At 40.0% G+C, this 88,866-nt stretch carries 84 protein-coding genes, 4 tRNA genes, 2 pseudogenes and 1 riboswitch; of the genes and pseudogenes, 33 read left to right on the forward strand and 57 right to left on the reverse strand.

Features of this window, described 5'->3' with window-relative positions:
• The 19 genes from NQ782_RS16970 to NQ782_RS17060 form a co-directional block, all read right to left on the reverse strand.
• On the reverse strand, positions 1–115 hold a 115-nt coding region (locus NQ782_RS16970), incomplete at its 3' end, for a GTP-binding protein (protein ID WP_041172161.1).
• 162 nt (positions 116–277) lie between these two features.
• Positions 278–352 (reverse strand) — tRNA-Thr (locus NQ782_RS16975).
• 13 nt (positions 353–365) lie between these two features.
• Positions 366–441, reverse strand: a tRNA-Gly gene (locus tag NQ782_RS16980).
• A 37-nt stretch (positions 442–478) separates the two neighbouring features.
• Positions 479–562 (reverse strand) — tRNA-Tyr (locus NQ782_RS16985).
• Positions 563–618: 56 nt separating this feature from the next.
• A tRNA-Thr gene (locus NQ782_RS16990) sits at positions 619–694 on the reverse strand.
• A 98-nt stretch (positions 695–792) separates the two neighbouring features.
• The gene (trpE, locus tag NQ782_RS16995) at positions 793–2,286 is read right to left on the reverse strand and encodes an anthranilate synthase component I (RefSeq protein WP_057094607.1); all 1,494 of its coding nucleotides are present in this window, start codon (positions 2,284–2,286) and stop codon (positions 793–795) included.
• A 108-nt stretch (positions 2,287–2,394) separates the two neighbouring features.
• Positions 2,395–3,063: a phosphoglycolate phosphatase gene (locus NQ782_RS17000; RefSeq protein WP_000109465.1), complete on the reverse strand. Its 669-nt coding sequence runs from the start codon at positions 3,061–3,063 to the stop codon at positions 2,395–2,397.
• A gap of 65 nt (positions 3,064–3,128) precedes the next feature.
• The gene (locus NQ782_RS17005; RefSeq protein ID WP_031966137.1) at positions 3,129–3,758 is read right to left on the reverse strand and encodes an FHA domain-containing protein; all 630 of its coding nucleotides are present in this window, start codon (positions 3,756–3,758) and stop codon (positions 3,129–3,131) included.
• Positions 3,759–3,798: 40 nt separating this feature from the next.
• Positions 3,799–6,069 carry a type II secretion system secretin GspD gene (gene gspD, locus NQ782_RS17010; protein ID WP_057094609.1) on the reverse strand — a complete coding sequence of 757 codons (2,271 nt, stop codon included), beginning with the start codon at positions 6,067–6,069 and terminating at the stop codon, positions 3,799–3,801.
• A 41-nt stretch (positions 6,070–6,110) separates the two neighbouring features.
• Entirely contained in the window at positions 6,111–6,947 is an 837-nt protein-coding gene (locus NQ782_RS17015) for a type II secretion system protein N (RefSeq protein ID WP_000870031.1), read from the reverse strand.
• Entirely contained in the window at positions 6,947–7,690 is a 744-nt protein-coding gene (gene gspN / locus NQ782_RS17020; RefSeq protein ID WP_000730343.1) for a type II secretion system protein N, read from the reverse strand. Before gspN ends, NQ782_RS17015 begins: the two co-directional genes overlap by 1 nt.
• 333 nt (positions 7,691–8,023) lie before the next feature.
• The gene (locus tag NQ782_RS17025) at positions 8,024–8,350 is read right to left on the reverse strand and encodes an H-NS family nucleoid-associated regulatory protein (RefSeq protein WP_000801427.1); all 327 of its coding nucleotides are present in this window, start codon (positions 8,348–8,350) and stop codon (positions 8,024–8,026) included.
• 194 nt (positions 8,351–8,544) lie between these two features.
• On the reverse strand, positions 8,545–8,985 hold the full coding sequence (locus tag NQ782_RS17030; protein ID WP_000661569.1) for a thioesterase family protein: 441 nt from the start codon (positions 8,983–8,985) through the stop codon (positions 8,545–8,547).
• 7 nt (positions 8,986–8,992) lie between these two features.
• Complete coding sequence (locus tag NQ782_RS17035) at positions 8,993–10,186, reverse strand: hypothetical protein (RefSeq protein ID WP_057093958.1); 1,194 nt, start codon at positions 10,184–10,186, stop codon at positions 8,993–8,995.
• 9 nt (positions 10,187–10,195) lie between these two features.
• A complete protein-coding gene (locus NQ782_RS17040) occupies positions 10,196–11,035 on the reverse strand; it encodes a hypothetical protein (RefSeq protein ID WP_001230201.1) in 840 nt (279 codons plus the stop codon).
• Between the two features lie 8 nt (positions 11,036–11,043).
• Positions 11,044–11,811, reverse strand: a complete 768-nt coding sequence (locus NQ782_RS17045) for a uroporphyrinogen-III synthase (protein WP_057093960.1) — start codon at positions 11,809–11,811, stop codon at positions 11,044–11,046.
• Between the two features lie 4 nt (positions 11,812–11,815).
• Positions 11,816–12,733 (reverse strand): hydroxymethylbilane synthase, encoded by a 918-nt coding sequence (hemC, locus tag NQ782_RS17050; RefSeq protein WP_031946801.1) that lies wholly within the window; start codon positions 12,731–12,733, stop codon positions 11,816–11,818.
• 100 nt (positions 12,734–12,833) lie between these two features.
• The gene (locus NQ782_RS17055; protein WP_000865993.1) at positions 12,834–13,574 is read right to left on the reverse strand and encodes a LytTR family DNA-binding domain-containing protein; all 741 of its coding nucleotides are present in this window, start codon (positions 13,572–13,574) and stop codon (positions 12,834–12,836) included.
• A gap of 60 nt (positions 13,575–13,634) precedes the next feature.
• On the reverse strand, positions 13,635–14,774 hold the full coding sequence (locus NQ782_RS17060; RefSeq protein ID WP_000269791.1) for a sensor histidine kinase: 1,140 nt from the start codon (positions 14,772–14,774) through the stop codon (positions 13,635–13,637).
• Here NQ782_RS17060 and argH point away from each other — a divergent pair.
• Together argH and NQ782_RS17070 are read left to right on the forward strand one after the other, a co-directional pair.
• On the forward strand, positions 14,765–16,198 hold the full coding sequence (gene argH / locus NQ782_RS17065) for an argininosuccinate lyase (protein WP_000213740.1): 1,434 nt from the start codon (positions 14,765–14,767) through the stop codon (positions 16,196–16,198). The genes NQ782_RS17060 and argH overlap by 10 nt on opposite strands.
• A 9-nt stretch (positions 16,199–16,207) precedes the next feature.
• Positions 16,208–16,477: an oxidative damage protection protein gene (locus tag NQ782_RS17070; RefSeq protein WP_000089996.1), complete on the forward strand. Its 270-nt coding sequence runs from the start codon at positions 16,208–16,210 to the stop codon at positions 16,475–16,477.
• 314 nt (positions 16,478–16,791) lie between these two features.
• Here NQ782_RS17070 and phoU read toward each other — a convergent pair whose 3' ends face one another.
• From phoU to NQ782_RS17090, 4 genes are all read right to left on the reverse strand, one after another.
• Positions 16,792–17,514, reverse strand: a complete 723-nt coding sequence (gene phoU, locus NQ782_RS17075) for a phosphate signaling complex protein PhoU (RefSeq protein WP_000075183.1) — start codon at positions 17,512–17,514, stop codon at positions 16,792–16,794.
• A 108-nt stretch (positions 17,515–17,622) separates the two neighbouring features.
• Positions 17,623–18,954 (reverse strand): TolC family outer membrane protein, encoded by a 1,332-nt coding sequence (locus NQ782_RS17080; RefSeq protein WP_086231096.1) that lies wholly within the window; start codon positions 18,952–18,954, stop codon positions 17,623–17,625.
• Between the two features lie 95 nt (positions 18,955–19,049).
• Entirely contained in the window at positions 19,050–19,955 is a 906-nt protein-coding gene (locus NQ782_RS17085; RefSeq protein ID WP_000624461.1) for a DMT family transporter, read from the reverse strand.
• Positions 19,948–20,529 carry a TetR/AcrR family transcriptional regulator gene (locus NQ782_RS17090; protein WP_057093963.1) on the reverse strand — a complete coding sequence of 194 codons (582 nt, stop codon included), beginning with the start codon at positions 20,527–20,529 and terminating at the stop codon, positions 19,948–19,950. The genes NQ782_RS17085 and NQ782_RS17090 overlap by 8 nt, the downstream gene beginning before the upstream one ends.
• 110 nt (positions 20,530–20,639) lie before the next feature.
• Here NQ782_RS17090 and NQ782_RS17095 point away from each other — a divergent pair, with 110 nt between their 5' ends.
• The 6 genes from NQ782_RS17095 to gluQRS all read left to right on the forward strand — a co-directional run bounded on the left by NQ782_RS17095 (position 20,640) and on the right by gluQRS (position 27,056).
• The gene (locus tag NQ782_RS17095; RefSeq protein WP_199983529.1) at positions 20,640–21,719 is read left to right on the forward strand and encodes a hypothetical protein; all 1,080 of its coding nucleotides are present in this window, start codon (positions 20,640–20,642) and stop codon (positions 21,717–21,719) included.
• 34 nt (positions 21,720–21,753) lie between these two features.
• A riboswitch (TPP riboswitch) is annotated at positions 21,754–21,888 on the forward strand.
• Between the two features lie 89 nt (positions 21,889–21,977).
• Positions 21,978–23,855 (forward strand): phosphomethylpyrimidine synthase ThiC, encoded by a 1,878-nt coding sequence (thiC, locus tag NQ782_RS17100; protein ID WP_001072861.1) that lies wholly within the window; start codon positions 21,978–21,980, stop codon positions 23,853–23,855.
• A gap of 75 nt (positions 23,856–23,930) precedes the next feature.
• Positions 23,931–24,557 (forward strand): NUDIX domain-containing protein, encoded by a 627-nt coding sequence (locus NQ782_RS17105; protein WP_000029222.1) that lies wholly within the window; start codon positions 23,931–23,933, stop codon positions 24,555–24,557.
• Between the two features lie 4 nt (positions 24,558–24,561).
• Positions 24,562–25,374, forward strand: coding sequence for a 3',5'-cyclic-AMP phosphodiesterase (cpdA, locus tag NQ782_RS17110; protein ID WP_000143915.1), 813 nt, complete (start codon positions 24,562–24,564; stop codon positions 25,372–25,374).
• A 210-nt stretch (positions 25,375–25,584) separates the two neighbouring features.
• A complete protein-coding gene (gene dksA, locus NQ782_RS17115; RefSeq protein WP_001262524.1) occupies positions 25,585–26,121 on the forward strand; it encodes an RNA polymerase-binding protein DksA in 537 nt (178 codons plus the stop codon).
• A 2-nt stretch (positions 26,122–26,123) separates the two neighbouring features.
• Complete coding sequence (gene gluQRS, locus NQ782_RS17120; protein WP_057093965.1) at positions 26,124–27,056, forward strand: tRNA glutamyl-Q(34) synthetase GluQRS; 933 nt, start codon at positions 26,124–26,126, stop codon at positions 27,054–27,056.
• A 50-nt stretch (positions 27,057–27,106) separates the two neighbouring features.
• Here the strand turns inward: gluQRS and ftsW are convergent, their stop codons facing one another.
• From ftsW to NQ782_RS17145, 5 genes are all read right to left on the reverse strand, one after another.
• Positions 27,107–28,303, reverse strand: a complete 1,197-nt coding sequence (gene ftsW / locus NQ782_RS17125) for a putative lipid II flippase FtsW (protein WP_000907680.1) — start codon at positions 28,301–28,303, stop codon at positions 27,107–27,109.
• A gap of 24 nt (positions 28,304–28,327) precedes the next feature.
• Complete coding sequence (gene murD, locus NQ782_RS17130) at positions 28,328–29,674, reverse strand: UDP-N-acetylmuramoyl-L-alanine--D-glutamate ligase (protein ID WP_000908241.1); 1,347 nt, start codon at positions 29,672–29,674, stop codon at positions 28,328–28,330.
• A gap of 160 nt (positions 29,675–29,834) precedes the next feature.
• Positions 29,835–30,086 (reverse strand): DUF6587 family protein, encoded by a 252-nt coding sequence (locus NQ782_RS17135; RefSeq protein ID WP_000942501.1) that lies wholly within the window; start codon positions 30,084–30,086, stop codon positions 29,835–29,837.
• A gap of 20 nt (positions 30,087–30,106) precedes the next feature.
• Positions 30,107–31,960, reverse strand: coding sequence for a ferrous iron transporter B (locus tag NQ782_RS17140; protein WP_001278225.1), 1,854 nt, complete (start codon positions 31,958–31,960; stop codon positions 30,107–30,109).
• Positions 31,957–32,220 (reverse strand): FeoA family protein, encoded by a 264-nt coding sequence (locus NQ782_RS17145; protein ID WP_001991212.1) that lies wholly within the window; start codon positions 32,218–32,220, stop codon positions 31,957–31,959. The genes NQ782_RS17140 and NQ782_RS17145 overlap by 4 nt, the downstream gene beginning before the upstream one ends.
• Positions 32,221–32,363: 143 nt before the next feature.
• On the opposite strand from NQ782_RS17145, the gene xerD reads away from it, so the two are divergent.
• From xerD to thrC, 4 genes are all read left to right on the forward strand, one after another.
• Positions 32,364–33,284, forward strand: coding sequence for a site-specific tyrosine recombinase XerD (gene xerD / locus NQ782_RS17150; protein WP_000608735.1), 921 nt, complete (start codon positions 32,364–32,366; stop codon positions 33,282–33,284).
• 146 nt (positions 33,285–33,430) lie between these two features.
• Positions 33,431–34,246 (forward strand): DsbC family protein, encoded by an 816-nt coding sequence (locus tag NQ782_RS17155; protein ID WP_057093967.1) that lies wholly within the window; start codon positions 33,431–33,433, stop codon positions 34,244–34,246.
• 244 nt (positions 34,247–34,490) lie between these two features.
• Complete coding sequence (locus NQ782_RS17160; RefSeq protein ID WP_000805827.1) at positions 34,491–35,792, forward strand: homoserine dehydrogenase; 1,302 nt, start codon at positions 34,491–34,493, stop codon at positions 35,790–35,792.
• 55 nt (positions 35,793–35,847) lie between these two features.
• Positions 35,848–36,987: a threonine synthase gene (gene thrC, locus NQ782_RS17165; RefSeq protein ID WP_000063593.1), complete on the forward strand. Its 1,140-nt coding sequence runs from the start codon at positions 35,848–35,850 to the stop codon at positions 36,985–36,987.
• A gap of 106 nt (positions 36,988–37,093) precedes the next feature.
• Here the strand turns inward: thrC and pbpG are convergent, their stop codons facing one another.
• Positions 37,094–38,140 (reverse strand): D-alanyl-D-alanine endopeptidase PBP7/8, encoded by a 1,047-nt coding sequence (pbpG, locus tag NQ782_RS17170; RefSeq protein WP_031946417.1) that lies wholly within the window; start codon positions 38,138–38,140, stop codon positions 37,094–37,096.
• Positions 38,141–38,352: 212 nt separating this feature from the next.
• Here pbpG and NQ782_RS17175 point away from each other — a divergent pair, with 212 nt between their 5' ends.
• The 3 genes from NQ782_RS17175 to NQ782_RS17185 are packed head-to-tail and all read left to right on the forward strand — an operon-like array spanning position 38,353 to position 42,013.
• Positions 38,353–38,988, forward strand: a complete 636-nt coding sequence (locus NQ782_RS17175; protein ID WP_057093969.1) for a response regulator — start codon at positions 38,353–38,355, stop codon at positions 38,986–38,988.
• A gap of 10 nt (positions 38,989–38,998) precedes the next feature.
• On the forward strand, positions 38,999–40,567 hold the full coding sequence (locus tag NQ782_RS17180) for a PAS domain-containing sensor histidine kinase (protein WP_057093971.1): 1,569 nt from the start codon (positions 38,999–39,001) through the stop codon (positions 40,565–40,567).
• Between the two features lie 24 nt (positions 40,568–40,591).
• On the forward strand, positions 40,592–42,013 hold the full coding sequence (locus NQ782_RS17185; protein WP_057093973.1) for a sigma-54 dependent transcriptional regulator: 1,422 nt from the start codon (positions 40,592–40,594) through the stop codon (positions 42,011–42,013).
• Between the two features lie 3 nt (positions 42,014–42,016).
• On the opposite strand, the gene NQ782_RS17190 is transcribed toward NQ782_RS17185, so the two are convergent.
• From NQ782_RS17190 to lptF, 4 genes are all read right to left on the reverse strand, one after another.
• Positions 42,017–43,201 (reverse strand): S41 family peptidase, encoded by a 1,185-nt coding sequence (locus NQ782_RS17190; RefSeq protein WP_000939107.1) that lies wholly within the window; start codon positions 43,199–43,201, stop codon positions 42,017–42,019.
• 15 nt (positions 43,202–43,216) lie between these two features.
• A complete protein-coding gene (gene gpmI, locus NQ782_RS17195; protein WP_057093975.1) occupies positions 43,217–44,764 on the reverse strand; it encodes a 2,3-bisphosphoglycerate-independent phosphoglycerate mutase in 1,548 nt (515 codons plus the stop codon).
• 125 nt (positions 44,765–44,889) lie between these two features.
• Complete coding sequence (gene lptG / locus NQ782_RS17200) at positions 44,890–45,960, reverse strand: LPS export ABC transporter permease LptG (RefSeq protein ID WP_000881094.1); 1,071 nt, start codon at positions 45,958–45,960, stop codon at positions 44,890–44,892.
• The gene (gene lptF / locus NQ782_RS17205) at positions 45,960–47,060 is read right to left on the reverse strand and encodes an LPS export ABC transporter permease LptF (protein ID WP_000586912.1); all 1,101 of its coding nucleotides are present in this window, start codon (positions 47,058–47,060) and stop codon (positions 45,960–45,962) included. Before lptF ends, lptG begins: the two co-directional genes overlap by 1 nt.
• Before the next feature lie 143 nt (positions 47,061–47,203).
• Here lptF and NQ782_RS17210 point away from each other — a divergent pair, with 143 nt between their 5' ends.
• The 4 genes from NQ782_RS17210 (at position 47,204) to NQ782_RS17225 (ending at position 50,078) form a co-directional block, all read left to right on the forward strand.
• A complete protein-coding gene (locus tag NQ782_RS17210) occupies positions 47,204–48,652 on the forward strand; it encodes a leucyl aminopeptidase (protein ID WP_057093977.1) in 1,449 nt (482 codons plus the stop codon).
• Entirely contained in the window at positions 48,645–49,052 is a 408-nt protein-coding gene (locus NQ782_RS17215) for a DNA polymerase III subunit chi (RefSeq protein WP_001151592.1), read from the forward strand. Before NQ782_RS17210 ends, NQ782_RS17215 begins: the two co-directional genes overlap by 8 nt.
• A 38-nt stretch (positions 49,053–49,090) precedes the next feature.
• On the forward strand, positions 49,091–49,729 hold the full coding sequence (locus tag NQ782_RS17220; protein ID WP_086231099.1) for a hypothetical protein: 639 nt from the start codon (positions 49,091–49,093) through the stop codon (positions 49,727–49,729).
• A gap of 130 nt (positions 49,730–49,859) precedes the next feature.
• Positions 49,860–50,078, forward strand: a complete 219-nt coding sequence (locus NQ782_RS17225) for a hypothetical protein (RefSeq protein ID WP_000354154.1) — start codon at positions 49,860–49,862, stop codon at positions 50,076–50,078.
• Between the two features lie 59 nt (positions 50,079–50,137).
• Here the strand turns inward: NQ782_RS17225 and NQ782_RS17230 are convergent, their stop codons facing one another.
• From NQ782_RS17230 to glnK, 6 genes are all read right to left on the reverse strand, one after another.
• Positions 50,138–50,797 carry a riboflavin synthase gene (locus NQ782_RS17230; RefSeq protein ID WP_000493866.1) on the reverse strand — a complete coding sequence of 220 codons (660 nt, stop codon included), beginning with the start codon at positions 50,795–50,797 and terminating at the stop codon, positions 50,138–50,140.
• A 42-nt stretch (positions 50,798–50,839) separates the two neighbouring features.
• Positions 50,840–52,132, reverse strand: a complete 1,293-nt coding sequence (locus NQ782_RS17235) for a DNA adenine methylase (protein ID WP_001083669.1) — start codon at positions 52,130–52,132, stop codon at positions 50,840–50,842.
• Positions 52,129–53,214, reverse strand: coding sequence for a bifunctional diaminohydroxyphosphoribosylaminopyrimidine deaminase/5-amino-6-(5-phosphoribosylamino)uracil reductase RibD (gene ribD / locus NQ782_RS17240; RefSeq protein WP_005129886.1), 1,086 nt, complete (start codon positions 53,212–53,214; stop codon positions 52,129–52,131). Before ribD ends, NQ782_RS17235 begins: the two co-directional genes overlap by 4 nt.
• 15 nt (positions 53,215–53,229) lie before the next feature.
• On the reverse strand, positions 53,230–53,688 hold the full coding sequence (nrdR, locus tag NQ782_RS17245; RefSeq protein WP_000543541.1) for a transcriptional regulator NrdR: 459 nt from the start codon (positions 53,686–53,688) through the stop codon (positions 53,230–53,232).
• 158 nt (positions 53,689–53,846) lie between these two features.
• Entirely contained in the window at positions 53,847–55,244 is a 1,398-nt protein-coding gene (locus NQ782_RS17250; protein ID WP_000738520.1) for an ammonium transporter, read from the reverse strand.
• Between the two features lie 57 nt (positions 55,245–55,301).
• Complete coding sequence (gene glnK / locus NQ782_RS17255; protein WP_000780326.1) at positions 55,302–55,640, reverse strand: P-II family nitrogen regulator; 339 nt, start codon at positions 55,638–55,640, stop codon at positions 55,302–55,304.
• Positions 55,641–55,919: 279 nt separating this feature from the next.
• Here glnK and NQ782_RS17260 point away from each other — a divergent pair, with 279 nt between their 5' ends.
• Positions 55,920–56,147 carry an accessory factor UbiK family protein gene (locus NQ782_RS17260; protein ID WP_000894500.1) on the forward strand — a complete coding sequence of 76 codons (228 nt, stop codon included), beginning with the start codon at positions 55,920–55,922 and terminating at the stop codon, positions 56,145–56,147.
• Positions 56,148–56,212: 65 nt separating this feature from the next.
• Positions 56,213–57,700, forward strand: coding sequence for a YifB family Mg chelatase-like AAA ATPase (locus NQ782_RS17265; protein ID WP_057093980.1), 1,488 nt, complete (start codon positions 56,213–56,215; stop codon positions 57,698–57,700).
• A 14-nt stretch (positions 57,701–57,714) separates the two neighbouring features.
• On the opposite strand, the pseudogene NQ782_RS17270 reads toward NQ782_RS17265, so the two are convergent.
• Positions 57,715–59,149: pseudogene (locus tag NQ782_RS17270) on the reverse strand (PLP-dependent aminotransferase family protein).
• Between the two features lie 111 nt (positions 59,150–59,260).
• Between NQ782_RS17270 and NQ782_RS17275 the strand changes: the two are divergent.
• Positions 59,261–60,037: an aldolase gene (locus NQ782_RS17275; RefSeq protein ID WP_032019231.1), complete on the forward strand. Its 777-nt coding sequence runs from the start codon at positions 59,261–59,263 to the stop codon at positions 60,035–60,037.
• Positions 60,038–60,052: 15 nt separating this feature from the next.
• Positions 60,053–60,931 (forward strand): dihydrodipicolinate synthase family protein, encoded by an 879-nt coding sequence (locus NQ782_RS17280; protein ID WP_057093982.1) that lies wholly within the window; start codon positions 60,053–60,055, stop codon positions 60,929–60,931.
• A 42-nt stretch (positions 60,932–60,973) separates the two neighbouring features.
• Here the strand turns inward: NQ782_RS17280 and NQ782_RS17285 are convergent, their stop codons facing one another.
• A complete protein-coding gene (locus NQ782_RS17285) occupies positions 60,974–61,786 on the reverse strand; it encodes a TorF family putative porin (protein ID WP_000975212.1) in 813 nt (270 codons plus the stop codon).
• Positions 61,787–61,842: 56 nt separating this feature from the next.
• Positions 61,843–62,013: a hypothetical protein gene (locus tag NQ782_RS17290; RefSeq protein WP_000492276.1), complete on the reverse strand. Its 171-nt coding sequence runs from the start codon at positions 62,011–62,013 to the stop codon at positions 61,843–61,845.
• A 697-nt stretch (positions 62,014–62,710) separates the two neighbouring features.
• Here NQ782_RS17290 and NQ782_RS17295 point away from each other — a divergent pair.
• Positions 62,711–64,027, forward strand: a complete 1,317-nt coding sequence (locus NQ782_RS17295) for an OprD family outer membrane porin (protein WP_000910009.1) — start codon at positions 62,711–62,713, stop codon at positions 64,025–64,027.
• Between the two features lie 104 nt (positions 64,028–64,131).
• Here the strand turns inward: NQ782_RS17295 and ppa are convergent, their stop codons facing one another.
• Both ppa and NQ782_RS17305 read right to left on the reverse strand, forming a co-directional pair.
• Positions 64,132–64,659 (reverse strand): inorganic diphosphatase, encoded by a 528-nt coding sequence (ppa, locus tag NQ782_RS17300; RefSeq protein ID WP_000122443.1) that lies wholly within the window; start codon positions 64,657–64,659, stop codon positions 64,132–64,134.
• Positions 64,660–64,786: 127 nt separating this feature from the next.
• Complete coding sequence (locus NQ782_RS17305) at positions 64,787–65,185, reverse strand: MAPEG family protein (RefSeq protein WP_000546045.1); 399 nt, start codon at positions 65,183–65,185, stop codon at positions 64,787–64,789.
• Positions 65,186–65,291: 106 nt separating this feature from the next.
• On the opposite strand from NQ782_RS17305, the gene NQ782_RS17310 reads away from it, so the two are divergent.
• On the forward strand, positions 65,292–65,675 hold the full coding sequence (locus tag NQ782_RS17310; RefSeq protein ID WP_001187001.1) for a hypothetical protein: 384 nt from the start codon (positions 65,292–65,294) through the stop codon (positions 65,673–65,675).
• A gap of 38 nt (positions 65,676–65,713) precedes the next feature.
• On the opposite strand, the gene NQ782_RS17315 is transcribed toward NQ782_RS17310, so the two are convergent.
• From NQ782_RS17315 to NQ782_RS17340, 6 genes are all read right to left on the reverse strand, one after another.
• A complete protein-coding gene (locus NQ782_RS17315; RefSeq protein ID WP_000411991.1) occupies positions 65,714–67,393 on the reverse strand; it encodes a long-chain-fatty-acid--CoA ligase in 1,680 nt (559 codons plus the stop codon).
• A gap of 297 nt (positions 67,394–67,690) precedes the next feature.
• A complete protein-coding gene (parC, locus tag NQ782_RS17320) occupies positions 67,691–69,910 on the reverse strand; it encodes a DNA topoisomerase IV subunit A (RefSeq protein ID WP_057093585.1) in 2,220 nt (739 codons plus the stop codon).
• 153 nt (positions 69,911–70,063) lie between these two features.
• Positions 70,064–71,383: an MFS transporter gene (locus NQ782_RS17325; protein ID WP_057093587.1), complete on the reverse strand. Its 1,320-nt coding sequence runs from the start codon at positions 71,381–71,383 to the stop codon at positions 70,064–70,066.
• 82 nt (positions 71,384–71,465) lie between these two features.
• On the reverse strand, positions 71,466–72,110 hold the full coding sequence (locus tag NQ782_RS17330) for a trimeric intracellular cation channel family protein (RefSeq protein ID WP_000927792.1): 645 nt from the start codon (positions 72,108–72,110) through the stop codon (positions 71,466–71,468).
• 45 nt (positions 72,111–72,155) lie between these two features.
• Positions 72,156–72,623 (reverse strand): YchJ family protein, encoded by a 468-nt coding sequence (locus NQ782_RS17335; RefSeq protein WP_057093590.1) that lies wholly within the window; start codon positions 72,621–72,623, stop codon positions 72,156–72,158.
• A gap of 71 nt (positions 72,624–72,694) precedes the next feature.
• Positions 72,695–74,287, reverse strand: coding sequence for a TerC family protein (locus tag NQ782_RS17340; RefSeq protein WP_000575778.1), 1,593 nt, complete (start codon positions 74,285–74,287; stop codon positions 72,695–72,697).
• 326 nt (positions 74,288–74,613) lie between these two features.
• Between NQ782_RS17340 and NQ782_RS17345 the strand changes: the two genes are divergently transcribed.
• The 4 genes from NQ782_RS17345 (at position 74,614) to dinB (ending at position 78,719) form a co-directional block, all read left to right on the forward strand.
• Positions 74,614–75,237, forward strand: a complete 624-nt coding sequence (locus NQ782_RS17345) for a TIGR00730 family Rossman fold protein (protein WP_001089658.1) — start codon at positions 74,614–74,616, stop codon at positions 75,235–75,237.
• A 197-nt stretch (positions 75,238–75,434) separates the two neighbouring features.
• Positions 75,435–76,826, forward strand: coding sequence for a multidrug transporter subunit MdtD (gene mdtD, locus NQ782_RS17350; RefSeq protein WP_000994601.1), 1,392 nt, complete (start codon positions 75,435–75,437; stop codon positions 76,824–76,826).
• Between the two features lie 77 nt (positions 76,827–76,903).
• On the forward strand, positions 76,904–77,662 hold the full coding sequence (locus NQ782_RS17355; protein WP_057093592.1) for a GH25 family lysozyme: 759 nt from the start codon (positions 76,904–76,906) through the stop codon (positions 77,660–77,662).
• A gap of 1 nt (position 77,663) precedes the next feature.
• On the forward strand, positions 77,664–78,719 hold the full coding sequence (dinB, locus tag NQ782_RS17360) for a DNA polymerase IV (RefSeq protein WP_057093594.1): 1,056 nt from the start codon (positions 77,664–77,666) through the stop codon (positions 78,717–78,719).
• Positions 78,720–78,777: 58 nt separating this feature from the next.
• Here the strand turns inward: dinB and NQ782_RS17365 are convergent.
• A pseudogene (locus tag NQ782_RS17365) lies at positions 78,778–78,840 on the reverse strand (hypothetical protein); the annotation flags it as partial.
• A gap of 199 nt (positions 78,841–79,039) precedes the next feature.
• On the opposite strand from NQ782_RS17365, the gene NQ782_RS17370 reads away from it, so the two are divergent.
• On the forward strand, positions 79,040–79,393 hold the full coding sequence (locus NQ782_RS17370) for a RidA family protein (protein WP_000216804.1): 354 nt from the start codon (positions 79,040–79,042) through the stop codon (positions 79,391–79,393).
• Positions 79,394–79,539: 146 nt separating this feature from the next.
• Here NQ782_RS17370 and NQ782_RS17375 read toward each other — a convergent pair whose 3' ends face one another.
• The 4 genes from NQ782_RS17375 to NQ782_RS17390 all read right to left on the reverse strand — a co-directional run bounded on the left by NQ782_RS17375 (position 79,540) and on the right by NQ782_RS17390 (position 84,758).
• Positions 79,540–80,040, reverse strand: a complete 501-nt coding sequence (locus NQ782_RS17375) for a DUF2726 domain-containing protein (protein ID WP_000291528.1) — start codon at positions 80,038–80,040, stop codon at positions 79,540–79,542.
• 313 nt (positions 80,041–80,353) lie between these two features.
• Positions 80,354–82,732 carry a YgiQ family radical SAM protein gene (locus tag NQ782_RS17380; protein ID WP_000102049.1) on the reverse strand — a complete coding sequence of 793 codons (2,379 nt, stop codon included), beginning with the start codon at positions 82,730–82,732 and terminating at the stop codon, positions 80,354–80,356.
• A 214-nt stretch (positions 82,733–82,946) separates the two neighbouring features.
• Positions 82,947–84,206 carry an esterase-like activity of phytase family protein gene (locus tag NQ782_RS17385; RefSeq protein ID WP_057093597.1) on the reverse strand — a complete coding sequence of 420 codons (1,260 nt, stop codon included), beginning with the start codon at positions 84,204–84,206 and terminating at the stop codon, positions 82,947–82,949.
• A gap of 147 nt (positions 84,207–84,353) precedes the next feature.
• Positions 84,354–84,758 (reverse strand): helix-turn-helix domain-containing protein, encoded by a 405-nt coding sequence (locus NQ782_RS17390; RefSeq protein ID WP_000350995.1) that lies wholly within the window; start codon positions 84,756–84,758, stop codon positions 84,354–84,356.
• An 81-nt stretch (positions 84,759–84,839) separates the two neighbouring features.
• Here NQ782_RS17390 and NQ782_RS17395 point away from each other — a divergent pair, with 81 nt between their 5' ends.
• The 3 genes from NQ782_RS17395 (at position 84,840) to NQ782_RS17405 (ending at position 86,822) form a co-directional block, all read left to right on the forward strand.
• The gene (locus tag NQ782_RS17395) at positions 84,840–85,325 is read left to right on the forward strand and encodes a DUF2938 domain-containing protein (protein WP_001098177.1); all 486 of its coding nucleotides are present in this window, start codon (positions 84,840–84,842) and stop codon (positions 85,323–85,325) included.
• A gap of 16 nt (positions 85,326–85,341) precedes the next feature.
• Positions 85,342–85,908, forward strand: coding sequence for a flavodoxin family protein (locus NQ782_RS17400; RefSeq protein WP_057093599.1), 567 nt, complete (start codon positions 85,342–85,344; stop codon positions 85,906–85,908).
• Between the two features lie 305 nt (positions 85,909–86,213).
• A complete protein-coding gene (locus NQ782_RS17405) occupies positions 86,214–86,822 on the forward strand; it encodes a lytic transglycosylase domain-containing protein (RefSeq protein WP_086231100.1) in 609 nt (202 codons plus the stop codon).
• Between the two features lie 55 nt (positions 86,823–86,877).
• Here NQ782_RS17405 and cysK read toward each other — a convergent pair whose 3' ends face one another.
• Positions 86,878–87,876, reverse strand: coding sequence for a cysteine synthase A (gene cysK / locus NQ782_RS17410; RefSeq protein ID WP_057093601.1), 999 nt, complete (start codon positions 87,874–87,876; stop codon positions 86,878–86,880).
• Between the two features lie 206 nt (positions 87,877–88,082).
• Positions 88,083–88,625, reverse strand: coding sequence for a GNAT family N-acetyltransferase (locus NQ782_RS17415; protein WP_002059886.1), 543 nt, complete (start codon positions 88,623–88,625; stop codon positions 88,083–88,085).
• Between the last annotated feature and the right edge of the window lie 241 nt (positions 88,626–88,866).

An 88,866-nucleotide genomic window follows, 5' to 3' on the forward strand; every position in this document is an offset into this window, starting at 1 on the left:
TTTTTGCACAAATTGTTGCAATCGCAGCAGTTAAAGTTGTTTTACCATGGTCAACGTGACCGATTGTACCCACGTTTACGTGTGGTTTATTACGTTCAAACTTGGCTTTAGCCATGATGATCTTCCTCGTTTACGTCGAACCACCTACAAATGGCGCTGAGCTAACTCAGTTTATCGACATATCGCCTAAAAAAACTAGACACCTAATACTTGAAAAGCAGACTATATAGCCTGCTTTTTGAAAACTTTGTGGAAATCCACATTAAACTTTAATATCTGGAGCTCTTATCGAGATTTGAACTCGAGACCTCTCCCTTACCAAGGGAGTGCTCTACCACTGAGCTATAAGAGCGACTATCCTTCGATGGAGCGGGAGACGAGGATCGAACTCGCGACATGCAGCTTGGAAGGCTGCCGCTCTACCAACTGAGCTACTCCCGCAACGTTGGTAATAACCACTTCACTCGAAGTTTAGAGATGGTGGTGAGAGAAGGATTCGAACCTTCGAAGCTTTCGCAACAGAGTTACAGTCTGCCCCCTTTGGCCGCTCGGGAATCTCACCAATATCGCACTTATCTACAGTGCCGTTCTTTACTCAATTAACTTAACACTTTAAAATGGTGCCGGCACACGGATTCGAACTGTGGACCTACTGATTACAAGTCAGTTGCTCTACCAACTGAGCTATGCCGGCGTTTCTTAGTGTTTCGTACGTTTCGTATCGGAACGGTGTGCAGTTTAGCAAAACTTCCAAACGATGCAAGCGGTTTTTTAAAAAAAACCGCTAAAAACTCATAAAATCAATCCGTTTGATGATAATTCAACCGCTTTGATCACTGCGCGAGCTTTTATTTGAGTTTCATTCCACTCAGATTCTGGATTTGAGTCAGCAACTAGCCCTGCACCAGCCTGTACATACACCTTTTTGTCACGGATAACACAAGTACGGATTGCAATCGACATATCCATTTCACCATGCCATCCCAAATAACCAACAGCCCCGCCAAAAACTCCCCTTTTCACAGGCTCTACTTCATCAATAATTTCCATTGCACGAATTTTTGGGGCACCTGATAACGTTCCTGCCGGAAAGGTGGCTTTAAATACATCAAGTGCATCAATATCATCACGCACTTCTCCTTGTACATTTGAAACAATATGCATGACATGTGAATAACGCTCAATCACCATTTGATCCGTGACTTGGACTTTACCTATTTTCGATACGCGCCCTACATCGTTTCGCCCAAGATCAATCAGCATTAAATGTTCAGCAATCTCTTTTTCATCAGACAGCAAATCTTTTTCTAATGCTATATCTTCTTCTTTAGTTTTACCGCGCGGTCTAGTTCCTGCCAAAGGTCGAACTGTAGCAATACCATTTTCTAAACGAGATAAAATTTCCGGTGACGAGCCAACAATATGAAATGGTTTTTTATCAGTAATCGTTTGCCCTTGAACCAAGAATAGATAAGGTGATGGATTTAAATGACGTAATGCACGGTAAACCTGTAAAGCTTCTCCATCAAAATCAGAAACCATACGCTGCCCAGGTACAACCTGCATCACATCGCCTGCACGGATATATTCTTTAACCTTCTCTACCGTCTCTAAGAATTTTGCTTTACCAGTAATTGATTCAAAATTCGGAGGCGTATGTGGTCGCGCTTGCAAACTAACTGGAGTCGCCAACAACTGTTCTAATTGATCTAATTTTTGTTGAGCGTCTTCATAAGCATTACTCTGCTCTGTATCCGCATGCACAATTAAAAATAGCGTATCTTTAAGATTGTCAAAAACAATGACTGTCTTTGAGAGCATCAACCATAAATCTGGTAGCGCAATCGGATCAGCCGCAGGTACATTCTTTAAACGTGGCTCGATATAGCGGACAGCATCGTAGCCCAAATAACCCACCAAACCGCCCGTAAAGCTTGGTAAGTCCGGTAAGAGTTTAGCCGCAGGAACTTTAAATTGTTTTTGGAATTCACGGATATATTGGAATGGGTCTAGACAATTTTGCTGTGTTACTGATCCGTCAGCATGTTGTATAGATAAAACGCCAGCGTTACAGGAAAAAACTGTTGATTCGCCTAAACCAATCATAGAGTAGCGCGCCCAGTTTTCGCCCCCTTCAACAGACTCAAATAAGTAAGCCTGTGTTTGATCCTTAAAACGAGCAAAAACAGATAATGGGGTTTCTGTATCCGCTAAACGTTGACGATAAACAGGAATGGTATTGTAACCAGCAGCCTTAAGTTGCTCGAATTGCGCTAATGTTGTCATGAATCTTCTCTAATATGGTTTCGATTTAAAAGTGTGTTTTTCTAGATTCGGTTTAGACACGCCATCGAAAAACCATACGCTTATTCATTCTTATCTCCATTTTCTTCATTAGACAATTAACTCAGCAAGACTATCAACAACTTGCTGAGGTTGGCAATCATAGATATTCTCTCCATGATTATAGCCATAGCTAACCACAATACAATCAATTCCAGCACGGCGTGCGGCTTCAATATCATTACTTGAGTCGCCAATCATTAATGATTGTGAAGCAGATATTTTTAGGCTTTCCATGCAATGCAATAATGGTAGTGGGTGAGGCTTTCTTTCAGGTAAGCTATCTCCTCCAAGTACAACTTGAAAATAAGAAGAAAGCTCTAGCGCATCCAGTAACCCTTGAGCAAGTTTGACAGGCTTATTAGTCACACATGCCATTTTGATATTTAAAGTTTGGCAATGTTTTAAAAACTCAGGTACACCTGGGTAAATTTGAGTATTCACACACAGCTCCGCACCATATACCTCTACAAATTTCTGTAATAAAACTTTATGTTGTTCAACATCTAATTTTCCAAATATATGAAGCAGAACACTTTCACAAAGTTTTGAAGCCCCTTTACCTACCCATTCCCGTATTTGTGCTTCTGTTACCGATGGCCAACTAAGTGATTGCAGACTTAAGTTCATAGACCGATATAAATCGGCAGCGGAGTCAACCAACGTTCCATCTAGGTCAAATAAAATTAAATCGCGCTTACTTAGTTGTGCAACAGACATTTTCTTCTACTCAAAATTAAAAAGGCATGCGTTTAGCATGCCTTGATTGTAAAAGCACCAACGAATTATTTAAAGAATAACCACGCCAATACAGCTAAAATCACTAAAATAATAATGGTCACTAGACCAATAGATGCATTCTTTTGCTGCTCTTTCTCTTCAGTAACCCGAGAAACTGGCTCCTCAATAGCAACAGGGGTTTGTTCTGGCTGAGGATGAATATCTACCCCTTCAGGAATCGGTGCTGGTTTTGGCACAGAAACTCGCTGAGGCATTCCATCACGACTCACTTCAGTTTCCGCTGCACGCTCCGCAATACTTGGCATACCTTGATCGCTTAAATCTTGTGTTGGTGCAGTTTGTACTGGCTCCACCTCAATTTCAGCTAAATCAGTATTTTCTTGTGCAGGGGCGAAAACTGAAAATTTTAAACTTGCGAATTGAACAATATCACCATCATGCAACTGTTTTTCTTGCTCAATACGAATATCGTTTACAAACGTACCATTCGATGAATTAAGGTCTTGCACCCATAGCGCTTGATCTTTTAACAGCAATGCTGCATGGCGTCGTGAAATTTCAGCAGCCTGTAGTAATAAATCGGCATCTTGATGACGTCCCACCAACATATCACGATCAACATTAATTTCTTGGCCAGTAAATTCACCAGTAATTGCTTGTAATTTCCAAGTCATGCCTATGTCCTATTCATTTTTTATTAATCATAACATGCTACTACGGCGCTGTGCTTGGACGCAGTGTCGTTGTTGTTACTGTATTTTTAGTACGATTAATTTCTGGATCAGGCAACTGTAGTGTTTGCTTTTGGACGGTAGGTTCTACAGCTACCGGCGTAGTTATGGTCGAACTTTTACCACCTGATGGAACCTGTTGATAATTTTTTGGCTTAGAGGCGATACTCGGCGGGGTCATTTTTTGGTTATAAATATCATCAACTTGCTCAGGTAATTTTGCAAAGTTGCCATTTTTATCCATAGCCAATTGCAAGCTATAAAGTTGATTATAGCGCTGCTGAGATAAACGGCGTACATCATTTGCATCGCCCACAATTGTTGGGTGAATAAAAACGAGAAGGTTACGTTTAGTATTGCTTCGAGTATCTGAGCGGAATAAACGTCCTAAATAAGGAATACTACTTAAACCAGGAATGCCCTGACGGTTAAACTCAACGTCATCTGAAACCAAACCACCTAAAACTACTGTTTGGCCATGTTCGGCTAATACAGCCGTTTTAATAGCACGTTTATTAGTAATTAAGTCCGCAGCTTGTCCTTTATTTGCTTGAACATTTGAAACTTCCTGTTCAATTTCAAGGCGAACTGTACCATTCTCACCAATATGAGGAATGACTTTTAATGTTACACCGACATCTTTACGCTCCACAGTTGTATAGGGATTGATACCTGTACTATTGGTAGTGACCGAACCTGTTACAAATGGAACGTTTTGACCTACAACAATATAAGCCTCCTCATTATCCATAGTCACAATAGAGGGAGTAGACAATAAATTAGAAGCTGTATTCTCTTTTAAAGCTTGGATTAGGGCTCCATAAAGTTGACGAGAACCATCTGCACCTTCTTTATATTTTCCTAATGCGATTGAGCTACCAGCACCAATTGCGCTTCCCAAACCAGCAGCTCCTCCTGTTAAATAGCCAGCTGCCAGCGAAGCTAAACTTGAACCCGCATTTGTAAAGTTAATCAAGCCTATACCACTATTAATATCACCAAGAGCCCATTGCACCCCTAACTGATCCGCATCTTTACCAGAGACTTCAATAATTGCAGCTTCGATGAGTACTTGTTGACGGCGAACGTCAAGTTGCTGAATCGCAGACTCAATTTCACGCATTAATTGGGGATCAGCTTTAACTACCAATGAGTTCTGAGCATTATCTGCAATAATACTCACACCGTTTTGATTAAAGCTGGTGATATTGTTCTGATTACTACTGTTCGAATTACCGTTTAGGTTAATTGCAGGAGTTGAAATTGAGGTACCACTTGAACCCGATGTATTTGAACCAGAATTCTGGTTATTACCAATTAAACTATTAATCGGATTCGATGAGTTAGATGAATTATTACTATTATTCGATGAAGATACTGCCTGTCCTGTGACTAAGCCTTGCAAAATTTCAGACAAGTTTTTAGCACTGGCATATTTCAAACGGAAAACTTTTAAGCCACCTAAACGATCTGCCGAAGGTACATCCAGCATCTCAATCATATGACGAATACGTTTACGTGTTTGCGGATCACCTTTTATTAAAATACGGTTTGTCCGATTATCAGCAATAATACGAATACGGGCACCACTAAAATCTTTAGATGCGCCTGTTGCGCTCATCGCTTCAAGCTGGGTAATAATTTCTTCTGCTTGGCTCGACTGAAGCGTGATCGCTTCAATATCATTTTGCCCAGTTCCATCCAAGTTACGAATAATATTTTCAAGTTGATAAATATTCGCAGCTCTATCAGAAACAATAAGTGCATTGGTTCCTGCAATTGCCGCCATATGTGCAAATTGCGGCATTAAGGGACGGAGTGCTGGAATTAAGTCATTTGGATTAGTATTTTCCAGCCAAATCACACGTGTAACGATTTGATCACCACGGACCCTATTTCTAGAATCATAAGGAATTCCCGAGTTTTTAACATTGCTATCCGGTACAAGCTTAATGGTATTACCAGAAGGAATTGCAACCACCCCGTTTACATTTAAGACCCCAAGAAATAGGTCATAAACTTCATCTTTATTTAATGGCTTATTAGAAATAACCGTGACATTACCACGTACTCTCGGATCTACAGCGAAATTTTTTCCTGTAATGTCTGCAACTTCATTAATAAAGGCAGTTAAGTCAGCATCACGTAAATTGATCTTCCATGTTTGGGCATAGGCACTGCTAGTTACTGTCGCAATCAATGGGGCTGCTGCAAGTAATGCCCAAAGTGGACGTTGATGATTCAATAAAGCCATAACTCGCGATATTTCCTAACTCTTATGGTGACGTGTTATCACTAAAAATTTTGTTGTATGGTCATCACTTGATCACCACGTTTTATTTCTATTTTTACTTGCCCTGCTCGACGAGCCTGCTCAAGTAATTGCACATCCGTTTGCCCTTGCCCAACCGTTTGACCATTCAAAGAGACAATTCGATCGCCAGGTCTTAAACCTAACTTATTTCTAAGTGCAGTCGGTGTACGTTCTGTAACTTCATAGCCTTCACCTGAGTTACCACTTACCCCCATATCTCGGAGATACTGCTCTCGGTTACCTTGCATCTGCTGGATCGCTTGTCCCAATGCCTGTTGGGCCGTATTCATAGGCTCTGTAGGTTGAGACGGTGTAGCACTTTGTTGTGAAGCATCCGGAGTCATCGGTTGATATAAACCATTTGGCAAACCTTTGAACTGAAGTTCACGGGTACTGCCATTTCCTTGACTCAACACAACATGATCCCAATACACCTCTGCCAATTGGTAAGAAGTTGAACCAATGGTTTCACCAACTCGATAACGCTCAGCAGTATTATCAATTTTAATAACAGCAGAGGAAAACCGGTTTGGATAGCCGACCATTACACCCTGCAATTCTAAATTCACGCTTTCTTGAGCCGCATTGGCAGAAGGTTCGTTAAAAAGTGAAAAAGTACTAATATTTGGTATTTGTGGTTGTTGAGAACCGAGTTCTACCCGATCAAATTGCATCAGTTGAGGAGGCGCAATCACCAACCAAAAAAAAGAAGCGAGTTTCCAGCATAACCATAAAATTAAAATGGCAAGGACCACTACACTCAGTCGATCTAATTTTTGCCATTGCAATTGCTGTAATTTATCAATCCATACTTTCATTAGTTGCCACCTTGTAATAATGGTTGGCGAGAACTAATAACAAAAGTATCCAAACCGGCTTTACCGTCATATGATGGAACATTGAGTAATAAACGCTGTGTGAGCTGAACATCCAGCATCATATTGGCATCTAGTAAAAGATTGGCCATTTTTTGATTACGCTGATCACGGATGTCCACTTGTAGCTGTCCGTTCTGGTCAGTTAATTGCCCGCTTAAAGAAGGCATATTCATACGATCTTGACGATCACCAATATTATAAATGAGCGCCCCACCACCCCAATGCAATTGCCCATCAACTGCCGCAAAGCCTTGCTCTTTTTTATAATTAAACTGGATATCTTTAAGTTGAATACTGTTTACAGGCCATTGCCAATTTACAATTTGCTTCAGTGTTTCAGGAGCAATCTGGCCATTCATATCCCTTACAATAACTTTTTTTCCAAAACCATACGCCATAATCCCCGTTAATTGCGTATTACCACTATGAATATCAACATCTGCAGCAAAGCGTAATAAAAGTAAGTCTAGCGGTCTCGTTTTCCAGTGGATAGTGCCTCGTAACGCTCCACGGTGCCAGTCTGCCTGCCCCTGCCAGATATTGCCACTTACATTATGGACAGTTTGATTATTCTTTGAAAATTTAGAGATAAGCCAAGTCGCCGGAATCTGTAAAATAATAAAAATTAAAAATGCAATGAGGGCAAAAAACCACCACTTCCATTGCTTAGACTTTTTCTTCATTCAGCCTTACCAACATGCAAATTATCATCCTTATATGAGAGTTCCTCTCTAGTCTGACATTATGCATACTTTTTCAACATCGCCAATTCACTTCATATAAAAAAACCAAGCAATCGGGCTTGGCGTCTCGCTAAAGACTATAAGTTGAACGTATGACAAAATCATGAAAATTACGATTGATCTTGCTAAATGAAAATTTAGTCTCAACAATGCTCTTAATTAGGAACTCAAGCACCTTATTGAATATTCATATTTAAAATAAAATTTTTTTTTAATTCTTTTAAAAATAAAAAAGCCAAGCAGAATCGCTTGGCTTTTTAAGAGGCAATACAATTAGATTAAGAAATCTTCAAGTTTTGCACCTTTTTCAATTTCAGCAACTAACCAACGTGGTTGTTTACCGCGACCAGTCCAAGTCTCTTCAGCATTGTTTTTGTTACGGTAACGTGGTTCTACAGATTTACGTGTTGTTTTCTTACGTTTTTGAGCGCCAAATTCTAGAAGCTGTTCAACACTAAAACCTACATTTTCAGCAATTTCGATAATTTGATTATAAGCATCTTCGATTGCTTGATCTTTTTTGCTTGCAATTAAAGCTTCTGCTTCTTCTTGTAAGCGTTTTAACTCTTCAACAGATAATTCACTAATATCCGGTTTCATTAATAAATACTCCAGTCTTACTGACAATTCAAATAATACAGACAAAATTTAAAAACATTAAATCATAACCAATAGTATTTATAATCTATTCAATAAGCAATAGTTTGAAAGTCAAGTTCATCAGAATAACGCTATAAATTTACTTTTTAATTACATTAGTAATTATAATTGTAATATATTTTCTTAATATTTATTTAAGCTAAATGTATTAAATCATGCCCAACTGATTTTTCTAATTCAATAATTTTACTTTTTACTTCACTTGGTATTTCACATTTTAATCCTGTCATTTTATTCACACAAACCATAACTGCTTCACCTGTAGCAACGATTTGCTGCTGAGATTCACTCCATAATATATAAGCCATACGGAACGCGCTCTTACGTAGCTCTTCTACACGAACCCCTACTTTCAATACATCTGGATAAAACACAGGTTTTAAATATTTGCACTGACTTGAAGCAACAACAGTATATATATTTGGAGTCAATATATTTACATTTTCCATATATAAAATACGTGAGCTTTCAATATATCTATAATATTGCACATTATTGACATGACCAAAAGCATCCATATCTCCCCATGCTACTTTCTGGTCGTATATTACAGGGTAGACAGACAGTTCTTTCATTTTTACCTCAGATTTTAAATTTTAAAAAATTCGCATCATTTTCAAAGATTAGGTTTAACTGTTTGATTAACTCATCATCTTCTTTTAAGGTTGATTTAATACGTAAATAGCTCATTAAAATATTATCTGGATATAAACTTAATAATATTTCTGCTTCAGCTTGACGACCTGTTGCCATGTAAACATGCCATTTTGCAAATGTTAAAACTGGCAAATTCATATATTGAGATTCAAATTGATTAATCTTTTCTTCGACATCGGCATAGTCAGGAACCTGCTTAAGCAATTGTTGCTGAAACCATAAGTAAAATACTTCCGGATCGAATTGCTCTTTGAGTAAATGCAAGGTTAATGCTTCATGCTGAATACTCATTTCTGGCATACGGGCCAAAAGTTTTAACCATAACAATTTACTGCTATAAGGTCTGGTTTGAATTTCTGACTCTAAATCCAGATAGCGCTGTTGCAGTGCTTGTAAATCATCAATTGAAGCTTGATCAAACTGTTGAAGTAATTGTTGTAACCATAAATCACGATGTTCAGCGTCCAACAAACCATATTTCATAGAACGCAAGTATACCCATGGTTGTTGTAAAGCAAGCTGGCCCCAAAGCGCCGTTAAACGTTGTTGATATGCTGTCTCAATCTCTTCAAGCCATGGCGATAACTGATGCTGATATAAAAACTCAAGATGGGTTAAGGCACGTTCAGCTTCGTTTTGTGCCAAGAATATTTCAATACGCTGTAATTCTGCTAACTCAAAAGCCATTGGGGGGGATTGATCCAAGGCCTCTAAAGCTTTTTGGTAATCTCCACTTAAAACTAGAAATTTGGCATCAATAATATTTTTTAGAAGGCCTGATTGAGTAAAAACACGTTCGATAAATACCCGTTGATCTTCAGCAGCCTCTAATAACCAGACAATACCTAATTGTTCATACGGATGAAGGTTTTTAAACTGAAAAATATTCTCTCTCTTTCTTTGTTCCCGAGAAGAATAACGCTTAATCCAAAGCCATATCACCTGAGCAATAAAGCTCATCACAACAAACGTAAAGACTAATCCCCATACATTTGTTTGCAATTGTAATTGCCGCCAGTAAATATAGACATAACCCATACCATAGCCATAACTGAATAAGGCCAAGGCTGCAAACAGGATTAAGCTAATTAAAAAGTAAACCCACAGGAGATGCTTCATATGTCCTCCTTATGAGCCGATTAGACCAAGTGTCGATAATTTAGGAACAGGCACTACTGATAAATGTGCCACTTTAGCAATACGGTTTTTGAGTTGTTGGCTAGTTGCATCGGGTAATTCATTTAGTTTTTGCATTACAGTCTGCAACTCATTTTGATATTCAGCCATTTTTCCTTGGTTTAAAGCTTGCTCAGCAATTAATAGCCTTAATTGCACTTCTTTAAGCACTACACTTCGGTTCATTAAATTAATAGACGGCGTTTCTACTTTCTCAATACGGAACCATTTTTTCCACCATGACACAGCCTCGGATTGGTCCATCTCAAATTTAGGCTGCTTTAAGGCTTGCTGAATATTTTTATCAATATTCTGAAGTAAATCATCAATGAGTTGATGTCGCTGATTTTGAGCAAGCACAAACTGTTGAATGGCCTGCTTATCTTGCTCAAGAGCCTGATTTAAGCTGTGTTGTAATGCGGGAGCAATTCCATATTGTGGTAGGGTCTGCTGTAGTTGGGTTAGATGATCTACAGCATAAATAAATTGCTGTTGGTCAATTGCAAACTGGATTAACTCTAATTTTTGTTTAATTAATACGGTCGGTGCAATTCCGGTTTGAACAACTTCAGTCGTTGCTAAAGGTGTTGTTTTAGAATTATGACTTGGTTGATTTTGAATTTGTCTTTGCAAAGCAACCAATTGATCATTCAAATTGGCATATTGCTGTTCAGATTGTAGCAAGCTTTGCTGAAGTTCAGGAACGGTACGAGAAATTTGCCACATATCGTAGCTGAGCTTAGCCACCCAAGCGATGCCCAGCAAAATGATGATAGAAACAAGTTTTCTCATACGAATCCTTATAATGCCTGAATGTGATGAATCATCCCCGAAGGCGATAAATTTTCAAGTTGAATAATGTGAAAATGAGCTTGTTGCTGATCGCGATAGTCTTTAACAAGTTGAAAAAGGCGTGGTCCTAAAACTAAATATACGCAATCAGGTTGTGCCTTATTTTTTAAACAAAGCTCTAACCAGTATTTCCAGCTCGCCTCACTGGTAATTAAGACGAGCCATTTATCTAAATTATAATTTGAATTCTGTGTCAGATGTTTGAATATCGAATATGAAGCTTGCGGACACTGCCGGCGATATAGAACAAAATTTAAAATCTGAATTCCTTGCTGTTGCAAAGTTTCCATCATAAATTGACGGCCGCCTTCACCTCTCCAAAAAGCTACACTACCTGATTTTTGCATACGATGAAGAAGAGGCAAGTTAAGCATTCCCTCGGAAGTTTCAACCTCAGGAACATGCGCTTCAATCCCATAGTCGTGAAGACGATTAGCCGTCGCCTGCCCCACCGCAATCCATTGAATATGTTTTAGCTCATCTATTTTTAAACCACTTTGTGTTAAATACTGCATCCCCACATCAACAGCAGTGGGACTAACCACTACAATCGCTTGTGCGCCAGTTAACTGCTGATAGAGTTGAGAGAGTGATTCTGAAAAAGGTTGAGCAACCAGTTCTAAAAGAGGTAAAGACTCGACCTGAAACCCCTTATTCTGCAAAGCATGAGTTAATTCAGCCGCACGCGAGTCAGGTCGGGTATTAATAAACAACATAGCGTTAGTAGAGGGCCTTTAATAAATCACCAGCGCCTTGATCAAGTAAGTTCCGAGCAAGGTTTTCACCTAATTGCTGAGCATTATTCGCTTCATCTGTAAGCTCAGCCCGTAATAATGTTTGCCCATCAACACTACCTACACGGCCTTCAATATGAATTTTTCCATCTTGTAATGTTGCATAACCTGCAATCGGCACCTGACAACCACCTTCAAGATAGGCATTGAATGCTCGCTCAGCACGTACACATACATCTGTCTCTGGGTGTAGAAGTGGCTGAATTAAAGCCAACACTTCTTGGTCATCTGCACGGCATTCCAAACCAAGAGCGCCCTGACCAACCGCAGGCAAACTTACACTTGGCTCGATACAGTGGCGAATGCGTTCTGCCAATCCTAAACGTTTTAAACCAGCACTCGCCAAGATAATAGCATCATATTGACCATCGTCTAGCTTCGCTAAGCGGGTACCGACATTACCACGTAAATCAATAATTTGTAGATCTGGACGTTGTTTTAAAATTTGTGATTTACGACGTAAACTTGAGGTGCCAACTTTTGCTCCCTGCGGCAAATCAGCAAATTTTTCAAATTTATTCGAAACAAAAGCATCTAACGGATCTTCACGTTCGCAAATTACGGCCAAAGTTAAACCTTCTGGTAACGCCATCGGAACATCTTTCATTGAATGTACAGCAAGATCCGCACGACCATCTAAAAGTGCTGCTTCCAATTCTTTAACGAACAACCCTTTGCCACCAATTTTTGCTAAAGGTGTATCTAAAATTTTATCGCCCTGCGTGACAAACTTAACCAACTCCACCGTTAAATCTGGGTGAAGCTCCTGTAAACGGGCACGAATATGTTCTGCCTGCCAAAGAGCAAGTGGGCTTTGTCGTGTAGCAATTTTCAAGGTTTTCATAAATTCAAGCATGGGCTGGTCAAACAATACACCCTAAACTTAACTTGATCCCTTAAAATTGCAAGTAAAATCTCACAAGCAAAAATAAGATGAATACAGGTTAAAGTTGGTGTATCCGTTCTCTAAGGGTAGATAAATGACGGCGGCTTACGGAAAGTCTTTCATCTAAGCCACGTAAGCGAACCTGATATTGGCCCGAACTTACTAGCTCTAAACCATCTAAATAAGCAATCGAGACCAATGCATTACGGTGAATACGGATGAACTGATCCGCGAACTCAGTTTCAAGTTCTTTAAGTGTTTCGTCAATCAATACGCTGCCATTTTTATGACGTACCGTGACATATTTCTGATCTGCTAAAAAGTAATAGATATTTTCAACAGGAATTAGCTCAACCCCACGATAGGTTTTAGCAGCAATTTGATGACGTTGTGTTTTTAAATCCTGTAAAAGCTCAGGTTTAGGCAAAGCGCTGAGCTGCGCTTGCGTTAGCTGGGTTAATTGCTTAAATGTCTGCTCCAGCTCTTGAGGATCAATGGGCTTAAGAAGATAAGCTTGTGCTTGTGACTTAAATGCCTCCAATGCATGCTGATCATAAGCTGTGCAAAACACTATGGCAGGTCGAGGATTAAGTTGGCTTAATTGCTCCGCACAGACGAGACCATTCATACCCGGCATCTGGATATCAAGTAAAATCACATCTGGGTGATGAAGCCGTGCCTGTTCCAAGGCATCTTGGCCATGATGAGCTGTTGCAACAACCTCATGTCCCATCTTTGAAACTAAACGTGACAATCGTTCCACTGCAAGTGGTTCGTCATCACAAATTAGCACCTTCATTCATCCTCCTTATCACCGTTAACTTGGTCCATTTTTTTATGGTTAACTCTGACTGACTTATTATTTTGATTGGTATTGATAGCTCATAATAGTGGTATATAAAGCCTCACCCTTATATACCTGGAATCTCACTGAATTCCCATAATACGCTTTTAAGCGCTGTTTAACATTTTCAAGAGCGATTCCATGCCCTTTCCGTGAATTTATTGTATCGTGTGTATAAGGGTTGGTAATGACTATACTGACCTGATTTTGCAATATTTCAACCAATACCCCAATGGTTGCTTTACCCATCATTGGTTCTACCCCATGAAAAATACTATTCTCTAATAAAGGTTGTAATGTCAATAAAGGAATAGTGACCTGTTTTAATTGCAAAGGTTCAATTTCCACTTTCCATTCGACTTTTAAACGCTCGCCCAAACGTATTTGCTCAATCATTAAATATTGTTTACTAAGCTCAATTTCTTCATGCAAGCTCACTAATTTTAATTCTTGAAAACTCGCCCTAAACAGTCGTGACAGGCTAATTAACATACTTTCTGCTTTATCTGGATCTATCGTTATTAAACTCACCACATTATTTAGACTATTAAATAAAAAATGAGGATGAATGCGAGCCTGCATTGCCTGAATACGGGCATTTAATTCTGCATATTGTTGGTGTAACCATTGTTCTCGAACATATAAATAACGCAGACAAAAGGCCCCTAATAATATTCCATAACTTAAATATAAAGGGACATTGGTAAAATAAATGCTCCAGTCCTGCGCTATAACAGATGTTTTTTTCAAAACTCCAAACTGAAAAAAATTGCTTATTATGGTGGTTACCACAACTATCGCTTGCAGCATAACAAAGCCAATTATCAAAGCATATTTTTGCTGTAGCTGACTAAAAAAATCCTGAAAATGTTCAACCAAGGCAAAAAAAGACAAAATCACCCAGTTAATAAAAACGATGTATTGTAAAAGACGTGAGCCGTTTAATGCATGCCAAGACTGTGCTTCAGCCAAAGCTAAAACCAGAGCTAAAACATTACTTGCGATAATTAATTCTAATAAATGTTGCCAACGATCAATTTTCGTAAAAAAATAGGAGGAATTTTGATTTCGATATGCTGTAGAAAACAACTTTGTTTGTTGAGCTTCGGCAAGTGATATACTCTTTTTTATTTTACTGAGCCACCATGACCACATCTTCAAATCCCCCTAATTCAGCAGCCCCAAACCAAACCTCAGGTATGTGGGGTGGTCGTTTTTCTGAAGCGACGGATGCTTTTGTAGCCGAATTTACCGCCTCTGTTCAATTTGACCAGCGTTTTTATAAGCAAGACATCGCTGGTTCTATTGCGCATGCTACCATGCTTGCGAAAGTTGGCGTACTGACAGAAGCAGAACGAGACGACATTATTGAAGGTTTAAGCACCATTCGTGCAGAAATTGAAGCTGGAACTTTTGAATGGCGTATCGATCTTGAAGATGTTCACATGAACATTGAATCACGTTTGACTCAACGTATCGGTATTACAGGTAAAAAACTTCACACTGGCCGTAGCCGTAACGACCAAGTTGCAACTGATATCCGTCTTTATCTCCGCGATGAAATTGACGACATTTTAGGCTTATTAGAGCGTTTACAAAAAGGTTTGTTGGGCTTGGCTGCCAAAAATGTAAATACTATTATGCCTGGCTTTACACACTTACAAACAGCTCAACCGGTAACTTTCGGCCATCACTTGTTGGCATGGTTTGAAATGTTAGTTCGTGATACTGAACGTCTTCAAGACTGCCGTAAGCGTGTTAACCGTATGCCACTTGGGTCTGCGGCTCTCGCTGGTACAACTTACCCGATTGACCGTGCTTATACAGCAGAGTTACTAGGCTTCGAAGCTGTATCTGAAAACTCTCTTGATGCTGTATCTGACCGTGATTTTGCTATCGAATTTAATGCAGCAGCATCTTTAATCATGATGCATTTATCGCGTATGTCTGAAGAACTTATTCTTTGGACTTCTGCACAGTTTAAATTCGTAAATATTCCTGATCGCTTCTGTACTGGTTCTTCAATCATGCCGCAGAAGAAAAACCCTGATGTTCCAGAACTCATCCGTGGTAAATCTGGCCGCGTATTTGGTGACTTAATTAGCTTACTTACGCTTATGAAAGGTCAACCACTGGCTTACAACAAAGACAACCAAGAAGATAAAGAACCTTTATTTGATGCCATTGATACCGTCCGTGGTTCACTCATGGCGTTTGCTGACATGATCCCTGCATTGGTTCCAAATGTTGAAATCATGCGTGAAGCTGCTCTTCGCGGATTCTCTACAGCAACTGACCTGGCTGACTATTTAGTGAAAAAAGGCGTTGCGTTCCGTGATGCGCATGAAATTGTAGGTAAAGCTGTTGCATTAGGTGTTGCTGAAGAAAAAGATTTATCTGAGTTAACACTTGAGCAATTACAACAATTCTCTGACCTAATTACAGCAGATGTATTTGATAAAGCTTTGACACTAGAAGCTTCGGTAAATGCACGTGATCATATTGGCGGAACTTCACCAAAACAGGTTGAAGCTGCGATTGCACGTGCCCATAAACGTCTAGAACAGTTATACGCTTAAGGATACAAAATGAGTCGACAAGTATTTTGCCGTAAATACCAAAAGGAAATGGAAGGATTAGACTTTGCTCCATTTCCAGGTGCTAAAGGTCAGGAATTTTTTGAAAATGTTTCTAAGCAAGCATGGCAAGAATGGTTACAGCACCAAACTACGCTAATTAATGAAAAGCGTTTAAACGTGTTTGAACCAGAAGCGAAAAAATTCCTTGAAGAGCAACGTGAGAAGTTCTTCAATAATGATGAGAGCGTTGAAAAAGCGGAAGGCTGGAAACCAGAATAACAGGTTTATTCCAAGCCCATCATCTTTTAAAAAGGCAGGTTTATATACATAGACCTGCCTTTTTTTACGTGAAACTTACACAAACATATAAAGCCTTACATAGAGCGCACAGGACTCTACATGACATGAAATGGCTGAAACTTTAATATCAATTCATAGCAAGTAAGACACGATCCCTGTCGTGTTTTCTCTTAATGCACTTGATTTTCTGTCCTGAACTTCCCCCCAAAGTTCGGGACATTTTTTTATCTATTATTTAAAAAAATAAAAAAGCCTTGTCTGAAACAAGGCCTTTAAATATCTCAGCTCACATATTACTTTTCGTGTACTTTTGCTTCAATTTCTTCAATTTTGGTATGACGTGCATCAAAACCTTTTGCCATGTAAATGACTTGTTCAGCAATATTACGAGCGTGGTCACCAATACGCTCTAAAGAACGTAAAACCCACATCACATTAATTACACGAGCAATATGACGCGGGTCTTCAATCATATAAGTCATTAAAGTACGCGTTGCCGACTGATATTCACGGTCGATATCAGCATCAGCTAAAAGTACACGTAATGCTTGATCTGCATCTAAACGTGCAAAAGCATCAAGTGCGTCATGAATCATGACTCGTACTTGGTTACCAATATGACGTGTTTCCATGTAGCCACGAGGAGAACCGCCCTCTTCACATAGATTTTGCGCAATACGGGCAATTTTTGCAGCTTCATCCCCAATACGCTCTAGGTCAGTATTGGCTTTACTCATGGCAATTACCATACGCAAGTCAATTGCTGCCGGATGACGACGTGCCAAAATCAGCGTCAGCCCTTCATCAATATCACGTTCATATTGATTGACTGCATTATCTTTAAATTGAACATCAATTGCTAAGTTCGCATCTGTATCAAGCAAAGAATGAATTGCATTGGCAACCTGTTGTTCGACCAAGCCACCCATGGTCATAAACTTTGTGTTCACATCTTGCAAATCTTCATTAAATTGAGAAGAAATATGATGGCTTAACACCGGATTACTCGGACTCAAGGGAAGCCTCCAACATGATGGCGCAGGGATAAAATGATTGAGCATTAAAACACATCAATCATTAAATTTTTATGACAAAATTAAATTTCAGATAAAAGCATTTTTTTATTACTGATACGTTAACCAGCTATTTAATTCAACTAGATCTTTTTCTCCTAGCTGACCTACAGCCGCTTTTAAACGTAATACATTTAATAAATAGTCATACTGAGCATTAAGATAATCCTGTTTTGCTGAAAAAGCATTACGCTGCGCCAATAAAACATCGACCATACTTTTTAAGCCTTCGTTATAACTTGCTTTTGAAGCTTGAGAAACAAGTGCTGAAGAGTCCATTGCCGCCTTTCTTGCTTCAAGCTTTACTCGGTCGGTATCTACCTGCATAAAAGCACTTTTCACATCGACATTGGCACGGCGAATGGCCGCATCAAGTTGGGCTTGCGCTTTATTTAACTCCACACTAGCTTTTTTAATAGAAGTTCGAGTCCGGCCTCCATTAAATAAGTTCCAGTTCATCTCTACCCCGACCTGATCAAACTTCCCATCAGTCGAAATCAGCGTTTCGGGCGTTTGTTTGGTATAACCATAACTCGCCACTGCATCTATCTGTGGATAAAGTGCAGCTTTTTCCACACGACGTTGATCTTCAGCATATCGCTTTTGTAAACGTGCTTGCTGAATCTTTAAATTTTGTTGTTGGGCTAATCCTAACCACTCATCGAGCTGTGCCGGATAAGGTTTTTGAAAGATAAAATCATTTCTCAATACAGCAAGCTTATCTTGATACGGACCAATATATTCAGATAGTTGCTCTTGAGCCAATAGAAGCTGCACATTGGTAGCAATACGGTTGGCTCTGGCATTTTGATACTGGGCATTTGCTTCACTCACATCACTACGTGCTACCAACCCTTCTTTAAGCTTGGCGTTCATCATATTGAGCTGTTCAAGCAAAGCTTTTTCTTCTTGTAAATATGCAGCGGTAAGTGCCTGTTGACGCAGTACATTAAAATAGGCTTCAGCTACATTTAAAACATGATCTTGTTTTTGCAGTTTTAAAGTAATTTCACTAAGGGCAACCGAAGTTTTAACCTGTTTATAACCTTCCCATGCATCCATACGAAAAAGAGGCTGACGGGCAGATAAAGTAGCCTGTTTGGTAGTCGATGTATTACTTACCAAAGCATCGGAAAGTCCTTCCTGATCAACACCAGGAAAATTTGAACGCTTTACCGTTTGTCGATTACGGGTAATATTTCCAGACAATGTAACTGTTGGTAATAAAGCGCCTGTTGCTAAGCCTAAATTAAGCTGATCTGCTTCAAACTGTTGTTGATTCGCTTGCCACGTCGGATCATTTAGTTTTGCGCGCTCATAAGTTTCAACTAAATCTAGAGCAAAACTCGACGATGTAAAACTCCATAAACCCGCAACAAGCATTAATTTTATTTTCATTGTTTAAATCAACGATAAAACTTGGCTTTAAGACTAAGAAAAATTTAATTTAAACTCAAGCCAGTAAAAGTTTTCATTTTTTATGTATTTTCAGGCTTTGATAACATCAAAATACAAATGAAAATCAAAAACATGCCTACCCACCCAATCCATGAGACACTCTCGCCAACCAAAACAATGGCAAAAATTGCTGCAACAAGAGGTTCAAATAAAGTTAAAGTGGTGGCTTTACTGGCATTTACAGTTTTTAACCCAAAACCAAAAAGCAAATAACCCAAAAACATAGGAATCAGCATCATATAGCCAGCAACAAGTAAATTTGTTGAACTTTGCAGTAACCCACCACCTGTAATTAATAAAGTTGGAAGCAAGATTACTGCCCCACCACCCATAATCATGCCCATTGCAGCTTTAGCAGCAATACCTCGGTCTATTAATCTTTTTGCAGCCCATGAATAAAGTGAATATGTTGCACCCGCTACCAGCCCAAGAAAAATACCAAAAATTTTATTCCACTCATTTGTACTCTCTTGTGCTGCGTGGCTTTCGCCCATAGATAACAAACTTACCCCTACAACACCCAACACAAAACTTAGGAACCATGTTTTAGATAAAACTTTACGGTCAAAGAATCGCTCTAAAACTGCTGCAATGAGTGGAGCCGAACCAATTGAAACCACCGTACCAATCGTAATTCCGGCATAATGCATGGAAGAATAAAAAGCTAGGGGATATATCCCAACTGCCATAACACCTAAAAGAATAATAGAAATATTTCGCCCAATAAATTGTCGGTGTTCCCGAATGGCCTGAGATGCAATCAATGCCTGTAAAAGCCCACCTCCCCCCATAGCAACCGCGCCAATTGCAAGTGGTCCGAGTGTTGGGGCAAATGCTGCGGCTGTCCCCGTGGTTCCCCATAAGAAAGAGGCCACTAAAATTGCAATAGTGCCACCATAACTACTATTTTTAATAAGGCTAATCATGTTGGCATTCTCGATCTAAAATATCTTCTGCCATTTGTCTCGCTAATTGAAGTTGACGGCTACTACCCTCTAAACCAGCTCTTGCCATCGACCCTTCTAATAAAAAAGAAAGTTGTGAGGCGATATAGCTAACACGCTGTGAATCTTTTAATAAGCGATTTAAATGCTCGGCAACAATCGCCTCAACTTGTTCTTTATGTTGTCTTACAGCATTTCGTCCTGAACTGTTCGCCGAGAACTCTGCGGCAGCATTTAATAGCCCACATCCTCTAAAACCCTTTTCATAAGCAAACTCGGCATGATCTTGATAGGCATCAAATACGGCCAAAATAGCTTCTTTAGCTGTTTTTGTTTTTTCTAAACGCTTTTGATAAAGGTCTAACCACTCTTGATGTCGTGCAGCAATATAGGCATCAACAAGTTCACCTTTTGAAGAAAAATTATTGTAAAGCGACATTTTAGCTACATCTGCTTTAGCCGTAACCGTATTAATTCCTGTTGCAGTAATGCCATCGTTATAAAACAGTGTTGCCGCTGCATCGAGAATTTTCTGTCTTGCTGTTCTATCATTCATAGCTTTTACTTAAGTAGACCGACCTACCTAATAATAAAGATTTCTAACAGTGATGCAATCTTTTTAAGCGTTATAATTTGAGCAATATCAATTTCGATAAAAATATAAAGATGAAAAAAATTCTAATGATGAGTATGTGCGGCGCACTACTTTTAACTGGCTGTAATAAAACATCACAGCAAGATCAAACTGTATCTAAAGAGCAAAAATCAACTGCGCAAAAGGCCACCGAACAGCGAGACAGTAGCTGCTTACAAATTATGGTAGCCATGCACACGATTAATCAGAACAGTAAAATAGAAGACTTAAATCAAATTAATGAAAAGCTTAAAACCTGTGTTCCTTCGTTAAAAAATGAGGAACAGCTTAAGCTAATTGAAGCTTCAACAGCCATGTATCAACGTTTTATTAAACAAGACTACACTGAAAAAACAGGGAGAGCTTTTGAAGCATTTGGCTATGCTGTTTTAGAACAGAAACAAGACCTTAAAAAGGTGATTCAAAGTCAGAAAAAGCTCTTCGCCCAACTGAGCCCGCGTGATCAATATTTACTTCAACATGAAGGCCAAGCCTATATTGAGCTGCTCTATCAAGGTGAAGGTATGTTTACTTATCGTCGCCAGCCAAACTACTTAGTTGATGTTTTTTCTAAGGCTTTACCCGCTGACCAGAAAGAATTTTTATCTCGTATGGCAAAAGACAATCAAGACATTTTCTATAACGATGGTGCTTTGGCTGTTTCATGGAAAGAGCTTACTGAACGTGCTTTATTTTGGGAAAAGTTTATTCAAAAATATCCAAAGAGTTATTTTATTAATGATGCCAAAATACTCTTTAATGAATATCGATACTTCATTTTCTTTGGTCTAGATAACACACCTGTGTCAAACGAATATGCCCCGAACACATGGTTTGACCCTGATGCACTTCAGCAAATCCGCTTTTTATCAACTCAGAGCCAATCAAGTTTAGCGAAACCTGCCCAACAATTTCTTAAATTTATTGCCACCCCTGTCGATGAGCGCAATAAGCAATTTAAAATAGATTTAACTGATGAAAATGGGCAAAAAAAATCAACTTACCAGATTGTGCATGAACAGCTTGAGCAGTTATTAAAACTAGAGTCACCATGGAATACTCAAAGCTACCGTGACTGCCATATAGATGCGGTTTGTATAGATACAAATTGACAATGCCAGCCAACCTAAAACATGTTAGTCTTTAAATCGCTTGACGGAGCGCGAGTAATAGCTCGCTGAGATTGTGTAAATTTCGTGTTATCGCAACACCAGTTTGATCACAAGTACCGTTGAACCTGATCAGGTTAAGACCTGCGTAGGAATCAAGCCATCTGAAAACCTAAGCCCTCAATTTATCTAGTTCAAGATAAATCCGCCATCGTTTTTGGTCGTGCTTGATTCGTTGATGTTATTCATAAGGATCATGTGATGAACCAATTAACGAATCTCTCTTCTGCTGAAATTTCAGCACAACATGAACAAGATGCAAAAGACTTAACCCGCATCTTACCCGCTTCTAAAAAAGTTTATATTGAAGGCTCTCGCCCTGATATTCAGGTTCCAATGCGAGAAATTTCTTTAACCGATACTCCAACCGGCCTTGGTGGTGAGCACAACCCACCTATTATGGTATATGACACTTCAGGTGTTTATACTGACCCGAATGTTCAAATTGATTTAAACAAAGGTTTACCTTCAGTTCGTCAAAAATGGATTGAAGAGCGTAACGATACTGACGTTCTTTCTGGCCTAACTTCAAAGTTTGGACAGGAGCGTTTAAAAGATATTCGCACTGCTGATATTCGCTTTGCACATATTCAAAACCCACGCCGTGCTAAAGCAGGCAAAAATGTCACTCAAATGCACTATGCCAAGCAAGGTATTATCACGCCTGAAATGGAATATATTGCAATTCGTGAAAATCAGCGTCAACGTGAAGCTGTAGATATGCGCCAGCACCCAGGTCAAAACTTTGGTGCGAAAAACTTAAAAGAAATTACACCTGAGTTTGTTCGCCAAGAAGTTGCCGAAGGCCGCGCTATTATTCCTGCCAACATTAACCACCCAGAACTTGAACCAATGATTATTGGCCGTAATTTCTTAGTTAAGATTAATGCCAATATTGGTAACTCAGCACTTGGTTCTTCAATTGATGAAGAAGTTGCGAAAATGACATGGGCAACCCGTTGGGGCGCTGACACCATTATGGACTTGTCTACAGGTAAGAACATTCATGAAACACGTGAATGGATTATTCGTAACTCACCAGTTCCAATTGGTACCGTACCAATTTATCAAGCACTTGAAAAAGTTGATGGTGTTGCCGAGAACCTGACTTGGGAAATCTTTAAAGACACGCTTATTGAACAAGCTGAACAAGGTGTTGACTACTTCACCATTCACGCAGGTGTTCTACTTCGTTATGTGCCACTTACAGCAAACCGTTTAACAGGTATTGTGTCTCGTGGTGGTTCAATCATGGCGCAGTGGTGTCTCGCTCATCATGAAGAGAACTTCTTATACACACACTTCGATGAAATCTGTGAAATCATGAAAGCCTATGATGTGTCATTTAGCTTAGGCGATGGCTTACGTCCGGGTTGTATTCAAGATGCAAATGACGAAGCGCAGTTCAGCGAACTTAAAACACTGGGTGAGCTGACTCACCGTGCATGGGAACATGATGTGCAGGTCATGATCGAAGGTCCGGGCCACGTACCAATGCACATGATTAAAGAGAACATGGACTTGCAGTTAGAAGTGTGTAAAGAAGCTCCATTCTATACGCTTGGGCCTTTAACTACAGACATCGCTCCGGGTTACGACCACATTACTTCTGCTATTGGTGCAGCTATGATTGGCTGGTATGGTACAGCAATGCTTTGCTATGTGACACCTAAAGAACATTTAGGTTTGCCAAACAAGAAAGATGTGAAAGACGGAATTATTACCTACAAGATTGCAGCACACGCAGCCGATCTTGCCAAAGGTCATCCGGGTGCACAGGTTCGTGATAATGCCTTGTCTAAAGCACGTTTCGAATTCCGTTGGGACGACCAGTTCAACCTAAGCCTAGACCCAGATACAGCACGCAGCATGCATGACGAGACTTTACCAAAAGAAGCGCATAAATCTGCTCACTTTTGCTCAATGTGTGGTCCAAAATTCTGTTCGATGAAAATCACCCAGAATGTTCGTGACTATGCCAACAATCTCACCAATAGCGATTCAGAGGTTGAAGAAGGCCTCAAAGCGATGAAAGAGGTTTATCAAGAGCAAGGACAAAAACTGTATCATAAAGTGTAAATATTCAAAAAAAACACTTGCCTAGCCATGATTCTCGGTTAGGATGAAATAAATAGATTTCGTCCTGATCGAATCATGAGTATTGTCGAGCGTCCAAGTTATACATCTAAAGATGTCGAAGTAACATCACGTGAACCTCTGTTCAGTGGTTTTATTCAAGTTGAAAAAGTCAGCCTTCGACATCGTCTATTTAATCAATCTGAATATACTCCTGTATTGCAGCGCGAACTTGTGCATCGGCCTGAAGCGGCTGGCGTTCTACTCTACAATGATCAAAAACAACAGTTTGCCCTGATTGAACAGTTTCGTGTTGGTGCTTTAGATGACTCCCATTCGCCATGGCAACTCGAAATTATCGCAGGCGTATTAGATGGCAATGAATCACCAGAAAGTTGCATTCGACGCGAGAGCCTTGAAGAATCAGGTTGTGAAGTTCAGGATTTAGAACATCTATTTAGTTTTTACCCATCAGCTGGCGCCTGTTCAGAGTTATTTCATCTGTACGTTGCCGAAACCAATTTACCTGCTGTAGGTGGTGTTTTTGGGGTAGATAATGAGGGTGAAAATATTCAGCTGCATTTGTTTAGTTATAGTGAAATTCAAACACTACTCAACAGCGGACGTTTAAGAAATGCCCCTGTTATTATGGCATTACAATGGCTGGCTCAACACAGCAAAACGATAATAAATCCGAAGAGGTAGGACGGTGACTTTTCAAGTCTCAACACTTTCACAAAAAAATCATGTCATCATACAAATTACCGATACACATTTATTGGAGTATCCACAGCTAGAATTTGTGGGGATGAATCCTGAAGAAAGTTTCCACGCCATTATTCAACAGATACTAAAACAACATCCCGAAGCTGATGCGATTATTCATACCGGTGACCTCGCACAAGCGCCAACACCTATTACCTACAAACGTTATATCAATTTTATGCAAACCTTGGGCCTGCCTTTTTTCCAGACCCTCGGCAATCATGACAATGTCGACCACTTTCCTCTACATAACGAAAACCATCAACAACCTGTAGTTGTCGGTTTAGGAAACTGGCGCGTGATTATGCTAAATAGCGCGGTAAAGGGAAAAGTAGATGGTCATCTGTCTTCGGAACAATTAGAAAATTTAGCAAATTTACTTGAACAATTTGCAGATCATCCTGTTTTGCTGGCTTGTCATCACCATCCATTTGCCATGAAATCAAAATGGATTGACCACCATAAGCTTCAAAACTCAAATGCACTTTTAGATACCTTAAGTCCATTTCAAAATGTGAAGGCCCTAGTCTGCGGACATGTTCATCAAGATTCCCTTAATATCTGGCAAGGTATCGAGTTTTTTTCTACGCCTTCCACAAGTGTACAGTTTAAGCCGTTTAGTAATGATTTTGCACTCGACCAAAATGCACCGGGTTATCGTTACATTCGTCTGAATAACGATGGTAGTTTTGAAACAAAAGTGTTTCGCCTTGAAAATTTCAAAACCCGTATAAATACTGATATTTCAGGTTATTAGCCCTAAAGTTTATATAACCCAAAAGAATTATGACTAGGGTAAACACGTTTTGAAAATATTTACGGGACAGAATGACTATCATCTTGCAGGAAAAATCTATATGATGACGACCCGATGGAAAAATCCATCGATGGTTTTCTATAAAAACACTTGCATATCACCATATTTTTTGCGTATAGATAATACGTGTATGATGAGGAATGCCCTATTATGGCGAATGACAACCACAACCAAGTTTTGGATGAACATACAGAAGTTGTAGTAGAAGGTGATAAAGCTTCTGCAAAACGTGCACGTAAAGTGAAACCTAAAACTTCTGACGTAGGCTCAACTGCAAGTTTATTTGGTATTGCACCTTATCAACCTAAGAAAAATGAAGAGTACATGTCTGAAGGACAGCTCGAGCATTTCCGACAAATTCTGCAAGCATGGAAAGCTGAATTAATGTCTGAAGTTGATCGTACTTTAAATACGATGCAAGATGAATCAACTGCATTGCCAGACGTAAATGACCGTGCTACCCAAGAAGAAGAATTTGCAATTGAATTACGTACACGTGACCGTGAACGTAAATTAATTCGTAAAATCGAACAATCTCTTGAAGCGATTAAAAACGAAGACTACGGTTTCTGTGAAACTTGTGGTATCGAAATCGGCTTACGTCGTTTAGAAGCACGTCCAACTGCAACGTTATGTATTGACTGCAAAACTTTGGCAGAAATTAAAGAGAAGCAAAATAACGGTTAATTGTGACGGTTAAGAATTCTCCAGCCGAGCTTAGTTCGGCTCTTGCGAATCAGCGAAACGATGTTCCACTGATTCGCTACTCAGGTCGGTTTGCGCCCTCGCCAACCGGCCCTTTACATTTCGGATCACTCATTACTGCTGTTGCCAGTTACTGCGATGCTAGAGCCCATCAAGGTCGATGGTTAGTGCGTGTTGAAGACACCGATATCCCCCGCATCTACCCCGGTAGTGAAGACCATATACTCGCATCACTTGAAGCTTTTCAGTTCGATCCGGATGCCGAGATCATTTTTCAAAAAGACCGCCTAGATATTTACGAAAGTGTATTAGACCAACTTAAAAAAGAGGGTCTGGTTTACGCCTGTCAATGTACCCGTAAAATGCTCGGTTCAAACGCTATCTATGCAGGCACATGTCGAGATTTGCATCTCGACTTCCAACATCAAGCCATTCGGGTAAAAGTTCAAGATCAGCCAATCTGTTTCGATGACCGCCTACAAGGGCTTCATTGTTCTAATCTAGAGCATGACCTTGGTGATTTTGTCCTTAAACGCCGTGATGGAATTATTAACTACCAGCTTGCTGTCGTCGTAGATGATTACCTACAAGGCATTACTCATGTTGTGCGAGGCGCAGACCTGTTAGATAACACTGAGCGTCAAATCTGGCTTGGTCAGCTCCTCGGCTACCCTAAGCTGAGTTACATGCATCTTCCGCTCGCCATGAACGACCAAGGGCAAAAACTTTCAAAGCAAAACCTTGCCCATGCACTTGATTTAACTAAAGCTCCTGAATTACTACAGCAAGCCATACAAGCCTTAGGTCAACCAAATGTTGATTTAGATCGCCCCGAAGTGATGCTCAAGCAAGCAGTAGCCCAGTGGAATGTAGATTTGATTCCTCATGGGCAACAGCTTTGCGGAACATATCTATAAAGAATAAAAAAGCCCGATTTGATATCGGGCTTTTTATAACGCTTCATGATTTAGAAGTTTGATTCTTCCCTCTCAGGGTTCACTTCTTGAGTTGAAGCATCAATCTTTAAGATCAAGCTAATCATAGCTGCACACATCATTAAAGACGTACCACCATAACTAATAAATGGCAGAGTTAAACCTTTGGTTGGCATTAAGCCCATGTTCATACCCGCATTTACCAAAATCTGGAGTAAGAAAATAATACTAATACCGTAAGCCAAATAGCCTGCGCGAAGATAATGATGTTTCAAGGCACGGTGGCCGATTTTGATACAACATGCCAGCATCAAGAAAGATAAACCAATGACAATCGAAATACCAAAGAAACCAAATTCTTCACCTAACACAGCCAACATAAAGTCAGTATGCGCTTCTGGTAAATAGGAAAGCTTTTGAACACTATGCCCTAAGCCTGTACCAAACCACTCACCACGACCAAAAGCCATTAACGCATTTGATAACTGATAACCTACCCCTAATGGGTCCGCCCAAGGGTCAGTAAACGAAATCAAACGTTGGAAACGGTAAGGTTCAAATAAAATTAAAAACACAATACCCGTGACAATTGCACCAAGCATGATTAAGAATTGTGTTGGAGGCGCACCCGCTAAAAAGAACACTCCGACCATCATCATGACAATAACAACCGTCGCACCCAAGTCAGGCTCGGCAATAATTAAACCTACCGTAATTGCCATAACGCCACTTAAACGAAGTAAGCCTTTCCAGTGGGTACGGACTTCTTTAGCACGGCGTACTACGTAATCTGCGGTAAAGATGGCCATCATGACCTTTGCAACCTCTGTTGGCTGCAAGGTAAAACCACCAATTTTAATCCAACGTGTGGAACCGTTAACTTCCGAACCTACAGCCAAAGCCGCAAGTAACAGAACCATGGTTAATAACCACAATGGAAACGTATTTTTAAACCATGTATTGAGTGATATTCGATAGGTTAAATAAGCCACCACGCCAGCAGCAACAATTGAGATCCCATGACGAATCACATAGTGAAATGGGTTTTCATGCATATATTCAGCATAAGGCATGGAAGCAGATGCGACCATCACCGAACCGATACATAACAATGCAACCACACAGAAAATCAAGACATTACGTGGCGTCACTTCCGCTGGCCATTTCGGCAATATCCGTTCATACCAATGATTGATTTTCTGGATTGTGGTCTGAGCTAAGCCTGCCATACTACATTCCTAATCATATTTTCTTTAAACCAACGAATTGACGCAGGCAACAAACTGCTGACCACGGTCATTATAACTTTTAAACATATCAAAACTTGCACATGCTGGTGATAGCAATACCACATCTTCAGCTTGTGTTTCACGTTGACACAGCTCGACAGCTTCTTTAAGCGTTGCTGCATGTAAAATTTTAGTTGCGCCTTGAATGGCTTGTTCGATGACAGGCGCATCTTCACCAATCAATACCACAACTTTGGCATATTTTTCGATAGAAGAACGTAAAGGAGAAAAATCTTGCCCTTTGCCCTGTCCACCTAAAATAAGCGCAACCTTACCTTTTTTCACTTCAATGGCAGCGCCTAAGCCATCAATAGCTGCAAGTGTAGCACCAACATTGGTACCTTTAGAGTCATTATAATAACGGACATCATGCACGGTTTTAACATACTCACAGCGGTGCTCTAGTCCTTTAAATTGTTTTAAAGTTTCAAGCATTGACTCCATAGGTAAACCAATTGCCTCCCCCAATGCTAAACACGCTAAAGCATTGGCTACGTTGTGCATACCTTGAATATATAAATCTGAGCTTTTAATTAACCGCTGTAAACCACGAGCAAGCCAAAGCGTACCGTCGGCATCTCTTAAAACGCCATATTGATTTAAATCTGGTGCGTTTAAACCAAAGCTTTGCATTGGTGTCGTATCAGGAACAAGTGGGCGGCTTAACGCATCATCTCGGTTAAATACAACTTTTTTAGCGCCTTGGAAAATACGATGTTTTGCTTGGTGATACCCCAGCATATTTCCATGACGGTCTAAATGGTCTTCACTCATATTGAGAACCACTGCTACCTCAGCGTTTAAGTGAGAGGTGGTTTCTAACTGAAAGCTTGATAACTCAAGGACCAGTAACTCTGGTTGATCTTTAAGTAAATCTAACGCTGGTCGACCAAGGTTGCCGCCTACTGCAACTTTCTTACCTGCATCCTTAGCCATTAAGCCAATTAAAGTGGTTACAGTACTTTTTGCATTGGAACCTGTAATCGCCACAATCGGCACATCAGTGGCACGGCGCAATAATTGGATATCGCCCACCACAGAAATACCTTTAGCAATAGCTGCCTGAATTTCCGGTAATTGCGGTGCAAGGCCTGGGCTTAAAATAATCTCTTCTGCTTGTAATAATAATTCTTGATCAAGCTGACCAAAACTGGTTTTAACGCCAGCCGGAATCTGATCGTGTCCAGGAGGTGTGGGGCGGGAATCCGTTACAGCAACTTGGTAGCCTTGTTCATGCAGGAAATTTACAGCAGAAACGCCTGATATTCCCAAGCCTGCTACAACTTTTAATCCACCACGTTGTATTAACATTTTTGCCCCACAATTTATCAATCGACAGAATGGCAAAAATGTTAGCACTTTGCTGTTTTGAATGCTTTTTCAGTTTGAACTTTATTCATCTTTTTTTGTGTCAGTGCGTAAAAAAGCCATCAATATGATGGCTTTTTATACGAAACAGGAATGGCTAAATTTATTGCCATTTAACTGGTTTAATTTCTTGAACTGTATTAGTTGGTTTATCTTCACTTGAGCAGCCACAGCCACCTGCACAACCAAAAGTCATTTTCGGTTTCAACCATTTTGCTAAAGTTGCCCAACCCTGCTTTTCACAAAAAACGGATAGTGCTGAAAAGGCCGAGTTTGCTGTTTTTGGAAATACTTTCTTAAAAACAACAACAGCACTCCAAATCACCAAAACCGCAATAATCAGATATTGAAGCATATACAACCTCCTTTATTGCCTTAACCCCAATAGTGGGAAGCAATTTGATAGGTAACAAACGATGCAAAATAAGCTAAACCAAACAGATATGCAGTCATAGCTGCAACATGTTTCCATGAACCTGTTTCACGACGTACTGTTGCCAATGTTGCCAAACAATGCGGCGCATAAATGAACCACACTAAAAGCGATAAACCTGTTGCCAACGACCAACCTGTACCATCTGCACTAATTAAATGAGATAAACCTTGTGCTACCGCATCTTCATCGGTTGCCGACAAGGCATATACAGTACCTAATGCAGCGACCACAACTTCACGAGCTGCCATAGCCGGGATTAAGGCAATACAGATTTGCCAGTTAAAACCAACTGGAGCGAATAAAGGCTGGATAAGGTGTCCAAGCATACCTGCGAAACTATAATCTATAGCAGGCAATGTCGCCCCTTCTGGTGGTTGTGGGAAAGTACACAAGAACCAGAGCAAAATAGAAAGCGCAAAAATAATGCCGCCGACACGCTTCAAGAAGATCTTCGCACGATCTAACAAACCGATTCCCACACTTTTTAAATCAGGGAAACGATAACTCGGCAGCTCTAGCAGTAAAGCGTGTTGAGACTTATCTTTTTGGAAAAATTTCATTAAGAATGAAACACACAGTGCACTCACAATCCCAGCCATATACAGACCGAAAAGCACCAGTCCTTGTAGGTTGAAAATACCCCAGACCATTTTCTCTGGAATAAATGCAGCAATCAGCAAGGCATATACGGGTAAACGTGCCGAACAAGTCATTAGTGGCGCAACCATAATCGTTGTAAAACGGTCACGAGGGTCACTAATACTACGCGTTGCCATAATTCCCGGTACTGCACAAGCAAAGCTTGAAAGTAACGGAATGAAAGCACGTCCACTTAAACCAGCTTGAAACATTAATTTATCAAGTAAAAATGCTGCACGCGGTAAATAGCCCGATTCTTCTAGTACTAAAATGAAGAAGAACAAAATTAGAATTTGTGGCAAGAAAACAACTACGCCACCTGCACCCGCGATAATTCCGTCAACCACCAGACTATGCAGTAGTGGCTGTGTAATCACAGAACCTACTACTTCACCCAGCCAGCCGAAGAAGCCTTCAATACCATCCATAAAAGGCGCTGCCCATGCAAAAACTGCCTGGAACACAATAAACATCATGATGGCAAGACTAAGTAGACCTAAGACTGGATGTAAGAAAATTCGATCGAGAAAATCAGTACGCTTGTCTTCCTGATCAACATAATGAACAACATCTTTAAAAATCATATCGATTTTTTGATGATGAGTCCCAGTTAAGCCACTCAGTTCAGTTTGTGGCACACTGTATTTTTCTTGATCAAGGGCATGTAATAAATTTTCAATACCCGCATTACGGACAGCTACTGTTTCAACGACTGGTACACCCAAACGTTGAGATAACTTTTGAGTATTAATCTGGATGCCACGACGACGCGCTTCATCCATCATATTCAGTACTAGTAAAATCGGACGACCTAATTCGATCATTTCGAGTACAAGGCCTAAATGCAATTTTAAGTTAGTCGCATCAACCACACATAAAAAAGCGTCTTGTTGCCCCTCTTCCGCTATTTTTCCTAAACAGACATCACGAGTAATTGCTTCATCCGGACTGGTCGCATTAAGACTGTATGTACCCGGCAAATCGAGCACTCGAACCGAACGGCCTGAAGGTAACTGAAAATGACCAACTTTACGCTCGACCGTTACACCGGCATAGTTGGCGACTTTTTGTCGAGTTCCAGTTAAATGGTTAAAAAGAGAGGTTTTACCACAGTTAGGGTTTCCCACAAGGGCAATACGTAACGCATCACTCATGCGGGTACTCCTTCTTCTACTTGAATTTCGATTTTTTCCGCTTCTGCTTTACGTAAAGCGAAACGAGTAAAGCCAATTTGGATTAAGATCGGATCACCACCAAAAACACCCTTGGTAATCACTTCCACTCGCGTGCCTGGTACAAAACCCAGACTTTCCAAACGAATTGCGACCAAATCTTGCTGCTCGGACTCTACTTCTATCCGATTCACTTTGGTGATGGTCGCCGCTTGCTTCACTTTCAACGCTGATAAACGCACCGCATCCGATCCTAAACCTTTTTTACTAGTATACATATAAATGAGAATAATTACCAAATAAGGTTAGATTTCAATTCTTATGGAGTTTAATCGACAAACCTTAAAGTTTCTTTTACAGTACAGTGGTTTAGAGGAAGTTGTTTATGATAAATAAAAAACCGCGTATTCCGAGCCCTGTTCAAATTCCTGAACATTTAAGCTTTTTACAAGGTTTTCGCGACTATCTGGTTGCACAAACAGTCAGTCCGCATACGCGCAATGCCTATTTATCCGACCTGATCCAATGTAGTGAACTTCATAAAAAAAATAGATTGCCAGATTGGACGAGCGATGACATTTCTGATGTCCTCATTGAACTTACCAAAGTAGGGAAAAGCCCACGCTCAATTGCCCGTTGCTTATCTGCTCTACGTCAGTTTTATAAATTTCTACGTGAACAGAAATTGCGAAGTGATAATCCTGTAGCTACTCACCATTCACCAAAAATTGGCCGAGCTTTACCTAAAGACTTGTCTGAAGAAGATGTAGAAGCGCTCATTCAGGCGCCAGACATTACAACGGCGTTGGGCTTACGTGACCGAGCAATGTTTGAAGTCCTTTACGCTTGTGGTTTACGTGTCTCCGAATTACTGAATTTACGCCTCGAACTTATTAATTTAAAACAAGGTTACCTGCGTATTACGGGTAAAGGTAACAAAGAACGTTTAGTGCCTTTAGGCCAATATGCCTGCGATTGGGTGGAACGCTATTTAAACGAGGCACGTCCACAACTTTATAAAAGTTCAACTGACTATTTATTTTTAACCCAGCACGGTGGAATTATGAGCCGTCAGAACTTTTGGTATGCCATTAAGCGTTATGCACTACAGGCCAATATTCAAGCTGAACTTTCACCTCACACCTTACGTCATGCTTTTGCCACGCATCTACTTAATCATGGGGCGGACTTACGCGTAGTACAAATGTTACTGGGTCATAGTGATTTATCAACCACGCAAATCTATACGCATGTAGCACAAGTCAGAATGCAACAATTGCATGAAAAACATCACCCTAGGGGTTAAAATTTTTTAAAAGAATATTTTGAAATACACCAAACAATCACTTGATTTCGTTCACAAAGGTTAAGAAAGTTTTAACAATACACACTAGATTTTTTGTTATGCTTAGCAGCTTCTGACTATAAATACTGATGAAATAAGGGTTATCTATGTCCTTTACCCGATCTCAAATTTTTCTTGCCTGTGCTTTGGCTTCTAGCCTATTGTTCAGTGCTTGTTCTAAAGAAAACAAACCACAAAAAGAAGATGCGCTCACAGCGACCGCACCTGCTACAGGGGAAGCTTCAACCATTATTGAACGCAATGCTAAACAGCGTTTAATTGAAACTTTGCAAAAACAATTTAAGAATGCAAACATCAACGTCAAAATTTTAGATATTAAGCCTACCGAAGTTCCTAATTTATATTGGGTTAACCTTGAAGGAATGACATCGGTTTATACAACAAGTGATGGTAAATACCTGATTCAAGGTGATGTCATCCGTTTAGGCGGTAAAGAACTTCATAATATCGGCGATAGCCTTCAAGCCTCAGAAAACAAAAAGCATCTTGCTGCTTTAAAAAATGAAGACTTAATTGTTTATCCAGCTAAAGGCGGTAAAGCTAAACATGTGATTTATGTGTTTACCGATGCAAGCTGTCCTTACTGCCATAAATTACATGAGCATTTAGCTGAGATTAATGAGAAAGGCATTGAGGTTCGTTACATTGCATGGCCACGCGGCGAACAGTTTATGCCAACTATGGAAGCGGTTTGGTGTAGTGCAGACCGTAAAGCTGCATTTGACCAAGCTGTACAGGGCATTAGTATTCCACCTACTCAATGTAAAAACCCTGTTCGCGAACAATACCAACTTGGTCTAAACATGGGCGTAAATGGTACACCAGCTATTTATAATGTTGATGGTGAGTACTTGGGTGGCTACTTAACACCGGATGAATTGATTAAACGATTGGATAAATAACCCTCTCCAAGTTGATGAACAATTCATCATCCATCTTACAAATAAAGCGCTGATCTTATTGCAGCGCTTTGTTTTTTCAATAAATACTTCTTTTCATACCAGTGTTTAAAGAGTGATCTACTCTTCTTTTCCAAACATTGCACTCTAAATCACTGAACAGGCGCTAAAAGCGCTAGAGTCTGGCGTTTTTTTTAGCTATGATCTAGCTTCAATTAAATGATTCAATGATGATATGGAGTGTGACGTGAAACCAGTTCGCCTGGCAATACTCGGTCTAGGTACCGTAGGTGGAGGAGCCCTTAAACTACTACAAGAAAATGCCGCTGAAATTAAACGTCGCACCGGTCGAGAAATTCAAATTACCCACGTTGGAACACGTCGTCCTCGTCCAGATCTTGAATTGGAAGGGATTAAACAAAGCGCTGACTTACTTGATATCGTTCGTCAACCCGATGTGGATGTGGTTGTAGAAGTTATGGGTGGTATTCATCCTGCTTACGAAATCATTATGGAAGCGATCAAACACGGCAAGCAAGTCGTGACTGCAAACAAAGCATTACTCGCTGAACATGGTAATGAACTATTTAAAGCAGCAGAAGATAATGCTGTACAAATTGCTTATGAAGCAGCTGTTGCGGGTGGCATCCCAATTATTAAAGTAATCCGTGAAGGCCTGGCGGCAAACCATATCGAATGGCTTGCAGGCATTATTAATGGCACAGGTAACTTTATTTTGACTGAAATGCGTGAAAAAGGCCGCGCATTTGATGATGTATTAAAAGAAGCTCAAGAACTCGGTTATGCAGAAGCGGACCCAACTTTTGACGTTGAAGGTATTGATGCTGCACACAAGCTTACAATTTTAGCGTCTTGTGCATTTGGTATTCCTTTGCAATTCGATAAAGTCTATACCGAAGGTATCAGCAAAATTACTGCACAAGATGTGAAGTATGCTGAGGAGCTTGGTTTCCGTATTAAACATCTAGGCATTGCCCGCCGTGCTGAAAAGGGTATTGAACTACGTGTTCACCCAACACTTATTCCAGATGAGCAGCTTATTGCGAACGTAAACGGCGTTAAAAATGCTGTTTTAGTTCAAGCCAACGCAGTAGGCCCAACGCTTTATTACGGTGCTGGTGCTGGTGCAGGCCCAACAGCTTCTGCGGTTGTTGCCGATGTAATTGATATCGTTCGTGATATTTCTTATACAGAAGATGGCGCAGGCACAATTCCTCAACTGGCTTTTGAAGCATTAACAAATATGCCAATTTTAAGCCGTGAAGAAATGACCACAGGTTATTACATCCGCTTAAATGCTGAAGATCAGACTGGTGTACTTGCAGATGTGACGACCATCTTAAGCCGTGCCGGAATCAGTATTGATGCCATCATGCAACAATCTCGCTTAAAAGACCTCATTCCAATTGTGATTTTGACCGATCCAATCGTTGAATCCAAAATGGATGACGCTCTTGCGCAAATTCAAGCATTACCTGCAATTCGTGGCGAAATCGTAAGAATTCGTTTAGAATCGCTCGATAGTTAATCAGGTTGAGGGAAAGATTCCCTCTCCCGCTTCACCTCATAATTGGAACACCATCATGTCTAATGCCAATCGTTATACTGGTCTTGTAGATCGTTATCGTGACCGTTTGCCAGTTTCGGCAACTACTCGTGCTATCTCTTTGGGTGAAGGCAACACCCCTCTCATTAAACTTGAGAATATTCCACGTATTATTGGCAAAGACGTTGAAATTTATGTGAAATACGAGGGCTTAAACCCGACTGGTTCATTTAAAGACCGTGGTATGACCATGGCTGTAACCAAAGCAGTTGAAGAAGGCTCTAAAGCAATTATCTGTGCATCTACAGGTAACACTTCTGCTGCTGCTGCTGCCTATGCTGCACGCGCAGGTATCAAAGCATTTGTTTTGATTCCGGAAGGCAAAATTGCGATGGGTAAAATGGCGCAAGCCATGATGTATGGTGCGATCACTATGCAAATCCGTGGTAACTTCGATGATGGTATGCGTCTTGTAAAAGAAGTGGCTGATCAAGCACCTGTAACGATTGTAAACTCAATCAACCCTTACCGTTTGCAAGGTCAAAAAACGATTGCTTATGAAATCGTTGAAGCTTTAGGCCGTGCACCTGATTACCACTGCTTACCAGTTGGTAACGCAGGTAACATTACAGCTCACTGGATGGGTTATACCGAAGCAGTAGCTAACCAACCTGCTGACCAGTTTGAACAAGTTGTTTATGACGCTGCGACTGATCAATTCACTGGTCCAAAACCAGAAGGCTTACCAACAATGGTAGGTTATCAAGCTTCTGGCGCAGCTCCTTTCTTACGTGGTGCTCCAGTAGAAAAACCGGAAACAGTTGCAACTGCGATTCGTATTGGTAACCCACAAAGCTGGAACCATGCGAAAGCTGTAGTACGCGACTCTAAAGGTTGGTTCGATGAACTTCAAGACAGCGAAATTTTAGAAGCTCAACGCTTACTTTCTATGTATGAAGGTGTATTTGTTGAGCCTGCGTCTGCTGCTTCTATTGGCGGTGCGATCCGTGACATTAAAGCCGGTAAAATTGCTGAAGGTTCTGTCATTGTATGTACTGTAACGGGTAATGGCTTAAAAGACCCTGATACAGCAATCAAACAATGTGCTGATGCAGTGATGTTGTCAATTGATGCAACAATGGACCAAGTAAAAGATTCGATTTTATCTAATATGTAAAATCTGAGTTTTTATAAAAAGCGGCTGTTTAATACAGCCGTTTTTTTATGCTTTTTAAATGGCATAAAAAAACGCTTCTAAAGAAGCGTTTTTAAAAATAATTAAATTAAATACGTTTTGGCAAATTACTTAACCAACCAAGCAAGTTAGTTGCATCATTATTACGTGCCTGAGTACTTGGCTCACCCAATAATACAATCACTGCTGGGCGTGAGTTCACAGTAGTATGCATAACTACACAACGGCCTGCTTCATTAATATAACCAGTTTTAGATAAGTTGATATTCCAACCACCATTACGGACTAAAGCATTTGTATTATTTGATTTAAGAACACGATAACCTAAATTAAAGTCATAGGTCGGTGTGGTTGAGAACTGACGAATCAAACCATATTGAGATGCTGTACTCGCCAAAATTCCCAAGTCACGCGCAGAAGATACATTACGCGGATCTAAACCAGTTGATTCATAATAATGAGTTGCATTCATACCTAAAGCACGCGCTTTAGCATTCATTGCCGCCACGAATGCCGCACGGCCACCCGGATAAGTACGCGCTAGAGCTGCTGCTGCCGGATTTTCTGACTTCATCAGAGCAAACAGAAGAACTTCTGCTCGGTTCATTTTATCGCCAACACGAAGTGTTGAGCTTGAGTTTTTCCCGCCAGCCCCAGCAAAATCAATTTGCTCAAGTGTAATTTCTTCAGACATGTTTAAACGGGCATCTGCCGTTACAACTGCCGTCATCAATTTAGTAATAGAAGCGATCGGCACTGATGCGTTGGTATTTTTACTATAAAGTACCTCACCTGTTTGCGCATCCATTACAAGTGCAGCACGTGCACTGACACTCGGCTGGGCGTTATAACCCACAGTATCACGGATTGGAGCAACTTTAGGGGTAGAAGTAATAACTCTCGGCGCATTACTGCCACGCAATGTTGTGGTTACAGAAGTTGAACCTTGCGGAGTCGGTTCATCATCTTCATCATTTAAAAGTTGACTAGCATCCGCTGCAGTCCAATTTAAACTTGCAGTACCAGTACTCCCTGAAGACGGGTTATTGACGAGTTCTGCAAAGCTTGTTGAACTCAAACTAAGCAAAATAGACATGCTTAGCACATGCATTAAAGACTTTTTAGAATTTTTCACGGCACAATACTCGACTCAGGGTGACACACATTTGCGCTTACTATCATTATGCCTTACATTTGAGATATAAGGTATAAAGCTTTTACCGACACAATTGTGCACAACTATTCGCTCACTATAGAAGAATAGGATTGCTAATTTTGTCATTCCATTGCAAGCTTATTTTGCTTTATGTAACAAAAAACTTGTTTTTTGAAAGAAAGGAGGTCTTCTTGATTACAGTTTTAGTTGTCGATGACCATGAACTGGTACGTACGGGTATTTGCCGTATGTTAGAAGATCATACCGATGTTGAGGTAATTGGACAAGCCGAATCGGGCGAAGAAGCAATTGCTATCGTTCGCCAACAACATCCGCAAGTCGTACTGCTGGATGTCAACATGCCCGGCATCGGTGGCGTAGAAACAACCCGTCGTTTATTACAGACGGCTCCAGAGACGAAAGTCATTGCTGTAAGCGGCCTCGCCGAAGAGCCTTACCCATCTTTATTATTAAAAGCCGGTGCAAAAGGCTATATCACTAAAGGCGCGCCAATTGCCGAAATGGTTCGTGCAATTAATAAGGTCATGCAAGGCGGTAAATATTTTAGTGCAGATATTGCCGAACAACTCGCGAGCTCATATTTATCCGACACTCAACAATCCCCTTTTGATTCATTATCGGAACGGGAAATGCAAGTTGCAATGATGGTCGTCAACTGTATTAGTGCCCAAGAAATTGCCGATAAACTTTTTGTAAGTGTGAAAACTGTAAATACTTACCGTTATCGTATTTTTGAAAAGTTAGGAATTGATAGCGATGTAAAACTAACACATCTTGCGATTCGTTACGGTTTGATCAAACCATAACCAAATTTACATGCAATTTCCCTTAAATTCATCCTTGTCCCATACGATTTTTCGTTTGGGCACTTGGTATGGCTTATACCGTCTTATTATTGCGGTTAGCCTGAATATTATTTTGGTTTTAACCGATGCGCAAACTGATAACAGTTTGCAGCAACCTGCCTTATATTCCTACACACTACTCGGGTATTCCCTCTTAAGTCTTGTTCAGCTGTTATGCTTTAAATTTATTGCTACTCAAGCCACGCGACAGCTTATTTTATTTTTTATTGTTGATATTATTTGTTTGAGTTTACTGACTTTTTCTGTGGGTGAACCAAATTTACAACTCAGCTTACTCTATGTAATTGCCATCTTTACCTCGGCGATTTTACTCAGCGCAAGAATGTCTTTGCTGATTACATTGCTTGCGGTTATCGCTGTTATTTACCAACGATTTGTAGGTAGTCTATTTGACTATAACAATCTAAATACTATTGGTAATAGCGCTCTCTTAGCTTTCTTATTTTTTGTGGTTCACGGTATTGGCCAAATTGCAGTGCAGCGCTTTAAATTACTTGAAGCACTCACCTTTCACCAGTCAATTGAACTTTATCAACTCCAAAATATTAACCGTTATATCTTAGAACAAATTGAAGAAGGCTATTTAGTTTTAGATGAGAATTACGACATCGTTGTCAGTAATCCTGCGGCCTGTTCACTCTTGGGTATTCCCCCTCAATTTGCCAATGAAAAATATCCTTTAGCAAAGTGGCATGCCGATTTATTTGAAATTTTAAAGTTTGGCGACTTAAAAGAAGGTGACCGATTCATTTTTGAGTCTCGGCTATCGGCGTACTCCATCAACATTAAAGTGCAACATCTTTTGGTCCCACAACAAACGTTAACCCTGCTCATTTTACAAGATGCCCAACAAATTAATCAGCAAGCTCAGCAGCTTAAGCTTGCTGCGCTAGGGCAACTCTCAGCAAGTATTGCACATGAGATCCGCAATCCTCTCGCTGCAATCGTACAAGCAAATGAGTTACTGAAAGATAGCGATCCAGAACAACAAAATACTTTGCGTCATATGATTGGCAAACAAACCAAACGCATTGATAGTATTGTTCAAGATACTTTAGGGCTTGCTCGTAGCGAAAGAACACATCCTATCCAGATCGATGTAAAACACTTCATAGATACATTGCTCGAAGAAGATTTATTTGACGTTAAACATTCAATTCAACTTAAAATTTCGGATAGTTCTTTAAAATTTTTATTTGATGAAAAACAATTAAGACAAGTCATGATTAATCTGGTGAGAAATGCTTTACGGCATAATGCCCCCGACTCACCGCACATTACGGTCAACATCCATTCACAGACAAATAAAATTTATATTGATGTGATCGATTACGGTGAAGGTGTTTCAAAACGTGATATATCTCAATTATTTAAACCATTTTTTAGTACCGAAATTAATGGAACTGGTTTAGGATTATATTTGTCTCATAGTTTTTGTGAGGCGAACCATGCAAAGCTCACCTATGTAGAGCAAAAACAAGGGGCATGCTTCAGAATAGAATGCCCAATAATATATTGATTTTTTTATTAGGTTTTTGGGGAAATGGCAGAACAGCAACCACTGGTTTTGCTTGTAGACGATGAAGAAGATTTGTGCCTATTGATGCAAATGACACTTGCACGAATGGGGATTAAAACACATCTTGCTTATCGGGTTGAACAGGCCAAACAACTCTTCACACAGTTTCATTACGATGCATGTTTAACCGATCTAAACTTACCCGATGGGAGTGGGTTAGACTTAGTCAAACATGTCTCTCAAAATTACACCAATACTCCCATTGCAGTTTTAACTGCTTACGGCAATATGGATATTGCAATTGCAGCATTAAAAGCAGGCGCTTTTGATTTTGTAAGCAAACCGGTCAACCAAGTACATCTAGATCAATTATTACAAAAAGCCTTGAATCGGCAAAAAATAGAGCATGATGTTACCGAGAATGCGTTAGAAAATAAATTATTAATCGGCCGTTCTCTACCCATCCAGCAGCTACGTATTGCAATTAAAAAAATTGCGCGCTCACAAGCACCTGTATTTGTTACTGGTGAGTCTGGAACAGGTAAAGAAGTAGTTGCCAATCTGGTTCATCGGCTGAGTAACCGTAGTGAAGGCCCTTTTATTGCGATTAACTGCGGTGCTATTCCAACCGAACTGATGGAAAGTGAGTTGTTTGGGCATAAAAAAGGGAGCTTTACCGGAGCAACTCAAGATAAACAAGGCCTCATTTTATCGGCACACGGTGGCAGTTTATTTTTAGATGAAATTGCCGAATTACCTTTAAGTATGCAGGTCAAACTGCTCCGCGCAGTACAGGAAAAAAAGATCCGACCTGTCGGTTCAGATCAGGAAATCGATGTTGATTTCCGTGTGATTAGTGCAAGTCATCAAGACTTAGATTTATTAGTTCGACAGGGCAAATTCCGTCAAGATTTATTCTTCCGTATTCACGTTATGGACCTCATATTGCCACCTCTACGTGAACGTGGCGAAGATGTCCTTTTACTGGCCAATCACTTTATTCAGAAAATTTGTATGGAGTGGGAAACGCCACCTAAACAATTAACAGAAGCGGCCAAAACTTATCTGCTACAGCAACACTTTCCGGGTAATGTTCGCGAATTAAGAAATATGATTGAGCGCGCAATTACCTTAAGTGAAGACGCCACCATAGATATATCTCATTTACATCCTGCTCCTCTAAGAGCGAATATTTCTAATCCTTTTACTTCGGCTACTCAAAGCATACAAACCACTGTGGCGGCTCCTCAAGTCGTAAAAAAATTACCAAGTGAAGGCCTAGAACGTTATTTAGAAAATATTGAAAAAGATATTTTACTCAATGCCCTCAATATGACTCATTGGAATCGTACCTTAGCAGCTAAAAAATTAGGAATGACTTTCCGCTCTTTACGCTATCGTCTGAAAAAATTTGGCTTAGATACGGAGACAGAACAGGAAGTATAAAATTTACTTTCTTTTTAGAAGGAGATCGGCAACACGATCTAGATAAACTTCTTCTTTCATTTCTGGAGGTAAGGGATAAGTCTGGTTAGGCTGAATACCTTGCCCTTCAATCATATTACCATTTGGTGTGTAGTAATGTGAGACTGTCATTTGTAGCGCTGCCCCACTTGGTAAAGGGAAAAGCTTTTGCACAACACCCTTTCCATAACTTTTTTCACCCATGACCCAAGCACGCTGATGCTCTTTCATTGCAGCAGTAAAAACTTCTGCTGCCGAGGCAGATCGGTGATTAATTAAAATACCAACTTTTATATTTTGGAAATCGTTACCCGGTAAAGCCTGAAATTGCTGGTTGCCTTCTGAACGACTTTTTGTAGAGACAATAATGCCATGATTTAAAAATAAATCGGCTGACTCAACAGCAGCAGATAACAAGCCGCCTGGGTTATTTCTTAAATCAATTAACACCGCTTTTAAACGCGAAGAACTATTTTCTTCAATTAAACGTTTAATCTCATTGGCGGTATCTTGTTGAAATACTCTAATTTTTAATACCAACACCTGATTGTGCAACATCACAGGCTCAATATCGGTTTCAATCTTTTTATTACGGACTAAACTAATTGGACTATTTGACTCTTCTGTTTGTACTTGAAGCGTCGAGCCTATCGATCCATAAAGCAAACCTAGCACCTGATCATGTGTCAGATTTTTAAGTTCCTGATTATCAATCTTTAAAATAGTTTGGCCATTTCTTAAGCCTAGTTTATATGAGTCAGAGCCCGTCTTAAGGTCACGAATCATCCATTTATGAACATGTGATTCGGGGCTTAGTACAAAATCAACTGAAGCAAGATCCCCTTCAGTATATTGAATGAGTTGACGGTATTCTTCAGCTGACAAATAGCGGGAGTAACGGTCTAGACCACTGACTAAACCTTTAATTGCCTGTAAAAATAAAGCATCGTCCGATTTTTCATCGACATAGTTATCACGGACGATTCCATATATTTGTACAAACTGTTGAATAGACTCAATAGGTACTTCTGCATAACTTTCTTCTGATTCTGGGGCATCAGCATGCAGAGGCGATAATTTTTCTTTTACAACAGGGGCTGCAAGAGCAAGCTGGCTGCAACACATCAATACGCTAACAAAAAAAGCTTTATATATATTGTGTTGCAGCATTTAGTCACCTATCGCTTAAGCAGACAATGTAATGAGATTACGACCTTGCATTTCAGCAGGCACAGGAATCTGCATTAAGTTCAGAATGGTCGGTGCAACATCAGCAAGCACGCCACCTTCTGCAATCGTTGCTTGGGTTGGACCCACATAAATAAAAGGCACAAGCTCTGTTGTATGCTGAGTATGAACCTGACCACTTTCATAATCTTGCATTTGTTCAACATTACCGTGGTCAGCCGTAATAAGCATATGGCCTTTTTTCGCCCTTACAGCTTCGTATACACGACCTAAACATGTATCAACTGCTTCAACGGCTTTAACTGCAGCATCAAATACGCCTGTATGACCGACCATATCACCATTGGCATAGTTCACAACAAGTAAGTCGTACTCACCCGAGTTAATTGCTTTGACTAGCTCATCAGTTACTTCATAAGCACTCATTTCAGGCTTTAAGTCATATGTCGCAACGTTTGGTGATGGAATTAAAATACGCTTTTCACCTGGATATTCGTCTTCACGACCACCACTAAAGAAGAAAGTCACATGGGCATATTTCTCAGTTTCAGCAATACGTAGTTGCGTTTTACCTAAAGAAGATAAATATTCACCAAGCGAGTTCTTTAACTCTTCAGGCATATATGCCACAGGTGCATCAATACTTGCCTGATAACGCGTCAACATGACAAATTTAGAAAGGTTCGGTACAACTTTACGCTCAAAACCTGCGAAATCTTTTTCAACAAACGCACGCGTAATTTCACGGGCACGGTCAGCACGGAAATTCATAAATACAACACTATCGCCATCTTGAACTTTAGCGATCTCACCAATACGGGTTGCTTTTACAAACTCATCATTTTCATTTGCAGCATATGCAAGCTCTAAGCCTTCAACCGCAGTATTTGCAGTACGAACAGCTTCACCTTCCGTTAATAAACGGTAAGCCTGCTCAACACGATCCCAACGGTTATCACGATCCATTGCAAAATAGCGACCAATCATGGTTGCAATACGGCCTTGGTTCGGATATTTAGCGAATAAAGCGTCTAATTTTTCTAATGAAGGTTGAGCACTACGTGGAGGAGTATCACGACCATCAAGGAATGCATGTAAGTAAACTTTCGCACCGCGTTTTAAGGCAAGTTCACACATCGCCACAATATGATCTTCATGTGAATGGACGCCACCTTCAGAGAGTAGGCCCATAATATGAACTGCACCACCCGCTGCTTTTGCTTTTTCTACGGCATCAACCAATACTTCGTGCTCAAAAAAAGCACCAGTACGAATATCTTTAGTAATACGTGTGAAGTCTTGGTATAACACTCGGCCAGCGCCAAGGTTCATGTGACCAACTTCCGAGTTACCCATTTGTCCATCAGGTAAACCAACATCTTCACCAGAACCAGAAATGAGACTATTTGGATGCTTTGCTTTCATTGCAGTTAAATTCGGGGTTTTTGCTGCAAGAAAAGCATTATCTTCAATCGCTTCACGGTGTCCAACACCATCCATAATGACCAGAACGTGAGGGATCTTGCCAGCAGTTGCATCCGTCATAATCAATTTCTCTTTTGTCTACAATTTCATCGCAATATCTTACCGAATTTTCGGTGAAGACTCTATTTTTTCCTATGGCTTTCCCCAATGCTCCTCATTGAGAAAGCCATTCATATACTTTCAATTTAACGGGCCCGATAAAGCAAATAACTTCCGGCACCAAACATTAAAATAATAGGCATGAGTACAAACCAAGCTGGCGAAGGCGCGTATACCAAACTTGCGTAGCCCAAGAAGTCTTGTAAATAATAAAAGCCTAAACCAATGAAGAGTGCGATCACCAAACGGAAACCCATCGACTGTTGACGTAGTGGACCAAAAATAAAAGAACAAGCCACTAATACAAGAGTAATGAGTGAAAATGGAGAAGCGACTTTTTGCCAAAAAGCTAATTGGTAAGTTTTCGGTACTTGGCTATATTCGTCCATATAGCGCATAAAACTAATCAGCTGACTTGGAGACAAGTCCTCAGGGTCTAAAGTCACCATGTGTACATATTTAGGCTGTAGAGCCAAACCTAAAGACTGCTGATCATGATTATTTAGTATCGAATTACCATCTGTAAGAATGTCCATCTGGCTGGCTTTTTGTAAAGTCCATTGACCATCCTGGATAAACTTTCCTTGCTCTGCATTAATTAAAGACTGTAAATGGTAGTCTTTGTTAAAGTCTACGACCTGAATATCTCTTAAATTTCCTTGTGAGTTCGCATAATCAATATAAATAAAACGTTGCCCTTCTCGTGACCAATAGCCTTTCACTTCACCTAAAGCAGCAACTGATCGATGGCTTTTGACACTTTGCGCTTTCTCATTTGTATAGGGAACAACCCACTCACTTAGAGCAAAAGATAAAACAATAAGTAGCAAAGCTGAGCGCATAACCCAACCTACAATACGCCATAAGCTAATCCCGACCGAACGCATCACGATCAGCTCACTATTGGATGCTAAAGCGCCTAACCCAATCACAGCGCCAATTAAGGCCGAGATAGGTAAAATTTCATATAGATAGCGAGGGGCACCCCATAACACATAGATAAAAGCTTGCCATGCATTATAGTCAGGTTTTAGCTCACCTAATTCACCCAGATAAGTAAACAGGATTTGCAAAACAGACAAAACAATGGTGGTACCAAACATTGCGAGCGCAGTGGTTTTCGTCACATATTTGGCGACTATTCGACGTGCTAACATTATAATTTCACTCGCTTAATCTGTTTCTTGATTTTCGGCCCTAATTTCTGCTTACGTGAAAATAAGGCAGCTGCGATTGCATAAACCAATAAAGCCACTGGATAAGCCCAAATATCCAGTTCTCCTTTACTTATACGAGTTTTAATTGCAATCATGAGTACGATCAAACTCGCGAAAATAAAGATAGATGGAATAAGACGATAATAACGACCTTGTCGTGGGCTTACTTCCGACAATGCCACAGATAGCATCAAGGCAATAATAATGGTAAACGGACCAAATAAGCGCCAGCCCAACTCACTTCTTACGACCGGATCATTTGCTTTAGAAAATAGTTTTGATGTGGAAAGTGCTTCTACATCGCCACTCTCAAACTTAACATCTTTGTCATTTTCTAAACGTAGACGATAAGACTGGAACTCTGCTTGTGTATATTTTGGTTGTCCCGGGAATATTTCATAGCGACGACCTTGAACGAGATCAACGACATTGGCGGTGTCATTTGCAACTTCTACACGAGTCGCCTCTTTTGCCAAAATCATGACATCTGGCTTGCCTTCTTTGGCTGCACGCTGATAAAAGAAAATATCTTTAAGGTTTTTTCGATCTTCCGACAATGAACCCGCATAAATCGTATAAGGTCCAGAAGAAATAAACTCTCTTGGTCGCACCAAGTCAAACCCTGTACGCACTGCTTGGGTTGTAGTTAATTTTTCGAATTCACGAAGTCCCCACGGCGTCATCCAAAGCATAAGTACGGACTGACACACCATGTAAACCAGTGTCATTGGAATAAGTAAGCGCGCTAACTGATGACGACTTACCCCACTACCATTCAATACGGCCATTTCATGGTCAACATATAAACGACCAAACACCAACATTAAACCAATAAAAAACCCAAGTGGTAAAATGAGGGTTAGAAATTCAGGTAAACGATATCCAATGATGCTAAATAAGATACTGGCATCTAGTCGCCCCTGTGCCGCCACACCAAAGTATTTGATCAGACGACCACCCATCATGATTAAGGTCAATAATGCAATGACCACCAATGAGGTAGAGACAACTTGCTTGACGAGATAACGCCGAATAATCAAATTAATACTTCCAAAAGGCTAATCGGGACGAACGCTAGTTTACCCGAATGTTAAAAATATAAAACCGCACATTGCAACGCTATGCTTGAAAGTGTTTCAATGTTTTAATCCAACATAACTTTCTATAGGCAATCACGGCAGCCATGAAATTTACAACTTATACAACTTTTCCTGAACAAACATCTAATGAATCTTTGTGGATTTTAGTTGATTCAGAACAGCTACAAAGCAATCTCAATACATATCAAATCAATAATCTAGAAAGTATTCTTACAGCAACTCAATTTAAAGCCAACTTCAATGAAACGTTGCCATTATTTGGTCAACTTAGCACTCAGCCCCATAGCCAATTACTTGGTTTAGGAAAAGCAGCTGAACTTCAAGCAGCTAAGTTAGCAAAATTGGCGCAAACCATTATCAAGTCAGCGCAAAATAAATTTAAGCATATCGCAATTGATATTGCTGCGTTACCTGTCGAATACCATTATTTATTTGCATTAAGCTTAACTCAAGCAGCTTATGGTTATGATGAGTTTAAATCGAAAAAAAATGAATTTGTGTTACAACAAGTTGATTTAATTAGCTCACAAACCAGCCTTGATCAAAATCAACTCGCTTTAGTACATGCCGTACAATCTGGTCAGTCTTATGCTCGTGACTTAGGAAACCGACCAGGTAATATCTGTTTCCCTGAATATCTGGCAGAACAGGCATTAGCTTTAGCGGCAGAATTCCCAGACTTACTTAAAGTCACTGTCTTAAATGAACAACAAATGGCTGATTTAGGCATGTATGCATTTCTTGCAGTCAGCAAAGGGTCTGAGCGTCCGGGCCGTATTGTGACTCTTGAATACCAAGCACAGCTTGAACAAGCTCCTGTCGTACTTGTCGGTAAAGGCGTAACTTTTGATACAGGCGGTATTTCTTTAAAACCAGGACTTGGCATGGATGAAATGAAGTTTGATATGTGTGGTGCAGCTTCTGTACTCGGCACAATCCGTGCTTTATGTGAGGCACGTCTTCCAATCCATGTTGTGGGTGCGATTGCAGCTGCGGAAAATATGCCTTCAGGTAAAGCAACTCGCCCAGGCGATATTGTAACAACCATGAGTGGTCAGACCGTTGAAATTTTAAACACTGACGCTGAAGGCCGTTTGGTCCTTTGCGACACGTTAACGTATATCAAACGTTTCAATCCGGCAGTTGTGATTGATATCGCAACATTAACTGGTGCTTGCGTAGTTGCGTTAGGTAAAGTACTGAGTGGTTTATTCTCTCCGGACGATACTTTGGCAGCTGAACTCCAACAAGCTGGTGAGCAGTCATTTGACCGTGTATGGCGCATGCCAGTGATTGATGATTATCAAGAACTATTGGACTCTCCTTTTGCAGACATCGCTAACATTGGTGGACCACACGGCGGCGCAATTACAGCAGCCTGCTTCCTTGAGCGTTTTACTCGTGACTATCGCTGGGCTCACTTAGATGTTGCCGGAACAGCATGGTTATCAGGCTCAGCAAAAGGCGCAACTGGTCGTCCAGTACCGCTACTTATGCAATTCTTGGCTAACCGTGTAAGTACGAATGGCTAAAGTTAGCTTTTATCTGTTTGAAACCAGTGAAGAACGGCAAGTCGATAGTGCTTGCCGTTTATGTCGAAAAATTTTACTGAAGCATTCACAAATCTGGTGGTATTGCCCAGATGTGCAGTTACAACAAACACTTGATGAAAAATTGTGGAGCTTTGATCCGACCAGCTTTATTGCTCATGGCGTTGATCAGGTAGATGCAGCAGTATGTATTTCGGCTAAACAACCTTCTGAACAAGGTTGGCTGGTATTTAATTTTAACAATCATGCACTTGAACAAGTGAATCATTTTAGCCACATTATAGAAATTGTTGAAAATAATGAAGCAGCCAAGCAAATTGGCCGAGAAAAATTTAAAATGTATCGTCGTTTAGGTATAGAACCTCGAACCTTTAAATTATAACGCGCTAAAATGTAAATACTGTTGAGCAAAGGAGAACTGTGGTGGCATTAAATGTCGGGCAAGATTTTAAAAAAAGATGGTTAAATGCGCCTGAAGCTGTCCGTCATGCTTATCAACAGGATTTGGCTCGTATTTGCGGTTTATTAGAGCCTCAGACCCCTATTCAACTGTGGGTTTTAAATGACGAAAAAGCGCAATTAGAATCACAACAAAATATTGAAAAGGCATATGCTGACTTAAAGGCAGAGTTAATCGAGCAAGCGCGAATTCGTCGCCAACTTGCTTTAGAAAAAGCTCTTGCAGATAAGCGCGCAAAGGAAGCAGCTTATGCTGCTGAATTACAAGCTGACGAAGTTCGTAAATTTAGTGAACAAACGGAAGCTTTGCAGGCTTTACGCAGTCATTTAGAACAAGAAGTTGCTGAACATACTGCACGTTATCAGAAAAACCCTGAAACGCCAGCAATTGATTATTCTTCTGGTACAAAACTTAGCATTACTGACGATCAAATCTTATCTGAGCTTGAAAGTGTACGCGTTCGCCTAGAACTTGAAGCTGAAAGCTTAATTGAACAGGCGGTAACAGTTTTCCGCGCCAAACTGCATGCTGCGGCTCAAGAAGAAATTGAATATATTTTAAAGAATTCTAACTTTTCTGATGAAAAAATAGAAAAGTAAAGTTTTAATATTCTTCCTGTCATAAAAATGACATTTAATTGTCACAAAATGGTCATGCATAATATTCTTATGGTTCAAGTAATTATAAGAATAAGTCATGATTATTTATGAAAATTAATGAGGGTAAGAAATGGACATTCCGCATCAGATTTCAACGCAAATTGAGCAACTTAATCAAGGCGAGCAATGGACCTTCTCAGCACAAGAACTTTATATGAGTCATAACGACTTTAATTCGCTTTCAATCTTACTCACACGAGCATCGGAAAAAGGCGAATTTTCAATTACACGCACTCAGCATAATAAACCTTGGGTCGGTACACACTCAGTTACTCTCACCAAGCATTAATTTTTAAAATAAAAAACCGGAACGTATGTCCGGTTTTTTTATTTTGGCAATTTAAAAGTTTATTTTAAAAAACCATTTTCAGCTAAGAAAGCCATACTAATATTTGATTCGGTTTTCTGTTCAGCAGCTTTATCACCTAGTAATAAACGCTCGATATAACGTGCTAAAACATCAACTTCAAGGTTGACCTTGCTACCCACTTGCCACGTACCAATATTAGTACGCTCTGCTGTGTGGGGGATTAGGTTTAAACTTAAAATATTACCGCGTAAATGATTGATCGTTAAGCTAATACCATCTACAGTTACTGAACCTTTCTCTGCCAAATATTTGGCAAGTTCTACAGGCGCAGTCACTTCAAAATAAATTGAGCGAGCATCTTCACGTACTAGGGTAATTTCACCTACACCATCAACGTGACCACTTACAATGTGTCCACCAAAGCGGGTAGTCGGTAACATGGCTTTTTCCACATTGACACGTTGACCAACTTTCCAGTTACCCAAAGTCGTGCGGTTTAAACTTTCACGGGACACATCAGCCGCATACCAGTTATCACCCCACTCAATCACTGTGAGACAGATCCCGTTAGTTGCAATTGAGTCACCCAAATGTACGTCAGACATATCCAAATCGGTTTGAATACGTAAACGTACATCGCCACCTACACTTTGCAGGCTTTCTACTTTACCTAAACTTTCAATAATGCCTGTAAACATGGCTCAATCTCCAAATCTTTTACACTGCTTAAATTGCAGCGCTTACCAAAGTGCGAGCTGTGTACTATTACCTGATGTATCTACACCACCTAGCTCGGCGAAGTGGTAAAGCTGGCCTAACAATTGACGTAACGGTGGCCCTGGTTTGGCATGAGTATCTGTAATCACAATAAACTCAAGCACACGTGCACGCTCTGACTGACGTTGTTTACTTACGCGATAACGTGGAACATCTTGAGTAAGTAAAGTCACTTTTCCACGTTCCAGATTGGCCATCAGTAAATCTTTCGGCTCAATGTTACCATCGGTCGAATAACTGGTCAGAATATAACGTGCATTGATGGTTGAAAGTAATTTTTCATACGCATCTTTTGCATGTTTAGAAGAGTTATAAGGACTTGGACGTTCTTTACGCCATGCACGGTCAATACCACTCTTATAGCCTTTCGTATCTGGCGGTGGTAAATCGACTTGATCCCATAACGTCAACGCATTTAAAACGTGATAGTTACTACTGTAAGCATGCTGATTATAAGGTGGGTCAAGATAGGCTACATCTACTTCAAAACCGCTCATTTGATTTGCTAGATGCTGAGCATCTACACACCACATTTCAGCAGCAGGGCGTTTACGGTCGCCAATCTCACAGAAACGGCTCGGAGTTAACCAAAGTAGTGATTCGATACGCTCTAATGCTGTTTGTGTACGTCCGCCCCACCCTTGGTGGAAGCTTTTAAATACACCACTGGTATTACTCACAAAACTTGCTGAATAGAGTAATGGCGCAAGCAAAGCACTCATTTCTACATCATTAATTGCACCCTGCGCTTGCCATGTGGCAATTTGCTGGCGAATCGCATCGATACGCATACCATTGCGACGCTTAAAAAACAAACGGTCGCGCGAAGGATCGTATACATCATCATTACGAGGGCAAAGATTGTGTGTTACCCAGCCTTTAACCTCGGGTAAGCGGTTTAAATAATCAATCGCTTTCTGATAGCCACCCAACTCTTTAAAAGCAGGTGCATCGACACACGCTAAAATTGCATGATTTAAAGCATGACTATAAGGTTCCCAATCATTGGCAATGACACGGTATCCATTTTGACGTGCTAAACGAGAAACCACCCCACTGCCTGCAAAAAAGTCGGCAAAAATCGGGGGGTTCTTTTTCTTGCTATTCAGCGTCCCTGTGATTTCCAGAGCTTCTAAAATCAAGTGGAGCAATCGGCGCTTGTTGCCCAAATACGGGACAAGCTGATGGAAAAGATATTCGTCTGTCGTGCGGGCTGCATGACGACGTTTGTGGTATACCGAAGGCTCTGAATTCATACTTTCTCTTGCGTAGGGATTAACCTTAAGCGTATATCTTGATCAAGTTGTGTTACATCAAGAAGTTTAAAACGAAGTTGCTGTGCCATATATTCAAAATCTGCATTGAACATGGCTCTTGCACTTTGCCCCAATAAAGTTGGAGCCACATAACTGATCATTTCATCAATCAAGCCTTCTTGCAAAAAGGCACTTGATAATGTCGCGCCAGCCTCGATCAGCACATCATAAATTTGGTATTGCTTAGATAAGGTCTGTAATAGTGTTTTTAAAGGCTGAATTTCTAATTGTATCACGCCTAAGTCAGCAAGTTCCTGACGATATGGTCCCATGACCATCACAGTTTCAGGATTTTCTAATATTTTAGCGGTGAGTGGTAAACGCCCTCTCCGATCTAGAATTACACGTTTTGGCTGAGCAACCGTTTCGATATCAATATTATGAAGTGAACGTACATTAAGTTGGCAGTCATCGGCAATTACAGTTTCAATACCTGTAATCACGGCGCCTGAAATCGCACGCCAATGTTGTACATCTTGACGGGCCGCAGAACCTGTAATCCACTTCGACTCACCTGATGCCATTGCAGTACGCCCATCAAGACTAGAAGCAACTTTTAGTCGTACATATGGCATGCCTGTAGACATCGCTTTTAAAAAGCCTTGATTAAGTTGAGCTGCCAAATCTTCACAAATACCGATTTCTACTTCAATACCGGCATTTTTTAATATCTGAACACCTTTACCTGCAACAAGCGGGTTTGGATCAGGACATGCCACTACCACTTTTTTAACTTGCGCCTTAACCAGCGCCTCAGCACACGGAGGGGTTCGCCCATAATGAGCACACGGCTCAAGCGTCACATAAGCAGTTGCGCCTTGTGCCTGTTCGCCTGCCTGACGTAATGCAAAAACTTCCGCATGGGGCTGACCAGCTTTAGGGTGAAAACCTTCACCAATCACCTGATTATCTTTGACGATGACACAACCAACATTTGGATTAGGCTTGGTCGAATAGAGTCCTCGTTTGGCAAGTTCAATGGCTTGCTGCATCCAGTATTGATCTTGTTTTAACTCAGACATAAAAATCTCAAATGATTAGTGCTCACGTTGTTGCATTTGCTCAATTTGGCGGCGAAACGCTTCAACATCCTGAAAGTCTTGATAAACCGAAGCAAAACGAACATAGGCAACGTGGTCAAGTGCAAATAAAGATTGCATGACAATCTCACCAATCGTTCTGGATTTCACATCACGCTCACCCAAACGGCGAATTTGCAACTGAATATCGCTTAGAACCGTCTCGATCTGCTCTTGTGTCACTGGACGTTTTTGTAAGGCATGCATAAGCGAACGACGTAGCTTCGCCTCATCGAACGGTTCATTTTTTCCATTCGATTTGATCACACGGGGCATCACCACTTCATAGCTTTCAAAAGTGGTAAAACGTTCACCGCAACTTACACACTCACGACGTCGACGAATCTGACAGCCTTCTGCGGCTAGACGCGAATCGATGACTTTACTATCTGCGGCGTTGCAAAATGGACAATGCATAGCGGACTTAATAGGGTCAATTACTTTGACCTAGTGTAGCAAAATTTCTACACTTACAGAACCAGCATTCTATGAGACAAAAAAACAGTCCTGTCCGAGATCAAAGCATCGCTTTGATCACAGCACAAGACTGTTTTTGATATAAGAATTATTAGTGATTATTCAATACGTTCGCCATGTTGGCTTAAGTCCAGCCCCATACGTTCATCATCGGAATTAACACGAAGTCCAATGATAAGGTCAATCACTTTAAGAATAATGAAAGTTGCGATACCACTGTAAACCATTGTTGCAAGCACACCTTCAACTTGTACCCACAACTGACCAGCGAATGTTGGTGCTAATGCTACGTTGGCTGCCTTAATGATTTCATCACTATAAAATACGCCAGTTAAAATCGCACCGACAATACCACCTACAGCGTGTAAACCAAACGCATCCAAAGCATCATCGGCTTTAAGTAAGCGTTTAAGTGCCGTAATACCCCAGAAGCAGACTACGCCACCAATAAGGCCCATTACTAAAGCTCCGCCTACACCAACAAAACCAGCTGCAGGCGTAATCACAACTAAACCAGCAACAGCTCCAGATGCACCGCCCAATACAGAAGCTTTACCACGGATCATACGTTCTACTACCAACCAAGAGAACGCAGCAGCAGCGGCAGCAACTTGAGTCACTAAAATTGCCATACTTGCACGAGCACCAGCACCTAAAGCACTACCACCGTTAAAGCCGAACCAACCCACCCAAAGTAAACTTGCACCGATTACAGTTAAAGTTAAGTTATGTGGCGCCATAGATTCACGGCCAAGACCAATACGTTTACCAAGCATATAAGCAGCAACTAGGCCTGCAACACCGGAGTTAATGTGTACAACCGTACCGCCAGCGAAATCTAATGCACCTGCTTTAAATAACCAGCCATCTGCCGCCCATACCCAGTGAGTAATTGGCGCATAAACCACAAGTACCCAAATTGCAATGAATGCCATGAAAGCTGAATATTTCATACGGTCAGCAATCGAGCCACTCAAAATTGCGACAGTAATGATGGCGAAAGTCATTTGGAAAATAACAAAGAGGCTTTCAGGAATTGTTCCACTTAGTGCATCAAAAGCGACACCATTGAGCATTGCTTTAGACAAATCACCAAAGTATGCACCTGTGCCAGAGAACGCGATTGAATAACCTGCAATCACCCAGAGCAAACTTACTAAAATTGCAGCAGAAAGGCTAAACATCATAGTGCTTAAGACATTTTTCTTACGGACCATACCACCGTAAAATAACGCCAAGCCTGGAATTGTCATCAACAGAACCAAAGCTGTTGAAATTAAAATCCAAGATGTATCACCGGTATCGAGTTTTGCAGTCGGTGTCGGAGCGGCCGGAGTTTCCTCAGCTGCTGGTGCCGCTGCAATTGTTGCAGGAGCTTCAGACGTTGATGTTGCTGTAACCTCAGATGTTGGTGTTGTTACAGTCTCTTCTGCCCAAGCGGCAGTACCACCCAAAAGTGCGCCAGTTAAACTCAGCGCCATAAGCATTTTTTTCATTCGTGTCCCCCAACCTCATTTGCGAGCTATTTATTGCTCAGCAAGCTTTGTGCCAATTTAGACAGCATCTGGTCCTGTTTCACCTGTACGGATACGGATGACTTGTTCCAGATTAGTCACAAAAATCTTACCATCGCCGATTTTTCCAGTGCTTGCCACACGTGTAATTGACTCAATTACCGCGTCGACCATTTCATCACTAATCGCAATTTCGATTTTTACTTTAGGTAAGAAATCAACCACATACTCAGCGCCGCGGTAAAGTTCTGTATGTCCTTTTTGACGACCAAAACCTTTAACTTCAGTTACGGTAATCCCTTGTACACCAATGTCAGAGAGTGCTTCACGCACATCATCCAATTTAAACGGTTTTACAATTGCAGTTACAAGCTTCATGTTTGTTTCCTTCGGCTTCTTTTCACCAGTAAGGTTTTATGTTCAATTTTCATGCCAATATTTCAAAGGTTGGAGGATATGAATCTTTTGCATGAGCTTTCTTTATAACCTATTTAGTTATCAAGATGTAGATGAGCAACTAAAAATAAAATGAATTTTCAGTCCTGTTTTTATTTCAATTTATCGTTATGACATGGCTAAAAGCCAAGAAGCCTATATCCTAGATTCAAGCAGTGTTAAACTGGCGAGCATAAGGTAATACAACAGTTTGGATATCTCATGCTAGAAACTCTATTACAGGCCATCTTGGAACAAATTGACGAGCCTAAAAAAGATTTAGAAAAAAACTTACGTGCATTATTAAATGAAACTGTCGAGAAATTAGATCTTGTCTCTAAACAAGAAATCGAAAGACAAAAAACAGCCCTTCATTTAGCCAATCAACGTTTAGAAGCGCTACAAAAACAAGTCAGTCTATTAGAAGAAGCTTTAAAGAATAAAAAATAAGCACCAACGTAGCGCACTTATACTTTACAACGATTAAAAATGAAGCACCATAATGGAACAATAAGATGTCTTTTTCTAAAATTTATACTCGGGGACTTTTAGGATTACATGCGCCTCTCATTGAGGTTGAGGTGCATGTGAGTCAAGGCTTACCCTCTCTGACTATTGTAGGCTTAGCGGAAGCAGCAGTTAGGGAAAGTAAGGATAGGGTTCGCTCAGCTATTATTAACAGTGGATTTCAATTTCCAACTAAGCGGCTGACCATTAACCTTGCTCCTGCAGATTTGCCCAAAGATGGTTCACGGCTAGATTTACCAATTGCTTTAGGCATCTTAATTGCCTCTGGTCAACTTCCGGAAAACTGCACAGAAGACTTTGAATTTATTGGAGAGTTGGCTCTAGACGGTCATGTAAGACCCGTATCAGGCGCTTTAACTTTAGCAATGGCATGCCAGCAAGCTCAGCATAAAATCGTTTTACCCGTCGATAATAGCCAAGATATTAGCCAGTTACCTAATCTTGAGTGTTATCCAGTTAATCATTTAAAAGAGGTGTGCGAGCACTTTTTAGGCACACAAAAGCTAGCTCATGCGCAGCCAAGTGCCCATTCAAATGAAATGCCCTATAAATTTGATCTTGCAGATGTTAAAGGTCAGCTACGCCCACGGCGTGCACTAGAAATTGCTGCCGCTGGGGGACATTCCCTGCTCTTTAAAGGACCACCAGGCACAGGTAAAACTTTATTGGCCTCACGCCTGCCTTCCATTTTACCGCCACTTTCTACTCAAGAAACTCTTGAAGTTGCAAGTATTTATTCTATTTCAAATACACCACATACTTTTGGGCAGCGTCCATTTCGCGCGCCCCACCATACAGCATCAGCAATTGCACTGGTTGGGGGCGGTTCACACCCCAAACCGGGTGAAATTACTTTATCTCATTTAGGTGTTCTATTTTTAGATGAACTTCCCGAGTTTGACAGAAAGGTTCTAGAAGTCTTACGCCAACCGCTTGAGTCAAAAGAAATCATTATTTCACGTGCAGCTCGGCAAATTACTTATCCGGCGAACTTTCAGCTCATTGCAGCAATGAATCCTTGTCCATGTGGGTATGCATTTAATCAAGATAGCCGTTGTCAGTGTTCACCAGAAAGCATTAAACGCTATCAAAACCGCATATCGGGACCGTTACTCGACCGCATCGATTTACATATTGATGTACCGCCATTAAAAGCTCAAGAACTGCAAGACCCAACACCTGCAGAAGATTCTACAACTGTGCGACAACGTGTGATTTATGCTTATGAACAACAAATGCAAAGACAGGGTTGTTTGAATCAGGCGCTCTCACCAAAACAACTAGAACAACATGCCGTTCTCGATAGTACTTCACAGCGAATGATTGAAATGGCTCAGCAACGTTTAAATTTATCTGCTCGTGCTTATCATCGCGTTTTACGGGTTGCTCGTACTATTGCCGATTTGGCTCAAAGTGAGGTCATTCAAAGTCCTCATCTTACAGAAGCACTCTCTTATCGAGGTAATCACTCTTAAAATAAAACAGCGGATTATGAGTCCGCTGTTCTTTTATTAAAGAGCTTCATTTAAGGTCTCAATTAGAGAGGTGATTTCTTTCTCTGATAAAGCTGCAAAACCAAAGCGAATACAATGATTAGCACATTCTTTCTGTTTAAACTTCTGCTCTGTATCAATGTTGAGTTCTTTTAGCTTTATGAGCTGATCTTGATTAAATGATTTCTGAAACTTTACCCACAAAGCCATTCCACCCGCAGGCGGTTGTATCTGAATACTCTCAGCAAAAACTCTTTGAAACTCAGCTAACGCATGGTCTCGACGTAACTGATAAATCTTTTTCATTTTACGGATGTGTCGCTTGATTTCCCCTCTTTGCATTAAATCGGCTAAAGCGAGTTCCGTAATATTATTGCCCTGCCGATCAATCAATAAAATATCTTCAGTAATGGTTTGAATGATGGTTGGAGCTGCCACGATATAGCCTAACCGAATACCGGGTGCAAAAACTTTAGACAATGACCCCACATGAATGACCAACTCAGAGTGATGTAAGCTCGCTAAGGGTGGCATAGGCCGGCTGTCATAGTGGAATTCATGGTCATAGTCATCTTCAATAATGTAAAACCCCCATTTTTTTGAAAGTTCTAAGAGTTGAAGACGGCGGCTCATTGTCATGGTAACGGTTGTAGGGTACTGATGATGTGGCGTTGTATAAATTGCTGCAACCGAGTGTTCTTTTAAAATCCGTTCGAGATCTTCAATAACAATACCTTGATCATCTAATTTGACAGAAACTACTTGAAAGCCATTTGATTGAAATGCTTTAAAAGCAGACGGATAATATAATTCCTCAACGACGATGACACCCTGCCGATTGGGTAATGCACGAGAGGCAAGAAAAATTCCCATCTGGCTACCACGTACAATACAAATCTCATCTTCCGCAACATTCATGAAACGTTCCATCGACAACATTTGTTTTAAAGCCTGCCTTAGTTCAGCCATACCGCGTGGGTCACCATATCCCATGTACTGGTTTTGAGTAATTTTAATGAGTGCGTGCCGATAGGCCCTCGAAAACAATTCATAGGGAATAAGCCTCGGATCTGGCACACCATCGTTATGGGGCCGCTGAGCAACTTGTTGAATTATTGGTTTATCACTAACTTTTCGATCAGCTCTTGGCTCTATATGAGGCTTTTTTTCCGGTAAAACATCTGCCACAAATGTGCCTTTTCGAGGCCGAGTCACAAGCCAACCTTGTGCCTCCAATTCTTCATAAACTGCTTGTACCGTTTTTCGATTAATTCCCAATTCTTTTGACAGGCTGCGAGACCCCGGCAGCATAGTGCCCTGTACTAAACGGCCACTCAAAATTTCCTGACTAATCAAGTTAGTCAGTTTTAGAAAAACCGTTTTTTCTTCTCTTTCATCAATGCGGAAATGTATTTGCCAAGGTCTTAGCATATTCGCCCCATCTGGACCATATAACTTATAAAAACTGGATGTATTGATCCATCCAGTTGTTTTTTATTCTGCCTTCACCTACTTAATTTGGTCAACTGGACTGGAGAAGAGATGAAGACTGCTTCTGTAAACAAACACGACTTGATGCAACACGCACAGCAAGACATGCAAAAGTGGATGAGCGACTTAGATTTAACAGACCGTCAAAAGCTTGCACTGACTTGCCGTATTTTATTTGATCATGGGCATGATGCTGGTTTAGCGGGTCAAATTACATGCCGTAGTAAAAATAAAGAAACCTTTATTACTCAACGTTTCGGTTTAGGTTTTGATGAAATTACTGCTTCAAACTTGCTTGAGGTGAATCAGGACTTAGAACCCATCAATCAAGAAGGCATGGCAAACCCAGCCAACCGTTTCCACACATGGATTTATAAAGAACACCCAGAAGTGAACTGTATTATCCATACGCATCCAACGTATGTAGCGGCCCTGTCGATGCTACAGATTCCACTTATGATTTCCCAAATGGACGTCTGCGCACTTTACGAAGACTGCTCATTTGTAGGCCACTGGCCGGGAGTTCCTGTAGGTAATGAAGAAGGTCTTTTGATTTCTTCCGCGCTGGGTAAAAACCGCGCTGTTTTGTTGTCTCATCATGGTCAATTGGTCACAGGAAAAACCATTGAAGAAGCCTGCAACTTGGCGCTTTTAATTGAACGCGCAGCTCAACTGCAACTTTTAGCCATGTCTGCCGGACAAATCCAACCTATCCCCCACGCTTTGGCAGCGGAAGCCCATGATTGGGTGTCTACCGATAAACGCAACAAAGTGAACTTTGCTTACTACGCACGTAAAGCTTTGAAAAAACATTCTGACTGTATTTAAAAAGAGACCTCGACCATGAAACTAAACGGCATTATTGGCTACCCTGTTACTCCCTTTTCTGATGACAACACCATCAATCTTCCTGTACTAAAACAAATGCTGGATTTGCTTATTGAAAATGGCTGCGACGCGATTGCACCTTTAGGCAGTACAGGTGAAAGCGCTTATCTTGAATGGGATGAATGGTGCTTAGTCGCGAAAACTTCAATTGAAAGCATTAATAAGCGCGTACCTGTCATTATTGGGATTTCAGAACTCACCACTGATCAAGCCATCAAAAAAGCCCAAATCGCGCAAAGCTATGGTGCAGATGCACTTATGGTGATCCCTGTATCTTATTGGAAGCTAACAGACCAAGAGATTTTTGAATATTATCAAGCAATTGCCCAAGAAACTACTCTACCTATTATGGTGTATAACAACCCTGCAACCAGTGGGGTTGATATGTCTCCTGAATTAATCGTGCGCATGTTTAACAACATTGGAAATATTATGATGGTAAAAGAAAGCAGCGGCGATATTCAGCGCATGCATAAAATTTATGAGCTATCAAAAGGTGAACTTCCGTTTTATAACGGCTGTAACCCTCTAGCTTTAGAAGCTTTATGCGCAGGAGCAAGCGGTTGGTGTACAGCAGCACCCAATCTGTTAGGCCAACGACCTCAACAGCTCATTGAACATGTAAAAAATGGTGAATTGGAACAGGCCCAGAAGTCATTTTATCAGCAGCTTCCTCTATTACGCTTTATTGTAAATGGTGGTCTGCCTAAAACGATTAAAGCTGGTTTACAACTAAAAGGTGTCGCTGCAGGCGCACCACGCAAGCCGTTGACCAAAGCCACGGATATTGAGCTTAACCAGTTAAAACAACTACTTTCTGAAATAGAAAACTAATAAAAAAGCGGGTTTATTGACCCGCTTTTTTAAAACCCCAGCTTAGAATGTTTTAGTTAAACTAAACACTAAACCTGTGTCATAAGGTTTTTTCTGAGCATCAGTCATGCCAGAAGTACTAATATCTGTACCGACAACATCTAGCTCAGCAACAATACCCAAGATGTTATAGTTTACGCCGACTTTATAATCAATATAGCTATCATCTTCACCTGGTCCACCAGCAACTACAAGTAAAGAATCTTTGTTTTTAAGCTTGTTATAACCAACTGAAGCAAGTCCAGTAAATCCGGTGTCTGCAATTGGTGCCGAATAACCCACGTTAAAATACCAGAACTCGTCAGAGTGGCCCCAGTAATCGTTAGAATAATTCACGCCGACACTAAGGGCATCACCTTTAAATAAAGAATCTGCAAACGTTAATTTTCCGTAAAACTCGGTAAAGTCAAAACCAGTGTCACCATTGTATGGATTAGTGAATTTTGAATCAGAGCCAATATAACCATAACGGATCACACCAACATCATAAGTCGGTGCAAGTGTGTCTGACAGTTTTAAGGTGTTGGTATAACCTAACGAGATATCAGTTTCAGTTGAAACACCAGGTGTATTAAAGTCTACGCTTGACCCCCAAAGCGCAACATAAGCACCTGACTTATGAGAGAAAGTGAAGCCGCCTTGAATAGCTGGATTATTTGAAGACTGCGTAATACCACGGAAGCGATAATCTGTAGTAGCAGCCACACTACCAGTTGCGGTGATGCCGTAAAAAGATGGAGCATCTTCAGCCATAACCATGGTTGAACCTGCCGTGAGTACGCCGAATGTTACTGCTTTAAGTGCAAACTTCATCATTTTAATCTCCCCCACAATGAACGCACGATTTATATGACTTAAACAAATTTTGTTACTTAAGCTTTAGCAATTGCTGTGCCAAGTTCATATTTGGTATCGCTACACTTCATTAATTTAGAGACTAAAAAACTTATACAACGCGAAAAATAAAAATCTTCTAAATAATTATTTTTATATATAACAATAAAGTATGAACATTTTGTTTGCGTAAAATATAAAGAAAACATGAGAAAACACCTTATCGGAAATAAACAAGCCGAGATCGGTAGTATTGAATGGTAGGGCGTAAAGTCTCTATTTCATTTCTATATAAAGAGATAAAAACTCCATAAATTTATTAGTACAGAGCCTCTTTATTTAACCCTTATTTTTATTTATGAACCATTTTGGGCTTTTTCCGCACGAAAATATAAATAAAAAATATATTGCACAAATTTCATGCAAATTATCGCACTAAATTTGATCGATAGAGTCTAAGGGTTTTCTGGCGTTGCTTTCGTCTCTGTTTTAAACAATTTTTTGATATAAAAATGTTATAAAGTAACAATATAGAGTGAGATTACTAGAAATTGCTCAAGAAAATTGCTTAAGAAGAGATTAAAAAGTAAACATATCAAACAAAAAAGAGTAAAAATTGAACACAAAAATCAAGTATTTTTAAAATTTTCACATAAGAAAAAATGGTAAAATTCAACTAAAAAATAAATTACTTTTTTCATTTTAAACAATAAATTAACTATAAAAATTTAAAAATAAATTCAGTTAAACTCCCCTACCACATTAATCAAATCCTGCATAGCATATATAAAATAAAATGAACAAAAATATATCTTTTTTATAGATTACTTATACAATTGATGGAAATCCTAGGCCCTGAACAATAACAAGGCACAGGATTTATCGTTTTTATGAGGTTCTTTAAATATGCTAAAAGCACAAAAACTTACATTAGCAGTTCTCATTTCTGCGGCAATAATTTCCTCAGCTCAGGCAAGCGAGCAAAGTGAGGCAAAAGGATTTGTTGAAGATGCGAACGGTTCTATTCTCTTCCGTACAGGTTATCTAACTCGTGACAAAAAACAGGGCGCGAAAGATACCAGCTCAGTTGCTCAATCAGCAATTGTAAGTATCGAATCTGGCTTTACCCCTGGTATCGTTGGTTTCGGTGTAGGCGTTGTTGGTGATGGATCATTTAAAATTGGCGAAAACAAAAACGCTGGAAACCAAATGATTCCAAAACACAACGATGGTTCAGCTTACGACCACTGGGCTCGTGGTGGTGGCAGCGTTAAGGCACGTTTCTCGAATACAACAGTACGTTACGGTACTCAAGTACTCGACTTACCAGTCCTTGCAAGTAATACAGGACGTATGGTTCCTGAATACTTCACAGGTACTTTATTAACTAGCCATGAAATCAAGAACCTTGAGGTTGTTGCTGGTAAATTTACTAAAGACCAAATGTCTGACCAAATCAATACCGATGCGGATGCTTCTGGCAGAGGTCTTGACCGTGCAATTGTTTGGGGTGCTAAATATAAGTTTAATGATAACTTAAATGCATCTTATTATGGCTTAGACAGCAAAAATGCTCTTGAACGCCATTATGCTAATGTTAACTTTAAACAACCTTTAGCAAATGACAGTTCATTAACTTATGATTTTAGTGGATACCATACTAAGTTTGATGCAAATGCACACACTTATTCAGCAACTGGAACTGTAGCACCAAATTATGCTGCGGATGGTATAGCTGGCGAAGAAAAGACCAATAATATTTGGGCTATTTCAGGAACTTATGCGACTGGTCCACATAGTGTGATGTTAGCATATCAACAAAACACTGGTAATGTTGGTTACGACTATGGCCAAAATGCTGATGGTTTCCAAAGTATTTATTTGCCAAACTCTTATATGTCTGATTTCATCGGTAACCACGAGAAATCTGCTCAAATTCAATACAATGTTGATTTTGGCAAGTTAGGCGTATTACCTGGTTTAAACTGGACCACTGCATTTGTATATGGTTGGGACATCAAGGTTAGAAATGTAACTGATGATGCTCAAGAACGCGAATTCTTTAACCAAGTGAAATACACAGTTCAAAGTGGTTTTGCTAAAGATGCAAGCCTTCGTATTCGTAACTCTTACTACCGTGCAAGTGATGCTTACCAAGGCGCTTACATCGGTGATACCAATGAATGGCGTATTTTCTTAGATATTCCTGTGAAATTATTCTAATTCACAGATTTATCAAGCATAAAAAAACCTACCTCTGGTCACACAGGTAGGTTTTTTATTAAGCCCAGAATCAATTGTGACACTCTAGGCTTAAAAATTAGAGCTTATTTTTTAGCAGCTTCGATTGCTTTCAATACTTCCGCTTTAGCAACGTCAGCACCTTCCCAACCGCTGATTTTCACCCATTTGCCTGGTTCTAAATCTTTATAGTGGCTAAAGAAATGCTCAACTTGGCTAATCAATAACGGAGGAAGATCTGTATATTCCTGAACGTCTTTGTAAAGTGGAGATAATTTTTCGTGTGGAACAGCGATTAATTTCGCGTCGATACCACCGTCATCTTCCATGTTTAATTTGCCCACTGGACGGCAACGAATTACAGAACCGGCAGCAACAGGATGTGGAGTTACAACAAGTACGTCTAATGGGTCACCATCTTCAGACAAAGTGTTTGGTACATAGCCGTAGTTTGCTGGGTAGAACATTGCTGTACCCATAAAACGGTCTACAAACAATGCATCAGAATCTTTGTCAATTTCATATTTAATTGGCGCTGCATTTGCAGGAATTTCAATGATGACATAGATGTCATTTGGTGCATCTTTACCTGCTGGGATATTGCTGTAACTCATATCAATACTCTTTCGTTATGAAGTCAGATGTAAAATCCACTCGATTATAACGTGGATATCATCAAAATGATGCCGATTATACAATGCGCACACGCGAAAGTTGATATGAATGGTGACAGAATGACACTCAAGTCAACTTAATTGTCACGATCAACAAGAATATTGGGCATAACAATGATAAAAACCAGACGATAGAGCGTAAAGTAGCCCAATTACTTAAGTAACAAATGCCATAAATCACGCGTAAAATAATATAGGCCCAGCCCAATCTTAAAATAAAGTATTCAGGAACCACCATATATTCAGCCATCAAAATAGCTGTTAAAAATAAAGGTAAACTTTCAAAACTGTTTTGTTGTACTGCATTTGCCCGAGCAGCGATACCCTTTGTATTAGCAAGAAAGTCTCTTGGGTTCTGATTATCGACGGGCTGAAAACCACCGGTAAATTTTGCAATTACGGTAAATGCGTATGGCAGCAAACATGCCACTAAAATAATATAGATAATGCTGCTGATGCCGTGCATAGTGCCATCCATCACTGAAAATACTGTTGATCATGCTATCATAACTCATCGTTTTTACCTGAAATTTTATGCAACCGCATGTCATCACTGATTTATAGGGCTATGTATGCAACAACCTGATCAAAAAGAATTGTTCGAGGTCTTAGAAAAGCAAAAGAAGAACCAGCTTCAGGTAGATCGTATATTCAAAATTGTATTACCGATCGTCGCTTTTTTATTGAGTGTAATTTGTGCGAATTTTAATTGGCAATCTACACTGGGTACCTTCGTGATCTTAACAGTGACCTTTATTGCTGTGGGTGTCAAAAGACTTCCTTTGTGGCACTGGCTCATTGTGATTACCATATATTGTCTTGTAGATAATTACCTCAGTTATGGTCAACTTGATGTAACTCACTTACGTCTACAACTCGGTACCATGTTAGTTTTTGTTGGTATGGTCGGAATTGGTCGTCCTTATGTAGATCGTTGGTTTATGAAAAACCATTAAAATAAAAAAAGCGCCTTACGGCGCTTTTTTATTCATCATTACGCAGGCTTACGTAAATCTTTACGTAAAATTTTGCCTACATTTGATTTTGGTAATTCATCCATAAACTCAACATAACGAGGGCGTTTATAGCCTGTTAAGTTTTCTTTAGCAAAGTTCAAAACTTCTTCTGTAGTTAAGCTTGGATCTTTTTTCACAATAAAGAGTTTTGGCACTTCACCTGATTTTTCATCTGGAACACCAATTGCAGCAACTTCCAATACTTTTGGATGTTTAGCAATCACTTCTTCAATTTCACTTGGGTAAACGTTAAAGCCAGAAACCAAAATCATATCTTTTTTACGGTCTACAATTTTGACGTATCCACGGCTGTCCATTACACCAATATCACCGGTACGGAAGAAACCATCTGCTGTCATGACTTTAGCAGTCTCATCTGGACGATTCCAATAGCCTTTCATGACTTGAGGACCACGAATTGAGATCTCCCCTTGTTCACCCAAAGGTACTTCTTTTCCGTCATCATCTAAAATTGCAACCTCAGTTAACGGTAATGGAATACCAATGGTGCCGCTAAATTCAGTAGATGCAGGTGGATTCGCAGTTGCAACTGGTGAAGTTTCTGATAAGCCATAACCTTCAATAATAGTTGTACCAGTAATTTTCTTCCAAGCTTCTGCTGTAGATGGAAGAACTGCCATACCACCGCCCATCGCCATTTTTAAGTTGCTATGGTCAAGTTGCTTGAACTCTTCATTATTCACCAAGGCATTAAATAATGTATTTACTGCAGGGAAGAAAGAAGGTTGATATTTACGTAATTCCTTAATCACAGCCGGTAAGTCACGCGGGTTCGGAATTAAGATATTTGCCTGCCCTTTGTACATACCGTACATCGCACAAACCATGAACGCAAAAATATGGTAAAGCGGTAATGCACAAACAATACGATCGCCTTTAGCACCATCGTTTGCACCGAATTTGCTTTGGAAAATACCATCACACTGTAAAAGGTTGGCAACCAAATTGCGGTGAGTCAGCTCAGCACCTTTTGAAACACCCGTTGTACCACCGGTATATTGAAGCACGGCAGTATCACTTAAAGTTAAAGTCGGACGTTTATAATTGCTTGGATTTTCTTTATTTAATGCACTGTTAAATTTAACATGCCCAGGAATATTCCAAGCTGGAATTTGTTTACGGACTTTACGTAAAACAAAGTTCACCAAAGTACCTTTCAGTGTACCTAGCATATCTCCGACAGAAGCAACAACTACATGCTTCACTGGAGTTTTACCCAAAATGCTTTGGTAAACACTTGCAAAGTTCTCGATAATAACGAGCACTTCTGCACCTGAGTCATTCAACTGATGCTCAAGTTCACGCGCAGTATATAGTGGGTTAACATTCACTAAAACCAAGCCTGCACGTAAGACTGCCAATGCCACTACAGGATACTGCAGCACGTTTGGCATCATTACTGCCACACGCGTACCTTTTGCTAACCCCAAATTTTGCAAATAGGTCGCGAACTTACGGCTTGCAAGCTCCAACTCGTTAAATGACATGGCTTTATCCATAAAGATAAAGGCATCACGAGAACCAAATTTTTGGAAATTACGCTCAAAAATATCAACAAGTGAGGTATTTTCTGCAGGCAATGCTACTGTTTCTGGAATCCCTGTCTTTTGGTATTCTGCAAACCAAATCTTTTCCATAATGCCATTATCTCCGATTCGTAATCCTTAGTAATAACTGTTATTCAATGCCCCAGCTATTCTTTAGCTTCTTGGTGCCAGAACATATTTAAAACTTATTGGCACATTCATGACACTTTCGAACAAGATTATGAGACAGAAGTTTTGACAATTTAAGCCTGCCAAATTTTTTGCATGGAGTACAAATTACGTACTCCAAATTGCTGCCCTTTTAATCATTATTCAATACCAACAAGTTCAGTTCATTGCTTGAACATGTTGCCATATATAGCGTATTTATGTTGCCAGACGCTAGCTTTATCTCTGAATCAACAGTTTATTTGCTTTTTGATATCCACGTGGTAAGAGCTGACCTTTCGAAGCACGTTTACCCATGTATTTTTGTAGATCATCACCTTTTAATTTGAGATGTTGTTGACCTGCAACCACCTGAATTATTTCATCTAAGTTCAGGGTTGTCATGGATAAAATTTGCTCTTTTCCTTCAAGTTGTATCAACTTATTACCTTTACCTTTATTTAAATTTGGTAGTTCTGCCAAATCTAAAATTAACAAACGCCCTGCTGAGCTCAGTACAGCCAGATGCGTCATGTTTTGGGCAGAAATGAGTGGTAAAGCCTTTGCCTTATCCGGAACCGTTAAGAATGTCTTACCGGCTTTCGCATTGGTATCTAATTGCTTGGTTTGCGTTTTAAAACCATAACCTGCCGAACTTGCAGCAATCAACTCAGACTCATCATCATCTAAATAAACCTGAATAAACGATACGCCACTTGCTGGTGACAATTTAGAACTTAATGGATCCCCCAAGCCTCTTGCTGAAGGTAAGTTACTAATTGGCAAGGCATAGCTGCGCCCTGTTTCATCAAGGAAGTAAACTCGCTGATTGGTTTTCCCGACAGCATGACTTAAATATTGGTCCCCAGCACGGTAGTTCAGATTTTCAGCATCCACATCCGCACCTTTTGCCGCACGAACCCAGCCTGCTTCAGACAAAACGACTGTTACCGTTTCAGCTGGCATTAAATCCTGTTCTTTAATTTGAACCGCTTCAGCACGTGCAACAATTGGAGAACGGCGCTCATCACCGAACTTTTTCGCATCTTCTTTTAATTCACTGATAATCAGGTTTTTTAAAGATTCAGGATTTTCGAGTTGTTCACGAATAATGGCAGCTTTCGCGGAAAGCTCATCTTGTTCATGACGAATTTCCATCTCTTCAAGCTTTGCCAAATGACGTAATTTAAGCTCTAAAATCGCTTCGGCCTGTATCTCATCAATATTGAAGTGTTCCATCAAGACTGGCTTAGGCTGGTCTTCTTCACGAATAATACGAATGACTGTATCAATATCGAGATAAGCAATTAAAAGACCTGCCAAAATATGCAGGCGCTTTTCAATACGGTTTAAATGGTACTGTAAACGACGAGTTACCGTTTTTTTACGGATCTCGATCCATTCAAGCAAAATACGACGAATTGATTTCACCTGAGGACGACCATCTTCGCCAATCATGTTTAAATTGACACGATAGCTTGATTCTAAATCGGTGGTCGCAAATAAGTGGCTCATCACTGCTTCCGCATCAATACGGTTAGAGCGAAGTACAATCACGAGTCGTGTCGGGTTTTCATGATCCGATTCATCACGCACGTCGACAACTAATGGCAGCTTTTTAGCCTGCATTTGGTCAGCAATTTGGGTAATTACCTTAGAACCAGAGACTTGATATGGGAGCTCAGTAATTACGATTTCATTTTTCTCAATGGCATATACCGCTCGCATACGGTAACTACCACGACCAGTGGTCTGGATTTTGAGTAATTCTTCTGGCGGGGTAATAATTTCAGCTTTGGTTGGTAAATCCGGAGCCGGAATATATTCAGCTAATTTTTCGTCCGAGGTTTGCGGATTACGGATTAAAGCAATTGTGCCTTTTACAACTTCACGCAAATTATGTGGCGGGATATCAGTTGCCATCCCGACAGCAATACCTGTCGTACCATTAAGAAGAATATTAGGTACACGTGCAGGTAAAGTGATCGGTTCTTTTAAAGAACCATCAAAGTTATCTTGCCATTCGCTAGTGCCCTGACCTAATTCGCTCAGCAATAATTCACTATAAGCCGAGAGTTTTGCTTCGGTATAACGCATCGCAGCAAAAGACTTAGGATCATCAGGTGAGCCCCAGTTCCCCTGACCTTCAATTAAAGGATAGCGGTAACTAAATGGCTGAGCCATGAGTACCATGGCTTCATAACATGCAGAGTCACCATGTGGGTGGTATTTACCAAGTACATCACCCACTGTACGCGCTGATTTTTTTGGCTTGCCACTGCTTTTTAAGCCTAGCTCGCTCATAGCATAGACAATACGGCGCTGTACGGGCTTTAAGCCATCACTGATATGCGGCAATGCACGGTCCATAATGACGTACATGGCATAATTCAAGTAAGCCTGTTCAGTAAATTCGGCTACAGAGCGGTTTTCTGTCGCATGATGCGCAAGGCTGGTCATAGTCAGCTTATCTTCCAAATCAGTCGTTATTTTAAGTGTGTATTATGCTAAGTGGGCTATGTTACAGACACAAGGGGGACTCTGTCACCTGAGCGTCAAATTGTGTCTTATCTCTCTATATTTTTAGTTACTTGCTATAAAGTTAGGCAAAAACTATAGCCCAATCGACTCTAGTCTTTTACCTTGAGTCTCTTCACCTAATATCAAAATCACTAAAGCTACGGCAAGTAAAACCACAGTAAACATCATAAAAACTTGATTAAAGCCGTTTTTAGCAACCATCATATGTGTCACGACCATTGGCGCGACAATTCCACCGATACGCCCCATTGCCGATGCCCAGCCTGACCCGAAAGCCCGAATATTGGCCGGATATTGTTCTGGTGTATAGGTATATAAGACTCCCCATGCACCCAAATTAAAGAATGACATGAGACAGCCCCAAAACATAATGCTATTTACACTGTCGGCTTGTCCAAAGAAATATGCCGACAAAGCACAAAAACCGATAAATGCGGCAAGTGTAATTTTTCGACCTAAACGCTCGACAAACCAAGCAGCCGCCAAGTAGCCCGGTAACTGCGCCAAAATCATAAGCAATACATATTCAAATGATTTGACAATGTCATAGCCTTGTTTCACCAATAAACTCGGCAACCACGTAAAGATGCCGTAATAGGAATACACAATGCCAAACCAGATTAGCCAGAGCATTAAACTTCTACGAGCAAATTGACCACTCCAGAGCTGTTTAAATGAAACTTTTTGTCGCATCGCCACAGGCACGACTTCAATATGGTGAACTATTTGCACACATGCTTCGGCTTCTAGTTTTTGTACCAGTGCATGCGCTTCTTCAATACGACCACGGTTAATCAAATACGGTATCGACTCAGGGACTTTTTTCCAAATCACTAAAATATAAATAAGTGGAAGTCCACCTATAAGAAAGGCAATATGCCAGCCAAATTTAGGAATAATAAAATAAGAAATGAGCGCAGCAACCAACCAGCCTAATCCCCAAAAACTTTCAAGTAGAACGATAAATCTTCCACGAACATGAGCAGGCACATATTCACTGACCAGCGTGACTGCTACAGGTAATTGACCACCTAGCCCCAACCCAACAATAAACCGAAAAATTAATAGCCACTTTAGATCAGGGGCAAAAGCACATAACGCAGTCGCAATACTATAAATTGCCATTGTCATCGCAAAGACAGTTTTACGGCCAAAACGATCTGCCAAGGCACCAGAACAAACTGCGCCTATAGCCATACCTACAAAGCCAATACTGACAATCCAGCCACTTTCAACTGGTGTTAATGACCAGTCTTTAACAAGGGTTGTCATAATAAAAGCGATAATGCCGGTATCCATCGCATCAAACATCCAACCTAAACCCACTACCCATAAAAGCGTGTAGTGAAATTTGCCAATTGGAAGATTTTGTATACGTGAAACCAGATCCATAGGATTAACTCTACTGGAAAGAATAAGTGGACAAGACCATATATAGAATTGTTATATCATGCCCACATGAAATTCTGCATGATTAATGTTCGTCGGTTGAAGAAGCCGACTCTGCATCATCATCTTTATAAATAAATTTAGGCATTTCCAAACCAAAATAAATGGCAATTAAACGAAGCGTAAAACCGAATACTAAGGTTGAAATAACGGTAAGTTCTAAACTTAAACCTAAATCCAGACAGACCCAATAACAAATGACTGCAACAAAAGAAATACTTGCATAAAGCTCACGGCGAAAAACAAACGGGACGTCGTTACATAAGATGTCACGTAAAATACCACCCGAAACTCCTGTTAAAACGCCTGCTACCGCCGACACGACAAAGCCATGTCCCATTTGTAAGGCAATCTGACAACCAATGATGGTAAATCCAATTAGGCCTAAAGCATCGAGCACCAAGAAAATGTTATGTAAATGACGCATCCATTTAGCAATAACGATGGTAACAAATGCAGCACAACACGTTAAAACTAAATATTCAGGATGTTTTACCCACGTTAAAGGATAGTGTCCAAGTAGTACATCACGTACAGAGCCACCACCCAAGGCCGTCACACAGGCAATTAGTACAACACCGAACCAGTCCATACTCCGTCGCCCAGCAGACAATGCACCAGTCATGGCTTCGGCAGTAATCGCAATAATATAAATAACGGTGAGTAACATTGCCCTTTCCCTCAGGCCAAACGGTGGGCGTATTTTAAGATAAAGTTATAGGAATTGTGCACAGCATTGCTTAAATTTTTTTCCTGAACCACATATACAAGGTTGTTTCATAGTGACCTGCATATCGACCGTCGGATCAAGGAAAAACCATTGTTGCTGATGAAATACAAAATGTGAAACTTCATGATGAATTTGAGCGCTTTTACCATCATGATAATGGGCCTTGAACTCTACCTGTGCATGGGTTTTATCTAATTTTTCGTTGGCGTTAACCACCTCTAAACCCAACCATTGATTTTGTTCGCTCCATTCCGCAATAGCCTCTTTATCAAGAGCAGTTTGCTGACCTAAAGCCGTCGTTTGCACAATATAATCAATTTGCTGCAATGCAAATGCACTATAACGTGAACGCATAAGCTGCTCTGCGGTGAGTGCTTTTGTTGTGCCTAAATGTAAAGGTTCACAACATTCTGCATAGCTGCCTTTTCCGCATGGACAAGTTTGTTGGGTCATTTGGTACTTCTCAAATAAAAAATAGCTCAAAGTTGAGCTATTTTATGATGTTTCTAAATCTGACACGCAATTTAATCTTTCGATTCATCTTGTTCGATAGAAACAATATGAACTTTCTCGATTTTATGGCCTTCCATGGTTACAACTTCAAAGCGATAACCATCCGCTTCAACAGTTTCACCATTTTCAGGTAAACGGCCTAAATGGAATAATAAATAACCCGATAAAGTAGAATATTGTTCACTTTCATCAACTAAGTCACGACCAAGTAAAAGCGATACATGACGAATATCGGTTGAACCTTCAAGTATTAACGAACCGTCTTCTAAACTTTCTGCTGCTGCATCTAGTTCGTCTTCATCAGGGAACTCACCCGCAATTGCTTCTAAAATATCAATTGGTGTGGCAATACCTTCAATTGAACCATATTCATTTAGAACAATCGCCATTTGTAAAGGAGCCTGACGTAATTGCTCCATCACCATAAGCACTTGAGCATTTTCATGCACAATAACTGGCTCACGTAAGTGCTTTTGAAAATCGATAACGCCTGTTTCAATAAAGCCATTTAAAACTTTATGTGTAAGCGCAATACCTTCAATATTATCAAGTTCACCACGAGCAACAATTAAACGTGAATGTGTCATCGACATTAAACGTTCTTTTAAAACTTCTGGTTCTTCGTCTAAATCAATCCATTCAAGCTCAGGTCTTGGTGTCATCACTGACTTTACTGGACGTTCAGATAAACCAAGTACACCTTGTACAAGCACACTATGGTAAGCGCCATTTTCTTCATCAAAGACTTCATCAGCAAAAGCTTGAGTTGCCAATACATCTTCTTTATCAGCCGTTTGAGCGTCTGAAGTAGAACCGCTATTTTTACTGCCTAACATACGTAAAACCGCAGAAGCTGTGCGATAACGTAAATCTGTAGTAGTCACTAGCTTCTCTTGGTTGCGACGCATGGTTTGGTTGATCATTTCGACTAAAATTGAGAAACCAATCGCAGCATATAAATAACCCTTCGGAATATGGAAACCAAAACCTTCCACCACCAAAGAGAAACCAATCATCATCAAGAAGCCAAGACATAGAATAACCACTGTTGGGTGTTTATTGACAAAGTCCATGAGGGGTCTTGAAGCCCACAGCATAATACCCACAGCAATCACAACAGCAACCATCATGACTGACAGCTCTTTCACCATACCTACAGCAGTAATTACGCTGTCTAATGAGAATACGGCATCAAGTACAACAATCTGAACGATGACCATCCAGAACGCAGCATGAACAGGATTATCTTCTTTATGAAGTTGTTTACCTTCCATCCGCTCATGCAATTCCATGGTGCCTTTAAAGAGCAAGAACACACCACCGAACAATAAAATCAAATCGCGGCCAGAGAATGGATGGCTAAAAATATGGAAAAGTGGTTGGGTGAGTGTCACGACCCAAGCAATTGAAGCTAAGAGGATAAGACGCATTCCCAAAGCGAGTATTAAACCCACTATACGTGCCTTAGTACGTTGTTCTGGTGGCAACTTTTCAGCCAAAATGGCAATAAAGACGAGGTTATCGATCCCTAGTACGATTTCAAGAACAATTAATGTCGCTAGGCCTACCCAAGCAGACGGATCAGACATCCATTCAAAGATCATTGATCCTGCTCCTGTGCTGGGTGGATTTTATCTTTATTGGGCAACGCAAAAGGCATGCCTAGACAAAGGGGGAATAATGTTTTTTTAGGACAAGAAATTAAAACGGAGCGACTACAACCACTACCCATATTTGTTCATATGTTGTTAAACGAATTTTCAGTATAGGCAAGATTTAACATAAATTCATCATTTTTATTTGATCATTATATGTATTCACCAAACCCATACAAAACATGAATCTTTCCTATAAAACTGCTTATAAAGTTGTCATATTTTTTGCTTAGTGTAGACAAGAAATATGAACGTGATAAGGTGAAAATAAAGCAATGAATAGCGTATTAACAATGGCAGTAAATGATTCACCAATAACATCTGTAAAAACAACACAACCTCTTATTGCATTATATTGTGGCTCACGAGCAGGAAATAACCCGATTTATCGCGAAAAGGCAATTGAATTAGCCAGCGGAATTGCTGAACAAGGTTTTGGTTTGGTGTACGGCGGTGCCAGTATTGGTTTAATGGGACAAGTCGCAGAAAGCGTACTTGCACATGGTGGAGAAGCTGTAGGGGTCATTCCTGAATTTATGCTTGATTATGAAGTGGCGCATGCAGGACTGACCGAACTCCATGTGGTAGAAACCATGCATGAGCGTAAAGCCATGATGGCAGAGCGCGCGAGTGCTTTTATCGCGCTACCTGGCGGTTTAGGTACATTCGAAGAAATTTTGGAAATTGCGACTTGGGGTCAACTCAACCAGCACCAAAAACCCATGATTTTATATAACGTAAATGGTTTTTATAATGCGTTAATTGCTCAGTTAGACCATGCTGTACAAGAAGGCTTCCTTCCTCTTCAGCATCGAGCTAAATTAATTGTATGTGAAGAAATCGACCAAATTTATAACGTCATTAAAAACTTAAAAATGCCAAAGAGATTTGTTGTTTAAGCTCTCTACCTCAACAAAAAAGCGGATTCTTCCGCTTTTTTTATTTTATCTAATTATACTCATTCACTTGAAAGTCCGGTTATATAGCTGCTCTAAATAATAGAAGTTAAACTTACAAAGCGTTTATTCAACATTGACTTACTTTTTTTAAATTCAATTTGTTTTACACTAGGCGAAAACGTTAATTTTCAAATGTTATGAATGCCACGCCAACCCATCAAGCCTTGCAACCCGAATATCGCCTATTGGTTCTTTTGGTTTCCATTGGCTTTTTTATGCAGGCATTAGATACAACAATTGTAAATACTGCCATTCCTGCAATGGCACACCATTTAAATGAAGATCCATTACGTATGCATAGCGTAGTGGTGGCCTATGTTTTGTCTGTAGCGGCCTGTATTCCTTTAAGTGGATGGTTGGCTGACCGTTTTGGTGTTAGAAATACATTTTTATCAGCAATCATTATTTTCACGCTTGCTTCCTTAGGTTGTGGCCTTTCTCAAAGCCTAAATCAGCTTTTATTTTTCCGTGTCATTCAGGGTGTTGGGGGTGCGTTATTACTCCCCGTTGGTCGTTTATCACTTTTAAAAATTATTCCCCGAACTCAGTTTTTAGCTGCCATGAGCCTTATGAGTCTGGCAGGTTTACTAGGCCCTTTAGCTGGTCCAACACTCGGTGGTTGGCTCGTTGAAGTTGCAACGTGGCATTGGATCTTTCTTATTAATATTCCAATGGGAGTATTGGGCATATTAATGACATTAAAGGTCATGCCAAATGTAAAAGAGCCTACCGTTAAAACATTTGACCTTATTGGGTTTGTGCTCTTAGTCGTCGCAATGATTGGCTGGTCTTTGGGTATTGAACATCTTGCCTCACCTGAGTATTCCAAATGGTTTAGTATTTCTTTATTAGTGGTCGGGGTAATTGCAACCCTTTGGTATGCCTACCATTCACATACCCATCAAAATGCATTGTTCCGCAGCCGACTCTTTAGAAACAAGATTTACGCGATTGGTATTTTAGGTAATTTCTTTGCCCGCTTTGGTGGTAATGCCTTACCTTTTGTTTTACCACTCATGCTACAAGTCGCTTTTGGTTTTGAGCCATTCATTGCGGGATTAATGATGATTCCGCTAGTGTTAGGGTCGCTTTTCTCCAAACCGATTGTTAGACCGATTATCCAGAAAATGGGTTATCGCCGCTTTCTGTTAATTAACACAACCTTAGTGGGTCTATGTATTGCGTCTTTTGCCATTATGACTGTCGACACCCCAACTTGGTTTAGAGCTTTACACTTTTTCTTATTTGGTACATTAAACTCATTACAATTTGTGGGAATGAATACGCTCACCTTAAAAGATTTGCCTCAACAAGATGCAAGTAGCGGTAATAGTTTCTTATCAATGATTATGATGCTTTCAATGAGTATTGGTGTTGCACTGGCAGGTACACTCATTAATGTATTTACCGATTACTATGGTACAGCACATGTGACAACTGCCTTCCATGTTACCCTCATTTGTTTAGGCTGTATTAATATCATTACCGCACTGATCTTTTGGCAAATACCCAAAAATACGCCTGTGTAAGCAGTTGCATTTTTAGCGTGGTTTCTCGCTCGCGAATCACGCTATGATGTGAACTTCATATTAATACTGAGTTTTGCATGACCAAGCTGGCAAAAACCTTTTCTGCACCACGCTACAATACCCTCATTGGGATTGTTTTAGCTTGTGTTATGGGGGTTCTCACCTACTTCGGTCTGTTCTACCAGCAAAAAGCTATTGCTCAAGATTATCCAGTTCAAGGCTTTGATGTCTCTCACCATCAAGAAAATATCAACTGGAAAAAAATATCACCCCAAAAATTTCAGTTCGTCTATTTAAAAGCGACTGAAGGCGGTGATTATAAAGATCCAAAATTTCAAGAAAACTGGTTAAAAGCACGCGAACATGGCTTTCATGTCGGGGCTTATCATTTTTATCGTTTATGTCGTGATGGTAAAACACAAGCTGAAAATTTTATTGCAACTGTACCTAACAAAGCTGATGCCCTTCCTCCCGTTATTGATCTGGAATATGACAGCAACTGTATTAATTCCCATACCAAAGAACAATTACTTAAAGAAATAGGCATCATGCATGACAGCTTAAAGCATCATTATGGTAAACAGCCTATCTTTTATATTTCCAAAACTTTTTACCACATTGTATTAATAGGTAGTTTCCCTAATACACCTCTTTGGGTCAGAGATTACGAAGGGAAACCTGAGCTGAAAGACAAGCGAAAATGGCTCTTTTGGCAGCATAGTAATCAAGGTAAAATTGAAGGCATGACCAAGCCAGTAGACTTAAATGTTTATGAAGGTTCAGTCAAAGAATGGCACCAATTTTTACAGCAACAAGGCATCGTGAAAGCACAATAATATGCGCAAAATCATTCATATCGATATGGATGCCTTTTATGCATCGGTCGAATTGCGAGAACGTCCTGATCTAAGGCATCTCCCAGTAGTTATTTCATCGCATAATCCACGCGCCGTAATTGCAGCTGCTTCTTATCCTGCCCGTGAGTTTGGTTTACGCTCTGCCATGTCCATGAGCCAAGCAAGGAAACTATGCCCTCAAGTTGTTATTATTGAGCCGAATTTTGAAAAATATCGTGCCATCTCGGCTCAAATTCATAGTATATTTCAACAATACACCACTCTTATTGAACCTTTATCTTTAGACGAAGCGTATCTTGATGTCACTGAAAATTTAAAACAAATCGCGAGTGCGACCGAAGTGGCTATGCATATTCGGGAAGATATTTTCAGGCAAACCGGACTGACAGCCTCGGCTGGTGTAGCACCTAATAAATTCTTGGCAAAAGTTGCGTCCGATTGGAATAAACCGAATGGCCTGTTTGTTATAAAACCTTCTCAAGTAGCCAGTTTTATTCAGGACTTACCCTTAAAGAAAATTCCAGGAGTAGGCAAAGTTACTCAAGAAAAACTCCAACAGCTTGAATTGCATACACTAGGCGACTTACAAAAAATTGAAGAAGCTGTTTTAGTTCACCACTTCGGTAAATATGGCCAACAGCTTTATTTATACGCTCAAGGCATCGATAACCGGCCCGTTCAAGCTGAACGTGCCCGACAGCAAATTTCAAAAGAAACCACATTTGATAGTGACTTTACTTTAGCTCAGTGCCAACCCTACTGGCATGGTCTAGCCGAAAAAGTCTGGCAAAGTTTAGAGAAAAAGCAGCTTAATGCTCGTGGTGTAAATATTAAGCTCAAACTTAAGAATTTCCAGACTTTGCAACACAGTAAAAGTTTTAAAAACCCAATTCATTCTCAACAAGACCTGATTCAAGTTTTATTCTTACTTTTAAATGAGATGCATATTCCCGAAAACTTCCAATTTCGGCTCATTGGTATTGGGGTTTATCAATTACAAACTAAAGCTGACGACTTTCAGTTGTCTTTATGGTGAGTGTTGTTTTTTTATACAAAAGAACAAGTTTTAAACAAAAACAGTTCCCTTTTGCTTAAAGTTTGAAGTAATCTAATCAGCGCATATTCATTACCCATGTATTTGCAACATGCCAAAGCAACCTTTACTTTCGGCATATCGTCCTGTGATTGGCGTGACGACCAAATCCGAATATTACAGGGCACTTAAAGTACATGGAGCTTGCCCATTCTTATAAATCACAACAATAATCTACTGAAATTCTTTTGCACTTGCTTGCACCTGCCTACGAACTCTTCATAAAATCGAACTATTCAATAAAGACACTTTAGAGCATTTTTATGACGGTAAAACGCTTACACGTGACTTCAAGATATTGTGAAGTGGCGATTTCGGGTAATTTAGTTCATTTAGCAGGGCAGCTCGCTGATGACACCAGTGTAGACATTACGGCGCAAACTCAACAAACTTTGGACAATATTGATCGCTTACTTGCTGAAGCCGGAACCGACAAAAGTCATATCCTGTCTGTCATGATTTTTCTAAAGGATATTGATAAGGACTATGCAGCCATGAATGCGGTGTGGGATGCATGGATTAGCAAAGAGCATCCACCTGCTCGTACTTGTGTTGAATCTAAACTTTATGCACCTGATGTACTTGTAGAAATGACCGTTGTTGCGGTACTTCCTTAATTCTTATTAATTTTAATTAATAAAAAAACTGAGCAAGATCATGATCGATATTGCTCAGTTTTTATACTTTTAAAGTTGATAATATCAGCATTTTTTAAAATCTTATTTAATGAGGCTTAAAATTAAATCACTGTAAGACCTAATTTTTAAGACTTTACAAAAGCATTTGAAATTCTTTCTAGCTGAGGCGTTGCATGTAAAGTTGCCATCTCTGATTCAGGGGTCAATAAGTCTCTTCTTAACTCATGATAATCTGGCACAGTGCTGTAACTTAATACACGATAGCCCGCAAGCTGTAATAAACGGCGCTCATATTGTTGATGTGCTCGGCGTAAACCACTTTCTTCAAGCATAACCACTACAACAACCTGATAATTTTGATCAAGCACAACAAAGTCAGCTGTCATATTTTGATATTTGCGGCGAGTGTGAGCATATTTCGTTGTTAATAATGCATCAAATGAAACATGAGCTAACACAGTAAATTTAGGCAATACTGTCTGTAAACGAGTTAATGTCATTTGTTCATGACTACTTAACACGGCACGGCGCTTTAATGCACTGTCTTGTTGGTGCTTTCTTGAGAGGCTTTTCGCCGCCATAACAACGGTCAAAAATAGTAATAAGATTGTAATTAAATAGTACATGGGTCCATCCTTTAAGTTTTTTATAATGATTTTGCTAGATCACGCTTTGTTTTAATTGATAACGACACAGCCGTTCTTTAAAAGGTTCACTTAGTAATTTCACTTGTAGTTATCAAGCTTGGCTTAAATTTAGCCACCCTCACATTATTTATAAACACAGACTCAGCAACAATCAAGTGCAGCTCGTCAGATTTTTAGAATTTATCATTTTTCATTACACTTTTTACATAAAAAATGCTCAGAAATCTCACCATATGATTTATCCACTCACTTTAAAAATAAAAAAGGCTCTTAAACAGAGCCTTTTTTATCGTTATCCACGAGCTTTTGATTTTGGTTTACTTTTACCACCAAATGGTCTCTTTTCACCTGTCTCACGAGGTGGTAGACCCGTATGTTGAGTCAGTACCTGCCCTTTTTGCGGTCGTTTATGCTGATTTTTATTTTGAACTGTTTGACCTGAACGCTTCACTGAATCGCCTGCAACAGTCGAGTTCTTCTTACGCGCAGATTTATATTCTCCTTCCGCCCCTTTCGGTTGATAAGTTGGAATTAAATGTTGCTTTGAATTACCAATTAAATCAGCGCGGCCCATTTCTTTAAGTGCTTCACGAAGTAATGGCCAGTTATTTGGATCGTGGTAACGTAAGAATGCTTTGTGCAGACGACGGCGTTTTTCACCTTTTACAATGTCTACATTTTCAGTGTAACGCGCCACTTTTGCGAGTGGGTTTTTCCCTGAATAATACATGGTTGTCGCAGTTGCCATCGGTGATGGGTAGAACGTCTGTACCTGATCGGCACGGAAACCATTCTTCTTCAGCCAGATCGCAAGATGCATCATGTCATAATCAGAAGTACCTGGGTGTGCAGCAATAAAGTAAGGAATTAAATATTGCTCTTTTCCTGCTTCTTTACTAAAGCGATCAAACATTTGTTTGAAACGGTCATACGTACCAATACCCGGTTTCATCATCTTAGATAACGGGCCTTGTTCAGTATGCTCTGGTGCAATTTTTAAATAACCGCCAACATGGTGTTGTACCAGCTCTTTGACATATTCAGGGTTCAATACTGCAAGGTCATAACGTAATCCCGATCCAATGAGAATCTTCTTCACCCCTTTAATCGCACGTGCTTTACGATAAAGCTGTACTAAAGGTGCATGATCGGTATGCAAGTTTTGACAAACACCCGGATATACACAAGAAGGTTTACGACAGTTCTTCTCAATTTCAGGGTCTTTACAATGCAAACGGTACATATTTGCTGTTGGACCACCTAAGTCTGAAATAATACCGGTGAAGTTCGGCGCTGTATCACGAATTTTCTCGATCTCACGTAAGATCGAATCTTCCGAACGGTTTTGGATAATACGGCCTTCATGTTCTGTAATCGAACAGAATGTACAACCACCAAAACAGCCACGCATAATATTGACCGAGAATTTGATCATATCAAATGCAGGGAAACGCGCATCTCCATATGCAGGATGCGGCAAACGTGCATATGGCAAATCAAATACATAATCCATTTCCTCTGTGGTTAGAGGAATTGGAGGTGGATTGATCCAGACATCACGCTCACCATGACGTTGAACCAAAGCACGTGCATTACCAGGGTTGGTTTCAAGGTGCAAAATACGGTTTGCATGTGCATAAAGCACTTGATCATTTGCCACTTCTTCAAAAGAAGGTAAACGAATTACAGCCAATTCTCGCGGAGGTAACTTGTGTTTAATCGCTTTTGATTGAGCAGGCTTTAGCTGAACAATCTGAGTATTTTCATCAAGTTGGTCGCCTTCACGTACAATCGGATTTGCAACAATTTCTTTTTGAAAACCTTGATATTGAGCTAGTGTGTTGCCTTTATCTTTCTCAATTTCACAACCATCAATATCTTCAGTCATGACATATGGGTTAATAATTGGGTCAACACGCCCAATCGTATCTACATCATTACTGGCAATTTCAACAAATTTTGCTTTAGCCGCTTTGTTATGTTTATTAATAATAAATGCTGTACCACGAACATCTGTAATCTCGTGGATTTTTTCACCTTTTGCCAAACGGTGCATCACATCAATAATGGCACGTTCACCATTACCATACATAAGCATATCAGCTTTTGAATCCATCAAAATTGAACGACGGACTTTGTCTGACCAATAATCATAGTGTGCAATACGACGTAAACTACCCTCAATACCACCTAATAGTACAGGTACATCTGGGAATGCTTCACGACAACGTTGGCAATAAACCGTTGCCGCACGGTCAGGACGTTTATTTGGTTCATTGTTTGGAGAATATGCATCATCCGAACGGATTTTACGATCTGCCGTATAGCGGTTGATCATCGAATCCATATTGCCCGCAGTCACTCCCCAAGCAATCGTTGGCTTACCCAATACACGGAAACTTTCAACATTAGTCCAGTCTGGCTGTGCAATAATACCGACACGGAAACCTTGCGCTTCAAGTACACGTCCAATCACACCCGATACAAATGATGGATGATCAATATAAGCATCGCCACAGACTAAAATAAAGTCACACGCATCCCAGCCGAGTTGGTCCATTTCTTCTCGTGACATCGGCAAAAATGGCGCTGGTTCAAAACACGACGCCCAATATTTGTCGTAATCAAACAACGCTTTTGGCGCAGTTTGCATAGTATAAGCGGTAGACATGGCTTGCGAATCTCGGCTAGCAGATGGAGGAGAGACATCTAAAGATGAAAGCCGATCATTTTAACATGAATTTCATTCATTTTCCTTGTTTATAAAACACGCGAAAACAATAATATAGAAATTAATTTGATTAAAGTTTGCTCAATATTTTATTCTTAGATTAAATACGGCGGAATAAAATCCGCCGCAGATCGAACTCATTTATTTATATAATTTAGAAAAGAGCTTTTGGTAAACGAATCTGAATAATCTCGTTATCATCGGCCAACTTTGCATTACGTCCCGTCGACCCAGGGAAGTTATTATCATTGAAAACCGTCAGTGTTGTACCATTTTCAATAATTACATCTTCAATGGTTTCAAATGGGAAGGCAAAAACCTGTCCCGTACCAATATCCCCTGCTCTAGCTGTGCCATACAACATATTCGGGTTAGCAATTTTAATTAAATCGACTAAGTCTTCGCGGCTGACCAGCTGGCCTGACTCATTTAATTTAATACGAATTAATTTTTTATAACCGCCTAAATTCTTCTGCGTGGCATCACGTTCAATAATAATACCCTCATTATTATTAAAGAGTTGGAAATCACCAATATTGGTAGCTTTACTGTCTAACTGGAACCAATAATATTTTCCTGTATACGCTTTTTTCTTCAGGTCAAATTGAGAAATCAGCAACTGTCTTTCTGTTTCCCGAATTGATTTAATTGGCTTTTCTATAAGAGGGTAAAGATACTGCCCATCTGGCGAAATCGCCATTCCTTCAAAACCGCCACTTTGTTGAACAAGAGGTTCCACAAAATTAATTTGTGCTTTATTAAATTGATTTTGTGGTGAACGTAATTCTTGAGTCGGATTTAATGGATTTGGTAAAGGAATCGGAGCGTCTAAAAGTACACCATCTGCTGAGAAATGGAGTAAATATGGACCAAATTCATCTCCAATCCAGTAGGTCCCATCACTCGTACGCTGCATCGACTCTGGGTCAAAATCAGCACCCGTTAATAAACGCTCAGGTGTATTACCATTGATGATATTAAATGGAATTAATTTATTCGGATCACGCAGTTGGATAAAACTTTGCACAGTAACTTGACCGGTGCCTTTAGTTTTAGTTTTGAAATCAGGCTTTATTTTATAAATACGAAGTAAAAAGTCTGATGAATTATCTTGAGTGCCAAAACCGTTATCGGCCATTGCCATATAACTGCCATCTTCATTTTTTAATGCTGCAGAAAATCCCTGTACAGGTTGACCTTTAAACGGAGGATAAATTCCATTTGCACCTTTCACATATGCTCCTGAGTCTGGTCCAGCAGCATAAGTTTCTACAGGTAACTTAGCAAAAGAAATTAGAGTTGGTTCGGTAACGTTTTCAGTAGGTGAAGTTTGATCTTGATCGTTATCATCGTTACATGCCGTCAATCCTAAACTGGCACAGCATAATAATGCGATTAAAGTTTTTTTGCTCATGATTTTATACAGTTGGTAAAAAATTAAGCAAATTTAATCAAGCTTGTATGAAGTTTTTGCTTCAAAAATATGAAATCTTTATGGCGAAAATATGACAAGCCTATTGTTTAGCACCCAATACAAAACTGAACTTATTAGTAAAGCTAATTAAAGTTTTGTGGGCTGATATTCTCCAGCAATTGCTGCTTTTAAAAATTTTTGGAAAGTGGGACATTCCATATGATTTTCAGCAGGACATACAGCAGCGTGTTCTAATCCTTGGCTGATAAAATGCAATCGCTTTGCCATTTGCTCTAATTGTTCAGCTTTATCTTTTAGTTTTTGACGGTCAAGATCAGGCTTACCATCTTGCCCAAACATTGTGGCAATTTCATTTAAAGAAAAACCTGCAGCACGACCTAAAGCAATTAATGCCAGTTGATCAATTACTTGTTTGCCATATTGTCGACGTAAGCCCTGCCGTCCTATCGATTTAATTAGTCCTTTCTCTTCATAAAAACGTAGGGTAGCCGTTGTGACTTTTGCCTTCTTAGCGACTTCACCAATATCCATAACACCCTCTTGACTTCAAGTGAACTTTAACTTGCACAATAAATTTATCACGTTTCATACGTATAAAAGCAAGGTGTAAAAATGAATACCTCCACTCTGTTCTTTCAAGCTTTATGTCTTGGTATTGGTGCAACCATCGTTATGGATATATGGCTATTAATACTAAAAATATTTAAGGTCCCGACTCTAAACTTTGCCTTTCTTGGACGTTGGGTGGGCTGGATATTTCAAGGAAAACTCGTCCATCAATCTATTGCTAAAAGTACCCCAATGAAGGGGGAATATTTATTAGGCTGGATTGCTCACTATAGTGTCGGGATTATCTTTGCATTGAGCTTTCTTTTAATTGTAGGTTCGACTTGGCTCGACCACCCTCAGTTTTACTCAGCACTACTGTTTGGTTTGGTCACCGTTCTCATTCCTTTTTTTATTATGCAACCAGCTATGGGTAGTGGTTTTGCCTCATCAAAAACACCTCATCCTTTTTTGAACTGTCTGAAAAGTTTGCTGAACCATAGTGTTTTTGGCTGTGGTTTATATCTCACTGCAAAACTATTTCAAATTTAAATAAAGGGAAACTTCCATGAAAACTGTTGCCATTATTTACCATAGCCGCCAAGGCCACACTCAATTTATTGCTCAGCAAATTCAAATTGGCGTCTTGAGCCACCACAATATTAAAGCAGATTTACTCAATGCCGAAGATATTATCAACAGCCCAGAAATTCTTATCCAATATGAGGGCTTAATTTTGGGATCCCCCACTTATTTAGGTGGTGTATCTTCCAAGTTAAAACAACTCATGGATGCAACTGGTCCATTATGGAAAAAACAAAGTTTTAAAGGAAAATTAGCGGCTGGATTTACCGTTTCATCTCTACCTGCTGGTGATAAACAATCCACACTAATTTCAATTTTTACTTTTTGCATGCAACACGGCATGTTATGGGTAGGTAACCCAATTCTACCAGAACAACATCAAGGTGTTGCCTATACACAAGCAGCTAACCGACTCGGCTCATGGTCAGGTTTAATGGCTCAGGCTGAACATGGCAGTAATGCCGATGGGTTTGATGAAGGAGATATTAAAACTGCTCAACAATTTGGCGAAAATTTTGCATTAACCTTAAATGCTTATCAAGGGACTTAACACCATAGTTGAAAAATAACTGTAAGTTAAAACGTACAAAATTTGGGGTTATTAACGGATATTCAACTTGAGTATTTTTTCATAACATATAAATCATAGAGAGACAGGAAGTCTCATTGAACAAGAATAAGAACGCAGGAAGCGGTAGTTGACAGGAGTTAGCTACATAAAGCTGAATACGAAGAAACCTCGACAGGATGTCGGGGTTTTTTCATTTCAATAATACAAAAATCTTACTTTCTGGTTGGGCTGAGCAACAGAACTTATATTGATCCGATAAATACGGCTGAATACCATCATTTCATTTGAAATTTGATTATTGGTTTTGTATTTTGCTTACCTCATCTTTAGCTCAAGATCATTTTGCACCAACACAATTACAGCGCCTTAGTCTCAAATTCTTTATTATTGCGTTGATGACAATAATGACGGGATGTACAAGTTTAGGCCCTAATAGCGGTTCATTTTCTTGGCGCTCAAGTAAGCTTTCGTCTGGCTTACAAAAAGCTTATTCCGTTCCGCCAAGTACAGCGAATCGCCTATCTCCAATGATTATTCAAAGCGCTGATAGATATAATGTTCCACCGCTTTTATTGGCAGCCGTGATCAGGCAAGAGTCTAGCTATAATAGTAATGCACGCTCTCCCACCGGGGCTATTGGGTTAACACAAATTATTCCCAGTTATTGGCAACAAACTTGTGCTGGTAACTTGTATGATGAATCTACCAACATCCAATGTGGTGCTTATATTTTAAATCATTACTATCAGACAGCAGATAGCTGGTTCAAAGCGACAGCATATTATAATGTTGGTCCAACAGGATATGAACGAAGTTTCTGGACACGCCACAAAGCAAAAAAATATGCTCGATCTGTGAAACGTCATCAGAAAACTTTAAAAAGTGCTTTATAAATTAAGATTAAATAAAAAAGCCCATTTATTAATGGGCTTTTTTATACGGTTAATTTTATTCGTCAAATAAACCTTCAAATAAAACAGAAGATAAATAGCGTTCCCCACTATCTGGAAGAATAACAACAATTGTTTTACCTGCATTTTCAGGACGTTCTGCAATTTTAGCTGCTGCTGCCAATGCAGCACCACTTGAAATACCCACTAAAATACCTTCTTGGGTGGCACAATTTCTCGCCCATTGAATTGCTTCTTCACTACTCACTGGTAAGACTTCATCAACCAGATCTAAATCAAGATTCTTTGGAATAAAGTTTGCTCCAATTCCCTGAATTTTATGCGGTGCTGGTGTAATGTTCTCACCTTTTTTTGTTTGAGTAATAATTGGAGACTCAGCAGGTTCAACTGCTACTGAGTACAATGGCTTATTCTGAACTTGTTCAAAATAACGAGAAATACCCGTAATCGTACCTCCTGTACCTACACCAGCTACCAAGATATCAACTTGCCCACCTGTTGCTTGCCAGATTTCTGGTCCAGTCGTATCAACATGAATTTGTGGATTAGCTGGGTTTTCAAACTGTTGTGGCAAGAAATAAATTTCTGGCTGTTCAGTTGCTAATCGCACAGCTTCATCAACTGCACCTTTCATTCCCTTCGCTGGTTCTGTTAGGACTAAATTGGCACCGAGTGCTTTTAACACTTTTCTACGTTCAAGGCTCATACTTGCAGGCATAGTTAAAGTAATGGAATAACCTTTTGCCGCCGCTACGAACGCCAATGCAATACCAGTATTACCACTGGTTGGTTCAACAATATGCATGCCTTCTTTTAGCACACCACGTTTTTCCGCATCTGCAATAAGTGCCGCTCCAATACGGCATTTCACAGAAAAAGCTGGGTTACGACTTTCTACTTTGGCTAATACAGTTGCATCAGTTTTAATCAAACGATTAATACGTACTAAAGGAGTATTACCAATAGCTTCTGCATTATTTGAATAAACTGCGGTACCTAAATTATTGGGTGTTGGGAATTGTGGATCAGTAGACATGTTATATCCTTATTAGATTTGGAATAATTCTGAATCATTATAGGCTTGTCAGTTAAACAGGAAAGTAGAAAAAGTGAAGTAAAATAAAAAATGGAATTTACATCAAAAATAAAAAGATATAAAAATAGCAAAATCAAATAATTAAAATATATAGTATCCAATCTAAAGTAAACTTTCGCTACAGCATTAAAGCCCAAGTATAATTACTACCAAAGTTCACCTTCTCGCCAATCTGCACAAATAGTGTCCTCTTCTGAACTATTTGATAGCTGGTCTTTCATCTGAATATTTAAAGGATATAGCATAATTTCATACTCATCCGTTAGATAACTACAAGTGTTTTGTTTGATAAATAAATTTCCTTTCCAAACAGTCCATCCTAATTTTTCATAAAATGCTTCATCTTCTGGTTGTAATGCAGCAAGCCCATATTCCAGATGAGTTAATGTCTCTACTAAATATTTTAATAATTGTGATGCAATCCCCTTACCTCTCATCGTGTAACCAGTGGTCACATACTCTACATAAGCAGTTTTCACATCGGAACTACCATTTATGGTAAAAACTCTATCCGTCCATAAGGCATGCGAGACAATTTGATTGTTTAATATACCAACGACATGAATAGCTTTTTGCATAAAAGCATATTGACTCCAAGGATCTTCATCAAAAGCAGAAAAACATAACTCAGCAATCTGATGACGTTGATTTCTATCTAGATCTTGGGCTGCGATAATTTTGAACTGCATAGATGAAAACTCAATTTGAACTATTTATAGATTAAGCAAATATTGGAATATTATGAAATTATTCTTTATTCCATTATTTTAGTTTTAATAATTCTTCAAATAATTCTTTATTGATTGATTTCCCATATAAAAAAACACCCCAACCTCTTTTGAGATTGGGGTGTTTAGAATAATGAGCTGGCGATGACTTACTCTCACATGGGTAATCCCACACTACCATCAGCGCTAAGAGGTTTCACTT

Source organism: Acinetobacter sp. BD54 (assembly GCF_044778325.1).
GTDB classification, from domain to species: domain Bacteria; phylum Pseudomonadota; class Gammaproteobacteria; order Pseudomonadales; family Moraxellaceae; genus Acinetobacter; species Acinetobacter baumannii.

Excerpts from the sequence above, each read along its gene's own strand:
- cysK (WP_057093601.1), bottom strand. The coding sequence starts at position 87,876 with ATGTCTACTGATCCACAATTCCCAACACCCAATAATTTAGGTACCGCA.
- thrC (WP_000063593.1), top strand. The coding sequence starts at position 35,848 with ATGTCTAATGCCAATCGTTATACTGGTCTTGTAGATCGTTATCGTGAC.
- NQ782_RS17025 (WP_000801427.1), bottom strand. The coding sequence starts at position 8,350 with ATGAAACCGGATATTAGTGAATTATCTGTTGAAGAGTTAAAACGCTTA.
- NQ782_RS17095 (WP_199983529.1), top strand. The coding sequence starts at position 20,640 with ATGAAAAAAATTCTAATGATGAGTATGTGCGGCGCACTACTTTTAACT.
- NQ782_RS17000 (WP_000109465.1), bottom strand. The coding sequence starts at position 3,063 with ATGTCTGTTGCACAACTAAGTAAGCGCGATTTAATTTTATTTGACCTA.
- NQ782_RS17325 (WP_057093587.1), bottom strand. The coding sequence starts at position 71,383 with ATGGATCTGGTTTCACGTATACAAAATCTTCCAATTGGCAAATTTCAC.
- NQ782_RS17395 (WP_001098177.1), top strand. The coding sequence starts at position 84,840 with ATGAATACCTCCACTCTGTTCTTTCAAGCTTTATGTCTTGGTATTGGT.
- NQ782_RS17290 (WP_000492276.1), bottom strand. The coding sequence starts at position 62,013 with ATGTTTTCTTTATATTTTACGCAAACAAAATGTTCATACTTTATTGTT.
- gspD (WP_057094609.1), bottom strand. The coding sequence starts at position 6,069 with ATGGCTTTATTGAATCATCAACGTCCACTTTGGGCATTACTTGCAGCA.
- NQ782_RS17030 (WP_000661569.1), bottom strand. The coding sequence starts at position 8,985 with ATGAAAGAACTGTCTGTCTACCCTGTAATATACGACCAGAAAGTAGCA.
- NQ782_RS17140 (WP_001278225.1), bottom strand. The coding sequence starts at position 31,960 with ATGAGTGATGCGTTACGTATTGCCCTTGTGGGAAACCCTAACTGTGGT.
- NQ782_RS17400 (WP_057093599.1), top strand. The coding sequence starts at position 85,342 with ATGAAAACTGTTGCCATTATTTACCATAGCCGCCAAGGCCACACTCAA.
- NQ782_RS17305 (WP_000546045.1), bottom strand. The coding sequence starts at position 65,185 with ATGCACGGCATCAGCAGCATTATCTATATTATTTTAGTGGCATGTTTG.
- NQ782_RS17040 (WP_001230201.1), bottom strand. The coding sequence starts at position 11,035 with ATGAGAAAACTTGTTTCTATCATCATTTTGCTGGGCATCGCTTGGGTG.
- NQ782_RS17180 (WP_057093971.1), top strand. The coding sequence starts at position 38,999 with ATGCAATTTCCCTTAAATTCATCCTTGTCCCATACGATTTTTCGTTTG.
- NQ782_RS17105 (WP_000029222.1), top strand. The coding sequence starts at position 23,931 with ATGAGTATTGTCGAGCGTCCAAGTTATACATCTAAAGATGTCGAAGTA.
- gpmI (WP_057093975.1), bottom strand. The coding sequence starts at position 44,764 with ATGACGGATGCAACTGCTGGCAAGATCCCTCACGTTCTGGTCATTATG.
- NQ782_RS17330 (WP_000927792.1), bottom strand. The coding sequence starts at position 72,110 with ATGTTACTCACCGTTATTTATATTATTGCGATTACTGCCGAAGCCATG.
- ppa (WP_000122443.1), bottom strand. The coding sequence starts at position 64,659 with ATGAGTTACAGCAATATCCCAGCAGGTAAAGATGCACCAAATGACATC.
- NQ782_RS17375 (WP_000291528.1), bottom strand. The coding sequence starts at position 80,040 with ATGTACTATTTAATTACAATCTTATTACTATTTTTGACCGTTGTTATG.
- NQ782_RS17230 (WP_000493866.1), bottom strand. The coding sequence starts at position 50,797 with ATGTTTACAGGCATTATTGAAAGTTTAGGTAAAGTAGAAAGCCTGCAA.
- nrdR (WP_000543541.1), bottom strand. The coding sequence starts at position 53,688 with ATGCATTGTCCATTTTGCAACGCCGCAGATAGTAAAGTCATCGATTCG.
- dinB (WP_057093594.1), top strand. The coding sequence starts at position 77,664 with ATGCGCAAAATCATTCATATCGATATGGATGCCTTTTATGCATCGGTC.
- lptG (WP_000881094.1), bottom strand. The coding sequence starts at position 45,960 with ATGTTAGCACGTCGAATAGTCGCCAAATATGTGACGAAAACCACTGCG.
- NQ782_RS17055 (WP_000865993.1), bottom strand. The coding sequence starts at position 13,574 with ATGAAGGTGCTAATTTGTGATGACGAACCACTTGCAGTGGAACGATTG.
- NQ782_RS17385 (WP_057093597.1), bottom strand. The coding sequence starts at position 84,206 with ATGAGCAAAAAAACTTTAATCGCATTATTATGCTGTGCCAGTTTAGGA.
- NQ782_RS17235 (WP_001083669.1), bottom strand. The coding sequence starts at position 52,132 with ATGAATTCAGAGCCTTCGGTATACCACAAACGTCGTCATGCAGCCCGC.
- NQ782_RS17210 (WP_057093977.1), top strand. The coding sequence starts at position 47,204 with ATGAAATTTACAACTTATACAACTTTTCCTGAACAAACATCTAATGAA.
- NQ782_RS17225 (WP_000354154.1), top strand. The coding sequence starts at position 49,860 with ATGGACATTCCGCATCAGATTTCAACGCAAATTGAGCAACTTAATCAA.
- NQ782_RS17380 (WP_000102049.1), bottom strand. The coding sequence starts at position 82,732 with ATGTCTACCGCTTATACTATGCAAACTGCGCCAAAAGCGTTGTTTGAT.
- mdtD (WP_000994601.1), top strand. The coding sequence starts at position 75,435 with ATGAATGCCACGCCAACCCATCAAGCCTTGCAACCCGAATATCGCCTA.
- hemC (WP_031946801.1), bottom strand. The coding sequence starts at position 12,733 with ATGAAAACCTTGAAAATTGCTACACGACAAAGCCCACTTGCTCTTTGG.
- NQ782_RS17250 (WP_000738520.1), bottom strand. The coding sequence starts at position 55,244 with ATGAAAAAAATGCTTATGGCGCTGAGTTTAACTGGCGCACTTTTGGGT.
- NQ782_RS17185 (WP_057093973.1), top strand. The coding sequence starts at position 40,592 with ATGGCAGAACAGCAACCACTGGTTTTGCTTGTAGACGATGAAGAAGAT.
- NQ782_RS17045 (WP_057093960.1), bottom strand. The coding sequence starts at position 11,811 with ATGTTGTTTATTAATACCCGACCTGACTCGCGTGCGGCTGAATTAACT.
- NQ782_RS17090 (WP_057093963.1), bottom strand. The coding sequence starts at position 20,529 with ATGAATGATAGAACAGCAAGACAGAAAATTCTCGATGCAGCGGCAACA.
- NQ782_RS17280 (WP_057093982.1), top strand. The coding sequence starts at position 60,053 with ATGAAACTAAACGGCATTATTGGCTACCCTGTTACTCCCTTTTCTGAT.
- NQ782_RS17015 (WP_000870031.1), bottom strand. The coding sequence starts at position 6,947 with ATGAAAGTATGGATTGATAAATTACAGCAATTGCAATGGCAAAAATTA.
- NQ782_RS17070 (WP_000089996.1), top strand. The coding sequence starts at position 16,208 with ATGAGTCGACAAGTATTTTGCCGTAAATACCAAAAGGAAATGGAAGGA.
- argH (WP_000213740.1), top strand. The coding sequence starts at position 14,765 with ATGACCACATCTTCAAATCCCCCTAATTCAGCAGCCCCAAACCAAACC.
- NQ782_RS17060 (WP_000269791.1), bottom strand. The coding sequence starts at position 14,774 with ATGTGGTCATGGTGGCTCAGTAAAATAAAAAAGAGTATATCACTTGCC.
- NQ782_RS17310 (WP_001187001.1), top strand. The coding sequence starts at position 65,292 with ATGCAACAACCTGATCAAAAAGAATTGTTCGAGGTCTTAGAAAAGCAA.
- NQ782_RS17355 (WP_057093592.1), top strand. The coding sequence starts at position 76,904 with ATGACCAAGCTGGCAAAAACCTTTTCTGCACCACGCTACAATACCCTC.
- NQ782_RS17345 (WP_001089658.1), top strand. The coding sequence starts at position 74,614 with ATGAATAGCGTATTAACAATGGCAGTAAATGATTCACCAATAACATCT.
- ftsW (WP_000907680.1), bottom strand. The coding sequence starts at position 28,303 with ATGGCAGGCTTAGCTCAGACCACAATCCAGAAAATCAATCATTGGTAT.
- NQ782_RS17415 (WP_002059886.1), bottom strand. The coding sequence starts at position 88,625 with ATGCAGTTCAAAATTATCGCAGCCCAAGATCTAGATAGAAATCAACGT.
- dksA (WP_001262524.1), top strand. The coding sequence starts at position 25,585 with ATGGCGAATGACAACCACAACCAAGTTTTGGATGAACATACAGAAGTT.
- NQ782_RS17260 (WP_000894500.1), top strand. The coding sequence starts at position 55,920 with ATGCTAGAAACTCTATTACAGGCCATCTTGGAACAAATTGACGAGCCT.
- murD (WP_000908241.1), bottom strand. The coding sequence starts at position 29,674 with ATGTTAATACAACGTGGTGGATTAAAAGTTGTAGCAGGCTTGGGAATA.
- NQ782_RS17155 (WP_057093967.1), top strand. The coding sequence starts at position 33,431 with ATGTCCTTTACCCGATCTCAAATTTTTCTTGCCTGTGCTTTGGCTTCT.
- NQ782_RS17215 (WP_001151592.1), top strand. The coding sequence starts at position 48,645 with ATGGCTAAAGTTAGCTTTTATCTGTTTGAAACCAGTGAAGAACGGCAA.
- parC (WP_057093585.1), bottom strand. The coding sequence starts at position 69,910 with ATGACCAGCCTTGCGCATCATGCGACAGAAAACCGCTCTGTAGCCGAA.
- NQ782_RS17335 (WP_057093590.1), bottom strand. The coding sequence starts at position 72,623 with ATGACCCAACAAACTTGTCCATGCGGAAAAGGCAGCTATGCAGAATGT.
- NQ782_RS17080 (WP_086231096.1), bottom strand. The coding sequence starts at position 18,954 with ATGCTTGTTGCGGGTTTATGGAGTTTTACATCGTCGAGTTTTGCTCTA.
- NQ782_RS17190 (WP_000939107.1), bottom strand. The coding sequence starts at position 43,201 with ATGCTGCAACACAATATATATAAAGCTTTTTTTGTTAGCGTATTGATG.
- NQ782_RS17315 (WP_000411991.1), bottom strand. The coding sequence starts at position 67,393 with ATGGAAAAGATTTGGTTTGCAGAATACCAAAAGACAGGGATTCCAGAA.
- NQ782_RS17005 (WP_031966137.1), bottom strand. The coding sequence starts at position 3,758 with ATGACTTGGAAATTACAAGCAATTACTGGTGAATTTACTGGCCAAGAA.
- NQ782_RS17340 (WP_000575778.1), bottom strand. The coding sequence starts at position 74,287 with ATGATCTTTGAATGGATGTCTGATCCGTCTGCTTGGGTAGGCCTAGCG.
- NQ782_RS17265 (WP_057093980.1), top strand. The coding sequence starts at position 56,213 with ATGTCTTTTTCTAAAATTTATACTCGGGGACTTTTAGGATTACATGCG.
- thiC (WP_001072861.1), top strand. The coding sequence starts at position 21,978 with ATGAACCAATTAACGAATCTCTCTTCTGCTGAAATTTCAGCACAACAT.
- NQ782_RS17035 (WP_057093958.1), bottom strand. The coding sequence starts at position 10,186 with ATGAAGCATCTCCTGTGGGTTTACTTTTTAATTAGCTTAATCCTGTTT.
- NQ782_RS17390 (WP_000350995.1), bottom strand. The coding sequence starts at position 84,758 with ATGGATATTGGTGAAGTCGCTAAGAAGGCAAAAGTCACAACGGCTACC.
- NQ782_RS17295 (WP_000910009.1), top strand. The coding sequence starts at position 62,711 with ATGCTAAAAGCACAAAAACTTACATTAGCAGTTCTCATTTCTGCGGCA.
- xerD (WP_000608735.1), top strand. The coding sequence starts at position 32,364 with ATGATAAATAAAAAACCGCGTATTCCGAGCCCTGTTCAAATTCCTGAA.
- NQ782_RS17370 (WP_000216804.1), top strand. The coding sequence starts at position 79,040 with ATGACGGTAAAACGCTTACACGTGACTTCAAGATATTGTGAAGTGGCG.
- ribD (WP_005129886.1), bottom strand. The coding sequence starts at position 53,214 with ATGTCTGAGTTAAAACAAGATCAATACTGGATGCAGCAAGCCATTGAA.
- NQ782_RS17285 (WP_000975212.1), bottom strand. The coding sequence starts at position 61,786 with ATGATGAAGTTTGCACTTAAAGCAGTAACATTCGGCGTACTCACGGCA.
- NQ782_RS17135 (WP_000942501.1), bottom strand. The coding sequence starts at position 30,086 with ATGCTTCAATATCTGATTATTGCGGTTTTGGTGATTTGGAGTGCTGTT.
- gspN (WP_000730343.1), bottom strand. The coding sequence starts at position 7,690 with ATGAAGAAAAAGTCTAAGCAATGGAAGTGGTGGTTTTTTGCCCTCATT.
- NQ782_RS17085 (WP_000624461.1), bottom strand. The coding sequence starts at position 19,955 with ATGATTAGCCTTATTAAAAATAGTAGTTATGGTGGCACTATTGCAATT.
- glnK (WP_000780326.1), bottom strand. The coding sequence starts at position 55,640 with ATGAAGCTTGTAACTGCAATTGTAAAACCGTTTAAATTGGATGATGTG.
- trpE (WP_057094607.1), bottom strand. The coding sequence starts at position 2,286 with ATGACAACATTAGCGCAATTCGAGCAACTTAAGGCTGCTGGTTACAAT.
- NQ782_RS17275 (WP_032019231.1), top strand. The coding sequence starts at position 59,261 with ATGAAGACTGCTTCTGTAAACAAACACGACTTGATGCAACACGCACAG.